This window comes from Gemmatimonadaceae bacterium, assembly GCA_036273715.1.
In the GTDB taxonomy this organism is placed as follows: Bacteria; Gemmatimonadota; Gemmatimonadetes; order Gemmatimonadales; family Gemmatimonadaceae; genus JADGGM01.
This window is the reverse complement of sequence record DASUHB010000074.1, coordinates 57,672-140,183: the sequence shown is the minus strand read 5'-3', so window position 1 is coordinate 140,183 and position 82,512 is coordinate 57,672. Positions and strand designations below refer to the sequence as shown.

Below are 82,512 nucleotides of genomic sequence, written 5' to 3'. Positions count from 1 at the left end.
TGTAGCCGCCGCTCCCGTAGGTACCGGCGCGCATCCACACCGTGTCGCCCGGATGGATCCGGCCACCGGCGCCAGCCAGCGCCGTCGTCAGATTCCAGGGCGAGCTGGCCGTGCCCGCACCGCCGCTCGATCCGTTAGGCGTTACGTACCACCCCGAGTGCGATGTCGCGCCCGTGCCACCCGAGACGGTGATCGAAGCCGTTGCTGATTTCGACTCCGAAGTGGCTTTGACGACGGCCGATCCGGCCGCAATCGCGGTCACGACACCTGAGCTGCTGACCGTCGCCACCGACGTGGAGGACGATTGCCAGGTGATCGTGCGCCCGCTCAGCACGTTGTTCGCCGAGTCCTTCAAGGTCGCCGTGAGTTGCTGCGTGCCACCGACGGACAGCGTAGCGGATGTCGGTGAAAGGCTAACCGTCGCAACCGGCACCTGCGTCACGGTGATTCCCGCCGTTCCGCTCTTCCCGCCGCTGGTTGCGGTCACCGTCGCGCTTCCGACGGCAACTGCCTGAATCATTCCGTTGGATGAAACCGTCGCGACACCGGTTGCGCTGCTCTTCCATGTCACGGTCTGTCCCGTTAGGACGTTCCCGTTCGCATCGCGTACCGTTGCCGACGCCTGCTTGGATGCGCCGACCACGAGGCTGACGGAGCTTGGCGTGACCGCAACCGACGCCGCCGGCGCTTCCGCCACGGTGATGGTGGTCGAGTCACGCTTGCCTTCACTCGTCGCGTAAACCTGCGTCAAGCCGGCGACGACACCTTTTACCAAACCGCTCGCAGAAACCGACGCGATCGTCGAGTCTGCAGCCGACCACGTGATCGTACGACCCGTCAGTACGTTGCCCGATGAATCGAGGGCCGACGCGCTGAGTTGAACCGTGCCACCAATGATGATGGTGGCGCTGTCCGGCGTCTCCGCAACGCTCGCGACCGGCGCGTTGACGACGGTAATCGCGCTGCTATCGCTGTGTCCGTTGCTCGCTGCGGTAATCGTCGCCGTTCCCGTGGCGACAGCGGTCACGACGCCGGCCGAGCTGATGGTCGCGACGGAACTGGTCGACGTGGCCCAGGTGATCGTTTGTCCGGCGAGCACAGTCCCGGCCGAGTCCCGAGGTGTCGCCGTGAGTTGACTTGTCTTACCCTTGATGATCGTCAGCGTCGAAGGCGTGACCGAGATCGATGCGACAGTCGGCGGGTTGACCGGGACGGTGACCAACGCTGCGCCCGACCGACTGTCGCTGGTCGCAGTGATGGTCGCAGTACCGGCGGCGACTCCCGCGACGACACCAGTCGATGATACCGACACGGCGCTCGAGTTGGAGCTCGACCAGGACACGGTTCGTCCCGTTAGGACATTGCCGGCCGAATCCTTGAGCGTTACGGCCAACTGTGACGTCTTGCCGATTGATAGCGAGAGCGTGCCCGGCGAGACGATCACCGCGGCGACTGCGACATTCGCGATCTGAAGCTTTGCATTGCCATGCTTCTTCCCGCTCGTCGCGACAACGGTCGCAGTACCAGCGGATTTTGCTGTCACCACACCGGTCGCCGTCACCGATGCCAGCGCCGAGTCATCGACAGACCACTCGACACTCCCCTTCATTGGCCGTCCGCGGCTGTCGAGGAGCGTCGCCGAGAATTGCGCCGACTGACCCGGCACGATGGAGGTCACCGCTGGCGAGACTTCGACGCTGTCGACGATGACACCGACCACGGAGACGGGAGCGCTTTCCTCTACGCTGTCGGAAGTTGCTGTGACCTGGGCGGAGCCCTGAGCCTTGGCGATTGCCAAACCGGTCGACGACACCGTCACGATAGCTGGATTGGAGCTTGTCCAGCTGACAGATCGACCGGCGAGGACATTGCCATCGCCGTCGCGTGGTGTGGCCGAGAATTGCATCGTGTCGCCAGTCATCAGCGACGCGCTTGTGGGCGACAGGGCCAGCGACGCCACTGCCGCAGGCAGCACAGTGAGGGAAGCGGCACCCGACTGCTGGTCGCTGGACGCCGTAATGGATGCCGTGCCGACGCGTCGCGGTGTCACTTGGCCGGTCGCCGACACGATGGCGATCGTCGTGTCAGAGCTGCGCCACGTGACTTGGGCGCCAGACATGGCGTTTCCCGACGCATCGCGAACCGCCGCGTCGAATGACACGGTGCCGCCGATGTGGACACTGGCGCTCGTCGGCTCGATCGAAATCGAGGCTGCCGAGTGCGGGGTATCGAGCAGCGGAGCGGATGTGTCGAGACAGGCTACCGCTGCGGCAACGATGAGGAACACTGCGATGGAGCTTGCGCGAACGTGGGGACGCATGCCACCCCCTTGCTGAGGATCCGTTCGGCGGCCCGACCGGCATGGCGCGCGGTGCGCGCTGTAGCCTCGTGGCTTTGCGTCGCCGGCTTTCGCCGGGTATGCCTTTGTCGCGTGAGCCCCAGTGGGGCGTGCGATCGTGCCTGGTGCCTGCTGTGTGACGTAGCGACGCTCGACAAATCGACAAGCAACCACGCCCCTTTTCCGTGTGTTCGCATTGCCTCAATTGTTGTCAGATCATAGGGAAATCCAAGTAGATTCGTCGGGTGCGCAACGATAAGCGTCACATTGCTCTATTCTTATATTTGCAACATCCAAGATTCGCATACTCGCGCGCGACGTCGGCAGTCGCCGACGAGTGAACGCGTCGCTTCGCTCGATCACGCAGAGAGTTCGTGCGCCTCGCCATCTTCACGAATCAATTTCCGAATCGCGTTAGCACTTTTTTCGCGCGCGATGTGCGGGGCCTCATCGATCACGGCATTGAGGTGGACATTTTTCCGCTCCGCCCCCTGGATGAATCGCTGTGGCAGTATGTGCCGAGTGAATTGAGCGATGCGGTGCTGTCGCGCGCCCGCATTCATCACCTGGGATCGAGCACTGGTGATGCGAACTCCAGTGGACATGGGGCGAGTGCTCTACCCGTAGAGATGGCGCTCGCAGCCAGTGCGTCTGCACTGAAATACGGTTGGGAGACCACGGCGAAGACCATATACGCGATTCGTGGTGCGCTCGAGTGGGCACGGCGCTTTCCGGATGGGTTCGACCATGTGTGGTCGTATTGGGGCAATTACGCAGCGACGTCGGCGGCGCTCTTTCACAGGGTGACGAGCCCAGGGGCGCCGTTCTCGATGACGCTTCATGCCGGCACGGATCTGTATCGGACGCCCGTCTTCATGAAGCAGAAACTGCAGTACGCGGATAACGTGTTCGTCGTGTGCGAATTCAACCGCACATATCTCGAGCGGCATTTTCGCGGCGTGTGGCCGGCTATCTCAGGTAAAGTGCAGCTGCATCACCTCGGTCTCGACCTGAGCGAGTATTCTTATTCTGAAGCCGGCCGGACGCCGGGTCGTGTGCTGTGCGTGGGGTCGCTCGAACGCGTCAAAGGTTTCTCGGACGCGGTGCGGGCCGTTGCAGCAGTAGGGTCAACGGATCACGGTGTCCACTTGGACATCATTGGCGAGGGGCCAGAATCGCCGGCGCTCAGACGGATGGCTTCGGAATTGGGCGTCGCTGATCGTGTGAATTTCCGCGGCTGGCTGAAGCCGGGCGAAGTGCGTGACGCGATGCGCTCCGCCACAATCCTCGTCCATCCGTCGACGGGTCTCGGCGATGCCGTGCCGACCGTGATCAAGGAGGCCATGGCGCTCGGGACTCCAGTTATCGGGACGCAGGTGGTTGGAATTCCCGAGCTGCTTGCGGATGGCGCGTGCGGCGTGCTCGTGCCACCGCGTGACTCACGTGCGCTGGGCGAGGCGATTCGATCACTCCTCGCCGATCCAGACAAGCGGTTGCGCTTTGCGCGCGCGGCGCGTGCGCGGGCGGAGGGCATGTTGGATGTGAAAGTCACGAGTGCGCATCTCGCGGCACGACTCGTCGAATCGAGGCGCAGGCCGCGGAGCAGCCGCGAGGAGACTGTGTCGTCATCCGTGTCGACAGTCAAGAATTAGGTGAGTTGGCGCGACGCACTTCTCGAGGTGTACAATCGCCTTCCGCCCGGTGCCCGCTCGATCGCGGCGAGTGCGCGGGGGGCTCGTCTTCGCGCGTGGAGATACGGTCCGGAAACCGAGCGACTCGTCGCAGAAGCGCTCGAACGAGACACGTGGTCCGCAGAGCGCTGGCGCGCCTACCAGGAAGATCGTCTCGCTGTATTGCTCGAGCGGGCCGCTCAACGGGTGCCGTACTATCGTGCGCTGTGGTCAGAGCGCCGACGCACGGGGGACCGAAGGCCGTGGGACGTGCTCGAGCACTGGCCGGTGCTCGACAAGGCGGCGGTGCGGCGCGATCCACGGTCGTTCGTTGCGGATGACTGTCGTCGAGGCGCGATGTTCCACGAGCACACCAGCGGAACGACGGGCACGCCGATCGAGCTGTGGTTCCGGCGCGAGACGGTGCATCAATGGTACGCGCTCTTCGAGGCGCGATGGCGGCGTTGGAACGGTGTGACGCTGCACGACCGATGGGCGATCTTCGGCGGCCAGTTGGTCACGCCGATACGACAAGGCGCGCCGCCGTATTGGGTGTGGAATGGTCCGCTCTCGCAGCTATACTGCTCATCCTATCATTTGCGAGCGGATGCGATCCCCGCGTATGTCGAGGCGCTCGAGCGATACGAGATCGTATATCTGTGGGGCTACAGTTCCGCGCTGTACGCGCTCGCGCAGGGAATCTTGCGCCTCGGCAGGCGGCCGCCGGCGCTACGGGTCGTCGTGACGAATGCAGAGCCGCTGTACCCGCATCAGCGGCGCGCCATGGAAGATGCGTTCGCTGCGCCCGTGCGGGAGACGTACGGCATGTCCGAGATCGTAGCCGCGGCGGCGCAGTGCGATCACGGCGCGCTGCACCTTTGGCCCGACGCGGGCGTCGTCGAAGTGCTCGATGACGGCGCGGCAGCACGGCCCGGTGCGACGGGCGATCTGGTCTGTACTGGCTTGCTGAACACCGACATGCCGTTGATCCGGTATCTTGTCGGCGACCGCGGGGCCGTCCTCGCCGACAGGTCTTGCTGTGGATGCGGACGCATGCTTCCTGTGTTAGGCGCGCTGGACGGCCGGGCCGACGATGAGCTGGTCACGAGAGACGGGCGACGCGTCGGCCGACTGGATCCGGTGTTCAAGGCAAGCATCCCGCTCGTCGAGGCCCAGTTGATTCAGGAAAGCGAGGAGGCCGTGCGCCTGCGGTTCGTTCCCGCGTCCGGCTTCTCCGCCGATCACGAGCGTGAGTTGATCGCGCGCATCCGCGATCGCCTGGGCCAGGTCAGCGTTAGGCTCGAGCGCGTCGACACGATTCCGCGCGGCTCGAACGGCAAATTCCGCGCGGTGATCAACGAGATGCGCGCCAGGGCATCGGGATCGGAGACAGCGCCGTGACGGACCGAGGGCAGGACATCGAGCAGACGCCGCTCGTCAGCGTGGTCATTCCGTGCCGGAACGAGCGCGATTTCATCGAGCCGTGTCTGGCCTCACTGTTGGCTGCGCCGTATCCGGCCGACCGCCTCGAGATCCTGGTGATCGATGGGATGAGCGATGATGGGACGCGCGACCGGCTGGCTGCGTACGCCGCATCTCATCCCGCAGTACGCGTACTCGACAATCCGAAGCGGATCACGCCGGCGGCACTCAACGTCGGGATCGCGAATGCGCACGGTGAGGTGATCATGCGCGCGGATGCGCACACGATTTACCCGGCGTCGTACATCCCATCGCTCGTGCGATGGCTGCTGAAGAGCGGCGCCGACAATGTCGGGGGGCTGTGGATAACGGAGCCTGGCGGAACGAGCGCCGTGGCTCGAAGCATTGCGGCGGCGTTGGCGCATCCAGCGGGCGTCGGCAACGCGCACTACCGCGTGGGAATCGATGAGCCGCGCTGGGTGGACACAGTGCCCTTCGGCTGCTACCGGCGGGACGTCTTCGATCGTATCGGGATGTTCGACGAGGACCTGATCCGGAATCAGGACGACGAGCTCAATTTCCGCCTAACGCGTGCCGGCGGCCGAATCCTGCTCGTGCCGGACGTCGAGTGCCGCTATCGGGCGCGAGAGTCGCTCGGAAAGCTTTGGCGCACATACTACCAGTACGGCTACTACAAGCCCCTGGTGGCTCGGAAATCGGGCGGCGTTTCGAGCTGGCGCCAGCTGGTTCCACCCGCATTCGCCGCGTTGGTCATCGCGGCGGCGATTCTCGCGGTGGTCGTACCGAAACGTGCCGGTGTTCTCGCCGGGGTTGTTGCGATCTATTTGGTTGCGCTGCTTTCCGTCTCGATGGACATCGCCCGCCGGGGCGGCCTCCGAGTCGCCTTGCTCTCCCCGGCAGCGTTCGCGGTGCTGCATTTTTCCTACGGGCTCGGCTACCTGCACGGCGCGATCGCCTTCCTGGTCTTCCAGCGTGCGTCGGCGCGGCAGTCGGTCCGGCTGAGCCGCCTAACGAGATAGTGCCCCGACACCAACGAGAAGGGCGCTGTGCCCGCTCGGCTCGCGGCCGGGCGGTGCGTCCGTGGTTGCGTAGGTTGCCACCTGCCAATGAGCTGCGGCACAGCGTGGAGCACGTCCCCCAATCGATGCAGCATTGCTACAACAGAGCGATCGATCGATAGTTAAAGCCGCTATAATCGCGTGTTCTTGTCGATTTCCGCGGGTCAAGAACTTGATTACAGCGGATTCTGCTCTATTGACCCCTCCGCTATGGCTCTTTATGGTGGGTGACCGTTTTCCGTTAGAAAACGCTAACAATTCGCCGGCGTTCGTCCAGCAAATCGGTTGGAAGCGGGCCGAGCGATTCCCTGGGTTGGAAGGGTGAGGATGTACAGTTCAGAGCCGAACATCGCCGCCAAAGCGGTTGGTCCAGCGACAGACGTGAGCCAGGCGACGTCTGCCTCGCTTGGTTCGCGGACGCGGCGTACGTCGACCGAGCGTGTGACGAGCATCGCCACGTATCGCGAGGCCGCGGCCGTTAGGCGCGCGGGCCGCACCGGCGTCTACGTGCCGCGATCCGAGTTCCTTGCGTTTTCGCCGCCCGTGGTGGGCGAAGAAGAGATTCTGGAAGTGGTGGACACGCTTCGCTCGGACTGGCTGACCACCGGTCCGAAGACCCGCCGTTTCGAGCACGATTTTGCGGACTACCTCGGTGCTGCCGGCGCCCTTGCGCTCAACTCATGCACGGCGGGATTGCATACGGCGCTGGTCGCGTTAGGCATCGAGGCCGGTGACGAAGTGATCACGACGCCGATGACGTTCGCGTCGACGGTGAACGTCATCGAACACGTGCGCGCGCGTCCGGTGCTCGTCGATGTCGAGCCGGATACGATGAACATCGATCCGCGCGCCATCGAGTGTGCGATCACGCCGAGAACGCGTGCGATTCTTCCAGTGCACTTCGCCGGGCATCCAGCCGATCTCGATGCGATCGGCGAGATCGCGTCGGAGAACGGTCTCTTCGTGATCGAAGATGCGGCGCATGCACTGCCGGCGTTCTACAAGGGACGGCGGATCGGTTCGGGCGCGAATCCGACGGCGTTCAGTTTTTACGCAACGAAGAACCTGACGACGGCGGAAGGCGGGATGCTCACGGGCAGCGCGGATTTTCTCGATCGCGCCCGGCCGATCAGCCTGCACGGGATGTCGAAAGATGCGCTCACGCGGTATGCGAAGGGCGGCAGCTGGCAATACGACATCGTGGAGCCCGGCTTCAAGTACAACATGACGGACATCCAGGCCGCAATGGGACTGTGCCAATTGCGGAAGCTCGACCAGTTCGATTGTCGGCGCCGCGAAATCGCGTCGACCTACAGCGCGGCGTTCGCAGGCGAAGATGCACTCGAGGTGCCGGTGGAGCGTTCCGACGTTCGGCACGCGTGGCACCTGTATACGCTGCGGTTGCATCCCGAGGTCCTCACCATCAATCGCGACCGGTTCATCGAGGAGCTGGCCGAGCGAAACATCGGCACGTCGGTGCATTTCATCCCGATTCACATGCATGGCTACTACCGCAATCGCTACGGCTACGAATGCGGCGATTACCCGGTGGCCGAGTCGAACTTCGAGCGCGTGTTGAGCCTGCCGCTGAATCCTCGGTTGTCGGCGCATGATGTCGAGGACGTCGTCGAGGCGGTGCTGGACGTCGTTCGCACATTTCGTCGTTGAGTTTCATGAAGCGCGCGGTCGATCTGGTAGCGGCTGCACTCGGCTTGCTACTGATATGGCCCGTATTCGCAGTCGTGGCGGTCGCCATCGCTTTCGACAGCTCCGGACCGGTGTTTTTCCGTCAGGAGCGCGTCGGCGCGGGCGGCCGCCTGTTTCGCATCTGGAAGTTCCGCACGATGGTCACCAACGCGGAACGGAGCGGTGGGCAGCTCACCGTCGGAGACGACCCGCGTATCACGCGAGTTGGACGCTGGTTGCGGCGCACCAAACTCGACGAATTGCCGCAGCTGCTGAACGTGTTGTGTGGGGAGATGTGTCTGGTGGGGCCGCGTCCCGAAGTGCCGAGATACGTCTCGTTCTACGGTGCCGCGGAACGCCGCGTTCTCTCGTTGACGCCTGGCATCACCGATCCGGCGTCGCTGGCGTACTTCGATGAGCAGAAACAACTCGCTGCAGAGGCGGAGCCGGAGCGAGTCTACGTCGAACGAATCATGCCGGCAAAGATCCGCCTGAATCTCGCCTATGCCGAACGAGCGTCGATGTGGAGCGACCTGCATGTGATCGGCGCCACCCTGTGGCGCACCATGAAAAGCACGGGATCCGGCACCAGCGCGGGCGTTCTCGTGGATTCGGCGCACCATTCTTAGGAGCCGCCGCGATATGCTTGCAAGCCGCCTGATGCGGCACCGTCGGCCGGTGATCTGGGCAGCGCAAATCGTCCTCGTCGTTGCTGCCTATTCCTCGGCCTTCGCCCTTCGGTTCGACGGCAAGCCGCCGGCATCCGCCTTGCCGGTGTTTCTGGACACGTTAGGCATCTTGGTCGCGGTACGTCTCGCGGCGTTCGCGGCGTTTGGCCTGCACCGAGGATTCTACAAGCATTTCGGCCTCGTCGACCTTCTGGCTCAAGCGAAGGCCGTGACCGCAGGAACGGTGATGTTCGTCGGCGGCTTGGCGCTCTTCGGAATGCTCGGCGCGGTGCCGCGATCGGTTCCGGTCATCGAATGGTTGATCACGCTCCTGTTTGCGAGTAGTGAGCGATTCGCGGTTCGGTATGCTCTCGAAGGTCGCATGCGTCGCAGAGTGCGCCGGACCGGCGCCGGCAAGCGAGTCCTGGTGGTGGGCGCCGGCGAAGCGGCCGAGCGACTGCTGCGGCAAATCAACCATGACGGGGAGCGCGCCATGACCGTGGTCGCGCTGTTGGACGATGACGTATCCAAACACGGGCGCTCGCTGCATGGCGTGTCGGTGATCGGTGGCGTGGAGCGCCTCGGGGAGACGGTGCGTCGGGAGCAGATCGGACTCGTCGTCATCGCGATCTCGCGCGCGACGCCCGAGCAGATGCGCCGCATCGTCCGCCATTGTCTCGATGCTCGCGTCGAGTTCAAGCGGCTGCCATCCATGCGCTCCCTACTCGAAGGCGGCGCCAAGGCAGGTGTTTTAGCGGACGTACAGCTCGAACATCTATTGGTGCGTGAGCCGGTAGCGTTCGATGAGGAGCGAGTGTCGCGCAACATCGGCGGCAGCGCGGTGTTGATCACTGGTGCCGGCGGTTCTGTGGGCTCCGAGCTGACGCGCCAGATCGCGCGTGCAAAACCGGGGAAACTCGTTCTCGTGGATCAGGCGGAAAGCGCACTGTATTTCATCGATCTCGAGATCCGGCGGAGCCATCCCAACATCGAGGTGGTGCCGATCGTCGCCGACATTGCGAATCGGGACAGCACAATGCGGTTGTTCGAGGAGCACCGGCCCGCACACGTGTACCATGCGGCCGCCTACAAGCACGTGCCGCTCATGGAGCGCAACATCCGTGAGGCGGTCCGGAACAATATCTGGGGCACACTGTCTGTCGCAGAGTGCGCGGCAGCGCATGGCGCGCGCCAGTTCGTGCTGATTTCCACCGACAAGGCGGTACGACCGTCGAGTGTGATGGGCGCCACCAAGCGCGTCGCGGAACGAATCGTCCTCGGATGGCCGTCGCTCGTGCGGTCCGACACGGAGTTTCGCGCCGTGCGATTCGGCAACGTGCTCGGCAGCGATGGGAGTGTCGTCCCGTTGTTCAAAAAGCAGTTGGCACATGGTGGGCCGCTGACGGTGACGCACCCCGATGTGCGGCGGTATTTCATGACGATCATGGAAGCGGCGCAACTCGTCTTGCACGCCGCTGTGCTGCCGGACGCAGCCGGACGTATCACCATGTTGGACATGGGTGCGCAGATTCGCATCTTGGATCTCGCGGAAAACCTGGTCCGGTTGTCGGGAATGGAGCCGCATCGCGACATTCAGATCGTGTTCACCGGCCTTCGACCGGGCGAGAAGATCGAAGAAGAGCTCATGTCGGCCGTAGAACAGGTTGTACCGACGTCCGCCGAAAAAGTCGGGATCGTACAGAGCGACGAAGTCGACGGCGCGGCGGTGCAACAGACTGTTGAGCGATTGCTCATTGCCGCTAACTGCGACGACGTTCAGGCCTCTCTGGCCTTGCTACGCGAGCTTGTCCCCGAATGTGTGCCTCCATTGATGGGCATAGGGGTTGCCACTCAGGCCAGCGCGCCGCGCACGCGGGAGCGTGTGGCTCGGAATGTTGCCCAGTCCGCTGGGATTGTGTAGTCGGACTGCGTGCGGGCGGTGCTTCGGGGATGAATCCATATCGGCTCGCGCGGCGTTAGTCCGCACTTCGACATACATTCAGCAGTTGGTCTCAATGCCACAACATCTACCGTTGCCCGGTCATCGCTCGTCAGCCGTTTCGCGGCCGATTTCGGTCGAGAGTCGGCGTGAGCGCGAGCGGGTGGAGGACCCCATGGTCCTCGCGCCGCTCGACTTACAGCAGATTCTGACGATGCTTCGGCGCCGGATCTGGTTGATCGTGGCGATCACGGCCCTGTGCGGTGGTGGGGCGCTGTGGCTGGCGCTCACGAGTGCACCGATCTACGAGGCGAGCGGCACGCTGCAGCTCACCGATACTCGCCGCGCGCTCACGGGCGGGCTCGTGGACCCAGCTGAGAATGGGGGCGGCCTTCGGCCGACGACGGACCCCGTCTTGTCCGAAGTGGCAATTCTGACGAGTCGTGAGGTTCTGGGTCAGGTGGTCGATAGCCTACCCAGCCTTCGTGTCCGCACCGAGGGTTTCCCTAGACAGCTGGTAACCGATTTCAGCATCGACACGACAGGGCCGGACTCGGCTCGAGCATTCGCGCTCGATCTTTCGTTCGACTCGAAGGGCGTCGTGGGGACGGCGGGCGGCAAAGCGACGCGCGCTGCGTACGGCGAAGTCTTGGACGTGGCGGGGACGCATTTCGCGATCGCGAGCAATCCGAAAACGAAACACGGGGAGCTCAGTGTCTCGACGCGAGACGACGCGGTGCAGCGGTTACTGAGCAACATCAAGGCGAAGCCTCGCGAGGCCACGAACGTCATCGACGTGGCTTATACGTCGAGCGATCCGGTGCTCGCCCAGCGTTTCGTCAACGTGCTCGTCACGGTCTTCCAGCAGCACAGCGTGGACGAAGCCGCCCAAGCGGCGCGGCTGCGGCGTCAGTTCATTCAGACCCAGCTTCAGCAGAACGACTCGTTGCTGACCGAAGCGCGCGTCGCGTTGAGCTCGTTCCGGTCGCGCGAAAAGTCCTACAGCGCACGGGAGAAGTTCCAAGCACAGGCGTCCGACGTGGCCAAGGTGCAGGATCAGATCGAGGATGTGCAGCTGCAGCAGCGGTTGTACGCCGCGGTATTGGAACAGTTGAAGGCGGGCAACGGCCGCGCGACCCTTCAGAAACTCGGCGCGGCATTGTCGGCGCAGGGTGCGTCGGCGAGTCCGATCGTGACGCAACAGTACAACGACCTGGTCAAGCTCGGCTCGGCGCGCGATTCGCTGATCACGTTAGGCATCGCGCCGACGAACCCCGACGTGCAGCGGATCGACACGCTCGAGTCGACGGGGGTGACGCGCCTGCGGTCGATGCTGGAGGGCATTCAGTCGACGTTGACACAGCGGCTGGCATCGCTCCAGAGCCGCAAGGTAACGAGCACGGACGTGTTGGCGTCGATTCCGGCGTCCGATGCCGACGAGGCGAGTCTAACGGAACGCGTACAGGCGTATCAGAAGAGCGCCGACCAGCTGCGCGACGAGTTCCAGAAGGCGAGACTGGCCGAGGCCGCGGAAGTCGGATCGGTCGAAATTGTCGACAAGGCGTTGCGGCCGCACGTGCCCATTGGCACGGCAATGTCGAAGAAGATTCTGTTTGGCCTGTTGCTCGGCCTCTTCTTCGGATCGGGTTGCGCGCTGGTGATCGAGCACCTGGATCGCTCGATTCGCGGGCGTGACGATGCGGAAGCGACGCTGCAGGTGCCCGGTCTCGTAGTCATTCCGCGCAACGACAACACCGTGCTCAAGAAGCGGGCGCAGGCGGCGCTCGCGGCGGGCATCACAGGCGCCGCGCACAAGGACAAGCAGAAGCCGCTGCCCGAGCGGCTGGTTACGCTGACGAACACACAGTCGGTCAGCGCCGAGGCATATCGGACCCTGCGTACGAAGCTGCTGTTCTCGCGTGCACTGAACTCGCTCAAGACGATCGTAGTGACGAGTCCCTTCGCGCAGGACGGGAAGTCGACCATTGCGGCGAATCTGGCGACGACGTTCGCGCAGCACGGGATGCGGACGCTGCTCATCGACTGCGATCTGCGTCGCCCGACCCAGCACGAGATCTTCGGTGTGTCGGGGCGTCCTGGCCTAACGGAGCTGCTGATGTCCGACGAGCTGGTGCCGGGCGCGGGCCGGCGGACCGTCGTCGAGAATTTGTCGCTCGTCACCGCGGGGGCGTTGCCGCCCGATCCTCCGGAGCTCGTTGGGAGTTCCCGCATGCGCACGCTGCTCGAGCGCTTTGCCGAAACCTTCGATGTGATCGTGCTCGACAGCCCGCCGGTCCTGCCGGTGGCCGACTCGGCGATCCTGGCGTCGCTGGCGGATGGCGTCCTGCTCGTGGTGCGGGCCGGTCACACGGATCGCCGTGCGGCGCAGCTGGCGGTGCAGCAGCTCCAGGACGTCGACGCGCGAGTGCTGGGCGCGGTGCTCAATGACCCGAATGAGCAGGTGCCGCTGTACGATCAGTACGGCTACGCGACGTATTACGGATACGCCGCGAGGGAGTGAGGAGCGAACGGACTCCGCGCAGCGGCGGCCCGGCACCGTTAGGTGCCGGGCCGCCGTGCATCAGGGCGCTGCGGGCTTCCAGACAGGAAACGTGTTCGTCCCATCATCACTGGTGAGCGGCGTCAGGCGCGCGCCGTTGGCGCCGATGATGTAGACCTGCCACGCACCCTCGTGCTGCGCCATGAAGGCCAGCTTGCGGCCGTCGGGCGACCACGCGGGGAACGTGGAGAAGTCGGCACCATCCGTCACCGTGACGTCGCCGGAGCCATCGGCAGCCATCACGTGGAGCCGCGCGTTGCCGGCGGCCGGCACGACGACGTACGCCAGGCGCGAGCCGTCGGGCGAGTAGGATGGCGCGGTCGCAGGATCGGCCGATTGCGTGAGCGCGCGCGCGTCGGAGCCGTCGGGGGCCATCGTGTAAATCTGCGGCGCCCCGCCGCGCGCGCTGGCAAACGCGATGCGGCTGCCGTCGGGCGACCAGCTCGGGTGCTCGTCGCCGGCAGTATCCGCCGTTAGGCGGGTGAGGCCGGTGCCGTCGGCATTGATCACGTAGATGGCGAGGAATCCATCGCGCGCCGACTCGAAGGCGAGCCGCGTCCCATCCGGCGACCACGCGGGAAACCAGTTGAAGCCGCCGGCGCTGGTGACGGCGTGAATGTTCGTGCCGTCGCGGTTCATCACGTAGATCTCATAATTGCCGCCGGCGCCGCGGTTGCTGGCGAAGGCGACGTGCGCACCATCGGCCGACCACGCGGGCGTGATGTCGTTCGCGCTACCGTCGCTCACCGCCGCGACACCGCCGCCATCGCTCTCGATCGCGTACATCTCGTTGGGCCCTGCGCGCTCCGACACGAAGGTGAGCGGGCGCGCCGCGCACGCGATGTGGAACGTGACCGTATCGAGACCAACGGGAATCACCTCGACCGACACGGGGCTCGCGCCGGAGAGCGCGCAGTTGCCGGCCAGATTTCCGATGCCGACGCTGTGGCGGCCCGCATCCAGCGAGGTAAAGGCGTACAAAGTCGAGTCGCGAACCGACACGGGCGATTTGCCATCGAGCGTAATCGTGTAGGGATCGACGGCGAGATCGACGCCCGTCGTACGCGTCATGACGCGCAGAGAGGCGCCGGACGCGGTGGCATCGTGACACGCGTTTGCCGCGAACACCACTGAGAACGTCGCGAGCGTTCGAACGATACGAGCGACGTGAAGCGACGGGCGACGCGGACGGCTGGCGCGGAGCGACACGGGTCCTCCCTCGGAGCGGGAACGCGACAACACCGAGAAGTGGACCGTTGGGGAAGCATTCGGGTCACCGGCGAGGGCGCGCCGGCGCAGCGAGCGGATCGCGACACGCGTCGTTGGGCATTGCCCGTGTAAAAAAACACACGCGTCGAACCGGTCTCTTTGACAAAGAAAATTGTATGGCCGAGGTCGTATACCTTATTGGCTCCCATAGAGTAAGTTGGCCTCTGCATTGCACGCGCCGTGCAGTCGCGAACGATGTACAACGCAGTGTCGACGTGGAACGAAATCGACGACGTCGGCGGGGCGGTTGTGCGGCGAAGGCGATCAAGAGGACAGCCTACTTGGAGGAGTAATCGATGGCCAGCACCAGTCACGTGACCAAGAGCAATCGGGGCTTCGCGGCAATGGATACGTCGAAGCAGCGCGAGATCGCGAGCAAGGGTGGACGTGCCGCGCACGCGCAGGGAACAGCGCACGAGTTCTCGCCGGACGAGGCCCGCGAAGCGGGACGCAAGGGCGGCATGACGGTGAGCCGCGATCGTGACCACATGTCGTTGATCGGACGGAAGGGCGGCGAAGCACGCGGTGCGGCACGTCGTACCGGACCGTCATCCAACGGGATGTCGGCGCGGTTCTAACGCGGCTGCATCGAGACACGAGGGCGATGGGAGCGAGCTTCCATCGCCCTTGGCGTCACGGGAAGCGGTAGGGTGTGAAGTCCTTCCAGAGCTGCTCGATCAGGGCAGGCTGGATGGGAATGGTGACGGGTTTGTCCGGCTGCGCGGCATCGACGATACGCACGGCGTACGTCGCGGTCGTTCCCACGGCGCGCGGCGCGAAGTCGCGGATCCGGTACACGTAAATGCCCTGCATGGGCACCTGGCGTCCGCTCGCGCGCATCTCATCGACATTGAGCACCGCGGGGATCCGCACCTTCTCCACCGGGACGATGGGGACACCGTCGCGCGTGATCACCATCGACTTGAAGTTCCCCGCATCGATGTTCTGAATCTTGTCCGCGTCGTAGAACGGGAAGGCGGCCGCTTCGGGCATCACGTTCACGACGATGACGGCGCGCCGATCATCGAGATAATCGCGCCAGTCGCGCCACCCTTCGATGGGATCGATCCGCCGCCACTGCGCGGTCTTGCGCGGGTCATCGTGTTTGCGCGCGGCGAGCGCCTTGTCCGCCTGGGCCTGGCGCCACGCCATGACCTGCGGCGTCATCACCAACACGCGGAACGGACCGCCGCCGGTGCGATACACATCGAGGTCGAGGCGCGGCAGCGCGCTCACCGCATCGATCGGCGCCTTGGGGAAGGGATCGGGAGGAAGCACCGGCAAGAGCGAATCGGTCGGCGCGTTTGCGCCTAACGCAGACAGCGCGGTGCGCGCGCGCTGCACCGCATCGGCCACGGACGCAACCGGGACCGACGATGCGACGCGCGGTCCGGCGCTCACATCCGCGAGCGCCAGCTGGCTCTCTCGGGTGCTGTTCAACGCAATCACGTAGCCATCGAGATTGATGAGCGGGCCGCCGGTGTTGAGCCAATTCACGCCGGCATCGCTCACGATCGCGTGATCGTCGGCGGAGCTCACGATGCCGATGGACAGCACCGACAGCCGGTTGATCGGAGAGCCGAGCGCGAGCACGCGATCGCCGGCGACGGGCGCGGTGCTCTTGCTGCTGTCGAACAGCGGCAGCACGGCGCACGTGCTGCAATGGCTCATGTTGATGGCGAGGACGGCGATGTCTTTCGCGTCGTCGGTGACGAGCGGTTTCGCGTACACCTTGGTGGCCGAGTCGATCTGCACGCGCACTTCATCGGCGCCTTTGACGAGGTGGGCGTTGGTCACGACGAGGCCCGTCGAGTCCACCAGGAAGCCGGTGCCGCGCCCGGCGCCGAACACGGTGAACACGCCGCTCTTGTATTTGTCAAAAATGTCGCGCTCGACGTTTTCGTGCCTAACGGGCTTGACCGGCGTCTTGGGCGCGGCCGCGCTGTCCGTGGGCCCGGCGGTCGCGGCGGGTTGCGCACTGTCGGGACCGGGGGATGCGGCCGGCGTGCTCGTGCCCGCGGCGCCCGCGGGCGTGGTGGTTGCGGCGGGGGCCGCGGCCGCGGCGATCGTATCGATCATCGCGTTCTTCTGCGTGAGCTCGATCGTCCGCATGTCCTTCGCGAACGTCTGGTAGAACGCCCAGCGATACCGTTCGTTGCCGATGGTGACGCTGCGCGCGCTCTCGACGCGATAAACGCCATCCTTGAACGATCCGCCGGCCGAGCCGTCCAGATCGGTGGACATGCGCGTGGTATCGCCCTGGGGACCGATGACGTAGAGATCCATCTGCGGCACCGGCCGCACCGTGAGATCGGTACCGACGACGGCAACGCGGATCTTCACGGGGAAGGTCGTGTCGGGCGGCGGCGCGACGGCGACGGGCGCCGGAGGCGGTGCCGCTTTCGCGCTGTCGGCGGCAGTGGGCTTCGGATTGTCGGGGCCGCAGACGGACGAGAGGTCAGTGATCAGCGACGTGCTCGCGCCGGCGCGACGCAGCTTGCTCTTGGCGTCGTCGTCGAAGCTGAATGAGACGCAATTCTCCTTGGCCAGGGCCAGGACGCGTTTGCTCGGGACCTTGTTCTTGACGAGGTCGACGATGTCGGACAGTGAGTAGGCGTTGGCGGCTTGGGCGTGCGCGAGCGCCGGCAGGCCGGGCAGCGCTAACAGCAACGCGCCGACGGCGATTGCGAGGCGTGCGGAGCAAGAACTGATAGATGGGCGCATTGGCATCAGGGGCAATCCGGCCCGGTCTGGCCGCGCCGCTCGTCGACTTGCTTCTCGGCGCGGCAGGCGGCGCGGTTGGCGTCGACAGCGTGTGAAAGATCGCGGCGGAGCGCGACGGCCTGAGTGGTCGCCGCATATGGTTTGCCGAGTTGGCGGATCTGGTCGTCGGCTTGGGCGAATCGGACGCGTGCGCCTTCGTACTCGCCGTCGGCCATGCGAGACCGACCGACCTCGATGTTGTCGCGGATCGGCGCGAGAACCGAATCGAGATCCGCGGGCGGTGGTCCGGCGTCGACCGAGGCAGATTCGGCGGACGTTGCTCCAGCGTTGGACGCTGCGCCAGTGGACGAAGGCGCCGTCGCCGGCGGGCTCGCAGCGGTTGCGGCGAGCTGTTTGGCGCTGGAGGAGTCGGCGCGCCCGCGTGCGGAGTCGTGATGGGCGCTGTCTCTCGCGGCAAGCGTAGCCGCCGCCGCCGGGCCAGACTTGGCGGCGTTGGGCGCCGACGCGTTGGGCGCCGACGCGTTGGGCGACGTCGCGTTCGGGGATGCGACGGCAGTGGTGGCCGCGGGCGATACCGCGGGCTTTCCGCGCGAGTTGAAGATGTACCACGTGGCGCCGCCGCCGACGATCACGGCCAAGGCGATGAACGCGGTGAGCACGACGCGGCCAGCGCCGGTTCCGTCGACCTGCGTTGGCGCACCCGCGATGAGCGGTGTCGGCCGGCGTCCGGGCTGGCGAGGAGCAGCCGGCGTGGGCACCGGCACCGTGGCAGGCGGTTTGGGGACCGGCCGCTGCACGGTAGGTGCATTCGGGTGCGGAACGGCGATCGCGAGTGTGCCGGTACTCGAGAGGGCGCTCTCGGGCATGGCGTCGACGGCGCGGACGAGACCGCGTCCGAAGTCTCCGGCGCGGGCATAGCGTTCCTGCGGCTGGCTGGCCAACGCCCGATCCATGACGGTCTGGAGCTCGGGCGGCCACGCGACATCGTCCTTGATTTCGGCCAGGGTGCGCGGGCGTTCCGTTAGGCGGGCGATCATGGCTTCGCGGGACGACACCGCCGGGAAGGGCAGCTGGCCCGTGAGCATGTTGAACGCGACCAGGCCTAACGAATAGATGTCGGTGCGGTTGTCCAGGGCGTCGCCGGACAACTGCTCGGGCGACATGTATTCGGGCGTGCCGATGGCGAGGCCGGTGCGCGTGACTTTCTGGTCGTCGCCGCTCGTCGCCTTGGCGATGCCGAAGTCGACCACCTTGGCGACATCTTCTCCGCTGCGGCCGCGCGCGATCATGATGTTGTCGGGCTTGAGATCGCGGTGGATGATGCCCATTTCGTGCGCGGCGTCGAGCGCGTCGGCGACCTGTCGCGTGATGTCGGCCGCCTGGGCCGCCGGGAGTGCGCCTTGCCGCTCGATGACTTTGCGCAGCGGCTCGCCATCGATGAACTCCATGGCGAGGTAGATGAGACCGTCGTCGGTTTCACCGAAATCGTAGATGGCGGCGACGTTCGGGTGCTGGATCTGGCTCGCGTTGGAGGCTTCGCGGTTGAAGCGGGCGATCGCGTCGGGGTCGTTGACCATGCCCTGGTGCAGCACTTTCACGGCGCTGCGCCGGCGCATCTTCACATGCTCGGCGAGATACACCTGGCCCATCCCGCCTTCGCCGATGCGCCGAACAATGTGATAGCGATCGGCGAGCACGGAGCCCACCAGGTTGCTGCCAGCGGGCGCGCGCAGTGTCGAGCCATCGCGCGGGCAGAAGCGCTGCTCGAAGTCATACGTCTGACCGCATTGCGGGCAGGTCTTGGCGGGGGCGTTCACGCGCTCTTCGGGATTCTCGTGGGCGTCAGCGGGGCACAACGACGCGTGTAAGCCATGCGTCCGGGACGCGATGAGTCAACGGCAAGCGATCGCAAATGAGACGAAGCGTTGCAACGGCCTGCAACGGACAACTGCGTTGCGGCGGCAGACGACTGCCTGCCGAAGGCCACAACCAAGATATGCAGGACGGGCAATCTTGGACATGGCTGCGAGCAACGGGAACCGAGCCGATCGGTTGGGCGGCCGGTGCGTGCGAGGACTTCCCCGGCCTCGCGGTGCCCGGCATCTTGAGGGGCTTTGTGGCGCGCCGCCAGACGCACGTTTTCGGCGCCGGGTCGTTCTCTCAGGGATTCATGTCGCGACTTCTGAATGGTCTTGCGGGGTTCGCGGCGTGTGCGGTGCTCCTCTGCCCGAGCGCGCGGGCGCAGGATGCGAGCGATTCGGCGGCGTACCGGGCGCTCACGCAAACGCCGGCAGGCGCACTCGGCCCGCTGTTCGATGTGAGCGTGACGGGCGAGCGAGCGCAGAAGGTGAGCGTGCACGTGCGGTACGGCCTCATGAGCTTCGACTCGCACGAGTACACGCACGATTTCGGGCTGAGCGTCGTCGTGCCGGTGGGTGGCGTGTCGCTGTCGGCGACGGGCGGATACTACTGGCCTAACTGTACGGACAACGCGTGCGACTCGCACGTGATGGGCGCGCTCGGGTTGGCGGAGAATCTCGTCGCGATCCCGACGGGTCGCGGGGACCAGCGCGCAACGTTCGACATTGGCCTCACGGCCCAAGTCGGCTTTGCCAATCCGCACGACACGACGCTGGTGTCCGGTTCGGTGTCGCTACCCGTATCGCTGGTGCCGGCGCCGCGAGGCCTGCGGCTCGTGCCGTACGTTGCGCCCGGGGTCGGCGTGGGATTGGTCAAGCCCGACAGCGGGACGGAGGCGGGGCTGCAATTCCAATTCGCGGCCGGCGTCGGAGTGCTCGCGCGCAGTTTCACGGCGAACCTCGCGTTGTCGCGCGTGTTCTTGAAGGGCGGCAACTGGCTGGTCGGCATCGGGCTTTCGATCGGCGGTCGTTGAGCGCGCGCCGACACGCCGAATGCGGAGGATCTACGTCAGGCGATTGCGGCTGAGGGGCGCGCTGCCGGTCCGCTCGTGACATTCGATCCGACGGCCCGCCGGTGGGTCCGCGTCGCAGCGCGCGGCGGATACGTGGTCGTGGTGTTGCTGGCCACGCTGACGCACTTCCATTTCGACCCGAATCCCACGATGGTGGCGTCGCGGTGGCGTCACGCGCTGGTGTTCGCGACGGCCGGATCGGACGTCGTGGATGCCGCGCGGAACGTGCTTCTGTTCACTGGATTCGGCGCGGTGTGGCTGGTGACGTCGCCGCGGTCGCATGCGTGGCGGCGGGTGGTGTGGATCACGCTGGTCGGGTGCGCGTTGAGCATCTGTGTGGAGACCGCGCAGCTGTTTTCGGCGATGCGCACGTCGAGCGTGAACGACGTCACGACCAACACGCTGGGTGCTCTGTTAGGCGCGGCCGGTCTCGTGGCGATGGTGCGCGTCTTCGCGTGGCTGCGGCGGCGCGCCACGGTGGCCGGGGTGCCGCTGCTGACGATCGCGGTGTCGTACTGGTGCGCGATGGGCGCCGAGATGTTTTCGCCTTTTTACCGGCACGGGATGAATCCGTGGTCCGGCGGATCGATTGCGAACCGTCTTGCGAACGCGCTGCGGTACGTGAGGCCGTTCGCGATCGGGCGGGTGTCGATCACGGACATGGCGCTGTTCGCGCCGGGTGGCGCGGTGATGCAGGCGGCGCTGGTGGAGCTGGGGATCGGGGGCGGTGTCGCCGCGATCGCGGTGATGGTTGCGGGCGGCGTGTTTGCTTTCGCGGTCGAGATCGCGCACGGCATTGCGGGTCAACCGATCGAGGTGAGCGCGATCGTTGGGCATACGCTGGCGGTGGCGATCGGCGCCGCGGCGGCGTGGCGGTGGGGCGCGCCGGTCACGGCGCGCGGCGATGAGCAGCGGCGCGCGCGCATCCTCGCGGTGGCGCTGGCGGTCCTGCTGGTGGCGTGGGCGTGGCGGCCGTTTCTGCCGCGGGCGTCGTGGCAGGCGGTGCGTGCGCAGGTGACGGCGCCGCACCTGACTCCGTTAGGCGTTCTGGGCACGACGTCGGACCTGTTCGGCGTCATGGATGTGGCCGAGCAGTTCTTTCTGTACGTGTCGCTCGGCCTGGTGCTGGCCGCGTGGCCGCTGCGGTATCGCGGCAAGCTGGCGAACGTGCTGCCGGGTGTGTATCTGGCAATCGTGCTCGAGGTCGGGCAGATCCTGGTGTTGACCCGGACGTTCGATGTGACGGATCTGTTGACGCAGTGTGCGGCGGTGGTGGTGGGTTTCGTGGCGGCGCGGCGGGCGGGGTGTGAGGCTCGGGGCGAGTTGTTAGGCAGGCCGACGGGAGGTCGATCGGGCGCGGCCGGCGCGCCGGGAGAGGAGCTGCCGCTTGTTCATGTCGGTCCGTAGCAATACCTTACGTCGCAGTCATGGCGCGGTAGCCAAGTGGTAAGGCAGCGGTCTGCAAAACCGCTATTCGCCGGTTCGATTCCGGCCCGCGCCTCTCGCAAGCCCCGGGCGCGCATCGGCGAGGCCGCGCCGGTCGGCGGCCGCCGGGGTCAGCGCGCGGGGCCGGCTCCGTTAGGCGGATCGGCCATCCGGGACGTGCCATCCGAGTGCAGGGCCCGCGGGCGGAAGCGGAGATACACGGAAAATCCGGTCGGGGTTCGCGATCCGTAGAGCGGCGCCAGGCTCTGCGGAACGAGGTCGATCGCATACCGGCCGCCCAAGCCTAACGATCCGCCGGGATAGCGCGCGATTTCGCGGATGTATCCGAATGCGATCGAGCCCACGTCGAAGCGCGCCTCCGGAGGGCGGTCGGCGATGTCGAGGTCGGCGGCCGTTTTGGCGACATACTCGACCCGACCGAATACCGAGTTCCAGGCGTCAACCGCCAGGTTGCTCTCGAAGAGCAGGCTGTTCGACCATGCGTCGCTGTGCTGGAACCGGTTGGCGCCGTAAATCAAAGCGCTCGCCCACTCTCCGGACGTCCAGATAGATCGCGTGTTCAACGCGGACGCGCTGATGCGCTGCTCGGAGACTTCGGGATCCAAGGCTTCAGGACTCTTGAAGTAGGCGTATGAGGCGCTGAGGCTCCACGTCGCATCCGGATTTGCAGTGAAGCGCGCCGAATAGGAGTCGAGGCTCCGGCCCTTGTAGTCGAAGTTCGTCCTATCCTGATCCGGTTCGCGGCCGTTGAAAAGGGATGTCTCGAGCTTCCAGGATCTGGAGAACAGGCCCGCGGTCACGACGCCATAGGAGATGTGCGTCGCGTCCTGCCAATGGTGGCCGAGCGGAGCAAAGGGATCACCCGATGCCGATGGGCGATGCGGAAAAGCGACGGGTCCCGTGGCCGGCTCGCCGACCGGGGCGAGGTAGGCCTGGAAGGCCAGGTTCCGGCCTAACGCGTGGGAATAGATTGCCGCCAGCTCCATGAACAGGTCGTGCGGATGCTGGCGATCGTGCAGCGGCCGACCGTGGTAGGACTCGCCGGATTGCAGGAGCAGAGGATAGCCGGCGGCGCCGACCGTCCATGGCTCGGCGCTCATCATGGCGCGGAGCTGCAGGCGGCCCCTCCAGAGATCGTGACCGGCCATGAGCATGGCCCAGTTGACACTGCCGATCTGATCGTCGCCGCGGCGCGCGGGGTCGGCGTCGTTTTGCCGATCGTAGTACACGAACGCGCGGTAGTGAAACATGAAGTCCCAGTCGCCGGCCGCGAAATGATTTGCCATCATCGGCGAGGCATCCGGCAACCAGGACGTACCGGAGCCTTCTCGGCTCATGGGGAGGGACAGCACGCCGGTCATGCGCATTGTGGAGTCGCTCATTCCCGGCATCGTCATAGCTTGTGCGAAACAATCGGCGGCGCGGGCGGGGACAGCGATGGCTGCAGTGAGCAGCGCCGACCGTGCGAGCCGAAACATCATACGTCTGATGATATGTCTAAAGAGGGCTAACTGTCTTTGGGGCTGGCGTTTGTGCGCCGGGCGTGGCTGGCTCGAGGACCGCGCCTGAGATCCGGAGCCGCGTAATTCACCATTGTCTGCTCGGGCGCGAGCGACGATGCCTGCGCTGAGAGCCAGAGGCGAGCGTTCCGATCGGCGGACTCCGCGTCGCGATCGACAACAGCCCGCGCGCACCGGCGGAGATATTGGGTAGCATCCGCACTGGGATCGGCGTTCGTCGCTCGCTCTCGCGTTTTCGCGCGCAGCGCGGCGGAAATTCGCCGATGGAGATGTGCCAGCAGATCGCTGTGTGCGGCGTCGGCCAAGGCTGATTCGAGCGCATAAGCATCAGTGACGACGACGTCGTCTCGCGCGGATTCCAACGCAGCGGCCAGTTCGCCGAGCCGGGTTGCATCCTGCTCTGTGCGACGCGACGCCGCCAGTCTCACGAGACCAAGGATGACTGGCCGCTGTGCTTCGAGCAGTTCGACCACCGGCCGACGAGCCAAGTCGTCCCGGTCGGTCGAGTTGTCGCTCCGTACGAAGGTGCCGTCACCCTGTCGCACATCGACGAGGCCGTTGTGGGACAGCACGACCATCGCTTCTCGGAGCGTCGTCCGGCTGACGCCCAGCTGCGCGGTCAGCTTTGCTTCCGGCGGGAGCCGCGAGCCGGTCGTGAGCCGGCCGCTTGAAATCTCGGCGCGAAAATGATCGATGACCTCGTCGACCAATCGGCGCCTGGCGAAGGAAGTCGGGTTAGTCATGTGGTCATACTATGTATGATGAATCCGATGTGCAACGTTCGGGCTCCGTCCTGCGGCCGGTGACTGCCTGCGAAGTCCATCGAGCACCGATGCCAGGCGCTCGCTCGACCGCAAGAGAGTCGCCGGCGTGAACGCCGCGTAGCCGAGCAGCAAGGCCGCCCGCGCCGAGCCGCCGAGCGACATGGCCGACAAGGGCTGCGCCTCGATCCCGTCGTCGAGCGCGAGCGATGAAGCACGTCGGTCATCGGCGACGTGACGCAACCATCCCACAAGGTGCATGCCAGCGTCAGACGGTGCCGACTCGATGTGATTCATCAACGGTCCATACTCGATGCCGCGCAGCAGGGCGTGTTGGCGCTCGGCGTACAGCGCCCGCATTCGCCGAACGTGCCGCACAAAGTGTCCCTCGGCAATGAATTCGGCGAGCACTGCTTGCTCGAAGGTCGGCGACTGCCGGTCGATCACCGAGCGCGCTGCGCTGAACGCGTCGACGAGCATCGGGGGCACGACGAGGAACCCGATCCGCAGCGCTGGGAACAGCGTCTTGCTGAACGAGCCGATGTAGATGACGCGAGCCGGCTGGTCTCCGCCTGCGGCATCGAGTCCCTGCAGCGATGGGAGCGGACGGCTGGAATATCTGAATTCGCTGTCGTAATCGTCTTCGAGGATCCAGGCGCCGGATTCGCGCGCCCAGTCGAGCATGGCAAGGCGGCGACCGATGCTCATCGTGACGCCGAGCGGGTACTGGTGCGATGGCGTGACGTACGCGATGCGTGCATCGGGCGCGAGCGTGCGGCCGCGCGAGATATCCAGGCCCTCGGCGTCGAGCGGCACGCCGACGAGGCGGGCGCCGGCGGCCGAGAGCGCATTGCGTGCGCCGGGGTAGCCGGGGTTCTCGATCCATGCACTCTCGCCCGGCTCGATCAAGAGGTGCGCGGCGAGATAGAGCGCTTCCTGGGAGCCGCCGACGACGATCACCTGCTCGCTGCTGCATCGCGCGCCGCGCGACGCCTCCAGGTAGTGCGCGATGGCCTTCCGCAGGGGCTCGTGTCCGTTAGGCACTCCATAGGCGAGCAGCGCGCGTGGCGCGCGCCGCCAGAGGCGCGCCGAAATCTGGCCCCACACGCGGTGCGGGAACGCGTCGAGCGATGGGACGCCGCTTCGAAACGCGCGCGGCTGGAGCCGCGACAGCGCAATGCTCGGCGTGGCGAGCGCCGCCAGCGCCGCGCCCCGGCGCGAGGGCGTGCTAACGATAGGCGGGGAATTGGCGCGCGTCGTTGGGCGCGGATGCGCCGCGGGCCGACGCACGGGATGCCGCGCAACCGAGAGCGCGCGGTCGGGAATCGTCGCGGCGACGTACGTGCCTCCGCGCTCGCGGGTGTCGAGAAACCCTTCGGCTCGGAGCTGGTCGAAGGCGAGTGAGACGGTCGTGCGGGAGATCTCGAGCTCTTTGGCGAGCAATCGCGTGGACGGGAGCTGAGACCGTGCGGCGATCCGTCCGGCGAGAATGGCGTCGCGAATGTCGGCGTACACCTGGTGGTGGAGCGGCTCGTCGCGCGTCGTGTCCAACCGCACGAGGATGCTTGGCGCGCTGGGGACGCGATGCCCGGTTGGGCGGCGCCCGCGGGCGGAGTCGTCTGGCATGGTCGATTGGTGAAGTTCTGGCACTTTTGACAAGTCCAATACCGCCGTACGATACGGACGCGCAGGGGCTCGCGCCAGGCTGACACCTCGACACGGCTCGGAAAATGACTCGGTCGCTCTCATCGACCACGGCATCGCCGCTCGCGCACGCCGACGAACGGACGACCAACCGCGCGATGCTGCGGGTGCATCCCGATCGCGGCATTCCGGACGAAGCGGCATCGATTCTCGCGGAAGGTTTGGTGGCGCACGTGGCCTTCGCGGTGGAGGGCCAGCCGTTCGTGCTGCCGATGACGTATCACTTCGATCTGAGTCGGCCGACGAATGTGTATCTGCACGGCGCCCATCACAGCCGGCTGGTGCGCCATCTCGCGGCGTGTGCGCCAGTGTGCATCGAGGTTACGCTGGTGGATGGGCTGGTATACTCGCGGACGGCGCTCTACCACTCGGTGAACTATCGATCGGTGGTGCTGTTCGGCCGTGCGATGGATCCGCCGTCTGCCGAAGCCCAACGCGCGCTGCTGCACGACATGGTGGCGCGCTACTATCCGGGGCGGACCGCGGGTCGTGACTACGAGGCGATTCCGGATGCGCATCTGCGTGCGACGGCAATCATCGCGATCGCCATTGAAGAGTGGAGCGCGAAGGGGCGTCGCGGCGGACCAACGGGGCCGCGCGATTCGGATCCAACGGCTCCGGGGTCGGCGGGGGTGATCGAGCTCCGATAGTCGGGGTCTCTTCGGGCGGCGCGCGCTGGGCGCGGTGGCGGTGTACCTTTCGGGACTATCCCAGCGCGTGCGAGCTCGCGCTGGTCGCTCCTCCGCCGATCTTCATCGTCTGGGGCGCGCGAGCGCTGGATCACGACGTAGCGGTGCGGACATTCCGCGAGGACCCATGCAGCGAAAGCCGACGCCGAGCGAAGGAGTTGGGGCGCCTGCCGAGCCGGTGGATGTGGGCGAGGGGGACGAGGGACGGATCGACGAGCTATCGGGGGGCGGGGCGGCCGACGCGGGGTCGCGCCTAACGCCACAGCAGCGTGCGGCGGCGCGGCGCGAGCTCGAGCGTCTCCTCGACAAGATGGTCGCCGACATCAAGCATCGCATTCCGGGGCCGGGCGTCTCGGCGGAGCAGTCGGAGTCGGCGCTCGTGCCGTACCGGTCGCCGGACCGGTGCGTGGTGCAGGGCGCGGAGCGCGCGGTGAGCGTGTCGTGGTTCGCGGCGCAGTTCACCGACGTCTCGTTAGGCGAGCTGCAGGTGATCGAGTGGCTGGGGGTGGTGGCGGTCCGCGGCGCCACGCGGCGGCGCGAGTCGGCGGCGGCGACCATCCTGCGGGCCGATGTGTATCGCCAGGTGCAGACATCCGAGGGGTGGGGGTGGCAGCCCGCGGGCCCGGACGAGGCGCCGATCCTGAGCACCGACGCGTTGGCGGCCGCCTGTCTGGCGCCGCTGCTCGCGCCTCCGGCGGCGGGCTGACCGATACGACACGGCCCGGGCAGCGCTCGCCGCCCGGGCCGTGCCCAACGCCTAACTTGCGCCGCGGCGCCGGTTACGGATCGAGGTCCAGGGTCTCATCTCCGATGGCTGCATCGTCGCTGCCGCTCACGCGGTCGACGCGCAGGACCTGCTTCATGGTCTGTCCGTTGGCGGTGATGGTGACGAGGTAGTCGCCGGTTTCGACGAGCGGCGCCTGGTTGCGCCGGCCGAAGCCGCCGCCGGGCAGCGCGCCCGACGAGCGGAGCGCGGTGAAGATTTCGCCCAACACGGCCTGATCGATCGGCGGCTCTTCGCCCGCGCCGCCGGCGCGGCGGGCCGGAGCAGCGCCTGTAGTGTCGCGCCGCGCTTCGCCTAACGCGCCCGGCCCGCGGCGGGCGCGCGGGAGCGGGCTCTCGCCGGGGCGTTCGACGAACACTCCGGGAGGCGCGCCGGCGCCGCCGCGGCGGAACAGCTCGCCTAACCCTGCACCGCTGGCGATCGCTTTCTTGACCCGGTCGATGACCGGCTGCGGCGCCGTCTTGGCGGCAGCCAGCGAATCGAGCACGTGGTCGATCTTGCGCGCGCTGACGATGCTGTCCCGCTTGGCAGCGGGCGAGAGCGGTTTGGCCTTGGGGGCTTTCCCGCGCATATCCCACGTCGCGTGCTGCAGGCCCTCGCCGCCCGGGCCGCGCATGGACGCCACCGTATCGCCCTTGGCGTCGGTGACGACGATGTGCACGGTGTCCCCCCGCTTGCCATTCGTTAGGCGGTAGGCGAGCTCGGCGCCGTACGGCGCGTTGCGTCCCTCGAACAGCTCCTGGCCGGGATTCAGATCCGGACCCGGCGCCTCACCGTACTGATACGCCGTGCCCGGCTTGAAGAAGTACTGCGACTGCGCGAGCACGGTATCGGTCATCTGCTCGAGCGGCCCGATGTTCACGATCCAGATGCTGCGTCCGTGCGTCGCTGCGATGAGGTCGTGGTCGCGCGGCTGGATCTTGAGGTCGTTCACCGGCACGGTCGGCAGGCCGGTCGTGAAGCGCTGCCAGTGCGCGCCGCGATCGATCGAGACATACGCGGCGACGTCGGTGCCGACGAACAGCAGGTCGCGGTTTTCCGGATCCTCGCGGATGACGTGCAAGAACGCGGGGCCATCCTTCGGCAAGTCGTTGACCAACGAGCGGAAGGTCTTGCCGCCGTCGTTGGTCACGTAGAGGTACGGCGTGAAGTCGTTGGTGCGGTGCCCGTCGAACGCGACGTAGAACGTGAGGGTGTCGAAGTGCGATGGCTCGATGCGCACCACGTAGGTGCGCGGCGGAACGCCCGGGAATCGCGTCGTGATGTTCTCCCACGTGGCGCCATCGTTAGGCGAAAGCCAGACGTTGCCGTCGTCGGTGCCCGCGTACAACAGGCCGGGCTTGAGGTACGATTCGGCGAGCGTCGTGATGGTGCCGTACGTTTCGGCGCCGGTGGCGTCGTTGGTGATGCCGCCCGTCGTCTTGGTGCTGATGCGAATCTTGACGGAATCCTTCGTCGAGAGGTCGGGCGAGATCGGGTAGATGTGATCGCCGCGATCCGTCGACTTGAGTACGCGGTTGCCGCCGATGTAGAGCGTGCTCGCGGAGTGCGGCGAGATGAAGAACGGCGTGTCCCAATTGTAGCGGAGATCGAGGTCGATCGAATCCGCCTTCTGCTTCGCGCGGAACTCGGCGATGCGCTTCTTCATGGCCGCCGTTTCCGGCTGTGTGGAGTCGCCGCGCACGGCGAGGATCGAGTCTTCCCACGCGAGATGCGATTCGCGCCACGTCGGCTTGTCGAGGAACGTGCGCTCACCGGTGCTGTAGTCGAGGCGGCCGATGGCGCCGCCCTGCGATTCGGCGTAGATGATGTTCGGGTTGGTGGGATCCTGCGCCGTGTAGAATCCATCGCCGCCGCCGACGGTGAACCAGTCGCGATTCATGATCGCGCCTTCTTTCTTGGTGCTCGGCCCGCACCAGCTGCCGTTGTCTTGCAGTCCACCGCACACGCGATACGGCACGGCGAAGTCGTAGCTCACTTCGTAGAACTGCCCGATCGGGAACGTGTTGAGGAAGACGAAGTTTCCGCCGCGGTCCCACGTTTGCGAGACGCCGCCGTCATCGCCGACGACGAAGTGCTGTCCGTCGTTCGGATCGATCCACATCGCGTGGTGGTCGACGTGAATGCCGACGGTCGCGTTGCGCACGGTCTTGCCGCCGTCGTCGGAGAAATTCACGGGCGTGGACGACCAGTACACGCGGTCGGGGTTCTGGGGATCGACGCGAACCTGCGAGTAGTAAAACGGTCGCACATCCTTGTCGTTCATCCACTTCCACGAGGCGCCGCCGTCCTCGGAGCGATAGAGTCCGCTGAGGAGGCGGGTGTGCTGCGATGCGTTAGGCGACGTGTCGCTGGCCGGCACCGGGAAGGGCGGCTTGCCGCCGCGAATCGAATCGGCTTCGACGACGGCATACACGATCTTCGGATTGCTGAGCGCGATGGCGATGTTGATGCGGCCGAGCATCGTCGTGGGCCAGCCGTTGCCTTCGATTTTCTTCCAGGTGTTGCCGCCGTCGGTCGTCTTCCAGAGCGCGCTGCCTGGGCCGCCGCTCTGCAGGAACCACGGGCCGCGGACGCGCTCGTAGCTCGAGGCGTAGAGCGTGTTCGGATCTTTGGGATCCATCGCGACGTCGATGAAGCCGGCCTTGTCGCTCACGAACTTGATGAGCTTCCAGGTCTGGCCGCCGTCGGTGGTCTTGTAGAGACCGCGGTCCTTGTTCGGGCCCCAGGCGTGGCCTAACGCAGCGACGTAGACGATGTTCGGATCGGTCGGGTGGACGACGATGCGGCCGATCTGCTGCGTGTTCTCGAGGCCCATCAACTTCCACGTCATGCCGCCATCGGTGCTCTTGTAGATGCCGCCGCCAGGCAAGATCGAATTGCGGGTGTTTTGCTCGCCGGTGCCGGCCCACACGATGTTGGTGTCGGATGGGGCGATGGCGAGCGCACCCATGGAGACGACCTTCTCGTGATCGAAGACCGGCCGGAACGTGATCCCGGCATTGGTGGTTTTCCAGATGCCTCCGCCGGCCGCGGCGACGTAGAACGTCTTGGACGGACTGGGAATGCCGGCGATGTCGGCGATGCGGCCGCCCATGTTGGCGGGGCCGATGTTGCGCCAGCGGAATCCGGCGATCGTGGCGGAGTCGAGCTGCGCGCCGTGGGCGGCTTGCGCGGCGGCCGCGGGCGCGATCAGCAGCGCACAGGCTGTGAGGCGGAGAAGAGAGCGCATACGGCGAGGGCAGAGGGATTGGGGGAGAAGGACTGGTGTGGAAACCGGTGCGTCCGGCGTCGTGTTAGGCATCGTCATCGCGCGGTGGCGCTGTCGATGAACGCCGTGAGATCCTGGCGCAGCCGCGCCATGCTCGGCGAATCGATGTAGACCATGTGGCCGGCGCCAAAGTGATCGGTGGTGATGTCGCCACGCGCCTTGTCGCTGAGCGCGAGGTGGTCGAGCGTGTATTCCACGGCGTAATACGGTGTCGCCGTGTCATAGTAGCCCATCGCGACGAACAGCTTCATGTACGGATTCTTGGCGAACGCGCGCTCGAGATACGGCGTGACGTCGAGGAATCCTTCGCGTTGCGGATAGCGCCAGCGCCCGATGCCGCCGCCGAGAATCCAGTACATCTCGTCGTCGGAGAAGCCGAGGTCGCGGCGGACATAGTCGTTCAGGACGGGCGTGAACGTGTTCTCGATGTCCGCATCACTCGGGTCGAACGCGCCGCGCTCGGCGCCGTCGTCGGTGGCGTAGGCGGTGAAGCGGCCATCGAGACGGCCGACGGTCTGGTGCTCATCGCGCAGCAGCTCCTGATCGAAGCGGCCGAGCGGGATGCGCAGGTCGTTGTGGTCGATGAACGCGGGCGAGAGTCCGGTGAAACGGGACAGGGTGTCGATCACCGCCTTACGTTGGGCAGCCGTTAGGCTTGCGCCGCGCTCGAGCGCCAGCGTGTAGCCGTTGCCGGCGAACTGCTCCGCCTGCGCGGTGACCTGTTCGACGGTCTGCCGCTGTAAGTCTGCGGGAAGCTTTTTGTGATACCACGCGATCGCCGTGTACGATGGCAGGAATCCAACGAAGCCGAGGTCGTTGCCCTTCTGATCGGACAGGGTTTCGAAGTTGAGCACCGTCGAGATGAGGACGATGCCGTTGAGCGCGATGCCGCGGTCGGCGAGCACGCCTGAAAGGCCGGCGGCGCGAGTGGTGCCGTAGCTCTCGCCGGCGAGGAACTTGGGCGAGAGCCAGCGTTCGTACCGGGTGAGATAGAGGCGGATGAATTCCGCCACCGAGCGGAGGTCTTCAGTGACGCCCCAGAAGTTCGGTCCGAGCGCCGGCTTGGACGGTCTGCTGTATCCGGTGCCGACCGGGTCGAGGAATACGAGATCGGTTTGATCGAGCAGTGTGTACGGGTTGTCTTCGAGCGTCGGGGGCGGCGCCGGCGGCGAGCCATCCGCGTTCAACTTGACGCGTCTCGGGCCGAAGGCGCCGAGGTGCAGCCACACGGTGGATGAACCCGGGCCGCCGTTGAACACGAATGTGAGGGGGCGCTTCGCGGGATCGGATGTTCCATCCTTAGTATAGGCGACGTAGAAGATGTAGCCCTCGGCGACGCCGGTGGTGTCGTTCCGGATCGGAAGCATGCCGGTGGTCGCGGTATAGGCGAGTGTCGCGCCCTTGAGCTGCATGGTGTGGTGCGTGATCACGGGCGGTCGCCTGGCGATCTCGGAGATGCGGATCGAATCGTCTTCGGTGCGCGCCGAGTCGCGCGAGGCGCGCGCCGCGGGCGAGGCGGGAGCGTGCGCGGAGTCGGGAGGGCGCGCGCCCTGCCGCGCGTGTTGCGCGTGTGCGTTAGGCGCGCTCAGCGCGATGAGCGAAGCAGCGGCGAGCGCGAGGGGCGCGGTCGGGCGAGTGACGCCGTCGCGGCGTCGGACGATCCACATCGGATCCAGCGTACCGAGCATTGGTGCGCTCCACGCAGTGTGGGAGGCCTGGCCGCTCGGGCGAGAAGCGGGCAGGACGGGCGGAACACGTGTCAACCGCGTTACGCGGCGGGTTTACAGAACGCTGACAGAAATTGAAAGGTCGTCTCGCGCGCCACTCACTATCTGTGCGTGGCGTACCACGCGGCGAAGATGGCGAGCGCGATGGCACCGAGCGCCACGGTGCGTTCACCGAATCGCGGGCGGAAAGAGAACAGTCGGGACGAGGTCCGTCGAGGGGCGTTGCGTTTTGGATCATTCGTCGGCGGGGAAGCGGGCTCGTCGAAGATGCGTTCAATGGATTGGGCCGGCACCGGCGCTGGAGGCGGTGGCTCGGGAGGTTGGGGGTCAGGGGGCTGCTGGTCAGACATCGTATGATACGATGACCATGAGATTGCCGTTTGCTTGGGATTGAGATCGGCTGGAGATTCCGGCGAAAGCAACTCGTAGAACGGGATCAAGTGCGGCCGGTGCCCATCGAGCCGGATGACGGCCGCGGTCGCGTCTGTGTTCGCCGAGTCGCGCAACATTGCTACAGACCATGGCTCGGGAAAGAGAGCCGCGTGCATGGCCGCATCGCCGGGCGAAATGCGAATTCCGCCCTGGCCTCCGCATCGATACCAGCCGACGGCGCCCACGTCGCTCGCGCTCAGTTGGGCGATGATGGCGCCGAGCGCCGAGCGCAGATCGGCGTCGGGCCCGATGTCGGCGGAGCTGCCGGGTTGAACACCTTCGATGAGCAGATAGTCCAGGCGCAGGCGAGGGCATCGATACCGCGCGCCGTAGAGAATGCCGAATGCAGAGCTTCTCGCCGCGGTTGCAAGGCTCTCGATTTCGGCGAGCGCGCGCTGATGCACGACGACCGGTTCGATTCCTGGGACGGCAGCGAGCGGAGCTGTGGCCCAGACGGCCGTATGGTCCGCCGGCTCCCAGCGTATCGTGTGCTCGACCGCGAGCGTGCGAACCTCTAGCGGAGTCGACAGGCCTGCCGGCTCGGACGATTCGAGATGCTCGTGCTGAGGGTTCGGAAACGCGGGCGACACGTGCCTGAAGTCGTTGAATCAAATGGCGGCGTGGGCGCAGAGCGTGCAGGTTTCTCTCTCGCCGCTGTGCCCGATTCTACCTACGACGCCGCTGGAAACTCCGCAAGCACCTTCATATGATGCGCGTCTTCTTCCCGCCTCCTGGCGTATGAGTGTCATGCATCGACCCGCATATCGTTTGCCGGGAGTGCTGGCGATCACCGTGCGTGCGGCCATCGCGATCGCGCTTTGCGTCGCAGTTCCGCGAACGGCGACGGCGCAGGTCATACAGCAATTGCTGGGCAAGAAGCCGGCGGCGGACACGGCGAAGCCGGCGTCGGTGACGTCGCCGGATTCGCCGCGGGCATCGTTGTCGGCGTTTCTCGAGTATTCGCAGGCCGGCGACTTCGCGCGCGCGGCGCAGTACCTCGATGTGCCGGAGATCGAGCGATCCCAGGCCAGCCAGCTGGCGCGTGAATTCTCGATCGTGCTCGACCGCTATGTGTACATCGATCTGGATGCGATCTCCGGTGCGTCGGCCGGCGACACGACGAGCGGGATGCCGGCGGGGGTGCAGCAGATCGGCACCATACCGGAGCCGGGCGGGCGGAGCGATCCGGTTCGGTTAGTCCGGCAGGCGCGGCCCGGCGCTGCGGCGCGGTGGGTGTTCTCGCGCAGCACGGTGGCGAACATCCCCAAATGGTACCGGCAGCTCCCGGACCGGTGGACGCTCGACCATCTGCCGCCGTGGCTGCTCGGCGCCGGCCCGTTAGGCATACTCTGGTGGCAGTGGCTGGGCCTGATCGTCGTGATCGTCGTGTCGCTGCTGGTCGGCATGCTGTTGGGCCGCCTGGCGCGCGGTGCGTTAGGCGCGTTGGCGAAGCGCACCAAGACCCACTGGGACGACGGCATCAGCACGGCGCTGCGCGGGCCGTTCCGCCTGGCGGCGATGCTGGTTGTGGTGCTCTTCCTGTTGCCGTGGTTGTCGCTCAACGCGAACGTGTCGCGGCACGTCGACACGGTGATCAAGGCGGGATTCACGATCGCGTTTTTCTGGGCGCTGTGGCGCCTGGTCGACATCTGGCGGCAGGTGAAGTCGGTGTCCGGGTGGGCGATGCACGGTACGTCGCACGGACTGCTGACGCTCGTGTCGCGTCTGGTGAAGATGGTCATCGGGATTTTCGGCTTCGTGTCGCTGCTGGCGACGCTCGGCTATCCGGTGGCGGCGATCATCGGCGGCCTGGGCATCGGCGGCCTCGCCGTGGCGCTCGCGGCGCAGAAGACGCTCGAGAATCTCTTCGGCGCGTTCGCGATCGGCGGCGACCGGTTGTTCCGGGAAGGCGATCAGGTGACGATCGACACGGTGACGGGCACGGTCGAGAGCATCGGGCTGCGATCGATCCGCATCCGGACGGCCGAGCGCAGCGTGGTGTCGATGCCTAACGGGAAGGTCGCCGATTCGCGGATCGAGACGTTCGCGCCGCGGGACCGGATCCGCTTTTCCTGCGTGCTCACACTGGTGTACGAGACGACGGCGGACCAGATGCGCGCAGTGATCACGGGTGTCGAAGCGATGCTCAAGGGCACCAAGCACGTGGCGCAGGACACGATCACGGTCTTCTTTCAGCAACTCAGCCCGTCGTCGCTGGACGTGCAGGTCGCGGCGCAGATTCTGACGACGAACGGCAACGAGTTCAACCGCATCCGGCAAGATTTGCTGCTGCAGATCATGGACATCGTGGAGCGCGCGGGGACGTCCTTCGCGTTTCCGACGCAGACGGTGCAACTCGAATCGCCGCCGGCCGCGGCGGCAACGAACGGTGCGGCCGCGTCCAACGACGCGGCGGCGCCGAAGCCCTCCTCGTGAGCGGACGCCTGCTCATCGTTTCGAACCGTTTGCCGGTGACGGTGAGCGTGTCGGAAAACGGGGGGCATCCCGAGGTCCGGGCCAGCGTCGGCGGGTTGGCCACCGGACTGCGCGCACCGCACGAGCAGTCGAAGGGATTCTGGTTAGGCTGGCCCGGGCAAATGAGCGGGCTCGACGATGCCGGCCGCGCGGACGTGCAGCAGCAACTCGAGGCACGCCGGCTGGTGCGCGTGGAGCTGACGCCCGAGGAAGTGTCGGTCTATTACGAACGGATCGCGAACAGCGTGCTGTGGCCGGTGTGTCACGACCGGTTAGACCAGCTGCCGCTGCGCGTCGAAGGTTGGGATGTGTACGAGAGCGTGAACGCGCGCTTCGCCGATGCCGTGGCGGCGGTATGGCGGCCGGGCGATCGCATCTGGGTGCACGACTACCACCTGATGCGGGCGCCGGCCCTGATTCGCGAGCGGATCCCATCGGCGCGCATCGGGTTCTTTCTGCACATCCCGTTTCCGACGCCGGAGATTTTCTTTGCGCTCGCGCGGCGGCGGTGGCTGGTGAGCGGCATGTTAGGCGCCGACCTGATCGGCTTTCACACGCGGCGGCATCGCGGCCACTTCGCGGCGGCCGTGCACCGGTTGTTAGGCACGGACGCGCACGGCAACGAGTTCGAGCATCAGGGCCGCCGGGTGCGGATGGGCGTCTTTCCGATGGGCGTGGACGCGGGGGACTTCGCGCGCCGCGCGGAGTCCGAGCCCGTACGCACGGAGGCCGCGCGCCTGCGGCGAACCGGCACCGGGCCCTTGTTGGTGGGCATCGATCGTCTCGACTACAGCAAGGGGATTCCGCGTCGATTGTTGGCCGTCGAGCAGTTGCTGATCAAGCATCCCGAATGGCGCGAACGGATCCGGTTCACGCAAATCGCGGTGCCGTCGCGCGAAGGCGTGCGCGCGTACCGGAAAGTACGGGAAGAGGTGGAGACGCTCGTTGGGCGGATCAACGGGACGTACGCGCTGCCAACGTGGGCGCCCATCCATTATGTACACCGCGGCCTGCCGAGATCGTTGCTGATCGCATTGTACTGTGCGGCCGATGTGATGGTGGTCACACCGGTGCGCGACGGAATGAATCTCGTGGCCAAAGAGTTCGTGGCGGCGCGGACAGACGACGACGGAGTGCTCGTCCTGAGCGAGTTTGCCGGCGCGGCCGAAGAGCTGAGCGAGGCGTTGATCGTGAATCCGTACGACGTGGACGAGACCGCCGAAGCGATGCACGCGGCGCTCATCATGGCGCCCGACGAGCGGGCGCACCGAATGCGGGCATTGCGCGCGCGCGTGACGACGCACGATGTGGCACGGTGGGCGGCCGAGTTTCTGGATGCGTTGGGGTGAATGACGGGGAGTTGGGTGGGTCCGGGCACGACGCGTGCAATTCTGTCCTCGTGAACTTTGTAACAAGCGGAACCGCGGTGGGTGAGAGATCGTTTATAAAGTGAGAGGGTAGAATCGTAGGGCACAGGGAACGGGCAGAGGGAGGAGGAGTGGATCTCGATCTACGCTTGCCGGGGACTGGGTCCCGGCGCGCGGGTCCTGACGGAACCTTGCTTCCAGGAGGGCGCATGCCACGCTTTGAGTTTTCGCTCAGCGGTCCTGACGAAACGCTGCGCCTGGCCGGCGCAGTCACGAGCCCGACGTTTGCGCAAGCGATGGAAGCCATAGCCGAGCAGGCCCGCGTGGGCCGCGGTGACGTGCTCGAGATCGGCGTGACTGGCTTTCCGCCGGCGCACTTCGAGGCATTCTTCGAGGGGCTGAACGAACAGGTGAGTTGGCAGCAATCGGGGAAGAAAGCCGCATAAAATCAAAGGCGCGGCCGCATGGTGTCGGCCGCGTGGGAACCGGTCGCGTACGACGCGACGTTGCGGATGACGGCGGGACGATCTGTCGACAAGAGAAAGTAATGAAGGCAACTGGCGAAGCGACGCCAGTTGCCTTTTTTTGGTTCTCCGAACGAGAGAAAGACGGGTCGTGCGGCCGGCCGGACGGGCAGCGTGCTACGCTCATGAAGACGCGGACAAAGCAGGACACAACAGACAACGCACCGACAAGAAATCAACGCCTCCTCCCAGGCGCGTCGAGCTCGGGCTCGCGAGGGCCTGGGCCGTCGACGAGGTTTCCGAACATGAGTACGTGTTTGCGTGTTTGCTGCAGTGTCGTGGCACTGCTGCTCGTGGCGCGCGCGATGCCGGCGCAACAGCGCGCGGGGGCGGCCGTCGAATGGCAGGTGTATGCGCACGACGCCGCGGGCACCAAGTACTCGCCGGCGGCGCGGATCACGCGGTCGAACGTGAAGCAGCTCGTGCCGGCATGGACGTACCGCACGGGCGACTTCTCGTTAGGCGAAGGCATGACGCGCGATGAGACGACGCCGCTGTTCGTGGATGGCCTGCTCTACGTATCGACGCCGTTCGGCGGCGTCCGCGCGCTCGACCCGGAGACGGGGCACGAGCGCTGGTCGTTCGACTCGGAGCTCGACCTTTCCGGCGACTACGGTGACTTTGCCAACCGCGGCGTGTCGACCTGGGTGGACCCGCGGCGGCCGGCGAGCGAGATGTGCCACCGCATCATTTACGTGGCGCCGGTCGACGCCCGGCTGATCGCGCTCGATGCGCGCACGGGCGCACCCTGCTCCGGATTCGGCGACCACGGGGTGGTCCGGTTAGGCGATGTGCGCAATCCCGAGATCTTTCGCGGCGAATACGAAATCACGTCGCCGCCGGCGGTCGTCAACGGCCTGCTGATCGTCGGGTCGACGGTTGCCGACAACGTGCGCGCCAAGGCACCGAGCGGTGTCGTGCGCGCATTCGATGCACGGACCGGGCAGCTGCGTTGGGCATGGGATCCCGTCACGCGCGACCCATCAGATTCCGGATATGATTCGTGGCGCGGGCCGGACGCGCACGAGACAGGCGCTGCCAACGCGTGGTCGGTCATCAGCGTCGACTCGGCGCGCGACCTGGTGTTCGTGCCGACCGGCAGTCCCAGCCCGGATTTCTTCGGCGGTGACCGGCTCGGACAGAATCTGTACGCGAATTCCGTGATCGCACTGCGCGCATCGACGGGCGCGATGGTCTGGCACTTCCAGGTGGTGCACCATGATCTCTGGGACTACGACGTACCCGCGGAACCGGTGCTCTTCACCTGGCGCCACGACGGGCGCGATACGCCGGCGCTCGCCGCGACAACCAAGATGGGCCACGTCTTCCTGCTGAATCGCGAGACCGGCGCACCGCTCTTTCCCGTGGACGAGCGGCGGGTGCCGGCGAGCGACGTCCCCGGCGAGTCCGCGTGGCCGACGCAGCCGTTCCCGACGCGTCCGGCTCCGTTAGTCCCGGAGCGATTTCGGGCCGACGATGTGTTCGGCGTGTCGCCACAGGAGAAGGCATGGTGCGAGAAGGAGCTTGCCGGTGTGCGCAACGACGGGATGTTCACACCGCCATCAGTGCGCGGCACCGTGATCTATCCCGGGAACATCGGCGGCTCGAACTGGAGCGGAATCGCAATCGATCCGGTGCGGCATCTCGCGATCCTTCCGTTGAACAACGTGATGACCGTGGTGCAGTTGATACCGCGTGCCGATGCGCATGCCCGCGCAATGTCGGGCACGCGCTTCGATCAGTTCTCGCCCCAGCGCGGAACGCCGTACGCGATGCGGCGGACCTTTCTGATTGCACCGGACGGCGCGCCGTGTTCGACGCCGCCGTGGGGCACGCTCTCGGCGGTGGATCTCGAGACGGGTCGGGTGAAGTGGAGCCGTCCGTTGGGGAGCATCGCTGCACTCGCGCGCGTACCGGGCAGCTCGCAGTGGGGCTCGCCTAACTTGGGCGGCGCGATGGTCACTGCCGGTGGCATCGTGTTCGCGGGCGGTGCGCTCGACGAGCGGCTGCACGCATACGACGTCGAAACCGGCACGGAGCTGTGGTCCGCCAAACTGCCGGCCGGCGTGCATGCGTCGCCGATGACGTATGTCACCGCGACCGGACGACAGTTCGTAGTCGTCGCAGCGGGCGGACACCGGGAGCTGTACGCGGCAAGCGGAGGCACGGACGGAGCAGGCGACTACGTCGTTGCGTTTGCGCTCCCGACAACCGCTCCGGCAGCACCGCACGCGGCGACTATCTCGGCCGGCCAATACACGGGACACATGGTGCTCGACCGATCGCGCTTCGACGCGCAATGGGATCTCGGGCGTGACAGCTCTGGCGCGACGTTGTCGTTCACGCTTGATGGCGTCGGGGTCAATGGTCATGGGACGGGTCACGTCGTGGGCGACAGCATCACCATCACGGCGAATTGGTCGCTGCCCTCGAAGCACTGCTCCGGCACGATGACGCTCGCAGGCCGCGCGGCTAACGAAAATCGCGCGATCATCGGCGAGCTAACGTATGTCGATGGATGCACCGACGGCTCCAGCAAGCCGGGGACGTTTGCGATGTGGCGCGCGGGACATCGCGTGACACGCGTCGGTGTATCCGGAAGGTGACCGGGAGACCACAGACACCTTCTGGATGGCTCGGGTGCGACATCGCTTTGTTGGCGGAGCGCTGCATGGTCCGCGGCGTCAAATCGGTTCTGCGTCGCGTGGGAACTCGCGCGCGATGAGATCGGCGATGCGCGCCAAGTGCGTGTATCCGTACTCGAAGATCAGCGACACGGGCCGACTCGAGTCCATGGCCTGGAAGCGCGCCACCACTCGGATCAGATGGCCCACCGCCGTGCCGCGCGGCTCGCGAATCCATTGCGGCACGATGGTGGCGACGCCGAACAGAACGAGCTGCACGATCATCATGGCGCGGAATTCGCCTAACGTTGGAGTGGCGCTCGCGGCCAGGACCGTGAGCAGCGCGCCGCTGATCAACGGCGCCATCCCTTCGGCCACGCCGCTGAATGCGCCAAAGGCGCCGAGGTAGGAGGGGCGGCTGTCATCCGGCGCGAGTTTGAGCGCGAGATTCGAGAGGCTGACGTGGTACGCGCTCCACCCGACGCCCGAGAGCACTTCCACAATGATCACCGGCCACACGCGGCCGGGCGCGCTGATCAACCAGAGCACGGGAGTGCACGCGATCAAGTAGCTGCCAATGCGCAGCACCGGCTTCGTGCCGAAGTGGTCGCCGAGCGTGCCCCATCGCGTTTGCGTTAGAGCCATGATCGTGTTGGTGATCGTGGTGAGCAGCGTCACGGCGAGAAAGGACAAGCCGAGCGTGCGCAGCATGTACACCATGTAGAAGGGCGCCATGTACCCGGACGCGAAGCTCCACCACGCGCTGAAAACCAACATGGTTCGATAGTTCTTGTCGCGGAGCGGCGCGCGCAGGGCGGTGGTGAGATCCAGGGGCTGTGTTCTGGTTTCACGCCGGCGCGGCTGCGGCAATTGCTGAAGGAAGAGCACTCCCACGAGACCGAGAATCGCGCCGGCGCCGAAGACGAGCGCGAAGCCGTGCTTGGAAGACGAGGCCGTCGGCGACTGGTCGAGTCGAATCGCGGCGAGAATGGATGCGATCGTCCCGACGACGCCGGCGTTGCGTCCGCGTCGCCCCCAGAAGACGCCACGCAGCGGCTCGGGGATGAGCTCAGCGAGCCATGTCAGGAACGAGAGCTCGAACACGGCGCCGGCGAGCGCCGAGACGCCCATCACGATGATGAGCATCGTGAGGCGGATCGGCGCCGGGCCCGGGGCGAGCACGAGCACGGGCACGGCAATCAAGGCGATACGAGCGACGGACGCGCTCGCGATCGCCCACCTGCGCCAGCGCCCCGCGCGCTCGATCCACCATGAGAGCACGAGCTGCGACAGCTTCGACGCCAGCGGGAGCGCGGCCAGCACACCGATCGCGATCGCGTTGGCTCCAAGCGCAAGCGCGAGACCGGTGAGAAACACACCACCGGTCAACTGCACCATGACAGTCTGCGCGATGCCGTTCGCGTCTACGAGCGCGGCAACGCGTCGCCAACTCGCGCCCGCGTCATTGGACCACAGCCGCGGTTCACGCGAGCGCATGGCCCGCCGCGCGGCAGATCACGTGCCGCGGTTCTCCGCGCTTGTCATGCGAACGAGTGAACCCGCCGCGAAAGGAGAGAAGCGGTCCGGCGTTTGCGCTCGCAGCGCAATCCGAGCAGAACGTGTCGCATTGCAGCGTCTGGTGCATCGGTGTGGAGTCGTCGTTCAGGTAATCGGCGGGCAGTCGAAGGGATGGGGGGTGGCGGCATCGCCATCGTTCGAGCGCTTCACCTTGGCGATATGCTGTGCGCGGTGCCGGCGTTGCGCGCGTTCCGCGCCGGGTTCCCCGATTCGCGAATCACGTTGATCGGGTTGCCGTGGGCGATTGAGCTCATGCCGTGGCTCGCGTCATTGGTGGACGATCTCGTGTTTTTCCCGGGCTATCCGGGGATTCCCGAATGTCAATTTGACGCAGCGGATGTGACGGCGTTTCTCGCGCACATGCAGTCGCGTCAGTTCGATCTCGCGGTTCAGCTGCACGGCAGCGGCGCCCACATCAATGAATTCACGCTGCTCTTCGGCGCGCACCGGACGGCCGTTTACCGTACGCCGGAAGATGCCGTGCCGCTGGAGGGCGAGGGAACCGCCGTGCCGTGGCCGACGCGGGGCAGCGAGATCGAGCGTCTGCTCGCGCTTCCGTATGCGCTCGGATGCCCGGATGTGGGCACGGCGCTGGGGCTCGCGGCCACGGCCGACGACCGGGCAGCGTTAGGCGAAGTGGGCGAGGCCGCCGGCTTGTCGTTTCGCGAATACGCGTGTGTGCACGCGGGGGCCCGATTTCCCTCGCGGCGCTGGCCGCCGGAGCGATTCGCCGCGCTGGCGGACGCGCTCGCCGAGCGCGGGCTGGCGATCGTGCTCACCGGCACGCGGTCGGAGGCGCCGATCACGGCCGCCGTGCGCGCGGCGATGCGAGCGGACGCGATCGATCTGACCGGGCGGCTGGGGCTCGGCGCGTTAGGCGCGCTGGTGAGCGATGCCGCGCTCGTCGTCTGCAACGACACCGGCATGTCGCACATCGCGGCGGCGTTCGGGACGCCGAGCGTCGTGGTGGCGTCGGGGTCGGACGTGTCGCGCTGGGCGCCGCTCGATCGCGAACGGCATCGCGTGTTGTGGCACGACGTGGCGTGCCGGCCGTGCATGCACCTGCGATGTCCGACGGGTCATGAATGCGCGGCCGGCGTGGATGTCGCCGCCGCGATTGCGCAGGCCGACGACCTCATGGAGCACTGCCATGGCGCGCGTTAGTCGCCGCCGGCTGCGCGTGCTCACCTGGCACGTCCACGGCAATTACCTCTGGTATTTGTCGCAGGCGCCGCACGAGTTTTTCCTGCCGGTGAAGCCGGAACGCGCGCATCCGTACGGCGGGCGCGCCGGCGGCTTCCCGTGGCCGGACAATGTCCATGAAGTTGCAGCCGCCGAGGTCCGCACGGCGCGGTTCGACTGCGTGCTGTTTCAGTCGGAGCAGGTGTACGCGGTGGATCAATTCGACCTGCTGAGCGCCGAGCAGCGCCGGTTGCCGCGTGTGTATCTCGAGCACGATCCGCCGCTCGCGCATCCCTTTGCCCAACGGCACCCGGTGGACGACGGCGACGTGATGGTCGTGCACGTGACCGAGTGGAACGCCATGATGTGGGACTGCGGGCGGTCGCCGGTTCGTGTAGTGGAGCACGGCGTGGTGATCCCGGGAGACGTGCGGTACTCGGGGGAACTGCCGCGCGGCGTCTGCGCGATCAACAACCTGCGTACGCGGGCGCGGCGGATGGGTGCCGATGTGTTCACGGCGGCGCGGCGCCACGTGCCGATCGACCTCGTGGGCATGGACGCCTGCTCGTTAGGCGGCCTCGGCGAGATCGACCCGCCGGCGCTGGCGGCCTTCCAGGCGCGCTATCGGTTCGCCTTCAGCCCGGTGCGCCACACGAGTCTCGCGTTGGCGGTGGTCGAAGCGATGATGATCGGGCTGCCGATCGTCGGGCTGGCGACGTGCGAGTTGGCATCGGTGATCACGAACGGAGAATCGGGATTCGTCGACTCGTCGCTGCCGCGCGTGCTCGACGCGGCGTTGGCGCTGATCGAGGATCCGGCGGAGGCGCGGCGGTTGGGCGAGGGGGCGCGCCGGATGGCGGCCGATCGCTACGGGATCGCGCGCTTTGCCGCGGACTGGGATGCGGTGTTGAGAGAGGTGGCAGCATGAGGAAGCACATCGCGATGATCAGCGAGCACGCCTCGCCCGTGGCGGCGTTAGGCGGCACCGACAACGGGGGGCAGAACGTCTACGTGGCGTATCTGGCGCGCGAGCTGGCCGGCCGCGGGCACGAGGTGGACGTGTTCACGCGGCGCGAGTCGCCCGAGATCCCGACGGTGCTCGAGCGGCGGCCCGGCGTCCGCATCGTGCACGTCGAGGCGGGGCCGGCGCGGCAGCTGCCCAAGGAGCAGCTGCTTCCGTACATGGCGGCATTTGCCGACTGGATGTTGAACTTCATGGATCGCGACGGCGCGACGTACGACGTCGCGCACGCGAATTTCTGGACATCGGCGGTGGTCGCGATGCAGCTCAAGCGCGAAATCGGGCTGCCGTTTGCCGTCACGTTCCACGCGTTAGGCCGGGTGCGGCGGATGTACCAGGGCGCGGCGGATGGCTTCCCCGAGGAGCGCGGCGCTCTCGAGGAGCAGGCCATCGACGCCGCCGGCGCCGTGATCGCCGAGTGTCCGCAGGACGCCGAGGATCTTCGCGCGCACTACGGCGCGCGGACACGGCTGCGCCAGATCCCCTGCGGCGTCGACGTTCGGCGCTTTCATCCGGTTGCGCCAGCGCGCGCCCGGGCGCGGCTCGGCCTTCCGCTGGAGGGGCCGCTGATGCTCCAGTTAGGCAGGCTGGTGCCCCGCAAAGGCGTGGACGATGTGATCCGGGCGCTCGCCATCGTGCGCCGCACGCACGGCATCGACGCGCGGCTGTTGGTGGTGGGCGGCGACACCGAAGCGCCCGACGAGCGTGCAACGCCGTACCTCGGCACGCTGCGCCAGATCGCCGAAGCCGAGCGCGTTGCCGACCGTGTGGTGTTCGTCGGGCGGAGGGATCCCGGGGTGCTGCGCTACTACTATAGCGCGGCCGACATTTTTCTGACGACGCCGTGGTACGAACCGTTCGGCATCACGCCGTTGGAAGCCATGGCGTGCGGGACGCCGGTGGTCGGGACGGCCGTTGGCGGCATCAAGCACACCGTGTTGCACGGAGAGACCGGGTTCCTGGTGGCGCCTCACGATCCGCACGGCATCGCGGCGAGCGCGGCGCTCCTGCTGCAGGACAGCATGCTGCGCGCGCGCATGTCGCGGCATGCAATCGCGCGTGTGCGAACGTGGTTCCAGTGGTGTGACGTAGGCCGCGCGGTGGATGCGCTGTACGACGACGTGCTGGCTGCCGAGCGACGCGAAGTACGGCGGCGCGCGCGGGCGGTGGGGCCGGCGCGATGATGAGCGGTGTCGTTCTGCTGGACAAGGACGGCGTGCTCGTCGAAAACGTCCCGCTGAGCGCGGATCCGCAGCGCATGCGCCTCATGGATGGCGCCGGCGACGCGCTCGCGCGACTGGCGGCCCACGGGTTTCGATTCGGCGTCGTGACGAATCAAAGTGGTGTCGCACTCGGATGTTTTCCCGAACGGGCGCTGGCGGGCGTGGCGGAGCGATTGCGCGAAATGCTGGCCGAGGCGGGCGTCTCGCTGGACGCATTCTGCTACTGCCCGCACCATCCCGATGGCGTGGTGGCGGCGTACCGCCGCGTGTGCGACTGCCGCAAGCCGGCGCCCGGCCTGGTACATCGCGCGGCGCGCGAGTTAGGCATCGATCCGCGATCCGCCTGGGTGGTGGGCGACATTCTCGATGATGTCGAAGCGGCGCATCGCGCCGGCGCGCGCGCGATTCTGTTCGACACGGGCGGCGAAACCGACTGGTTGCGATCCCCGCTCCGGACGCCCGACTTCGTCACGACGTCGTTCCATGGAGTGGCCGACATCATCCTCGGCGACCGGCTGGCGGGGGCGCGGCGATGACGAGCGATTGGTCGGGGGTGCGCCGCGTGCTCTGCGTGCGTCTGGACGGCGTGGGCGACGTGTTGATGACGACGCCTGCGTTAGGCGCGGTGAAGGGGGCGGACGGAGAGCGGCACGTCACACTGCTCACCTCGCCGGCCGGCTCGGCTGTCGCGGCGCTGGCGCCGAGCGTCGACGATGTCATCGTCTACGACGCGCCGTGGCTCAAAGCGACGCGGCCGCGGACCACGAGTGCCGCCGATCACGCCATGGCGCACATTCTTCGGACGCACGCATTCGATGCGGCGGTGGTGTTCACGGTGTTCAGCCAGAGCGCGCTGCCGGCGGCGCTGCTGTGTTATCTGGCCGACATCCCGCGCCGGCTCGCGCACGCGCGTGAGAATCCGTATCAGCTGCTCACGACCTGGGTCGCCGACCCGGAGCCGGCCGGCGGCATCCGCCACGAGGTGGAGCGTCAACTCGACCTCGTGGCAGCCGTCGGCTGGAGGCCGGCCGATACGCGGCTGACGTTGTGTCCATCGCCGCGCCACGACGAGGCGGCGGCGTCCATGCTCTGTTCGTTAGGCATCAACGACGATGCTTGGGTCGTGCTGCATCCCGGCGCATCGGCGGCATCCCGCCGGTATCCCGCGGCGTCGTTTGCCGCGGCCGGACGATCGCTCGCCGCACGCGGCGGCGTGCGCATCGTCGTCACCGGTGGAGCGGACGAGCACGAGCTGGTTCGTGACGTGTGCGCGCAGATCGGTGCGCCGGCGATCGATCTGTGCGGACAGCTCGACCTCGGCTCCTTCGCGGCGCTGGTGGCTCGCGCGCCGCTCGTGATCACGAACAACACGGGGCCGGCGCACGTGGCGGCGGCGATGGGCACGCCGGTCGTCGTGCTCTACGCATTGACGAATCCGCAGCACACGCCGTGGCAGGTTCCGTGTCGGGTGCTGTCGCACGATGTACCCTGCCGGTACTGCTTCAAGAGCGTGTGTCCCGAGACGCACCACAACTGCCTGCGATTGGTGCCGCCGCCGGCGGTGGCCGACGCCGCGCTCGACCTGTTGCAATCACGATGCGGCGCCGCGCGAGGCGCGCCCGTGCGTGTGGAGGGATGACGGGATGTATACGTTAGGCATCAACGCCGCGTTCCACGATCCAGCGGCCTGTCTCGTGCGCGACGGCGAGGTGGTGGCTGCGGCGGAAGAAGAACGGTTCACCAAAATTAAACACGGGAAGCGGCCGGTGCCGTTTTCCACGTGGGAGCTGCCGTTTCACGCCATCGACGCGTGCCTGGCAGCGGCCGATGTCGCGCTGTGCGACGTCGATCACGTGGCGTATTCGTTCGACCCTGGTTTGCTGCTGGGCGAACGGGCTCGTGACCGGACGATTGCGATTCCGCTCGATGGAGCGCGAGCGGCCGATCAGGGCGCCGATGCGTGGGAGCCGCTCTTTCTCTCGCACATCGTCAACGCACCCGGTCAACTCATCGACGGCGTGCCGCATCACCTCGAACGCCGGTGGCGCGGCGCACGGCGGGGCGATCTGTCGTGGCACTTCGTTGGGCATCACGCCGCGCACGCGGCAAGCGCGTTTCTCGCGTCGCCGTACGGCGATGCGGCGGTCATGTGCCTGGACGGACGCGGCGAACGCGCCACCACCAGCTACTGGCAGGGACACGACGCCGCCATCGACCCGTTAGGCGAGGTACGGCTGCCGCATTCGCTCGGGCTGCTCTACGAGGACGTCACCCAGTACCTGGGGTTCCTGCGGTCATCCGACGAGTACAAGGTGATGGCGCTTGCGTCGTTTGGCCGCCCCGAGTTCGTCGACGAATTTCGGAGCATGATCGCGATCGGCGACGACGGCGGCTATTCCATCGACGACCTGGAGCTGGAGCGGCGATTCGGCGCGCGGCGTCTGCGCGGTGCGCAAATCGAACAGCGCCATTACGACATCGCGCGTTCGCTGCAAGTCGTGCTCGAAGAGACGGTCATCCGTCTCGCCTCGTGGCTGCGCGAGCGCACGCGATCGCCGCGACTCTGCATGGCCGGCGGCGTTGCGCTCAACTGCGTGATGAACGCGCGTCTGCGCGACAGCGGCGTGTTCGATGACGTCTGGGTGCAGCCGGCGGCCGGCGATGCAGGGACGGCGCTCGGCGCCGGGCTGATGGTGGACGCGAGCGAACGCGGTGCAACCTCGCATACGCGAATGGAGCACGTCTATTTCGGGCCGTCGTTCGCGGACGATGAGATCGAACGATTTCTCCAATGGTCGAAGGTGCCGTATCGGCGCGTGCCGGACATCGCCGAGGCCGCCGCGGCGCTGCTGGCGGGCAACAAGGTCATCGGCTGGTTTCAGGGCGCGATGGAGTTCGGTCCGCGCGCGCTCGGCGCTCGATCGATTCTAGCGAGCCCGATCGATGCGGCCATGCAGGTGAGGCTCAACGAAATCAAGGATCGCGAGGACTTCCGGCCGGTGGCGCCGGTGGTGCTCGAGGAAGAGGCGGCGTCGTGGTTCTGCGGTGCGGGGGCGGCCGCGCCGTTCATGCTGTTCACGTTCGAGGTGCGCAGCGAGAAGGCAGACTGCATTCCTGCCATTAGGCATGTGGATGGCACGGCTCGCGTGCAGACCATCCGGCGCGATCAGAACGCGCGATATTACGATTTGATTCGTGCGTTCGAGCGGCGAACCGGGGTGCCGGTGCTCGTGAACACGTCGTTCAACACGCGCGGTGAGCCCATCGTGTGTACGCCCCGCGACGCGATCGAGTGCTTCTGGACCTCGCCACTGGATGCGCTGGCCATCGGGTCGTTCGTATTGGAGAAGCCGGTGCATCACGTCGACGTGCACGCGCCATGACCCACGTCAGCGTCGTCGTGCCGACGTATCGCCGGCCCGCGCTGCTCGAGCGGACGCTGGGCGCCCTCGCGCGCCAGGTGCGGGGCGACTGGACGTACGATGTGATCGTCGCCGATGACGCAGCGAGCGAGGAAACGCGGGACCAGGTCAGGCGGTGGGATGGCCGGCACGGCGTCCCGATCGCCTATGTGCCGGTGAACGGCGCCGTGCACGGGCCCGCGGCCGCGCGCAACGCGGGCTGGCGCCGGGCGACCGGCGAGTGGATCGCGTTCACTGACGACGACACGGTGCCGTCGCCGACGTGGCTGGATGAGGCGATGCGCTGCCTAACGGAGCGGTCCTGCGCCGCCGGGTGGGGCGCCGTGGTCGTGCCGCTGCCCGAGGTGCCCACCGACTACGAGCGAGCGGCGGCCGGACTCGAGACCGCCGGCTTCGTCACCGCTAACTGTTTCGTGCGCCGCGACGTGCTGGGGCGGCTGGGCGGTTTCGATACGTCGTTTGCCGAGGCGTGGCGGGAGGACAGCGACCTCTATTTCCGGCTGCTCGCCGACGGCCAACGCGTGATCGAGGTGCCGCGCGCGGTGGTGGTGCACCCGGTGCGTCCGGCCGGGTGGGGCGTTAGCGTTAGGCAGGAGCGGAAGACGGCGTACGACGCACTGCTCTATCGAAAGCACCCACGTTTGTACCGCCGGTTCATTCGTCCCCGCCGGCCGGCCGATTACTCCGTTGCGGCGATGGCGGCGGCCGGCACGTTCGCCGCCCTGGCCGCCGGAACCGCTACCATCGCGGCGTGGTCACTGGCGGCGTGGTGTCTCGCCACCGGTTCCATTGCGTGGCGCAGGCTGCGCGGCACCTCGCGTGCGCCGGCGCACATTGCCGAAATGCTCGTCACCTCGGCCGTACTCCCCATCGCGTCATTCTACTGGGGCATACGCGGGGCGATCCGATACCGTGTCCTCTTCTGGTAGGGCGCCATGGACCTCCCGACATACATCCAGCTGGAGCCGGTTGGGCAGTGCAATCTGAAATGTCAGATGTGCGCGATCCAATTCCGGGCGGACGGCACACCGCATGGGCCGCCGGCGTTCATGGCGTGGGATCTCTTCGTTCGGATCCTCGACGACCTCCCGACGCTGACGGAGCTGCACCTGCAAGGGTTAGGCGAGCCGATGATGCATCCTCGCTTCTTCGACATGGTTGCGTACGCCGCCGCGCGCGGCATCGTGGTGTCGACGAATTCGAACGTCACGCTGCTCACGCGCCGTCGTGCCGACCGTTGCGTGACCAGCGGTCTGACGACGCTGCACGTGTCGGTGGACGGGGCAACGGAGGCGACGTACGAAGGGATTCGCGTCGGCGCGTCGTTCGCGCGCGTCCGCCGCAACCTCGGCCATCTGCGGGATACGAAGCGTGCGATGTCGAGCGAGAAGCCGCGCGTGCGACTGGTCATGGTATTGATGCGGCGGAATCTCCGGGAGTTGCCGGCGGTGGTGCGGCTGGCCGCCGAGCACGACATCGACACCGTCTTTGTCCAGCATCTCTGTCACGACTTCACGGAATCGACGCTGCCGGCCCGCTATGCCCCGATGCGGGAGTTCGTGCACGGCGAAAACCTGACCGGATGCGACGAAGAGCTCACGGGCGGCGTGTTCGCCGAGGCGCGGCAGACGGCCGAGTCGTTAGGCATCGAATTGCGGCTGCCGCGGCTGGACGTGCACGAGCATGCGCCGGGCACGCCCGGCCGCGAGCGTTGCGATTGGCCGTGGCATGGCCCGTACATCACGTATCGCGGCGATGCGATGCCGTGCTGCATGATCTCGACGCCCGATCGAGGCACGTTAGGCACGGTGGCAGAGCAGCCGATCAGCCAGATCTGGCGCGGCGCCGCATACGAATCGTTCCGTGCGGCGTTGGCGTCGGACGGTCCACCGGCGATCTGCCGCGGCTGTTCCGTGTATCGCGGGACCTTCTAATGAACCGCGTCCGAGTGGAAAAGCGCTTAGCTGCTCGTACGTTAGGCGACGCTTTGCCTCCCCCGCGCCGCGCTATGTCAGTACAGCCGAGCGGTGCGCGGCTTTTTCCGGTGTGTCCGCCCCTTGTCCGCCTGTCAGGGACTGAGACGCGGACGCAACGGATCGCTCAGGTCCATCCGCTGCCACGGAATCCTGATGCGTCGCGGCCGAAACGGGAGCGCGCGAACGAAAGGCAGGTGCAGGGCGGCGCCGCCTAACCGCTCCCAGAGCGCATCGGGACCCAAGTGATACTCGGCAACGATGGTCTCGCCCTTCACCACATCCAGCTTGAACTCCTCGATGCGCCCCGCGACGCGGCCATCCGCGTCGCGCACGCGTCTGCCGAGCAGGTGTTCGACGTGTATCTCCCGTTCGTCATTCATTGGCGGGCCAGCCGGTGACATGCGTGCGCAGCCAGTGCTCGACGGCGTTGATCGGCGTGGCGTCGACGTCGCCGTCGAATTGGAACGAGCGATCGCGGTAGCGCAATGCGTCCCACGCGATGCGAAACGGAGCACGGCGGCCGGTGATCCGCGCGTCGAGCCGGCCGAGCCATCGAGCGAGTCGCCGATTCACGCGGGCGACGAGCGTCACCGGACTCACTTCGATGGCGATCACGCGCGGCGGCTGTCCGGGCCGTGTCGAGACGATGACGCCGTCGATGCGGCCCGCCTTCTGGTGCTTTACGTCGACGAGCTGCTCATCGAGCACGTCGGCGGCGAGGTGCATCGGGCGGTCGATCACGAGCCCGCCAACTGCAACGGGATGGAAATGACGCCGAGCACCATGGTCAGCACGCTGATGACGAGCACGACGGCATTGCCCAACGGTCCGTTCGTGTGGTCGCCCAGGTAGTCGCTGTCGTTCATCAGAACGAGAAACGGCAGAACGCCGACCGGCAGTGATGCCGCCGTGAGGGCCATCGAGATGTTCGTGAGTTCGAGCGGATCCGCGCCGGCAAGAACGATCACGGCGGCGACGGCGATAATGACCGTGTAGGTGAGGCTGAAGCGGGCGCTCCTGCGCGGATCCATGTCCTCTCCCCACTCCCATCCAAGGCCTTGAGCGAGGAGGTAGGCCAGGGACAGCGCGATCTCGAGGGTTGCGCCGAGGCACGCAATGCCTAACGCAGCGACGAACAGCCAGAAGCCCGGTGTGCCGAGGACGGTGGTCGTCAGATCCGAGAGATCACGATAGTGTTGGACCTCGCGTCCCGCCGGCGCGAGCACGATCGCGGCCAGCACCATTACGGCGACGGACAGAAACCCGCCGAACCCCATGCCGATACCTGCGACCCAGCGATTGATGCCGAGGTACCCCACATTCCATTTGTCTTCGATCGCGCCGGACGAATAGAAATAGTAGAGGTACGGAGAAATGGACGCGCCCAGTACGCTCACGGCGACGTACCAATAGTGAACAGGCCGATGGTCGGGCAGTCGAGGCACGAGGCCGCGGGCCAGGGCGCCGTAGTCGGGACCTCCGGACACCGCGGCCACGACGAACACGATGGTGACGAGGCCGAGCAGCGACACCCCGTTTTCGATGAAGCCGAAGGTGCCGCGCCAGACAATGAACCAGGCCAGAACGGCCATCGGCGCCACCCACCAGCGCAGGGCGATGCCGGTGCCCAACTGCAACGCGACCGCCGTGCCGCCGATTTCTGCGCCTAACACAAGGATCGACACGCAGCACATCACGGCGACGATCGTGAGGTAGACGGGGCCGCCGAAACGCTCGCGCAATGCATCGGGGATCGTCCGCCCGCTGCATGCGGCGAACCGGCCCGACATTTCCAGCAGAAACGCGATGCACACCGTACCGGCCACGATCGACCAGGCGAGGCGGTAGCCGAATGCGGCGCCGGCCTGCGCGGCGGTCGCAATCGATCCGATCTCGAGGAACCCGCCGACGCTGGTCACGATGCCGAGCGCGATTTGCAGAACCCGCTTCATGTGGCAGCCTGAAGTCGCATCTCGTGTGCCAGCGTTTGCCGTGCGATCGGCGCGGCGGTACAGCGTTTGTAGCTCGGGTGAACGTCTTCATCGCGTGTCGCTGCGATGTTCTTCCATTCGTGGGCGGCCGTCGGTCGCGCCGCCGTCACAGCTGCGATTCTTTTCGTGTTCGTCGTCGCCGTGCTGCGGCTCGTCGGGCAGCAAGCGTTGGCGCGCATGTCCGGATACGACGTCGTGGTCACCGTCACGTTCGGAGCCATCCTCTCGGCGGTTGCGGTCACGCCGGGCGTCACGCTGAGCGAGGCCGCGGCCGCGCTCATCGTGCTCGTCATCCTGCAGGAGGCGACGCGCTGGCTGCAGGCGCGTTGGCTGCTGTTTCATCACGCCGTGCGCGAGGCGCCACGCGTGGTGCTGTGGGATGGCAAGCTGTTAGACGAGCGGTTGGGGCAGAGCAGCGTGAGCGCCGACGAAGTGCGAGCAGCCGTGCGGCGCAAGGGACTGCGCTCCTTGAGCGAGGTGCGCATCGTGGTTCCCGAGAACGATGGCGAGTGGTCGGTGGTGCCCAAGCAGGCCAAGCCGAGCGACGAATCCGCATTTTACGGCCTCAAGATTCCTGGATACGAGTGGCCCGAGCCCGCACGCCGCCGCGAAGGCGAGAACGGTGAGTCCAGCACCTCATCGGCGCACCGGGTTCCCTGAGACGAATCCAGCGGCGCCTAACCAGCGGCGGGCCGTGTGCAGCGCGGCCGCGAGGTAGAGCACACTCGCCGGCACCCACATGACCAGCCCGGCGAGCTGCTGGTCCTGGAGCGGCGTGAGTCCCGAGGCGGCTGCGTGCGATGCATACGCCGCGTACCACGGTGATGGCGCGACGACGAGCAGTGCACCGAGCACCGCCGTGTGAACGGCGGTGACGAAGAGATAGATGATCGAGCGGCCGAGGTCGCTCGAGCGTCGCGGGTACGCGACCGCGGACCAGAAGAGCACACCGGTGCCGAAGAAGGATAGGTGTTGCACCACATGGATGGCCGGATGCGCGAGGGCAGCGTCGAAGAGAGCCGGTATGTGCCAGAGCCAGATGGCGGCGCCATGCACGAGGCACATGAGCGACTGGCGCCGGCAGAGGCGCGCGAGCGCCGCCGCCGGCCGCCATCTGCCTAACGACGCCGCGGCGCGCCGCGCCGGCGGGACCGCGCGCAGCAGCGTGATCAGCGGCCGCCCAAATGCGACCAGCGGCGCCGCGACGGCGATGAGCAGCTCGTGCTGGATCATGTGGGCCACGAACAGCCGGTCGGCGATGCGGTCGGCGGGCCCGATCACCGCGGCGAGCGCCACTGCGCATCCCGCAACGAGCGTGCGCCGCCGCCGCAGCACCGCGTCGTGCGGCGGCATCCGGCGGCCGGACATCAGATGGCGCACGGCGGGAAGGTCACCGCCGCAGCCGATTGCGCGATGAGGAACGTCGCGGCGAGCGCGCCCAACTCCATGCCTAACAGCCCCAGAAATCGCTCGGCGGACGCCAGCGCGCCATCGCCGGCGTGCCGCGCCTCGAGCCAGCTGCGATAGGCGCCGGTGCTGAGCAGCGCAATCAGCACCACACACACGGCCGGCAGCGCGCATGATGTCCAACGCTGCTGGTGGACGCACATCCACGGATCCGCCGCCAGGATGAGCGCCTGGTTCACCAGGCCCAACAGCGGGTTGAGGCACACCGCGAGGACGGCGCGTCCGATGCCCGGGCGCCGGCGCTCAGATGACGCGGGGACCGACATAGGCGATCAGGTACACCGGCAGCCAGATGCCGACGGTGAAGTACCAGTAGACGCTGTTGTCGGCCGCGTCGCTGAACGACTTCACCGGCTGCCGCCTGACAAAAAAGCACAGCGTTAGGCCGAGCGTGTCGAGGACATCGAGCAGCAACAGGGAGGTGTGAAAGCCGACGATCATCCACACCGCGGTCCCGTACGCATTGGCGTCCCATCGCACGCCGAGCGACTGGACGTCCCACCACCGCAGAATCAGAATTGCGACGCCAATCAGCGAATGAGCGACGAGCCAGCGCTTGACCGCGGGCGCATCCAACCGGCCTCCGGCGCGTGCGACCACCACCGCGGGCACCACGCTCAGCGCCATGAGGGCGAGAGTGATGCTGGGCATGAGAAGCGCCGGAGACTGCGACGGCGCGGGAGGCCACTGGATCACGCTCTGGCGCAGATACAGGTAGCTCACGAGCAGCAGCGCCAGCGTCCAGCCTTCGATGACCATGAAGCCGAGCGTTCCCCACCACATGAGGCTCCGCTGTCCGAACGTGACGGTCGGCAAGTCGGCCACGCTGGTCTCGGCCCGCAGGGACGTCATGTGCGCTCCACGAGGGCGCCGTTAGGCAACGCGATCCGCTCGCGTTCGATCGGCCGCGTGCTCTGCCAGCCCCACCCGAAGAGGCCGGCGAGCGAGAGGGCGGTGCCGATGAGCACCCAGTACGGGCGGAAGATCGATCCGATGAACACGACGCCCATGCACAGCGCGAGATAGAACGGCCAGATCGATTCGCGAGGCGAGCTGTGGCGCGCGTCCGGGCGGGCATCGAACGTCGTCGTCGTCAACACCTCGCGGCGATCGGTGCGAAGGCCGGTTGCGACCGGCAGCGCAGCGTGCGCGTCCCACAGCGGGTGCGCGCTGGAGACGATGAGCGGATACGCGAAGTTGTACGGCGGCGGCGGCGATGCGGTGGCCCACTCGAGGCCGCTCGCGCCCCATGGATTCGGGCCGGCAACGGCGCCGCCTCGCCAACTGAGAACGACGTTGACCAGGAAAATGATGACGCTGATGGCGATCGTCGCTGCCCCGAGCGACGAGAGCAGATTGAGCGGCCCCCAGCCGGTCGAGGCGAGGTAGGTGTAGATGCGCCGCGGCATGCCGTCGAGGCCGAGGATGTGCATCGGGAAGAAGGTGACGTTGACGCCGATGAGGAACAGCCAGAAATGCCACTTGCCTAACCCATTGCGCAGCAGGCGGCCGGTGAACTTCGGAAACCAGAAGTAGAGGCCGGCGAAGAGCGGCATCACGCCGCCGCCCAACAGCACGTAGTGCAGGTGTGCGACGACGAAGAACGTATCGTGCGCCTGGCGGTCGAACGGCACGGACGCGAGCATGACACCGGTGATGCCACCGTTGATGAACGTGAACAGGAAACCGAGCACGAACAGCATCGGCACCGTCAGGCGCGGGCGGCCCGTCCACATCGTGGCGATCCAGCAGAAAATCTGCACGGCGCTCGGGATGGCGATGACGAGGCTGGCGGCCGTGAACAGGCTGTCGCCGAGCTCCGGCAGCGGCGTCGCGAACATGTGGTGGACCCAGAGGCCGAAGGCGAAGAACGCCGTCGCGATGTTTGCCATGACGATCGCGCCGTAGCCGACGACCGGACGGCGGCAGAACGTCTCGACGATCGGCGTCACCATGCCTAACGCCGGCAGAAAAATGATGTAGACCTCGGGATGTCCGAAGAACCAGAAGATGTGCTGCCAGAGCAGCACATCGCCGCCACGCGCCGGGATGAACCACTGCATGTGAATCGCGCGGTCAGCCGCGAGCATGAGCGTGCTGCCTGCCGCCACCGCGGGCATCGCGAATACGATCATGAACGCGACCACGAGCTGTGCCCACACGAACAGCGGAATACGGTTCACCGACATCCCCGGCGCTCGCATCTTGAACACCGTGACGATGATGTTGACCGCCGCGCAGAGCGCCGCGATCTCGGTGAACGTGACGAGCTGCGCCCACACGTCCACCCGATGTCCCGGGGCGTAGAGCGTTTCCGAGAGCGGCACGTACGCGAACCATCCGGTGTCCGGCGCGTGATTCGTGAGCAGCGCCACGTACAACAATCCGATGCCGACCAGATACGTCCAGTATCCGAACGCGTTGAGCCGCGGGAAGGCGACGCTTCGGGCTCCGATCATCAGCGGAACGAAGTACAAACCCATCGCGGTCATCATCGGGACCGCGAACAGGAACATCATCGTCGTGCCGTGGGTCGTGAAAATCTGGTTGTATCGATCCGCTCCGAGAAATCCGTTCTCCGGCCGCGCCAGTTGCGCGCGCATCAGCGCCGCTTCGATGCCGCCGGCGAGGAACATGGCGAACGCCGTGATCACGTACCGGCGTCCAATGACCTTGTGATCGACGGTGCACACCCAGGCCCAGACGCCGGGCTTCGTGGACCACGTGCGTTCGAGGGCGCCGGCATTCTGCGCCACGGCTTCGGGGGCGAGCGCGCCGCCGTCGATGGTGCTGTTGCCTAACGCGCTCACTTGAGCGTCTCCAGGTAGGCCACGACGGCGTTCATCTCATCGGCAGGAAAGTGAAACGAGGGCATGCGAGCGCCGGGTTTGATGACCGACGGATCGAAAATCCAGCGCGCGATGTTCTGCGGCGTGTTGTCGAGCATTCCGGCCGCAATGGTGCGGCGACCGGCGACGTGTGTGAGGTCCGGCGCCGCCTGGCCCCCCGCGGTCGTGCCGGCAATGTTGTGGCAGAGCGCGCAGCCGCTGTGCATGAACAGCGACTCGCCGCGGAGCGCGAGGAGATCGGTCGGGGTAGCGGCCGGGCGCGACGTGCCCGCGTACCACGCGTCGAACGCCGCGCGCGGTTGGGCAATCACGAAGAACGCCATCTTCGCGTGCGACAGCCCGCAGAACTCGGCGCATTGTCCGCGATAGACGCCCGGCGTATCGGCGCGAAACCAGAGCGCGCTCGCGTACCCCGGAACGAGATCGCGTTTGCCGTTCAAGTTAGGCGCCCAGAAGCTGTGGATGACATCGTCCGACGCAAGCCGTACCTGAACCGGTACGCCGACCGGTACGTGGATCTCGTTCGCGGTGGTCACGATCCTGGTTGGATCGGCGCTTGGGTAGCGGACCTCCCACCACCACCGATGCCCCGTCACCTCGATCACCAGGCGTTGGTCGGTGTGTTGGGCGAGCGCATGCCCAACGGAGAAACTGTACACCAGGATCGCGGCGAGGATGACCGCCGTCGAGAGCACCGCGGCGATGATCACGCGCTGGACGCGGCGCGCCGTTCCGGGCGCATCGTGGATGATCTCGTCGGACCCCGGAGCGCCGTGCGCCGACAACCCCGCACGGACTGCCACCGCAACGACGCCGAGCCAGATGACGAGGCCGGCACCGAACAGCCACCACCAGAGTCGCGTGACGGCCATCGCCTCGGGCGAGGCGGGATCGAAGATGGAGTGCATGCGTCGAGCGGCGCGCTTGAAGTGAGCCGGGAGCGAGAGAGTCTGCCGTACCCAACTGCGACCGTGACCGTGTGCAAGGCAGAAACTGTTCCAACGGTGCGCTGGCAACGCTGGGTTGGGCACATCGGCATCGCCGCCTTAGAGAAACGGCGGCCGCGGCAGGCGCCCTGCGCCCGTCCGGCGACGCGGTTCACTCATTGCAGCGGCGTAACCCGCTCACGCGATGTCGATCATTGGCAGGAGGGCCGCATGAACACACTTCAGGGCATGAAGGTGGCGATTCTCGTCGAGAACGGATTCGAGCAGGTCGAACTCGAGAAACCGCGCGAAGCACTCGATCAGCACGGGGCCGAGACGCAGATCGTCTCGCCGCGCACGGGGAAGGTGCGCGGTTGGAAGTCCAAAGAGTGGGGCGACGAGCTGCGGGTGGATGTGCCGCTCGACGACGCGCGCCCGGACGACTACGACGCGCTGTTGCTCCCGGGCGGCGTCATGAATCCCGATGCGCTGCGCTGGCAGCCGAAGGCGGTGGCGTTCGTGAAATCGTTTTTCGACGCCGGCAAACCGGTCGCTGTGATTTGCCATGGACCATGGACCGTGATCGAGAGTGGCGCGGTGAAGGGCCGTCGTATCACGTCGTGGCCATCGCTCGAGACGGACCTCGAGAATGCAGGGGCCCGATGGGTGGATGAAGAAGTGGTCGTGGATGGGAACATGGTCTCGAGCCGCAAGCCCGACGACATTCCGGCGTTCAACGAGGCGATGGTGACGCTCTTCAGCGGAGCGATGCACCATGCCGGACACACCGGGTGACCGAGTCACCCGGTGTGCGGGATGTGCGCTCGCGCCGCGATCGCTTTCGTTAGGCGGTTGGGCGGGGGCGCTTCTCCGAGGCCGGGCGTCGCGTGGATGAGGGCCGCCGTTCCGTCCGGTCGGCATCCGATGTCCGCCGGCGCTCGACTTCGGTTTCCTCCGCGGCCTTGGCGTTGATCGACTGCGTGGCGAGCTCGGTCAATTTCTCGTCCGCCGCCTTCTCTTCCTCGAGCGTTTGCTCGAGCAGCTCGACCTGATCGTTCAGGCCCAACTGCTCTGCCCACGTGCGGACGCTGCCGTAGGCGGCGATTTCATAGTGCTCGACGCGCTGCGCCGCCGAGATGATGCCGGCATCCAGGACTTCCGGTTCGGGATCTTCCTCGATGAGCTCGGCGCCTTCCGACAGCACCCCTTCCATTCCGTGGCATGTCTTGCCCTTGGCGTTCTTGCCCAGGTTCTCGAAGATCTGCTCGAGCCGCGTCACGTGTCCTTCTGTTTCCTGCCGATGCGATTCGAGCGCTTCCTTGAGATCGTCGTTCGATGCGGCTTTGATGATCTTGGGTAGTGCCTTGAGTATCTGGCGCTCCGCGTTGTAAAGATCGCGGAGCTCTTCGACATACAGGTCGGAAAGTGTGTGCGCGGCCATCGGTGCCTCCGGGGAGTGGGTCTCGTCGGTCGGAAGCGGGCGTCAATGCAATGCTCGGTCCGCGTTTCAGGGCGCATGGCGGTTTCTCGCATCGCGCGCATCCTCGGCGGCGGCGTGAGGCCGGTACATGATCACGTGCGCGCGTTCGAGCGTGATGAGCGCGCTACGTGTTCAATGCGCCTCCATTAGGCACACGCGCCGAGGCGCAGCACGTGCTGCGCCGTGACCGTCGATGTTGCGAGCGCATACCGCGTCACGAAGCCGAAGAGAAGCGAGCCCGTGACGTGTACCGATCATTGGTTGCCTCCGCGCGGCGCCGTGGATGACGGGCGGGACGCCAGAAGCTGCGCGATCGACGCGAGCAGCGCGTGCAGGTGCTCGAGCTCGGGCTCGATGACGTTCGAGACGCGCGGATCGACGGTGCCGTAGCCGCGGAGTTGGGCGGACGTGCTGTCCTCGAGTCGTACCATTTCCGCGATCAGAATGGCGCGGATGCTTTGCGCGATGGACCGCGACTGTCCGCGGAGCGCAAGGGCAGCGGCGAGGTGATCGATCCGATCGCGGAGCTGCGTTAGGAGCGGTCGAACCGCGCTCGCGAATCCGGGCGGCAGGTCCGGCGCATACTGCGTGAGGCCGCCGCCCGGGGCGCGATCCGCGCGCGCGGCGAGCTCCTCGATGCTATCGAGTGCCTGCTCGAGGCCGGCGAGCAGCACCTCGAAATGCCGCTGCTGGTGCGCGTTGAGCAGGCGATCTGGCGAGTTCTGGGGCAAGAAAAGACTCCTGCGTGAGCATACCGTAGGAGTCATCAGCCGGACCACCCGGCACTTGGCGGCGAACTCCATCGCCGATCATCGGTTGTGCTGCTCGGGCATCATACCCCGCCGACCGACGACCGTCAACGTCGGCCTCGCCGGCTCGGTTTCGAGGGCGGTCATGGGTGCTTCGGCTCTGCGACCTTGAGCTGCATTGCATCCTCGCGCGACGCCAGCTCGCGCATGATGAGACCGTAGATCCAGTTGCTGACGGTGCGATTTTCGGCGCCGGACACGCGCTCGATACGGAGTTTCTCCGCGGGAGTGACGCGGACCTGGACGACTTTCTTTTTCGGATTGCGTGTCTTGGCCACCGTTCGCTCGCCTATCGCCTGAAGGAATCGTGGCAGGCGAACATACCGGGCGCGTTGGTGTCACGCAGTCATACAATGTCACCTCCCGTCATACACGCTCGAGCGCGTCCGGCGTGGGCGCGGTGCCGGCGGTCGCGACGGTGGTGCTTGCCGGCGGCAGAGCGCATGGGTGCATGCATCGAGGAGGTCGTCGGCGTCGAGGCGCGCGAGGTCGAGCGTCGATGACGCGCCGAGCAGCGTGCGCACCTGGCGGCCGAGGACGCGCGGCTGGACGTCGAGGCGCGCTGCGATCTCGCCTAACGATCGATGCTCGTGCTGCAGCAGCCGAAATGCGGCCAGCGTGCGCGCGATGATGAGCAGCTCGCGGCACGACGCGAATCCCACGCGGCGCATGACGCGCTCGAGGTGGCGCCGCGAGACGGCGGATGCGAGCGCGATGTCTCCGACCGACTGAAAGCGCCGCGGCGACGCGAACAGCGCCTGAATCGCGCGAACGACGCCCGCCGGCAGCTCGGCGAGCTGGCGATGGACGCATGCGAGGAAGCGTTGGGCGAGCGCGTCGATGCTCATGCGCACGGCCAGCGCGCGCAGCGCACCCGGCTGGTCTTCGACGCCGGCGATGACTAACCGCCGGGTGCCGCCGGGGAGCAGCTGGGCGGCGAGGGCGACGCTGGTGGTGGTGAGGGCCGTGTAGAGCAGCACCGGTACCGCGGCGTAGCGCGCGAGGAGCGCGGCGAGCGTATGCGTGCGGTGGTCGAGGCGTCGATCACCGGGATCGAGGACGAGGAGGTCGATGTCGCCGCGCTCGAGCGCGGACGCAATGCTGTCGGACTCATCGATGCTCGAGGCGGCGATGATTGTTTCGTGGGCGCCGAGTGCGGTGCGCAGGCGTCCGAGGAGGAGATCTGGGAGGAGGGCAACGGCGATCACGACGCGAGCCGTGAGCGGTTGGGGCGCGCGGGTGGATGTCTCATCCGTGCACTTTCCGGTCGCGGTCGTGCGCAAACGACGAGGCATGTGAGCGCGAACGTGGCGTCGTCGCTTCACGACGTTGCGCCGCGATTGGAGACCGGCCGGTGGAGCGACGCGGCTCACACCGGGAGGTCCTATGCTTCGTCGTCACACGTTGGTCCTGTTGTTGGTCGCGGCATCGCTTGCCGCCTGTGCATCACCGACGGCGCCGCCGCGGCCGTCGCACGACGAACAGATCACGATCGGGCCGCATCCGGACGTGGCGGTGCGGCGCGTTCCGATCCGGCGTTGACGACGGGGGGCGTGTGCGCGGCACATCGTTAGGCGTCGGCGTTCGGGCCGGCGTTGCGGAGGACGGTTTCGCGCATGCGTGCGAGTGCGCCGGCGATGCCTGCCGTCGCGGGGGTCGGCTCTCGTGCCGGCGGGGCATCGGGTGGTGTGATTTCGTCTTCGAGGGCGCGCAGGGCAGCGGCGGCGTCGCGTGCGAGCGGTGCGAGGCCGGCGCGCGCGGCGATGCCGAGTGCGCGCCGGTATTCATCGCGGGCGCCGGGCGCGTCGCCAAAGACGCGGGCGCCGCCCGCGGCATAATAGTGGAAGTAGCCGGCGAGCCGCGGCGGCAGTCGTTCGGCGACGAGGGCGCGGCGATACTGCTCGAACGCGGGCTGCACGCGGTCACCGGCAGCGAGCTCCATCAGATTGATGAGCGATGTCCAACGGACGTACGAGTCCTGCGTGGTGGCGGAGATGATCAGTTGGGCATCGCGCGCGGCGCTGCGGACGCCGAGCTCCGCGAAGGCGGCAGCGACGTCGGCGAGTGCGCGATCGCGCTCGCGCGGGTCGGGCAGATGCTCGAGGGCTTCGAACGCGAGCCGGGCTGCGAGCTCCACGTTGCCGCGCAGAAACGCGACGTGTGCGCGACCGTGCCTGCTCAACGCAAGCACATCCAGACGGCGCGCGTGCGCGGCTTCGTGTTCCACCGCGGCCAACTGCTCGTCGGCATCGTCGAGATTGCCGCGCTCCGCCATCACCGACGCGCCGTAGCAGCGCGCGCGCAGCGCAGCGGCGTGATCGCCGGCGTCGGCTGCAACCTGCGCGGCCGTCGCAAACGCGTTCTCGGCGAGCAGCCACTCCGCGCGATGCCGATGACACTCGGCGATTCTGATGTACGCTTCGACGTTTGTGTGCGGCGTCGCGTGACGCGGAATGGCCAGGAGCGACGCATATACGTCGAGCGCGAGATCCCACCGCGCGCGCGCTTCGAGCGTCCGGCCGAAAACCAGCAGGCGAGCTTCGACTGCGTCGACATCGTCGCGCTGGCCAACGGCGTCGACCAGCGTGCCGAGCGCCGCGCGCAATTCCTCGTCGTCAACCGCAGCGACCACGGGCGCGATGGTCGCAATACGCAGCGCAAGTTCGCTGTCGGTCACGGCGCCGGGTTGCGCCCACGCGTCGACCACGCGCAACACGAGCAGCGCCGCGGACATGGTGGTCCAATCCGGATCGGCATCCGATGAGAGCGCGGACAATGCGTCGACGAACGCCAAGTGCATTGGCGGCGACGACACTGCGGGCGCGCTCGAGAAATTCGGAGTGTGCACGTGAGCACTCCAGCCGCTGTGTGACATCCCGGAGCGCACGCTGCACAAAGCGAGCGCGACAGGACCATTGATGCAATCATGCCGCATGAGTCCGGTTCGTCAAGATGCGGATTTGCGTCAGGGCTGGCAGCCGTCGCGGACGGTCCATCGGGACAGCCCGGCCCACCACGCATCGGCGCGAACACCTCGCGGCTGGATGCACCGGCGGATGGCGGCGACGCGCTCGAAGTCGTAGAGCCAAATTGCTGGCGCGTCATGAACGAGTGTCCGCCATGCGCGCCGTTCCGCGATGCGTGCGGTTGTCGAGTCGCGCGCAGTGTCCGCTGCGTCGATCAACGAGTCGAATACGGAATCGCTGTACCCGCTGAAGTTGGACGTCTCGGCGGCCGGATTGCTCGGCGTGCCCCAGAGCTGTCGGGCGCTGAACGGGCTGGGGTCCCAGTCAAGGGCGACGAGTGCGGCGTCGAAGCGATGAGCCGAAAGCCGCGCGGCGAGTGTGGCATTGTCTACGGGCTCGACATCCATGTCGGCGCCCACACGTCGCAGTTCGTCCTGCATGAGCACGGCGACGCGCTGGCCTACCGGAGCTGTGGTCGACACGAGCAGCGTGAATCGGAGCGGCGTACCGTCGCGGCGACGAGTGTCCCGGTCGGAAGGCATAGTCCAACCGGCATCGTCCAGCAGAGACATGGCGAGCGGCAGATCGGGTTGGGGAAGCAGCGCCGGCGCACCGCGCAGCAACGCCGCGGGCAGAGGTCCGGTGGCGGCGGTAGCGCTTTCGCCCAACGCGGCGCTGGTGAGGCGCGTGCGATCGATGGCCGCGGTCAGCGCTCGCCTAACGGACGGATCGCCGAGGATGGCGTGCGGCCGGCGGCGCGATCCCGGATCGCGCAGGTTCAGCATCACGAGGCCGCTCGACAGCGACGCCCATCGCACCGGCGACAGCGTGCGCGACCGCGCGACGCCAGCGATCTGCGGGCGCTCGACGTTGGGAAGCACATCGACTTCCCGATCAAGCGCGCGGATCAACGCCGCCGATGGGTCAGGCGCAATCGTGAAAACGAGACGACGGAAGTGCGATCGGCCGCCGCGATACATCGTGTCCGATTCCAGCTCGAGCAGTTGTCCAGGGACCCATCGCGTGAAGCGGAACGGGCCGCTGCCCGTCGGCGCGCGCGCGAACGCGCCGTGGCGCAGCGCAGGACGCGGCAAACCGGCGAGCAGGTGCTCGGGAAGAATCCGCATGTGGTACGTGGCATCAAAGAACTGTTGGGCATGCCGGCGATGGAACCAGAACACCGCGACGTGCTTGTTTCGTACGTGGACGGAGTCGATGTTGGCGAGCAGCGATGCCGCCGGGGATGCGACGGCGGTGTCGGTGTAGAGCGTGAACGTAAAGCGCACGTCGCGGGCGGTGACCGGGAGGCCGTCGTGCCAGCGCGCGTCTGCAGCGATGCGAAAGGCAATCGAGAGGGAATCCTCGGCCCATGTCCAACTTTCGGCGAGCCGCGGCCGGAACGCGCGATCGCCTCTCGTGTCGAGCGTGGAATCGGGTTCGGCGAGGCGCTCCAGAATCTGGTCGGCGACAATGAAGCCCGGCGTTTCGCCGAGCAGGGGCGGCAAGAGCAGCGTCGGCTCCGCCGCCAGCGCGACGACGAGTGTGTGATCGCGCGATGGGTCGTGCGCCTGCGCGCACGAGGCGCCCAACGCAAGCGTCGAGCAGCCGACGACCCGACAGCAGTCACGAGCTCGTTGGACGAACTGCATGGAGAGCCTCCGTCTGCATTCCGTTGGGCGGCAACTTATCGAGGCATGGCGGGCTCGTCCATGCTTCGTTGTACGACGTTGTAGTGCGCTTGCTGGGCAGCCATGGTGGCGGGCCTGCTCCTCGACCGCGCGGATCGCGCCGCGATCCACCGCGCACTTGGCAGGCGGACATCGGTGCGCCTCTGCGAGCGCGCAGATGCCTTGCGCGGGATGCTCTCGGCCGCCGACGTGCAGTTGGTGGTCACCGAGCTGCGCGATGCGGTTGGTGCTTCGGTGATTCCTGTGCTCACCGATGCATCGTCGCGCGGGGAGCTGCCGGCCATCGTCGTCCGCGAGTCGCTCGCCGACGCGGCGGCGGGTGATGTCGTGCGTCTGGCGGGAGCCCGCGTTCCGGCGCGCCTGAGCCTGCGCGGCGTGGCGCCCATCGCGGACGCACTGGTGGCGGCGTTAGGCAAGCAGCCCGAAGCCGGCTCGGATCTGGCCATCCTCGAGCGAGTCGGGCCGTTGGTACCGTTCCGCACGCGCGCATTTCTGCTGGTGTGTGCGGCGTCGCCATCGCCGCGCCTGCATGTCGAGCGAGCATCGATGCTGCTCGGCGTGGCGCGTCGCACCCTCGAGAATCGCCTCGCAGCGGCGGGAATGCCGCCTGCGCATCGCATTGTGGGGTGGTGCGTGGCGTTGCACGCGGCGTGGCGCCTCGATGTGCTCGGGCATCGGCCCAAGCGTGTCGCGGCGGATCTCGGGTTTTCGTCGAGCGCGGCGATCGCGAATCTGCTTGCGCGCTACTGCGGATGTTCGCCGACGTCGCTGCGCGTTCATGGTGGATTTCAGGTCCAGCTCGAGCGGTTCGCGGCGCTTGTCCAACCACATTCGCGCGCCACGTAACGTTTTCACGCATGTCGTGAAAAGTTCGCGCATTCGCTGGCTGTCGGCGATACAGGGTCGAGCGCAGCTTGCTCACGCGCCAACGAGGAAGGCCGAGATGTGGTATCGCCGCAAGCAACGAAATAGCGCTACCCAGGTTCACACCTCGCGATTCGCGCGATGTCCGCAGGTGCGAGCAACCACGCGCGGCGACGAAACCGTTCTGCTCGACGTAGCGCACGGCCGTTACTACACCCTCAACGAAGTCGGGAGCCGCATTTGGGCGCTGGTGTGTGAAGGCGTGCCATTCGTCGAGATTGTGAACCGGGTGTGCGCCGAATACGACGTGTCGCGCGAGCGGGGCGAACGGGACGCTGAGCTCCTCATCCGACAAATGCTGGGCGAGTCGCTGCTTCGATGCGACCGATGATGCGGCCGATGTTGCAGCCTGCCGGCGCCGGGCCCGCGAATTTCTGGCGCGACATCGTCTCGCTCCTCTGGCGCGAACGCAGCTTGGTGGCGCGGGGGATCGGTCTCGTCTCGCTCAATCGAGCCGCGGCGCTGGCGATGCCCGTGGCGGCGAAGGTGGCCATCGACGACGTGATCGGCGCCCACCGGTCCGGCGTCATCGTTCCGTTAGGCGGGCTCGTGTTGGCGGCGGTCGTCGTGGAAGCCAGCACCGCCTCTCGAACGACGACGCTCGCGGGGGAAGGCGCGCAGCGCATCGTCACGCGCGTGCGCGACGAGCTCCATGCGCACGTGATCCGGCTCCCGGTGCGCTACTTCGATGCTGCGCCCGCGGGCGAGCTATCGTCGCGGATCCTGGACGACACCGATCGGCTTCGTGGACTGATCGGGCCCATCGTCGTGTCGCTGAGCGGAGCGGTCATCATGGCCGTCGTCGCGTTCGTGATCATTGCCTGGGTGGCGTGGCCGATCGCCCTCGGGTTAGGCATACTCTTCTCCGTTGCCGTGATGCGTGTCGCACGCGCGTATGCCGGCGTCTCGGCGGCGCACGCCGCCGTCTGCGAGCGACAGGCCGCGGTCGGTGCGCGGCTGACGGAGTCGGTGGTTGGCATTCGCGCCATCAAGAGCCGCGGTAGCGAGCAATGGCAGTGCGACGCGTTCGCGCGGCGATCGCGTGCGCTGAGCGAGGCTGTCGTCGACGCCGTTCGACGCAGCGCGAGACTCACGGCGGGTGTGACGGCGGGGAGCGGAGCCGTGGCGCTACTGCTGCTGGTGGGCGGCGCCACGGCCATCGCATCCGGCGCCATGACGTTAGGCGACCTGGCGATGATCGCCTATCTCACCGGACTGCTCACCACGCCGCTCGTGCAAGCGGCGGCGATGAGCAGCGAGATCGGGCAGGCCAGCGCGGCACTGGCGCGCATTCGCGAGCTCCGCGCGATGCCTAACGAATACGCCGAGGATCGCGGCACGTCGCCCGTACATCAGGTACTGGGCGCCGTCGAGCTGGAGCACGTGAGCTACGGATATCACGCGGGCGCGTACGCGCTGCGCGACGTGAGCTTCTTCGCGGCGCCGGGCACGACCGTCGCACTCGTGGGTGCGAGCGGTGCGGGCAAGAGCACGGTGTGCCGACTGCTCCTGGCGTTCGACCGTCCGACGGAGGGCCGCGTGCTGATCGACGGGCGTGATCTGGCTTGCCTCGAGCGTCGAGGCTATCGCGCGTTCGTCGGCGCGGTGTTGCAGGATGACGTGCTCTTCTCGGGCACCATCGCGGACGTCATTCGGTGCGGGCGGCATGGCGTGGCCATGGCCGATGTAAGAATCGCCGCCCGCCTCGCCGGTTGCGATGCGTTCATCGCGGCGATGCCTAACGGATATGCGACGATGGTGGGCGAGCGCGGCGTCGGGCTGTCCGGCGGGCAGCGGCAGCGGCTCACGATCGCCCGCGCACTGATCGGTGCGCCATCGATCATCGTGCTGGACGAGGCCATGTCGAGTCTCGATGCCGAAAGTGAGGCCGCAGTGCAGGAGGGTCTGGACGTGCTGCGGCGAGGCCGCACGACGTTCGTTGTTGCGCATCGGCTGTCGACAGTCGAGAGCGCGGATCAAATCATCGTGCTCGACCACGGCCGCGTGGTGGAGCACGGTTGTCACGATGAACTGATCGCGAGGCGCGGGGTCTATCGGCGGCTCTACGAGCGGCAGTGGCGTGGCGAGCGCAGCGCGCGGCCGTCGCGCGGCCCGCTGTGCGCGCAACACGCACCGCGGATGCTGGAGGAGGGTCTATGACCGGATCGTCGAACGTCCGCGTGTCGCGGCTCGACGTGTCGCGCAGGGCGCCAGGGTTGTGTCAGAGCTTGATGGTTCTGTCGTGCGTGCGCCTTTCCCTCCGGTTCCTGGGTCTCGGCCGCACAGTGAAGGTCGTTCGGTGGCTGGATCGCCGTTGCGCCGTGCGTGCGCAACGCGACATGGCCACCGCGCGCAGCGTGGAGGAGTCAGTCGCGAAGGCAGCCGCGCTCTTTCCCGGTCGCGCGCTGTGCCTCGAACAGTCGGTCACGCTCTACGCCTTGCTGCGCCGATCGTCGGTGCCGGCGCGCCTGCGGTTAGGCGCACAGGCGTATCCCTTCGGGGCGCACGCATGGGTCGAGACCAATGGCGAGCCCCTCAACGACATCGCCGAGCACGTCGCGTTCTACGTGCCGCTCGAGGATCTCCTGCCGTGAAGTTCTTCGCGTGTTTCGTGCATTCGCGCGGCGAGCGCGTGCCGGCGACGGAAACGACCGGCGTCGAGCGCTATTGCAGCGCGCGCAACGTCACGCTCGACCGGCTCGAGTGCGGCGCCGTGACTGTCCTGTTCTCGCGCGAGGGCCAGCCCGGCGTGCTCGATGTTGCGGCGTTTGGTTCGCTGATTGCCGCCGGATGGATGCGTCTCGAGAACCGCGATGCGCTGTGTGGCCGGTATGGCCTAACGGACGAGCCGGTGAGCGACGTGGCGCTGGCGATGCGCCACTATCGTCGCTTCGGCGAGCGAGCGATCGCCGATTTGCTCGGCGACTTCGGGCTGGTGATCGCAGACGCGCGCTCGGGAACTGCGCTCGCGGCGCGCGACGCGTTTGGCGTTCGGACGCTGTACAGCGCACAGCGCGGGGACGTGACGGTGTTTGCGACGCGGGCGGAGGCCATCGCGACGGGCGACGCCTACGACTCCGACTATCTGATCGAGTTCGCGGCGGGGGTGGAGTCGGAGGCCGGCCGCACGGCGTACGCGGGTGTCCGGTCTGTGCCGCCCGCGAGCATGGCGGTGGTGCGCGGAGGGTCGATCGAGGTGCGCACGTATTGGTCGCCGACGGAGTTCGAGCCGAAGTCTGTGCGCGACGAGGGGGCTGCGGTCGAGGAGTTTCGATCGCTGCTGTTCGATGCGGTGCGGCTGTGCCTAACTGGGGACGCTGGCACCTGGTCGGAGCTTTCGGGTGGTCTCGACTCATCGTCGATCGTCTCGATCGCTCAGACGTTGGAGCGTCGTGGAGATGTCGCGACTGGCGTGGGCGGGACACTGACGTATGTCGACTCGGTTGGCGCCGGCTCGGACGAGCGGATCTACTCCGACAGCGTGGTCCAGACGTACGGCATTCGCAATGAGCTGCTCGTCGACTACGTGCCGTTGCAGGCCGCGTCCCGGCAGGTGCCGAACTCTGACTTGCCCTCGTCCCGTTGTCTGTTGGCCGCCCGCGATATCGCGACCTGTGTGCTGCTCGATGGCGCCGGTGCGCGCGTGCTGCTCTCAGGAGTCGGATCGGACCACTACCTGGTGGGCAGCATGTTCTTCTTTGCTGACTGGATCGCGACCGGGCAGTTGCAGCGGGCGCTACACGAGATGCTTCGTTGGGCAGCGTTGGGGCGGGTGTCGTTCTGGAAGCTCGCATACTTGAACGCGGTGCTGCCACTCGTGCCGAGCGCCTTTCGCTTGCGCAGGGCGCGCGGCGTGGAGGCGCCACAGTGGATCCCGGCGGCTGAGCGGCAGCGTCTCCGCCTAACCGAGCGATCTGTCGTGGCCCAAAGTTACGCCGGGAGGCGCGGCGCACAGTACGCGCACGAGCTCGCGTTTTCGACCTCGGCCATTTCGGCGGCGATCGACCACGGGATCGTGCCCGATGCGGTCGACGTCCGATACCCGTTCTGCCATCGGCCGCTCGTGGAATTCGCGCTTGCGCTGCCGGCCGAAGTGAGCCGACGGCCTAACGAGCGGAAATGGATCCTGCGCGAGGCCATGCGCGGGTGTCTTCCCGAAATCATTCGCGGGCGGCGGTGGAAGGGCGCGTTCGACGGGCGCATTGCGTGGTCGCTCGTGCACGAGCGCCATCGGTTCGATGCGCTGCTCGAGCACTCGGTGCTCGCCGAGCTGGGTTGTATCGAGATCGCGCCGCTGCGCGCGGCGATCGAGAAAGCGGCGACAGTGGACGGAGAAATCGAGCGCGGCCAGGTGCTCAACGCGTTGGCGCTCGACTTGTGGCTTCGGATGCGGACCGGCAGGTGGGGTCGGGCGCAGTAGGTGTAGGACCGGCCGTCGAGCGCTCGCCGGCCGGGTGGAGGAGGATCACACGTCTCGACACAAGGAGGGATCAATGCAACGCAAGCCAAGATCGTACCAGGCGCCGTCGCTCGAGGAGAAGGGCGACGCGGTGTCTGCAACGCGCATGAAGGTGTTCGGCACGCTGGAGCCGAACGGCGTCAAGCCCAAGGACACGGCAGGCGAGACCAGTTTCGGTCTCTAGCGGCACGGTAATTCAGGCCGCTCGACGCCATCAGTGCGGCCTGCATCCGACGTGTGGTGCAATTCATCTCATCACTTTCACTGGAGGGTCATATGCGGAAAGAAGAGCGGACTTACGAGGCGCCGCGGCTGATCGAGCGTGGCGATGCCGTGCTTGCAACGCGCGTCAGGAGCCATTTCCCGCTCGAGCCTTCGGGCGCGCCGCTGCAGGGCATTGCGGGAGACGTGGGGTTCGGGCTCTAGCGGCCCGAGCGCGCGGCCGGTCCGATGACCGGTGCGCGTGGTCGGTGTCGTGATGCACGACGGGCGTGTGCCGGCCGGCACACGCCCACGCGCCTAACGAATCGAGTCGGGCGTGGCGTGACTCGACGAGTCACTCAGATAGGTTCCGAACCATCGCACCAGGCGATTCAGGTAGTCGGTGACGTTGGCGCGGCTGTATGCCATTGGGCCATGGCTTTCGCCGACATAGCGCACATATTCGACGCGCTTGCCTAACTGGCGGAGCGCTGCGTAGGTCTCGTCCGCAAGGAACGATGGCACTCCAGGGTCCGCGGTCCCGTTGACCATCAGAATCGGCGTCGCCACGCGATCGAGATAGAAGTAGGCCGAGTTCTCGATGTATCGGTCTCGCCGCTGCCACACTGTCGCGCCCATCTTGCCTTGTCCGGAATCCGCCCAAGCCCAGCCTAGCTCGGTTCCTGTCATTCCAATGATGCTCGACGCACCCGAGCCGCACTCCGCCGCTTTGAAGCGCGTCGTTTGCACGATGAGCATGAGTGTCGAGAAGCAGCCATAGCTGAGTCCCATGATCCCGAGTCGCGCCGGGTCGGCGACGCCGAGCTCTATCGCGCGATTGACGCCCGGCAGTACCGTCTTTGCGAGATCCAGCATGGGCGTGCCGATGTGCTGCGGCGCATCGGGAACAAGCACTGCGTAGCCGCGGGTCGCCAGGATCTGGATGTAGTCGACAAATATCGGAATCACGCCGAAGTTGTTCGCGAACATTGACCAGGTTTCGCCGCCGTATTGCCACGAGATCAGCGGATAGCGCTTGCCGGCTTTGTAACCCGCGGGTAGAAGCAGCGCGCCGCGCAACGAGTCACCATCATCGCTGCGCCAGTAGATGAGACGCCGCTCTCCGAACACGTAGTCATCGAGCTGCGGATTGATGTGCGTGAGGCGCCGCCGCGCGAGGAACTTCGGCTCCGCGACCCACAGGTCGCCCGGATGCGCCGCGCTCTCGCGCTGGTAGACGAACACGTCGGCCGCGGCCGCCATGCCCAACGCTGTGCGGCTTGCAACGGGCAGCCATTCGTCGTCCTCGTAGGCGAGCTCGCTGACACCGGTGCGTACATCGATGCGCGCGACCCCCACTTTCAAGGTTCGTTCATCGAGCGTTCGCACGAATAGCGTGTCGCCGGCGTTAGACGGCCACGGTCGGGCAAAGGGTCCGGTCGTGATGATGGCGACTGCTGCGCGTCCCGGTACGCGACCGACGGGTTCAAGTCCACCTCGTTGGGCGTCGACGCGCCAGAGCGCGCCTCCGCCTACCAGGAACAGGGTTGAACCGTTAGCACTCCACACGGGCGCGTGGAAGCTGGTGCCGAGATCGACGTGCGCGCCCGGCGTCAGGTCGCGAACCGAGTCGTTCAGCACGCTGGCGACGTAGCAGTCACCGGGTGGCAACGGTCGATCGGGAAGGTTCTCCAGGCCGTAGCTGTGGGGCTTGGTGGTGAACGCGATGTGCAGACCATCCGGCGACCAGCTGATTGTCGGCCCCCAGAAATTCGGAACGCGGTGCGCGATGATCCGTGTCGCACCGGTTTTCAGATCTGTGACGCCGATGTCGTACACCCAGGTGATCTCGGGCGTGACCACCACCCCACTGAGTATCGTATAGGCGACCCGCTCGCCGGTCGGCGACACCGAGTATTCCATAATTTGCGATCGCCGGACGAGGCGCCGCACGGTGCCGTCCGAGATTCGCACGAGCGCAAGGTCCGCGATGGCTGCCGGGTTCGAGCCGCTATCGACACGCGCCGTGTCGGAGCGACCGATATTCGCCGTCCGCACCTCCGCCGTCGGGGTGCTATCGTTAGGCAGCGCGAGGGCGGCCTTCGCAGCGCTGTCTCCGGCAGGCCCGATCGTGTCGCCTTCCGGAAGGACCTTCACGATCAGTGCCGCCCCATCGGGCGTCCACTCGGGCGATTCAAACATCACCCACGCCCGCGGAATCACGGAGGAGACGCGGCGTACCGTTGCCGTTGCGCGGTCCCACACCCAGAGGCGCGCCATTCCGTCACGGTCACTGTAGAAAGCGAGCTGAGATCCATCCGGTGACCACACGCCATCCCAGCTATTCCCGGTGTGCCCGGTGAGATCTCGCGTGGCGCCCGTTTTCGTGTCGGCGATCCACAGCTCGGCGCCTTCGGCGTCGCGCGACGCGCCAGTCGAGAGAAAGTTAGGCGCCTTCTCACTGTGACTTCGCCGCTTTCGCGGATCCACGATGGTGTACGCGACCCAGCGTCCGTCGGGCGACACCGAGATTGGCGCGTAGATCCCGAACGTGCGCGTGGCCAGCGCGTCCTCGATGGACAAGGGCTTGACCTGTTGCGCGCGGGACGCGGAAGCCATCGCGGTTAGGCAAAGGATCGCCGCCGCGGACAGTCGATGCATGTGCATGCCGGAGTTACTCCAATATTGTGAAACGGGCGATCGACCAACCTAACGTTGGCCAGCCGCGCCGGTGCTGCGGGCGAGGATGCGAAACGCGGGCTCGAAGTAGCCGTCGGGCTCGTCGGGCACGCCGCCATCGAAGCGGAATCGCAACACGCGTGGCGGCGTCGTGGCGCCGGGATGCAACATGCGATCGGCGCCGGCGGCGAACACCCACGTCGCACCCAGGCCGCCGCCGCCACTGTCGGCATTCGCGACCCGAAGGTTCGCGAGGCCCATTGCGTTAGACCAGTCGGCCTTCAGACGGTCGACGACAACCTCGATCGGCCCATGCACGGTGAGGCCCGTCGCATTCTTCACCCGCATCGTGACCTCGAGCGTGCCGCGTGTGAAGTCGATCGCCGGGTGGCTCATGACGAAGCTGAGTTCCTGCGTGACATCCACACGCCCCGACGGCACGGGCGTGGCCGCCGAGCCGGCCATCTTCCGCTCGTTCTTGTTCCGTACCGCCGCCACGATCGCCGAGTCGACCGCGAACGCGGTGTGCCAGAGCTGAAGCGTTCCCGTCGCGCCGTTGATCCACGCGGCGTGGAATACGCCATCGGCATCGGCAACGAGTCCCTGGGTGTCGCCGCCGTTCGGAAACCGCACCGGGATCAACGCGGTCACCCCGAACCCTGGACGCGGCCGGTCCGGTTCGGTCCAGTGATCGTACTCATACCAGGTGCTGAGCACCCAGTTGCCCGGAGTGTTGACGCACGTCGGCGCAGTGCTCAATCTCGCGTTAGGCAGGAACGATGCGCCGCCATCAACGGAGATTGCGCCGTAGAGACGCCAACAGCGGTTTCGCGGATCGTCGCGCCGGTCGTTCCAGATCACGCCAACGATCCCGTCTCTGGTGACGGCGAGCGCGGCGTTGCCTGGATCGTGGCCGGAGGTGTCATCGCTGACGACTGTGGTATTCCACGTTTTCCCGGCGTCGCTCGAGTAGGCGAGCCGCACGACGTAGGCACGGCGAGCGATGTCCCAGTCCGTCCACACCAGATAGAGTCGGCCGCGAAACGTGCCTCGCGATTGATCGAGCGCCACGCGTGGCGCGCCGAGCGCCTGGCTATTTGCATAGTTCACCACCCAATGCGCGCGAGGGCCCTCGCGCATCGCGAAAAACGATCGCCCGCCGTCGTCCGAGACGAGGACTCGGAACGCGTTGGTCATCACCGAATCTTTCTTGAATCGCGGTATCGAGTCACGCATGTCGAGCCGACTGTTGAACGGCATGACCAGCACACCGTCGGGCGTGACCACCATGTCGGTTAGGACGCCTCGGATCGGCGCGCTTGGGTCGGGCCCGCCCAGATCACGCGTGATGATCGCCGGATAACTGAAGCTCCGGCCGTCATCGGTCGAGTGGCTGAGCAGGAGGCCGTTGTCGATACCGGCTATGTAGATGGTTCCATCGAGATCCGTACCCGTCGTATCGAACGCCATGAACGGACGGTCGCGGTAATTCATCACTTGCGGGCGCTCCCACGTGCGTCCACCGTCAGTCGACCGGCTGACAGCAGTCACGGAGCGGCCGGCCTGTTGCGTGCCGACACCGAACAGTGCCGTTCCGTCGCGCATGATATAGACGAGCGGATCGCCGCCTAACGAAAGCATGCTGTCCCGCGGAGCGATCCGTGATTCTGTCCAGTGGCGGCCGGCATCGAACGTCGCGTACACAGCCGCCCCCAGGCGGCCATCGGCGAGCCCGAGCATCGAGGCGGCGATCATATGTCGTGAATCGCGCGGGTCGACAGCGAGAAAGCTTTCGATGTGCGGCCGGCGGGGATGCGCTACAGAGATCTGCTCCGACTGCACGACCCGAATCGCCGGGCCTCCCTGGCCGAAAACTCCACCGGCCATGACGCACGCGCACTGCATCGTGATGATGACACTCACTCGCATATACGCCAGATCCTCAGTTAGGCGAGCTCGCACGGACGCCTCTCCTATCGATGCAAACGGCATCGGCTCAGTAGTGCAGCCGGAGGCCGACCATCGAGATGCGGCCCTGGATCGGCGTCAGATTGGACTGCTCGCTGGGATTGACGTTGGCCACGTTCTCGATGCTCACGAACGCCGCCGCGCTGCTCGACAGCGCGTGCGACACGCCGATGTTGAGCTTCGTGAATGCCGGATATTCGGTCCAATAGTCGCGAAGCGTGCTGCGGCTCGGATCGGTGAAGAACGCCCGATCGTCGTAGTTCGTGCGCGTGCCGACGTAGACGACGCCTAACGTGAGCGTCGTGTTCGCCAGCGCCGACCAGGCGAGGCTTGCGCCCGCCGTGTTGCGGGGAATGCCGAGCACTTGATCACCGGGTTGCAAGTCGCCGGTGTACGCAGGCCCGAGGGCTTTCACGACACTCGTCGCGTGCGCGAATTGCGCCGTGGCGGTGACACGTCCCAGGTGGAGTCCAGCCTCGAGCTCGAGCCCGCGATTCGCGACGCGGCCGACATTCTCGTACTGGCGAACCTGCGGGTCCTGGTTTCCATCGAGCAGCACGAACTGGATGAGGTCGGTCGCAGTCTGATTGTAGTACGTCGCGCTCAGCGTGGCTCGACCTAACGCTACGTCGACGCCGCCATCCAAGCCGCGTTGGCGTTCCGGACCGAGTGACTCGTTCGCCAGCGTCTCGACGAACGCGTTCTTGGCGTAGTCCTTCTCCAACGGGCTGGGCGCGCGGATCGCCTGCCCGTAGGACGCACGCAGCTTGACCGTCGTTCCGCCCAGCGTCCGTGCCCATGAGGCACCGAACCGCGGCGACACGGGGGTACCGAGTCGCCTGCCAAAGTCATTGTTGTGTTCGGCGCGCACTCCGACCGTGAAGAAAAGTTGGTCGGCAACGTTCAGTTGGGCCTGGCCGAACACGCCGGTGTTCGTCGTGATGCTGCGCGTCGCGTCAATGGGCGCCGTCGAGTCGGTCACGATCTCACCCGAGTTGGTGAGGGCCCCGCTCGAGCTGAACTGATTGATCGTGTACTGGTAGTAATCGATGCCCGCCGTCACCGCGCCCGTGAGCGAGGCCGAAATCGGCACGCTCAGCGACGTGTTGTATCCGACCGACATCTTTCGCAGCTCCCCGACGTAGATGAACATCAGGCTGTCATCCGGCGTGGTGAACCGGGGGCGCGAGTTGTGATCGTCGAACGACAGGCCATCCACGCCCAACGTCAACGTGTGCCGCCACCGCGGCGCGGCATCGAACGTTAGGCGCGCGCCCAACGTCGACTGGCGGTACTCCTGCGGTTCCACCGTCGGCAACGGGCTCGAGAAGCCGGCCGCGACGAGAAACGGCGACGCAGCTGTCGCTTCCTGTGTATTCACGAATCGGCCGGACAGGTCCAGCGACAACTTGTCTTGCGCGATGTGGACAGCGCCGAACGCACTCGGCGTGGAGAGATAGTAGTAGGGGACCCAGTCGCCCGTGTGCGTGAAGGACCCACCAATCGTGTAGCTGGCCGACGGCGTCCCGCCGTTGACCGTCGCCGAGTACGCCTGACGCAGCGTGCCGCCGCTTTTGTACGGGCTCTGCACGTCGCCTAACGATACGTCCAGATTCAGCTCGGGCCGGTCGAGCGCCGCGTTGCCGTGCTTCGTGAAGATCTGCATCACGCCGCCGATCGCGTCCGAGCCATACAGCGTGGCCGCCTGCGGGCCGCGAATGATCTCGATCCGGTCGACGCTCGCCGGGTCGATCATCGAAAAGTCGTCGGACGCGACTTCGATGCCGTCGACGTACACCTTGATCGGCGATCCAGTGGCCAGCGAGCTCGCGCCGCGCACGCTGATCTGGTCCTGCTCGGCATTCGGTCCGTTGTCGAACGCGAGCGCGGTCGGCACGTACATGCGGATCGCCTGATCGAGATGCCGGAATCCTTGTTGCTCGATCTGGCTTCCTTCCACGACCGTCACCGGCGTCGGGATGGCCTTCACTTCGGTCGGGAGGATCGTGCCCGTCACGATCACCTTATCGAGGGTGCTCGTGGACGGCTGCAAGCGAATCGAGAGCGCCGTGTCCTGGCCGTCGGCGAGCGCGATCGTTTGGACTAACGGGACGTAGCCGATTCGTCGCACGACGAGCTCGTGCGTGCCGCTCTCGACATCCGAGAGCACGAAGCGTCCGTCTTCGCCGGTGAGCGTCGCGTGCGTCGTGTTGCGCACGGCGACGCTCGCCTGTGGGACGCCGCGGCCGTCTGCCGCATCCACGACCCGGCCGGACAGGCGGGCCGCGTGTGCCGCGGCGTCGGGCGCGCGGTCGAGCACGATCCGATCGTGCCCCGAGATGCGTGCGATGATGTGCGTTCCGCGCAGGGCTGCCTCGAGCGCCGTGGCGAGATCGGCATCGTGCACATCGATCGACGTCCGCTGGTCGACGTCCACGACATCGTGGCTGTACATCAACGTGCGGCCCGTCTGCCGGGCGATGGCGGCGAGGATGTCGCCTAACTTCGCCTCGTGGGCAACGAGCGTCACTCTGGCGCCGGCGCCGGCCGAATCCTGGAACCCCAGGAGGTCGATGGCGGCGTCGGGCGCGAAGCGCGCGGCCGGCGCACGCGAGGTGCCCTGCGCGAACAGCGGCGTATGCGCGCCGATGATCGGGACGACGCACGCGGCGCGCAGGATGGTACGGCAGACGGCGTAGACGCGCATGGATGTGCCTCCGGCCCGGGGGGCGGGCCCGTTGACGGTGGATCGAATTGTCGGACGGAGATCGCCGGGTTATTGCCTAACGATTGTGCGGCAGCGGGAAGAACCTGATGGTTCGCCCTCGTCGCTCGACGCGAACGTGCATGGGCACGGCGAGTGCGCGGACGATGGAGTCGAGCGGTTCATCGCCGAAGGTGCCGGTGAACCGCCGGCGCGCGATCGCCGTGTCCGCGAGCGTGACGTCGGCGTCGTACCAACGCGACAGCTCTGCGGCCACCTCTCCCAACGGTGTGTCATCGAAGACGAGCGCCCCGTGCATCCAGCCGAGGTACCGTTGGGCATCCACGGCGGTCACGTCGGCCCGCCCAACGCTGTCGACCCGCAGCATGTGGCCGGCGCTCATCGTGATGCCGGCCACCGCGACGCGTCCCGCCGCGACGACGACCTCGAGCCGCGTGTCCTCGCGGTACTGTCGTACGAGAAACGTCGTCCCTATGTCGCGGACGACGCCGGTCCGCGTGCGCACTTCGAACGGATGGGCGTCGTCGTGCCGGACATCGAAGTAGGCCTCTCCGTCGAGCGTCACCGTGCGGACGCCGGCGGTGAATGTCGCTGGGTACGTGATCCGGCTGTCCGCGGCGAGTTGCACGCGCGTGCCGTCGGTGAGCACGATCACCGCCCGCTGGCCACGCCCTGTCGTGACGCTGCGCATCGCCACGGCCGGCGCCGGCTGCGACAACAGCCGCGCCAGCGGACGCCACGACATGCGAACGCCTAACGCAATCAGCACGCCGGCCGCGAGCGCCCACGCCGCCGTTCTCCGGCCGGCGCCGCCCGCCAGACGACCCGCGCGTTCGCCCCGCACCTGAACGATCCGCTCGCGGTGCCGCACCGACCGGAGGAGCCGCGGCCACGCGGCACGCGCATCAAATTCCCCGATCCATGCTCCTGGCTCGTCGAGCAGCCGCCGGACGGCCTCGATCACGCCGCGCCGCCCGTCATCCTCGGCCACCCACCGCGCGACACGCTCGCGCTCGCTCGCGTCGCACTCGCCCAACACGAAGCGGCGCAGCAGATCGATGTCCATGGTGCGCCCAGTGAAATGCGGAAACGTCAGAGACTCACGCCTGCATAGGATCATGCCCCGTATGACGGACGAGGGGCGCATGAACCCTGTATGCGGCGCGAGCCGTCAGTCGCCGAGCAGGTCGGGCGCAAGCGACGCGCGCAACGCGTCCAACGCGCGCGTCATATGCATCTCCACCGTCTTGACCGCGATGCCTAACGACGCCGCGATCTCGAGGTTCGTCAGCTGCCGCTGCCACCGCAGGAGAAAAACCTGGCGCGGCCGCGGCGGCAGCTCGTCCACCGCCCGCTGCATCGCCGCCGCCACCTCGGCCGCCGCCAGCCGGCGCTCCGCCTCGGTCGATGACGCGGGACCCGTCGCCCGCATCTCGCGGCTCGTCGCGTCGAGTGATCTGCGCTCAACCAGCTCTCGGCGCAGATGGTCGATGGCCAGATTGCGCGTCGCACTGAAGAGATACGCGCGCACGTTCCCGCGCACTTCCCAGCGCGCCCGCTGCGTCCAGATGCGGAGAAAAACGTCGCTCACCAGCTCTTCGGCGATCGCGCGCGACCGCACGAACCGGTACGCGTAGCGGCAGAGCACCTCGTAGTGCGCGCAGAACAGCGCCCGGAACGCGCTCGCACTGCCGTCACGGACGGCCGCGACGATCGCACGATCTTCGCTGCCGGTGGTTGGATCGCCGCCGATTGGCTCGAGGGATGGCGTCATCACGATCTCCCGGCTGCCGGCCCGGACGAAAAGCGAACCATCGTCCGCGTCGCCGGAGCGGCACACGCTTCAGCCCATGTGCGCGAAATGGACAGTGTATGACGACGTATGACATGGCGCAAGGCGGCATACTTCGGGGACCGATTCGTGTCGCGCCCAATCCTTGCGGAGCGCGAACACGCTGCTCCATTCCACTATGTATTCATTGTCAGCGCGCCGCTCTGCGGGGTCTTCGCGGCCGGCGGGCAACCTTACGGGAGGACCCATGGCGTCCCATACGCAATGCACCCACCTTGGTCAGATCCGCGACGTCGAGCCACGAACGCCGCAGGGCTGCGAAGAATGTCTCGCCACCAATGGATGGTGGGTGCATCTTCGACTCTGTCTCGAGTGCGGCCACGTGGGCTGCTGCGACGATTCGCCAAGCAAGCACGCGACCAAGCACTACCACCAGACGCACCATCCGATCATCCGGAGCTTCGAACCGGGTGAGGACTGGGGCTGGTGCTACGTTGACCAGCTCGAGTTGACGCCGGAGGAGCTGCACCGTTGAGCACCCGGCGCCGTCGCGACGCGCCGCGCGCCTAACGCAACGCGAACATCCGAGGAGGAACCACCATGGCCGACGCGGGATCGTCCGACGCGTACGAGGAGCGTGAAGAAGCCCTCGATCCGCACCGCCGCGAAGAACGTCGTCGCGTGCGACAGGAAACCATCGCGCACCTGGAGTCGCGCGGGGTGCACATCACCGGCTCCGAGAGCGATACCGAGATCGGCGATCTCGAGGACGCCGTCGAGCGCTTCGAGCAGGAAGTCGATGCCCACGGCGGCGATCTCTTCGTGGACACTGGAGCGGCCCGCGAGCCCGACGACCCGCTCTTCGTGCTGCCCAAGCGGCGCGGACACGAGCCGATCGCAGAATACCTCGGCCGGATCGACGAGGCGACGATGCGCGTTCAGCGCCGCGGCCGCGACGAAGGAGGAAGCGCCGGCCGGCATCGTTAGGCGCGCGTGACCCATCTGCTCACGATCACGCGGCGTCCGCCGCCGCCGGACGCGCCGCCGGTGGAAACGTTCCCATTCTCGGTGCCGGCCATCCGGACGCTGCCGGTGCTTGACCTGTCGGCGCCGGTCACGTTTTTCGTGGGCGAAAACGGCTCGGGCAAGTCCACGCTGCTCGAGGGCATTGCGAGCGCGGCCTCGATTCCTTCCGTGGGCAGCGAGGACATCGAACGCGATGTATCGCTCGCCGCCCAACGACGGCTCGCACGGGCGTTGCGCCTGTCGTGGGCGCACCGCACGTCGCGCGGGTTTTTCTTGCGCGCCGAGGACTTCTTCGGCTACACCAAACGATTGTCGCGCGAACGGTCCGAGCTCCTCGCCCGACTCCAGGACATCGAAACCGAGTATGCGGAGCGCTCGGCGTACGCACGAGGCCTGGCCGAGATGCCGGTGCGAACGTCGCTCGCCGAAATGGAAAAGCGCTACGGCGTCGACCTCGATGCGAACTCGCACGGCCAGAGCTTCCTCAAGCTCTTTCAGGCGCGGTTCGTTCCGGCGGGACTTTATCTTCTGGACGAGCCGGAAGCAGCGCTCTCACCGCAGAGCCAGCTCGCGTTGCTCGCGATGATGTTCGACATGGTGCGGCAGGACGGACAGTTCATCGTCGCGACGCATTCGCCGATCGTGCTCGCGTATCCCGGTGCGCGGATCTACAGCTTCGATGTGAATCCGGTGACGGCAATTCCGTACGAGCAGCTCGAGCACGTCGCGCTCACGCGCGAGTTTCTCGCCAGCCCGGAGCGTTTTCTCCGGCATCTCGAGTGAGCGGCGGATTCACGAGCACGTGCGGCACGTTCGGCGCAACGCCATCGATGCGTTGGGCGCTCAAGAGGTCGCTGCGCCCGTTCCACGTCTCCGCGCCGTGCGGCTCGCGACGCGTATCCCAGTAGATCTCGAGGCCGTTGCCGTCGGGATCGGCGAAGTACATTGCCCAACTAATGCCGTGATCGACGGCTGCGACGGGAATGCCGGCCGCATCGAGCGTGTGGTATGCCGCGGCGAAGCTCTCGCGATCCGGCACTTCGAACGCCAGATGAAACAATCCGACGGCGTGGCGCGGTGTGCCGGGCGCTGCCGTGCCCAGCGCCTGCAGCGCGAGGTCGTGATGCAGCGCGCCGCCGGAGAGAAACGCGAATTGGCTGCCGACGCGCTCCGTAAGGCGGAGTCCGAGGAATTGCGTGTAGAACGTGATCGCGCGCTCGAGATCTCGCACTTTGAGATGCGCGTGGCCAAGCGTCACTCGAAAATCGTTCATGCGAGCACCACTGCGTTGAGGTCACCGGTGCTGCGGGGAATATAATGAGGCCGCGCCGGCCTTTCGCCAGTGCTATGCGCGATTCTGCCGCTCGACCGTCATGACCGGCGTCACACGGCCAGGGTTGAATCGCGCGGGCATGCTCGCGATTTCGTTCGCGGGATTCTGCACGTTTCTCGACCTGTACGCGACACAGCCGTTGCTGCCGCTGTTCGAGACGTTGTTCCACGCGACCAAAGCAGAGGCTGGTCTGACGGTCAGCGCGTCGACCATTGCGGTGGCCATGGTCGCGCCCTTTGTCGGTGCGCTGGGCGATCGCGCGCGCCGTAAGAGCGTGATCGTGCTGGCGATCGTGGCGCTGGCGATCCCGACGCTGCTTGCGGCGACCTCGCCCGGGCTCGGCGCGTTGGTCGTCTGGCGGTTTCTTCAGGGTGCGACGACGCCCGGTGTGTACGTGATCGCGCTCGCGTACGTGACGGAGGAGGCGGGGCCGGGCCGCGTGGGGACGGTGATGGCGGCATTCGTGACCGGCACGGTGTTAGGCGGATTGAGCGGCCGCATTCTCACGGGACTGGTGGCGGCGCACACCGGCTGGCGCGAGGCGTTCCTGATGTTAGGCATCGTCAATCTCGCCGGTGCTGCGGCCACCTGGCGCTGGCTCCCGCCCTCCCGGCACCACACGCCGCGGGCGAAGGGCGCCGGACCCGCGGCCTCGTTCGCGCGGCTGCGCGACCGGCGGCTCGTCGCGACGTACGCGATCGGCTGCAACGTGTTGTTCACGCTCGTCGCGCTCTTCACGTACGTGACGTTCTACCTGAGCGCCCCGCCGTTCTCGTTAGGCACCGCGGCCGTGAGCGGCGTGTTCGCCGTCTACGTCGTCGGCGCCATCGCCACGCCGATCGCCGGGCGGTTCATCGACCGCGTCGGTCCCCGCGTGGTGATCGTGGCCGCGCTCCTCACCGGGATCGCCGGCGCGCTGCTCACGTTGGGCCACGTGCTCGCGCTCGTGATCGCCGGGCTCGCGATCGCGTGCACCGGCACCTTCGTGTGCCAGGCGGCGGCGACCAGTTATTTGCGCATCGCCTCTCCGCCCGAGCTGCGCGCGCTCGCGTCCGGTGCGTACGTCACCGTGTACTACCTGGGCGGCAGCGTCGGCGGAGTGCTGCCGGGACTCGTCTGGGAACACGCGGGTTGGGCGGGATGCGTGACGCTCGTGGTGGCGTCCCAACTCATCGCCGCCGCGCTCGCGCTTCGATTCTGGGCTCCGCCGCCGGCG

At 66.8% G+C, this 82,512-nt stretch carries 70 protein-coding genes, 1 tRNA gene and 2 riboswitches (1 of these 73 cut by a window edge); of the genes, 39 read left to right on the top strand and 32 right to left on the bottom strand.

Annotated features, from left to right (window positions below; all coding sequences use genetic code 11):
- A partial coding sequence (locus VFW04_19000) for an Ig-like domain-containing protein (GenBank protein ID HEX5181427.1) occupies window positions 1-2,320 on the bottom strand: 2,320 nt, incomplete at its 3' end.
- 23 nt (window positions 2,321-2,343) lie between these two features.
- A riboswitch (cyclic di-GMP riboswitch) is annotated at window positions 2,344-2,433 on the bottom strand.
- A 279-nt stretch (window positions 2,434-2,712) separates the two neighbouring features.
- On the opposite strand from VFW04_19000, the gene VFW04_18995 reads away from it, so the two are divergent.
- The 5 genes from VFW04_18995 to VFW04_18975 all read left to right on the top strand — a co-directional run bounded on the left by VFW04_18995 (window position 2,713) and on the right by VFW04_18975 (window position 8,824).
- A complete protein-coding gene (locus VFW04_18995) occupies window positions 2,713-3,990 on the top strand; it encodes a glycosyltransferase (protein HEX5181426.1) in 1,278 nt (425 codons plus the stop codon).
- A gap of 288 nt (window positions 3,991-4,278) precedes the next feature.
- Window positions 4,279-5,409 carry a hypothetical protein gene (locus VFW04_18990; protein ID HEX5181425.1) on the top strand — a complete coding sequence of 377 codons (1,131 nt, stop codon included), beginning with the start codon at window positions 4,279-4,281 and terminating at the stop codon, window positions 5,407-5,409.
- Entirely contained in the window at window positions 5,406-6,470 is a 1,065-nt protein-coding gene (locus VFW04_18985; protein HEX5181424.1) for a glycosyltransferase family 2 protein, read from the top strand. Before VFW04_18990 ends, VFW04_18985 begins: the two co-directional genes overlap by 4 nt.
- Window positions 6,471-6,950: 480 nt before the next feature.
- Window positions 6,951-8,177, top strand: coding sequence for a DegT/DnrJ/EryC1/StrS aminotransferase family protein (locus VFW04_18980; GenBank protein HEX5181423.1), 1,227 nt, complete (start codon window positions 6,951-6,953; stop codon window positions 8,175-8,177).
- Between the two features lie 5 nt (window positions 8,178-8,182).
- Complete coding sequence (locus tag VFW04_18975; GenBank protein ID HEX5181422.1) at window positions 8,183-8,824, top strand: sugar transferase; 642 nt, start codon at window positions 8,183-8,185, stop codon at window positions 8,822-8,824.
- 160 nt (window positions 8,825-8,984) lie between these two features.
- Here VFW04_18975 and VFW04_18970 read toward each other — a convergent pair whose 3' ends face one another.
- The gene (locus VFW04_18970) at window positions 8,985-9,536 is read right to left on the bottom strand and encodes a hypothetical protein (protein ID HEX5181421.1); all 552 of its coding nucleotides are present in this window, start codon (window positions 9,534-9,536) and stop codon (window positions 8,985-8,987) included.
- Here VFW04_18970 and VFW04_18965 point away from each other — a divergent pair.
- Together VFW04_18965 and VFW04_18960 are read left to right on the top strand one after the other, a co-directional pair.
- Window positions 9,516-10,784 carry a polysaccharide biosynthesis protein gene (locus VFW04_18965; GenBank protein ID HEX5181420.1) on the top strand — a complete coding sequence of 423 codons (1,269 nt, stop codon included), beginning with the start codon at window positions 9,516-9,518 and terminating at the stop codon, window positions 10,782-10,784. The genes VFW04_18970 and VFW04_18965 overlap by 21 nt on opposite strands.
- A 193-nt stretch (window positions 10,785-10,977) precedes the next feature.
- On the top strand, window positions 10,978-13,323 hold the full coding sequence (locus VFW04_18960) for a polysaccharide biosynthesis tyrosine autokinase (protein HEX5181419.1): 2,346 nt from the start codon (window positions 10,978-10,980) through the stop codon (window positions 13,321-13,323).
- A 60-nt stretch (window positions 13,324-13,383) separates the two neighbouring features.
- Here VFW04_18960 and VFW04_18955 read toward each other — a convergent pair whose 3' ends face one another.
- Window positions 13,384-14,433: a hypothetical protein gene (locus tag VFW04_18955; GenBank protein HEX5181418.1), complete on the bottom strand. Its 1,050-nt coding sequence runs from the start codon at window positions 14,431-14,433 to the stop codon at window positions 13,384-13,386.
- 494 nt (window positions 14,434-14,927) lie between these two features.
- Between VFW04_18955 and VFW04_18950 the strand changes: the two genes are divergently transcribed.
- Window positions 14,928-15,209 (top strand): KGG domain-containing protein, encoded by a 282-nt coding sequence (locus tag VFW04_18950; protein HEX5181417.1) that lies wholly within the window; start codon window positions 14,928-14,930, stop codon window positions 15,207-15,209.
- 55 nt (window positions 15,210-15,264) lie between these two features.
- Here the strand turns inward: VFW04_18950 and VFW04_18945 are convergent, their stop codons facing one another.
- Both VFW04_18945 and VFW04_18940 read right to left on the bottom strand, forming a co-directional pair.
- The gene (locus tag VFW04_18945) at window positions 15,265-17,301 is read right to left on the bottom strand and encodes a trypsin-like peptidase domain-containing protein (GenBank protein ID HEX5181416.1); all 2,037 of its coding nucleotides are present in this window, start codon (window positions 17,299-17,301) and stop codon (window positions 15,265-15,267) included.
- A gap of 59 nt (window positions 17,302-17,360) precedes the next feature.
- Window positions 17,361-19,172 carry a serine/threonine-protein kinase gene (locus tag VFW04_18940; protein ID HEX5181415.1) on the bottom strand — a complete coding sequence of 604 codons (1,812 nt, stop codon included), beginning with the start codon at window positions 19,170-19,172 and terminating at the stop codon, window positions 17,361-17,363.
- 353 nt (window positions 19,173-19,525) lie between these two features.
- On the opposite strand from VFW04_18940, the gene VFW04_18935 reads away from it, so the two are divergent.
- The 3 genes from VFW04_18935 to VFW04_18925 all read left to right on the top strand — a co-directional run bounded on the left by VFW04_18935 (window position 19,526) and on the right by VFW04_18925 (window position 21,788).
- Window positions 19,526-20,248, top strand: a complete 723-nt coding sequence (locus tag VFW04_18935; protein ID HEX5181414.1) for a hypothetical protein — start codon at window positions 19,526-19,528, stop codon at window positions 20,246-20,248.
- 75 nt (window positions 20,249-20,323) lie between these two features.
- The gene (locus VFW04_18930; protein HEX5181413.1) at window positions 20,324-21,694 is read left to right on the top strand and encodes a VanZ family protein; all 1,371 of its coding nucleotides are present in this window, start codon (window positions 20,324-20,326) and stop codon (window positions 21,692-21,694) included.
- 22 nt (window positions 21,695-21,716) lie between these two features.
- Window positions 21,717-21,788: transfer RNA gene (locus tag VFW04_18925), tRNA-Cys, on the top strand.
- A gap of 55 nt (window positions 21,789-21,843) precedes the next feature.
- Here the strand turns inward: VFW04_18925 and VFW04_18920 are convergent.
- The 3 genes from VFW04_18920 to VFW04_18910 all read right to left on the bottom strand — a co-directional run bounded on the left by VFW04_18920 (window position 21,844) and on the right by VFW04_18910 (window position 25,640).
- On the bottom strand, window positions 21,844-23,115 hold the full coding sequence (locus VFW04_18920; GenBank protein HEX5181412.1) for a hypothetical protein: 1,272 nt from the start codon (window positions 23,113-23,115) through the stop codon (window positions 21,844-21,846).
- A gap of 125 nt (window positions 23,116-23,240) precedes the next feature.
- Window positions 23,241-23,963: a GntR family transcriptional regulator gene (locus VFW04_18915; GenBank protein ID HEX5181411.1), complete on the bottom strand. Its 723-nt coding sequence runs from the start codon at window positions 23,961-23,963 to the stop codon at window positions 23,241-23,243.
- Between the two features lie 42 nt (window positions 23,964-24,005).
- The gene (locus VFW04_18910; GenBank protein ID HEX5181410.1) at window positions 24,006-25,640 is read right to left on the bottom strand and encodes a PLP-dependent aminotransferase family protein; all 1,635 of its coding nucleotides are present in this window, start codon (window positions 25,638-25,640) and stop codon (window positions 24,006-24,008) included.
- Between the two features lie 104 nt (window positions 25,641-25,744).
- Between VFW04_18910 and VFW04_18905 the strand changes: the two genes are divergently transcribed.
- Both VFW04_18905 and VFW04_18900 read left to right on the top strand, forming a co-directional pair.
- Window positions 25,745-26,368, top strand: coding sequence for a pyridoxamine 5'-phosphate oxidase family protein (locus VFW04_18905; protein ID HEX5181409.1), 624 nt, complete (start codon window positions 25,745-25,747; stop codon window positions 26,366-26,368).
- Window positions 26,369-26,534: 166 nt separating this feature from the next.
- Window positions 26,535-27,113, top strand: coding sequence for a hypothetical protein (locus VFW04_18900; GenBank protein ID HEX5181408.1), 579 nt, complete (start codon window positions 26,535-26,537; stop codon window positions 27,111-27,113).
- A gap of 73 nt (window positions 27,114-27,186) precedes the next feature.
- On the opposite strand, the gene VFW04_18895 is transcribed toward VFW04_18900, so the two are convergent.
- The 3 genes from VFW04_18895 to VFW04_18885 form a co-directional block, all read right to left on the bottom strand.
- On the bottom strand, window positions 27,187-30,423 hold the full coding sequence (locus tag VFW04_18895; protein ID HEX5181407.1) for a hypothetical protein: 3,237 nt from the start codon (window positions 30,421-30,423) through the stop codon (window positions 27,187-27,189).
- 74 nt (window positions 30,424-30,497) lie between these two features.
- On the bottom strand, window positions 30,498-32,150 hold the full coding sequence (locus VFW04_18890; GenBank protein ID HEX5181406.1) for a hypothetical protein: 1,653 nt from the start codon (window positions 32,148-32,150) through the stop codon (window positions 30,498-30,500).
- A gap of 140 nt (window positions 32,151-32,290) precedes the next feature.
- Complete coding sequence (locus VFW04_18885) at window positions 32,291-33,025, bottom strand: hypothetical protein (GenBank protein ID HEX5181405.1); 735 nt, start codon at window positions 33,023-33,025, stop codon at window positions 32,291-32,293.
- A 343-nt stretch (window positions 33,026-33,368) separates the two neighbouring features.
- Between VFW04_18885 and VFW04_18880 the strand changes: the two genes are divergently transcribed.
- The 4 genes from VFW04_18880 to VFW04_18865 all read left to right on the top strand — a co-directional run bounded on the left by VFW04_18880 (window position 33,369) and on the right by VFW04_18865 (window position 39,593).
- Window positions 33,369-35,057, top strand: coding sequence for a mechanosensitive ion channel domain-containing protein (locus tag VFW04_18880; protein HEX5181404.1), 1,689 nt, complete (start codon window positions 33,369-33,371; stop codon window positions 35,055-35,057).
- Window positions 35,054-36,445 (top strand): trehalose-6-phosphate synthase, encoded by a 1,392-nt coding sequence (locus VFW04_18875; GenBank protein HEX5181403.1) that lies wholly within the window; start codon window positions 35,054-35,056, stop codon window positions 36,443-36,445. Before VFW04_18880 ends, VFW04_18875 begins: the two co-directional genes overlap by 4 nt.
- 227 nt (window positions 36,446-36,672) lie before the next feature.
- The gene (locus VFW04_18870) at window positions 36,673-36,909 is read left to right on the top strand and encodes a hypothetical protein (protein ID HEX5181402.1); all 237 of its coding nucleotides are present in this window, start codon (window positions 36,673-36,675) and stop codon (window positions 36,907-36,909) included.
- Window positions 36,910-37,265: 356 nt separating this feature from the next.
- Complete coding sequence (locus VFW04_18865; GenBank protein ID HEX5181401.1) at window positions 37,266-39,593, top strand: pyrroloquinoline quinone-dependent dehydrogenase; 2,328 nt, start codon at window positions 37,266-37,268, stop codon at window positions 39,591-39,593.
- A 78-nt stretch (window positions 39,594-39,671) separates the two neighbouring features.
- On the opposite strand, the gene VFW04_18860 is transcribed toward VFW04_18865, so the two are convergent.
- Window positions 39,672-41,108 carry an MFS transporter gene (locus tag VFW04_18860; GenBank protein ID HEX5181400.1) on the bottom strand — a complete coding sequence of 479 codons (1,437 nt, stop codon included), beginning with the start codon at window positions 41,106-41,108 and terminating at the stop codon, window positions 39,672-39,674.
- Window positions 41,109-41,348: 240 nt separating this feature from the next.
- On the opposite strand from VFW04_18860, the gene VFW04_18855 reads away from it, so the two are divergent.
- From VFW04_18855 to VFW04_18820, 8 genes are read left to right on the top strand one after another with little or no spacing between them, the layout of a single operon-like run.
- Window positions 41,349-42,353 carry a glycosyltransferase family 9 protein gene (locus VFW04_18855; protein ID HEX5181399.1) on the top strand — a complete coding sequence of 335 codons (1,005 nt, stop codon included), beginning with the start codon at window positions 41,349-41,351 and terminating at the stop codon, window positions 42,351-42,353.
- Complete coding sequence (locus VFW04_18850; GenBank protein HEX5181398.1) at window positions 42,340-43,299, top strand: glycosyltransferase; 960 nt, start codon at window positions 42,340-42,342, stop codon at window positions 43,297-43,299. Before VFW04_18855 ends, VFW04_18850 begins: the two co-directional genes overlap by 14 nt.
- On the top strand, window positions 43,296-44,576 hold the full coding sequence (locus VFW04_18845) for a glycosyltransferase (protein HEX5181397.1): 1,281 nt from the start codon (window positions 43,296-43,298) through the stop codon (window positions 44,574-44,576). The genes VFW04_18850 and VFW04_18845 overlap by 4 nt, the downstream gene beginning before the upstream one ends.
- On the top strand, window positions 44,576-45,151 hold the full coding sequence (locus VFW04_18840) for an HAD family hydrolase (protein HEX5181396.1): 576 nt from the start codon (window positions 44,576-44,578) through the stop codon (window positions 45,149-45,151). Before VFW04_18845 ends, VFW04_18840 begins: the two co-directional genes overlap by 1 nt.
- Window positions 45,148-46,254: a glycosyltransferase family 9 protein gene (locus VFW04_18835; GenBank protein ID HEX5181395.1), complete on the top strand. Its 1,107-nt coding sequence runs from the start codon at window positions 45,148-45,150 to the stop codon at window positions 46,252-46,254. The genes VFW04_18840 and VFW04_18835 overlap by 4 nt, the downstream gene beginning before the upstream one ends.
- Entirely contained in the window at window positions 46,241-47,998 is a 1,758-nt protein-coding gene (locus VFW04_18830; GenBank protein HEX5181394.1) for a carbamoyltransferase C-terminal domain-containing protein, read from the top strand. The genes VFW04_18835 and VFW04_18830 overlap by 14 nt, the downstream gene beginning before the upstream one ends.
- Window positions 47,995-48,966, top strand: a complete 972-nt coding sequence (locus VFW04_18825) for a glycosyltransferase (protein ID HEX5181393.1) — start codon at window positions 47,995-47,997, stop codon at window positions 48,964-48,966. The genes VFW04_18830 and VFW04_18825 overlap by 4 nt, the downstream gene beginning before the upstream one ends.
- A 6-nt stretch (window positions 48,967-48,972) precedes the next feature.
- Window positions 48,973-49,971: a radical SAM protein gene (locus VFW04_18820; protein ID HEX5181392.1), complete on the top strand. Its 999-nt coding sequence runs from the start codon at window positions 48,973-48,975 to the stop codon at window positions 49,969-49,971.
- Window positions 49,972-50,105: 134 nt separating this feature from the next.
- Here the strand turns inward: VFW04_18820 and VFW04_18815 are convergent, their stop codons facing one another.
- The 3 genes from VFW04_18815 to VFW04_18805 are packed head-to-tail and all read right to left on the bottom strand — an operon-like array spanning window position 50,106 to window position 51,965.
- On the bottom strand, window positions 50,106-50,393 hold the full coding sequence (locus VFW04_18815) for a hypothetical protein (protein HEX5181391.1): 288 nt from the start codon (window positions 50,391-50,393) through the stop codon (window positions 50,106-50,108).
- Complete coding sequence (locus VFW04_18810; protein ID HEX5181390.1) at window positions 50,386-50,754, bottom strand: hypothetical protein; 369 nt, start codon at window positions 50,752-50,754, stop codon at window positions 50,386-50,388. The genes VFW04_18815 and VFW04_18810 overlap by 8 nt, the downstream gene beginning before the upstream one ends.
- On the bottom strand, window positions 50,751-51,965 hold the full coding sequence (locus tag VFW04_18805) for an Nramp family divalent metal transporter (protein ID HEX5181389.1): 1,215 nt from the start codon (window positions 51,963-51,965) through the stop codon (window positions 50,751-50,753). Before VFW04_18805 ends, VFW04_18810 begins: the two co-directional genes overlap by 4 nt.
- A 105-nt stretch (window positions 51,966-52,070) precedes the next feature.
- Here VFW04_18805 and VFW04_18800 point away from each other — a divergent pair, with 105 nt between their 5' ends.
- Window positions 52,071-52,664, top strand: coding sequence for a YetF domain-containing protein (locus VFW04_18800; protein ID HEX5181388.1), 594 nt, complete (start codon window positions 52,071-52,073; stop codon window positions 52,662-52,664).
- Here VFW04_18800 and VFW04_18795 read toward each other — a convergent pair.
- From VFW04_18795 to coxB, 5 genes are read right to left on the bottom strand one after another with little or no spacing between them, the layout of a single operon-like run.
- Window positions 52,641-53,384, bottom strand: coding sequence for a cytochrome c oxidase assembly protein (locus VFW04_18795; protein HEX5181387.1), 744 nt, complete (start codon window positions 53,382-53,384; stop codon window positions 52,641-52,643). The two genes, VFW04_18800 and VFW04_18795, sit on opposite strands and share 24 nt — an antisense overlap.
- Entirely contained in the window at window positions 53,372-53,737 is a 366-nt protein-coding gene (locus VFW04_18790; protein ID HEX5181386.1) for a hypothetical protein, read from the bottom strand. The genes VFW04_18795 and VFW04_18790 overlap by 13 nt, the downstream gene beginning before the upstream one ends.
- A complete protein-coding gene (locus VFW04_18785) occupies window positions 53,715-54,323 on the bottom strand; it encodes a hypothetical protein (protein ID HEX5181385.1) in 609 nt (202 codons plus the stop codon). Before VFW04_18785 ends, VFW04_18790 begins: the two co-directional genes overlap by 23 nt.
- Window positions 54,320-56,281, bottom strand: a complete 1,962-nt coding sequence (gene ctaD, locus VFW04_18780) for a cytochrome c oxidase subunit I (GenBank protein HEX5181384.1) — start codon at window positions 56,279-56,281, stop codon at window positions 54,320-54,322. The genes VFW04_18785 and ctaD overlap by 4 nt, the downstream gene beginning before the upstream one ends.
- Entirely contained in the window at window positions 56,278-57,228 is a 951-nt protein-coding gene (coxB, locus tag VFW04_18775; protein ID HEX5181383.1) for a cytochrome c oxidase subunit II, read from the bottom strand. Before coxB ends, ctaD begins: the two co-directional genes overlap by 4 nt.
- A gap of 249 nt (window positions 57,229-57,477) precedes the next feature.
- On the opposite strand from coxB, the gene VFW04_18770 reads away from it, so the two are divergent.
- Window positions 57,478-58,041, top strand: coding sequence for a type 1 glutamine amidotransferase domain-containing protein (locus VFW04_18770; GenBank protein HEX5181382.1), 564 nt, complete (start codon window positions 57,478-57,480; stop codon window positions 58,039-58,041).
- Window positions 58,042-58,090: 49 nt separating this feature from the next.
- On the opposite strand, the gene VFW04_18765 is transcribed toward VFW04_18770, so the two are convergent.
- From VFW04_18765 to VFW04_18750, 4 genes are all read right to left on the bottom strand, one after another.
- Entirely contained in the window at window positions 58,091-58,687 is a 597-nt protein-coding gene (locus VFW04_18765) for a ferritin-like domain-containing protein (protein HEX5181381.1), read from the bottom strand.
- Window positions 58,688-58,980: 293 nt separating this feature from the next.
- Window positions 58,981-59,457 carry a hypothetical protein gene (locus VFW04_18760; GenBank protein ID HEX5181380.1) on the bottom strand — a complete coding sequence of 159 codons (477 nt, stop codon included), beginning with the start codon at window positions 59,455-59,457 and terminating at the stop codon, window positions 58,981-58,983.
- Between the two features lie 19 nt (window positions 59,458-59,476).
- Window positions 59,477-59,542: riboswitch (Fluoride riboswitch) on the bottom strand.
- A 76-nt stretch (window positions 59,543-59,618) separates the two neighbouring features.
- Window positions 59,619-59,813 carry a hypothetical protein gene (locus VFW04_18755; protein ID HEX5181379.1) on the bottom strand — a complete coding sequence of 65 codons (195 nt, stop codon included), beginning with the start codon at window positions 59,811-59,813 and terminating at the stop codon, window positions 59,619-59,621.
- 78 nt (window positions 59,814-59,891) lie between these two features.
- Window positions 59,892-60,830: a hypothetical protein gene (locus VFW04_18750; GenBank protein HEX5181378.1), complete on the bottom strand. Its 939-nt coding sequence runs from the start codon at window positions 60,828-60,830 to the stop codon at window positions 59,892-59,894.
- A gap of 91 nt (window positions 60,831-60,921) precedes the next feature.
- On the opposite strand from VFW04_18750, the gene VFW04_18745 reads away from it, so the two are divergent.
- Window positions 60,922-61,077, top strand: a complete 156-nt coding sequence (locus VFW04_18745) for a hypothetical protein (GenBank protein ID HEX5181377.1) — start codon at window positions 60,922-60,924, stop codon at window positions 61,075-61,077.
- Between the two features lie 28 nt (window positions 61,078-61,105).
- Here the strand turns inward: VFW04_18745 and VFW04_18740 are convergent, their stop codons facing one another.
- Together VFW04_18740 and VFW04_18735 are read right to left on the bottom strand one after the other, a co-directional pair.
- Window positions 61,106-62,383 (bottom strand): hypothetical protein, encoded by a 1,278-nt coding sequence (locus VFW04_18740; GenBank protein ID HEX5181376.1) that lies wholly within the window; start codon window positions 62,381-62,383, stop codon window positions 61,106-61,108.
- Between the two features lie 117 nt (window positions 62,384-62,500).
- A complete protein-coding gene (locus VFW04_18735) occupies window positions 62,501-64,150 on the bottom strand; it encodes a peptide ABC transporter substrate-binding protein (GenBank protein HEX5181375.1) in 1,650 nt (549 codons plus the stop codon).
- Between the two features lie 102 nt (window positions 64,151-64,252).
- Here VFW04_18735 and VFW04_18730 point away from each other — a divergent pair, with 102 nt between their 5' ends.
- The 7 genes from VFW04_18730 to VFW04_18700 all read left to right on the top strand — a co-directional run bounded on the left by VFW04_18730 (window position 64,253) and on the right by VFW04_18700 (window position 69,998).
- Window positions 64,253-65,035 carry a hypothetical protein gene (locus VFW04_18730; protein HEX5181374.1) on the top strand — a complete coding sequence of 261 codons (783 nt, stop codon included), beginning with the start codon at window positions 64,253-64,255 and terminating at the stop codon, window positions 65,033-65,035.
- Between the two features lie 16 nt (window positions 65,036-65,051).
- Window positions 65,052-65,444: a PqqD family protein gene (locus VFW04_18725; GenBank protein ID HEX5181373.1), complete on the top strand. Its 393-nt coding sequence runs from the start codon at window positions 65,052-65,054 to the stop codon at window positions 65,442-65,444.
- A complete protein-coding gene (locus VFW04_18720) occupies window positions 65,441-67,273 on the top strand; it encodes an ABC transporter ATP-binding protein (protein ID HEX5181372.1) in 1,833 nt (610 codons plus the stop codon). Before VFW04_18725 ends, VFW04_18720 begins: the two co-directional genes overlap by 4 nt.
- On the top strand, window positions 67,270-67,707 hold the full coding sequence (locus VFW04_18715) for a lasso peptide biosynthesis B2 protein (GenBank protein ID HEX5181371.1): 438 nt from the start codon (window positions 67,270-67,272) through the stop codon (window positions 67,705-67,707). The genes VFW04_18720 and VFW04_18715 overlap by 4 nt, the downstream gene beginning before the upstream one ends.
- Complete coding sequence (locus VFW04_18710) at window positions 67,704-69,533, top strand: asparagine synthase-related protein (protein HEX5181370.1); 1,830 nt, start codon at window positions 67,704-67,706, stop codon at window positions 69,531-69,533. Before VFW04_18715 ends, VFW04_18710 begins: the two co-directional genes overlap by 4 nt.
- Before the next feature lie 73 nt (window positions 69,534-69,606).
- Window positions 69,607-69,756: a hypothetical protein gene (locus tag VFW04_18705; GenBank protein ID HEX5181369.1), complete on the top strand. Its 150-nt coding sequence runs from the start codon at window positions 69,607-69,609 to the stop codon at window positions 69,754-69,756.
- Between the two features lie 92 nt (window positions 69,757-69,848).
- Window positions 69,849-69,998 (top strand): hypothetical protein, encoded by a 150-nt coding sequence (locus tag VFW04_18700; protein HEX5181368.1) that lies wholly within the window; start codon window positions 69,849-69,851, stop codon window positions 69,996-69,998.
- Window positions 69,999-70,091: 93 nt separating this feature from the next.
- On the opposite strand, the gene VFW04_18695 is transcribed toward VFW04_18700, so the two are convergent.
- From VFW04_18695 to VFW04_18675, 5 genes are all read right to left on the bottom strand, one after another.
- Window positions 70,092-72,440, bottom strand: coding sequence for a prolyl oligopeptidase family serine peptidase (locus VFW04_18695; GenBank protein ID HEX5181367.1), 2,349 nt, complete (start codon window positions 72,438-72,440; stop codon window positions 70,092-70,094).
- Between the two features lie 42 nt (window positions 72,441-72,482).
- Window positions 72,483-74,207 carry a sialidase family protein gene (locus tag VFW04_18690; protein HEX5181366.1) on the bottom strand — a complete coding sequence of 575 codons (1,725 nt, stop codon included), beginning with the start codon at window positions 74,205-74,207 and terminating at the stop codon, window positions 72,483-72,485.
- 241 nt (window positions 74,208-74,448) lie between these two features.
- A complete protein-coding gene (locus tag VFW04_18685) occupies window positions 74,449-77,127 on the bottom strand; it encodes a TonB-dependent receptor (protein ID HEX5181365.1) in 2,679 nt (892 codons plus the stop codon).
- 76 nt (window positions 77,128-77,203) lie between these two features.
- Window positions 77,204-78,211 (bottom strand): FecR domain-containing protein, encoded by a 1,008-nt coding sequence (locus VFW04_18680; GenBank protein ID HEX5181364.1) that lies wholly within the window; start codon window positions 78,209-78,211, stop codon window positions 77,204-77,206.
- A gap of 105 nt (window positions 78,212-78,316) precedes the next feature.
- Window positions 78,317-78,919 (bottom strand): RNA polymerase sigma-70 factor, encoded by a 603-nt coding sequence (locus VFW04_18675; GenBank protein ID HEX5181363.1) that lies wholly within the window; start codon window positions 78,917-78,919, stop codon window positions 78,317-78,319.
- Window positions 78,920-79,184: 265 nt separating this feature from the next.
- Between VFW04_18675 and VFW04_18670 the strand changes: the two genes are divergently transcribed.
- The 3 genes from VFW04_18670 to VFW04_18660 all read left to right on the top strand — a co-directional run bounded on the left by VFW04_18670 (window position 79,185) and on the right by VFW04_18660 (window position 80,746).
- On the top strand, window positions 79,185-79,472 hold the full coding sequence (locus VFW04_18670; GenBank protein HEX5181362.1) for a UBP-type zinc finger domain-containing protein: 288 nt from the start codon (window positions 79,185-79,187) through the stop codon (window positions 79,470-79,472).
- Window positions 79,473-79,537: 65 nt separating this feature from the next.
- Window positions 79,538-79,924 carry a hypothetical protein gene (locus VFW04_18665; GenBank protein ID HEX5181361.1) on the top strand — a complete coding sequence of 129 codons (387 nt, stop codon included), beginning with the start codon at window positions 79,538-79,540 and terminating at the stop codon, window positions 79,922-79,924.
- Between the two features lie 6 nt (window positions 79,925-79,930).
- Window positions 79,931-80,746 carry an AAA family ATPase gene (locus tag VFW04_18660; protein HEX5181360.1) on the top strand — a complete coding sequence of 272 codons (816 nt, stop codon included), beginning with the start codon at window positions 79,931-79,933 and terminating at the stop codon, window positions 80,744-80,746.
- Here VFW04_18660 and VFW04_18655 read toward each other — a convergent pair.
- Window positions 80,694-81,236 carry a VOC family protein gene (locus VFW04_18655; protein HEX5181359.1) on the bottom strand — a complete coding sequence of 181 codons (543 nt, stop codon included), beginning with the start codon at window positions 81,234-81,236 and terminating at the stop codon, window positions 80,694-80,696. The genes VFW04_18660 and VFW04_18655 overlap by 53 nt on opposite strands.
- A 100-nt stretch (window positions 81,237-81,336) precedes the next feature.
- Between VFW04_18655 and VFW04_18650 the strand changes: the two genes are divergently transcribed.
- Window positions 81,337-82,512, top strand: partial view of an MFS transporter gene (locus VFW04_18650; protein HEX5181358.1) — the 5' portion only. 24 nt of this gene lie beyond the right edge of the window; the window shows 1,176 of its 1,200 coding nt (coding positions 1-1,176); the start codon lies at window positions 81,337-81,339; its stop codon lies off the right edge, out of view.

Coding starts and splice junctions, on each gene's coding strand:
- VFW04_18975 (HEX5181422.1), top strand. CDS start 8,183: ATGAAGCGCGCGGTCGATCTGGTAGCGGCTGCACTCGGCTTGCTACTG.
- VFW04_18965 (HEX5181420.1), top strand. CDS start 9,516: ATGCGCCGCATCGTCCGCCATTGTCTCGATGCTCGCGTCGAGTTCAAG.
- VFW04_18970 (HEX5181421.1), bottom strand. CDS start 9,536: ATGGCGGACGATGCGGCGCATCTGCTCGGGCGTCGCGCGCGAGATCGC.
- VFW04_18960 (HEX5181419.1), top strand. CDS start 10,978: ATGGTCCTCGCGCCGCTCGACTTACAGCAGATTCTGACGATGCTTCGG.
- VFW04_18955 (HEX5181418.1), bottom strand. CDS start 14,433: ATGACGCGTACGACGGGCGTCGATCTCGCCGTCGATCCCTACACGATT.
- VFW04_18950 (HEX5181417.1), top strand. CDS start 14,928: ATGGCCAGCACCAGTCACGTGACCAAGAGCAATCGGGGCTTCGCGGCA.
- VFW04_18935 (HEX5181414.1), top strand. CDS start 19,526: ATGTCGCGACTTCTGAATGGTCTTGCGGGGTTCGCGGCGTGTGCGGTG.
- VFW04_18920 (HEX5181412.1), bottom strand. CDS start 23,115: ATGAGCGACTCCACAATGCGCATGACCGGCGTGCTGTCCCTCCCCATG.
- VFW04_18910 (HEX5181410.1), bottom strand. CDS start 25,640: ATGCCAGACGACTCCGCCCGCGGGCGCCGCCCAACCGGGCATCGCGTC.
- VFW04_18905 (HEX5181409.1), top strand. CDS start 25,745: ATGACTCGGTCGCTCTCATCGACCACGGCATCGCCGCTCGCGCACGCC.
- VFW04_18900 (HEX5181408.1), top strand. CDS start 26,535: ATGCAGCGAAAGCCGACGCCGAGCGAAGGAGTTGGGGCGCCTGCCGAG.
- VFW04_18895 (HEX5181407.1), bottom strand. CDS start 30,423: ATGCGCTCTCTTCTCCGCCTCACAGCCTGTGCGCTGCTGATCGCGCCC.
- VFW04_18890 (HEX5181406.1), bottom strand. CDS start 32,150: ATGCTCGGTACGCTGGATCCGATGTGGATCGTCCGACGCCGCGACGGC.
- VFW04_18880 (HEX5181404.1), top strand. CDS start 33,369: ATGCATCGACCCGCATATCGTTTGCCGGGAGTGCTGGCGATCACCGTG.
- VFW04_18870 (HEX5181402.1), top strand. CDS start 36,673: ATGCCACGCTTTGAGTTTTCGCTCAGCGGTCCTGACGAAACGCTGCGC.
- VFW04_18860 (HEX5181400.1), bottom strand. CDS start 41,108: ATGCGCTCGCGTGAACCGCGGCTGTGGTCCAATGACGCGGGCGCGAGT.
- VFW04_18855 (HEX5181399.1), top strand. CDS start 41,349: ATGCTGTGCGCGGTGCCGGCGTTGCGCGCGTTCCGCGCCGGGTTCCCC.
- VFW04_18850 (HEX5181398.1), top strand. CDS start 42,340: ATGGCGCGCGTTAGTCGCCGCCGGCTGCGCGTGCTCACCTGGCACGTC.
- VFW04_18845 (HEX5181397.1), top strand. CDS start 43,296: ATGAGGAAGCACATCGCGATGATCAGCGAGCACGCCTCGCCCGTGGCG.
- VFW04_18840 (HEX5181396.1), top strand. CDS start 44,576: ATGAGCGGTGTCGTTCTGCTGGACAAGGACGGCGTGCTCGTCGAAAAC.
- VFW04_18835 (HEX5181395.1), top strand. CDS start 45,148: ATGACGAGCGATTGGTCGGGGGTGCGCCGCGTGCTCTGCGTGCGTCTG.
- VFW04_18825 (HEX5181393.1), top strand. CDS start 47,995: ATGACCCACGTCAGCGTCGTCGTGCCGACGTATCGCCGGCCCGCGCTG.
- VFW04_18820 (HEX5181392.1), top strand. CDS start 48,973: ATGGACCTCCCGACATACATCCAGCTGGAGCCGGTTGGGCAGTGCAAT.
- VFW04_18815 (HEX5181391.1), bottom strand. CDS start 50,393: ATGAATGACGAACGGGAGATACACGTCGAACACCTGCTCGGCAGACGC.
- VFW04_18805 (HEX5181389.1), bottom strand. CDS start 51,965: ATGAAGCGGGTTCTGCAAATCGCGCTCGGCATCGTGACCAGCGTCGGC.
- VFW04_18800 (HEX5181388.1), top strand. CDS start 52,071: ATGTTCTTCCATTCGTGGGCGGCCGTCGGTCGCGCCGCCGTCACAGCT.
- VFW04_18790 (HEX5181386.1), bottom strand. CDS start 53,737: ATGTCGGTCCCCGCGTCATCTGAGCGCCGGCGCCCGGGCATCGGACGC.
- VFW04_18785 (HEX5181385.1), bottom strand. CDS start 54,323: ATGACGTCCCTGCGGGCCGAGACCAGCGTGGCCGACTTGCCGACCGTC.
- coxB (HEX5181383.1), bottom strand. CDS start 57,228: ATGCACTCCATCTTCGATCCCGCCTCGCCCGAGGCGATGGCCGTCACG.
- VFW04_18770 (HEX5181382.1), top strand. CDS start 57,478: ATGAACACACTTCAGGGCATGAAGGTGGCGATTCTCGTCGAGAACGGA.
- VFW04_18765 (HEX5181381.1), bottom strand. CDS start 58,687: ATGGCCGCGCACACACTTTCCGACCTGTATGTCGAAGAGCTCCGCGAT.
- VFW04_18750 (HEX5181378.1), bottom strand. CDS start 60,830: ATGCCTCGTCGTTTGCGCACGACCGCGACCGGAAAGTGCACGGATGAG.
- VFW04_18745 (HEX5181377.1), top strand. CDS start 60,922: ATGCTTCGTCGTCACACGTTGGTCCTGTTGTTGGTCGCGGCATCGCTT.
- VFW04_18735 (HEX5181375.1), bottom strand. CDS start 64,150: ATGCAGTTCGTCCAACGAGCTCGTGACTGCTGTCGGGTCGTCGGCTGC.
- VFW04_18730 (HEX5181374.1), top strand. CDS start 64,253: ATGGTGGCGGGCCTGCTCCTCGACCGCGCGGATCGCGCCGCGATCCAC.
- VFW04_18720 (HEX5181372.1), top strand. CDS start 65,441: ATGATGCGGCCGATGTTGCAGCCTGCCGGCGCCGGGCCCGCGAATTTC.
- VFW04_18715 (HEX5181371.1), top strand. CDS start 67,270: ATGACCGGATCGTCGAACGTCCGCGTGTCGCGGCTCGACGTGTCGCGC.
- VFW04_18705 (HEX5181369.1), top strand. CDS start 69,607: ATGCAACGCAAGCCAAGATCGTACCAGGCGCCGTCGCTCGAGGAGAAG.
- VFW04_18700 (HEX5181368.1), top strand. CDS start 69,849: ATGCGGAAAGAAGAGCGGACTTACGAGGCGCCGCGGCTGATCGAGCGT.
- VFW04_18695 (HEX5181367.1), bottom strand. CDS start 72,440: ATGCACATGCATCGACTGTCCGCGGCGGCGATCCTTTGCCTAACCGCG.
- VFW04_18690 (HEX5181366.1), bottom strand. CDS start 74,207: ATGATCGCCGCCTCGATGCTCGGGCTCGCCGATGGCCGCCTGGGGGCG.
- VFW04_18685 (HEX5181365.1), bottom strand. CDS start 77,127: ATGCGCGTCTACGCCGTCTGCCGTACCATCCTGCGCGCCGCGTGCGTC.
- VFW04_18680 (HEX5181364.1), bottom strand. CDS start 78,211: ATGGACATCGATCTGCTGCGCCGCTTCGTGTTGGGCGAGTGCGACGCG.
- VFW04_18675 (HEX5181363.1), bottom strand. CDS start 78,919: ATGACGCCATCCCTCGAGCCAATCGGCGGCGATCCAACCACCGGCAGC.
- VFW04_18670 (HEX5181362.1), top strand. CDS start 79,185: ATGGCGTCCCATACGCAATGCACCCACCTTGGTCAGATCCGCGACGTC.
- VFW04_18665 (HEX5181361.1), top strand. CDS start 79,538: ATGGCCGACGCGGGATCGTCCGACGCGTACGAGGAGCGTGAAGAAGCC.
- VFW04_18655 (HEX5181359.1), bottom strand. CDS start 81,236: ATGAACGATTTTCGAGTGACGCTTGGCCACGCGCATCTCAAAGTGCGA.